The organism is Hyalangium ruber, from assembly GCF_034259325.1.
In the GTDB taxonomy this organism is placed as follows: Bacteria; Myxococcota; Myxococcia; order Myxococcales; family Myxococcaceae; genus Hyalangium_A; species Hyalangium_A rubrum.
The window spans coordinates 1-113429 of sequence record NZ_JAXIVS010000014.1; the positions used below are offsets into that span (position 1 = coordinate 1).

General features: G+C 69.2%; 95 protein-coding genes (1 of these 95 running past the window's edge). 55 read left to right on the forward strand and 40 right to left on the reverse strand.

Features of this window, described 5'->3' with window-relative positions; genetic code table 11:
- From SYV04_RS32680 to SYV04_RS32690, 3 genes are all read left to right on the forward strand, one after another.
- Window positions 1-890 (forward strand): MBL fold metallo-hydrolase (locus SYV04_RS32680; RefSeq protein WP_321549906.1); only part of this gene is annotated, 890 nt, incomplete at its 5' end.
- 234 nt (window positions 891-1124) lie between these two features.
- A complete protein-coding gene (locus SYV04_RS32685; RefSeq protein WP_321549907.1) occupies window positions 1125-1328 on the forward strand; it encodes a YtxH domain-containing protein in 204 nt (67 codons plus the stop codon).
- Between the two features lie 125 nt (window positions 1329-1453).
- Window positions 1454-3559, forward strand: a complete 2106-nt coding sequence (locus SYV04_RS32690; protein WP_321549908.1) for a prolyl oligopeptidase family serine peptidase — start codon at window positions 1454-1456, stop codon at window positions 3557-3559.
- Between the two features lie 108 nt (window positions 3560-3667).
- Here the strand turns inward: SYV04_RS32690 and SYV04_RS32695 are convergent, their stop codons facing one another.
- Together SYV04_RS32695 and SYV04_RS32700 are read right to left on the reverse strand one after the other, a co-directional pair.
- Window positions 3668-4600, reverse strand: coding sequence for an isocyanide synthase family protein (locus SYV04_RS32695; protein ID WP_321549909.1), 933 nt, complete (start codon window positions 4598-4600; stop codon window positions 3668-3670).
- A gap of 79 nt (window positions 4601-4679) precedes the next feature.
- Complete coding sequence (locus tag SYV04_RS32700) at window positions 4680-5942, reverse strand: cytochrome P450 family protein (protein ID WP_321549910.1); 1263 nt, start codon at window positions 5940-5942, stop codon at window positions 4680-4682.
- A 433-nt stretch (window positions 5943-6375) separates the two neighbouring features.
- Here SYV04_RS32700 and SYV04_RS32705 point away from each other — a divergent pair, with 433 nt between their 5' ends.
- From SYV04_RS32705 to SYV04_RS32720, 4 genes are all read left to right on the forward strand, one after another.
- Window positions 6376-7461, forward strand: a complete 1086-nt coding sequence (locus tag SYV04_RS32705) for a cytochrome P450 (RefSeq protein WP_321550159.1) — start codon at window positions 6376-6378, stop codon at window positions 7459-7461.
- Complete coding sequence (locus SYV04_RS32710; RefSeq protein ID WP_321549911.1) at window positions 7458-7700, forward strand: ferredoxin; 243 nt, start codon at window positions 7458-7460, stop codon at window positions 7698-7700. The genes SYV04_RS32705 and SYV04_RS32710 overlap by 4 nt, the downstream gene beginning before the upstream one ends.
- A gap of 76 nt (window positions 7701-7776) precedes the next feature.
- A complete protein-coding gene (locus SYV04_RS32715) occupies window positions 7777-8106 on the forward strand; it encodes an ArsR/SmtB family transcription factor (RefSeq protein WP_321549912.1) in 330 nt (109 codons plus the stop codon).
- Window positions 8107-8185: 79 nt separating this feature from the next.
- Window positions 8186-10642 carry an excinuclease ABC subunit UvrA gene (locus tag SYV04_RS32720; protein ID WP_321550160.1) on the forward strand — a complete coding sequence of 819 codons (2457 nt, stop codon included), beginning with the start codon at window positions 8186-8188 and terminating at the stop codon, window positions 10640-10642.
- Between the two features lie 153 nt (window positions 10643-10795).
- Here the strand turns inward: SYV04_RS32720 and SYV04_RS32725 are convergent, their stop codons facing one another.
- On the reverse strand, window positions 10796-11431 hold the full coding sequence (locus SYV04_RS32725; protein ID WP_321549913.1) for a LysM peptidoglycan-binding domain-containing protein: 636 nt from the start codon (window positions 11429-11431) through the stop codon (window positions 10796-10798).
- Between the two features lie 127 nt (window positions 11432-11558).
- Here SYV04_RS32725 and SYV04_RS32730 point away from each other — a divergent pair, with 127 nt between their 5' ends.
- Window positions 11559-13298, forward strand: coding sequence for a transglutaminase domain-containing protein (locus tag SYV04_RS32730; RefSeq protein ID WP_321549914.1), 1740 nt, complete (start codon window positions 11559-11561; stop codon window positions 13296-13298).
- A gap of 19 nt (window positions 13299-13317) precedes the next feature.
- Here SYV04_RS32730 and SYV04_RS32735 read toward each other — a convergent pair whose 3' ends face one another.
- The 3 genes from SYV04_RS32735 to SYV04_RS32745 are packed head-to-tail and all read right to left on the reverse strand — an operon-like array spanning window position 13318 to window position 15518.
- Window positions 13318-14532: a cytochrome P450 gene (locus SYV04_RS32735; RefSeq protein ID WP_321549915.1), complete on the reverse strand. Its 1215-nt coding sequence runs from the start codon at window positions 14530-14532 to the stop codon at window positions 13318-13320.
- Between the two features lie 33 nt (window positions 14533-14565).
- Window positions 14566-14892 (reverse strand): ArsR/SmtB family transcription factor, encoded by a 327-nt coding sequence (locus SYV04_RS32740; protein ID WP_321549916.1) that lies wholly within the window; start codon window positions 14890-14892, stop codon window positions 14566-14568.
- Complete coding sequence (locus SYV04_RS32745; protein WP_321549917.1) at window positions 14892-15518, reverse strand: SRPBCC family protein; 627 nt, start codon at window positions 15516-15518, stop codon at window positions 14892-14894. The genes SYV04_RS32740 and SYV04_RS32745 overlap by 1 nt, the downstream gene beginning before the upstream one ends.
- Before the next feature lie 97 nt (window positions 15519-15615).
- On the opposite strand from SYV04_RS32745, the gene SYV04_RS32750 reads away from it, so the two are divergent.
- On the forward strand, window positions 15616-16446 hold the full coding sequence (locus SYV04_RS32750; protein WP_321549918.1) for a nucleotidyltransferase domain-containing protein: 831 nt from the start codon (window positions 15616-15618) through the stop codon (window positions 16444-16446).
- Between the two features lie 12 nt (window positions 16447-16458).
- On the opposite strand, the gene SYV04_RS32755 is transcribed toward SYV04_RS32750, so the two are convergent.
- From SYV04_RS32755 to SYV04_RS32765, 3 genes are read right to left on the reverse strand one after another with little or no spacing between them, the layout of a single operon-like run.
- Window positions 16459-18039, reverse strand: coding sequence for a DUF1501 domain-containing protein (locus SYV04_RS32755; protein ID WP_321549919.1), 1581 nt, complete (start codon window positions 18037-18039; stop codon window positions 16459-16461).
- A 12-nt stretch (window positions 18040-18051) separates the two neighbouring features.
- The gene (locus tag SYV04_RS32760; RefSeq protein WP_321549920.1) at window positions 18052-19113 is read right to left on the reverse strand and encodes a hypothetical protein; all 1062 of its coding nucleotides are present in this window, start codon (window positions 19111-19113) and stop codon (window positions 18052-18054) included.
- Window positions 19113-20942: a hypothetical protein gene (locus tag SYV04_RS32765; protein WP_321549921.1), complete on the reverse strand. Its 1830-nt coding sequence runs from the start codon at window positions 20940-20942 to the stop codon at window positions 19113-19115. The genes SYV04_RS32760 and SYV04_RS32765 overlap by 1 nt, the downstream gene beginning before the upstream one ends.
- Before the next feature lie 92 nt (window positions 20943-21034).
- On the opposite strand from SYV04_RS32765, the gene SYV04_RS32770 reads away from it, so the two are divergent.
- Complete coding sequence (locus SYV04_RS32770; RefSeq protein WP_321549922.1) at window positions 21035-25777, forward strand: hypothetical protein; 4743 nt, start codon at window positions 21035-21037, stop codon at window positions 25775-25777.
- A gap of 82 nt (window positions 25778-25859) precedes the next feature.
- On the forward strand, window positions 25860-26441 hold the full coding sequence (locus SYV04_RS32775) for an NADPH-dependent F420 reductase (protein WP_321549923.1): 582 nt from the start codon (window positions 25860-25862) through the stop codon (window positions 26439-26441).
- Between the two features lie 130 nt (window positions 26442-26571).
- On the opposite strand, the gene SYV04_RS32780 is transcribed toward SYV04_RS32775, so the two are convergent.
- Window positions 26572-29787, reverse strand: a complete 3216-nt coding sequence (locus tag SYV04_RS32780) for a TonB-dependent receptor (protein WP_321549924.1) — start codon at window positions 29785-29787, stop codon at window positions 26572-26574.
- 225 nt (window positions 29788-30012) lie between these two features.
- Window positions 30013-32412 (reverse strand): MSCRAMM family protein, encoded by a 2400-nt coding sequence (locus tag SYV04_RS32785; protein WP_321549925.1) that lies wholly within the window; start codon window positions 32410-32412, stop codon window positions 30013-30015.
- A 229-nt stretch (window positions 32413-32641) separates the two neighbouring features.
- Between SYV04_RS32785 and SYV04_RS32790 the strand changes: the two genes are divergently transcribed.
- The gene (locus tag SYV04_RS32790; RefSeq protein WP_321549926.1) at window positions 32642-33421 is read left to right on the forward strand and encodes a hypothetical protein; all 780 of its coding nucleotides are present in this window, start codon (window positions 32642-32644) and stop codon (window positions 33419-33421) included.
- A gap of 30 nt (window positions 33422-33451) precedes the next feature.
- On the opposite strand, the gene SYV04_RS32795 is transcribed toward SYV04_RS32790, so the two are convergent.
- Window positions 33452-35101, reverse strand: coding sequence for a methyl-accepting chemotaxis protein (locus tag SYV04_RS32795; RefSeq protein WP_321549927.1), 1650 nt, complete (start codon window positions 35099-35101; stop codon window positions 33452-33454).
- A gap of 196 nt (window positions 35102-35297) precedes the next feature.
- Here SYV04_RS32795 and SYV04_RS32800 point away from each other — a divergent pair, with 196 nt between their 5' ends.
- Together SYV04_RS32800 and SYV04_RS32805 are read left to right on the forward strand one after the other, a co-directional pair.
- Window positions 35298-36893: a PAS domain S-box protein gene (locus SYV04_RS32800; protein ID WP_321549928.1), complete on the forward strand. Its 1596-nt coding sequence runs from the start codon at window positions 35298-35300 to the stop codon at window positions 36891-36893.
- A 39-nt stretch (window positions 36894-36932) separates the two neighbouring features.
- Window positions 36933-38612, forward strand: coding sequence for a long-chain fatty acid--CoA ligase (locus SYV04_RS32805; protein WP_321549929.1), 1680 nt, complete (start codon window positions 36933-36935; stop codon window positions 38610-38612).
- A 108-nt stretch (window positions 38613-38720) separates the two neighbouring features.
- On the opposite strand, the gene SYV04_RS32810 is transcribed toward SYV04_RS32805, so the two are convergent.
- Together SYV04_RS32810 and SYV04_RS32815 are read right to left on the reverse strand one after the other, a co-directional pair.
- Complete coding sequence (locus SYV04_RS32810; RefSeq protein WP_321549930.1) at window positions 38721-38966, reverse strand: hypothetical protein; 246 nt, start codon at window positions 38964-38966, stop codon at window positions 38721-38723.
- Window positions 38963-39586 carry a hypothetical protein gene (locus SYV04_RS32815; RefSeq protein ID WP_321549931.1) on the reverse strand — a complete coding sequence of 208 codons (624 nt, stop codon included), beginning with the start codon at window positions 39584-39586 and terminating at the stop codon, window positions 38963-38965. The genes SYV04_RS32810 and SYV04_RS32815 overlap by 4 nt, the downstream gene beginning before the upstream one ends.
- Before the next feature lie 169 nt (window positions 39587-39755).
- Between SYV04_RS32815 and SYV04_RS32820 the strand changes: the two genes are divergently transcribed.
- On the forward strand, window positions 39756-40271 hold the full coding sequence (locus SYV04_RS32820; protein WP_321549932.1) for a peptidylprolyl isomerase: 516 nt from the start codon (window positions 39756-39758) through the stop codon (window positions 40269-40271).
- A 287-nt stretch (window positions 40272-40558) separates the two neighbouring features.
- Here the strand turns inward: SYV04_RS32820 and SYV04_RS32825 are convergent, their stop codons facing one another.
- The 7 genes from SYV04_RS32825 to SYV04_RS32855 all read right to left on the reverse strand — a co-directional run bounded on the left by SYV04_RS32825 (window position 40559) and on the right by SYV04_RS32855 (window position 50818).
- Complete coding sequence (locus tag SYV04_RS32825) at window positions 40559-41044, reverse strand: nuclease A inhibitor family protein (protein WP_321549933.1); 486 nt, start codon at window positions 41042-41044, stop codon at window positions 40559-40561.
- Window positions 41045-41106: 62 nt separating this feature from the next.
- Window positions 41107-42267 (reverse strand): winged helix DNA-binding domain-containing protein, encoded by a 1161-nt coding sequence (locus SYV04_RS32830; protein WP_321549934.1) that lies wholly within the window; start codon window positions 42265-42267, stop codon window positions 41107-41109.
- Window positions 42268-42278: 11 nt separating this feature from the next.
- A complete protein-coding gene (locus SYV04_RS32835; protein ID WP_321549935.1) occupies window positions 42279-42791 on the reverse strand; it encodes a hypothetical protein in 513 nt (170 codons plus the stop codon).
- Window positions 42792-42843: 52 nt separating this feature from the next.
- Window positions 42844-44361, reverse strand: a complete 1518-nt coding sequence (locus tag SYV04_RS32840; protein WP_321549936.1) for a complex I subunit 4 family protein — start codon at window positions 44359-44361, stop codon at window positions 42844-42846.
- Between the two features lie 5 nt (window positions 44362-44366).
- Complete coding sequence (locus tag SYV04_RS32845; RefSeq protein ID WP_321549937.1) at window positions 44367-45785, reverse strand: NADH-quinone oxidoreductase subunit 5 family protein; 1419 nt, start codon at window positions 45783-45785, stop codon at window positions 44367-44369.
- Window positions 45772-49152, reverse strand: coding sequence for a YbcC family protein (locus SYV04_RS32850; protein WP_321549938.1), 3381 nt, complete (start codon window positions 49150-49152; stop codon window positions 45772-45774). Before SYV04_RS32850 ends, SYV04_RS32845 begins: the two co-directional genes overlap by 14 nt.
- Before the next feature lie 10 nt (window positions 49153-49162).
- Window positions 49163-50818, reverse strand: a complete 1656-nt coding sequence (locus SYV04_RS32855) for a SulP family inorganic anion transporter (RefSeq protein ID WP_321549939.1) — start codon at window positions 50816-50818, stop codon at window positions 49163-49165.
- A 389-nt stretch (window positions 50819-51207) separates the two neighbouring features.
- Between SYV04_RS32855 and SYV04_RS32860 the strand changes: the two genes are divergently transcribed.
- Complete coding sequence (locus SYV04_RS32860; protein ID WP_321549940.1) at window positions 51208-51486, forward strand: hypothetical protein; 279 nt, start codon at window positions 51208-51210, stop codon at window positions 51484-51486.
- 77 nt (window positions 51487-51563) lie between these two features.
- Here SYV04_RS32860 and SYV04_RS32865 read toward each other — a convergent pair whose 3' ends face one another.
- Both SYV04_RS32865 and SYV04_RS32870 read right to left on the reverse strand, forming a co-directional pair.
- Window positions 51564-53087 (reverse strand): insulinase family protein, encoded by a 1524-nt coding sequence (locus SYV04_RS32865; protein ID WP_321549941.1) that lies wholly within the window; start codon window positions 53085-53087, stop codon window positions 51564-51566.
- A complete protein-coding gene (locus tag SYV04_RS32870; RefSeq protein ID WP_321549942.1) occupies window positions 53087-54478 on the reverse strand; it encodes a M16 family metallopeptidase in 1392 nt (463 codons plus the stop codon). The genes SYV04_RS32865 and SYV04_RS32870 overlap by 1 nt, the downstream gene beginning before the upstream one ends.
- A 136-nt stretch (window positions 54479-54614) precedes the next feature.
- On the opposite strand from SYV04_RS32870, the gene SYV04_RS32875 reads away from it, so the two are divergent.
- The 4 genes from SYV04_RS32875 (at window position 54615) to SYV04_RS32890 (ending at window position 58956) form a co-directional block, all read left to right on the forward strand.
- Window positions 54615-55394: a DUF4190 domain-containing protein gene (locus SYV04_RS32875; protein WP_321549943.1), complete on the forward strand. Its 780-nt coding sequence runs from the start codon at window positions 54615-54617 to the stop codon at window positions 55392-55394.
- A 201-nt stretch (window positions 55395-55595) separates the two neighbouring features.
- Window positions 55596-57083, forward strand: coding sequence for a right-handed parallel beta-helix repeat-containing protein (locus tag SYV04_RS32880; protein ID WP_321549944.1), 1488 nt, complete (start codon window positions 55596-55598; stop codon window positions 57081-57083).
- Between the two features lie 263 nt (window positions 57084-57346).
- Window positions 57347-57865 (forward strand): secretin and TonB N-terminal domain-containing protein, encoded by a 519-nt coding sequence (locus SYV04_RS32885; protein ID WP_321549945.1) that lies wholly within the window; start codon window positions 57347-57349, stop codon window positions 57863-57865.
- Window positions 57866-57981: 116 nt separating this feature from the next.
- Window positions 57982-58956, forward strand: coding sequence for a DUF2267 domain-containing protein (locus tag SYV04_RS32890; RefSeq protein ID WP_321549946.1), 975 nt, complete (start codon window positions 57982-57984; stop codon window positions 58954-58956).
- Window positions 58957-58969: 13 nt separating this feature from the next.
- On the opposite strand, the gene SYV04_RS32895 is transcribed toward SYV04_RS32890, so the two are convergent.
- Both SYV04_RS32895 and dnaA read right to left on the reverse strand, forming a co-directional pair.
- Window positions 58970-59833: a hypothetical protein gene (locus SYV04_RS32895; protein ID WP_321549947.1), complete on the reverse strand. Its 864-nt coding sequence runs from the start codon at window positions 59831-59833 to the stop codon at window positions 58970-58972.
- Window positions 59834-59900: 67 nt separating this feature from the next.
- On the reverse strand, window positions 59901-61250 hold the full coding sequence (gene dnaA, locus SYV04_RS32900) for a chromosomal replication initiator protein DnaA (protein WP_321549948.1): 1350 nt from the start codon (window positions 61248-61250) through the stop codon (window positions 59901-59903).
- Window positions 61251-61630: 380 nt separating this feature from the next.
- Between dnaA and rpmH the strand changes: the two genes are divergently transcribed.
- From rpmH to SYV04_RS32940, 8 genes are all read left to right on the forward strand, one after another.
- Window positions 61631-61783 carry a 50S ribosomal protein L34 gene (gene rpmH / locus SYV04_RS32905; protein ID WP_321549949.1) on the forward strand — a complete coding sequence of 51 codons (153 nt, stop codon included), beginning with the start codon at window positions 61631-61633 and terminating at the stop codon, window positions 61781-61783.
- Window positions 61784-61797: 14 nt separating this feature from the next.
- On the forward strand, window positions 61798-62202 hold the full coding sequence (rnpA, locus tag SYV04_RS32910; protein ID WP_321549950.1) for a ribonuclease P protein component: 405 nt from the start codon (window positions 61798-61800) through the stop codon (window positions 62200-62202).
- Entirely contained in the window at window positions 62199-62417 is a 219-nt protein-coding gene (gene yidD, locus SYV04_RS32915) for a membrane protein insertion efficiency factor YidD (protein WP_321549951.1), read from the forward strand. Before rnpA ends, yidD begins: the two co-directional genes overlap by 4 nt.
- A 51-nt stretch (window positions 62418-62468) precedes the next feature.
- Window positions 62469-64295, forward strand: a complete 1827-nt coding sequence (yidC, locus tag SYV04_RS32920; RefSeq protein WP_321549952.1) for a membrane protein insertase YidC — start codon at window positions 62469-62471, stop codon at window positions 64293-64295.
- Window positions 64292-65065 (forward strand): KH domain-containing protein, encoded by a 774-nt coding sequence (locus tag SYV04_RS32925; RefSeq protein WP_321549953.1) that lies wholly within the window; start codon window positions 64292-64294, stop codon window positions 65063-65065. The genes yidC and SYV04_RS32925 overlap by 4 nt, the downstream gene beginning before the upstream one ends.
- A gap of 25 nt (window positions 65066-65090) precedes the next feature.
- Window positions 65091-65318 (forward strand): hypothetical protein, encoded by a 228-nt coding sequence (locus tag SYV04_RS32930; RefSeq protein WP_321549954.1) that lies wholly within the window; start codon window positions 65091-65093, stop codon window positions 65316-65318.
- Window positions 65315-66652: a tRNA uridine-5-carboxymethylaminomethyl(34) synthesis GTPase MnmE gene (gene mnmE, locus SYV04_RS32935; RefSeq protein WP_321549955.1), complete on the forward strand. Its 1338-nt coding sequence runs from the start codon at window positions 65315-65317 to the stop codon at window positions 66650-66652. Before SYV04_RS32930 ends, mnmE begins: the two co-directional genes overlap by 4 nt.
- A gap of 82 nt (window positions 66653-66734) precedes the next feature.
- Window positions 66735-67340, forward strand: coding sequence for a Uma2 family endonuclease (locus SYV04_RS32940; RefSeq protein ID WP_321549956.1), 606 nt, complete (start codon window positions 66735-66737; stop codon window positions 67338-67340).
- A 7-nt stretch (window positions 67341-67347) separates the two neighbouring features.
- On the opposite strand, the gene SYV04_RS32945 is transcribed toward SYV04_RS32940, so the two are convergent.
- Both SYV04_RS32945 and SYV04_RS32950 read right to left on the reverse strand, forming a co-directional pair.
- Window positions 67348-69330 (reverse strand): ATP-binding protein, encoded by a 1983-nt coding sequence (locus SYV04_RS32945; protein ID WP_321549957.1) that lies wholly within the window; start codon window positions 69328-69330, stop codon window positions 67348-67350.
- Between the two features lie 137 nt (window positions 69331-69467).
- Window positions 69468-70505 carry a GspE/PulE/PilB domain-containing protein gene (locus SYV04_RS32950; protein ID WP_321549958.1) on the reverse strand — a complete coding sequence of 346 codons (1038 nt, stop codon included), beginning with the start codon at window positions 70503-70505 and terminating at the stop codon, window positions 69468-69470.
- Window positions 70506-70792: 287 nt separating this feature from the next.
- Between SYV04_RS32950 and SYV04_RS32955 the strand changes: the two genes are divergently transcribed.
- From SYV04_RS32955 to SYV04_RS32995, 9 genes are all read left to right on the forward strand, one after another.
- Window positions 70793-71398 carry a cysteine dioxygenase gene (locus tag SYV04_RS32955; RefSeq protein ID WP_321549959.1) on the forward strand — a complete coding sequence of 202 codons (606 nt, stop codon included), beginning with the start codon at window positions 70793-70795 and terminating at the stop codon, window positions 71396-71398.
- A gap of 175 nt (window positions 71399-71573) precedes the next feature.
- Window positions 71574-72404 carry a TadE/TadG family type IV pilus assembly protein gene (locus SYV04_RS32960; protein WP_321549960.1) on the forward strand — a complete coding sequence of 277 codons (831 nt, stop codon included), beginning with the start codon at window positions 71574-71576 and terminating at the stop codon, window positions 72402-72404.
- Between the two features lie 24 nt (window positions 72405-72428).
- Window positions 72429-74045 carry a hypothetical protein gene (locus SYV04_RS32965; RefSeq protein ID WP_321549961.1) on the forward strand — a complete coding sequence of 539 codons (1617 nt, stop codon included), beginning with the start codon at window positions 72429-72431 and terminating at the stop codon, window positions 74043-74045.
- Window positions 74046-74053: 8 nt separating this feature from the next.
- The gene (locus SYV04_RS32970; protein WP_321549962.1) at window positions 74054-75457 is read left to right on the forward strand and encodes a hypothetical protein; all 1404 of its coding nucleotides are present in this window, start codon (window positions 74054-74056) and stop codon (window positions 75455-75457) included.
- Complete coding sequence (locus SYV04_RS32975; RefSeq protein ID WP_321549963.1) at window positions 75451-76347, forward strand: hypothetical protein; 897 nt, start codon at window positions 75451-75453, stop codon at window positions 76345-76347. Before SYV04_RS32970 ends, SYV04_RS32975 begins: the two co-directional genes overlap by 7 nt.
- 24 nt (window positions 76348-76371) lie before the next feature.
- On the forward strand, window positions 76372-76743 hold the full coding sequence (locus tag SYV04_RS32980; protein ID WP_321549964.1) for a hypothetical protein: 372 nt from the start codon (window positions 76372-76374) through the stop codon (window positions 76741-76743).
- Window positions 76733-76942, forward strand: a complete 210-nt coding sequence (locus SYV04_RS32985; protein WP_321549965.1) for a hypothetical protein — start codon at window positions 76733-76735, stop codon at window positions 76940-76942. The genes SYV04_RS32980 and SYV04_RS32985 overlap by 11 nt, the downstream gene beginning before the upstream one ends.
- Before the next feature lie 97 nt (window positions 76943-77039).
- Window positions 77040-78050, forward strand: a complete 1011-nt coding sequence (locus tag SYV04_RS32990) for a hypothetical protein (RefSeq protein ID WP_321549966.1) — start codon at window positions 77040-77042, stop codon at window positions 78048-78050.
- Between the two features lie 130 nt (window positions 78051-78180).
- Window positions 78181-78423 carry a hypothetical protein gene (locus SYV04_RS32995; protein ID WP_321549967.1) on the forward strand — a complete coding sequence of 81 codons (243 nt, stop codon included), beginning with the start codon at window positions 78181-78183 and terminating at the stop codon, window positions 78421-78423.
- A 42-nt stretch (window positions 78424-78465) separates the two neighbouring features.
- Here the strand turns inward: SYV04_RS32995 and sppA are convergent, their stop codons facing one another.
- The gene (sppA, locus tag SYV04_RS33000; RefSeq protein ID WP_321549968.1) at window positions 78466-80259 is read right to left on the reverse strand and encodes a signal peptide peptidase SppA; all 1794 of its coding nucleotides are present in this window, start codon (window positions 80257-80259) and stop codon (window positions 78466-78468) included.
- 87 nt (window positions 80260-80346) lie between these two features.
- Entirely contained in the window at window positions 80347-80856 is a 510-nt protein-coding gene (locus SYV04_RS33005; protein ID WP_321549969.1) for a superoxide dismutase family protein, read from the reverse strand.
- A gap of 193 nt (window positions 80857-81049) precedes the next feature.
- Between SYV04_RS33005 and SYV04_RS33010 the strand changes: the two genes are divergently transcribed.
- Window positions 81050-83854 (forward strand): M16 family metallopeptidase, encoded by a 2805-nt coding sequence (locus SYV04_RS33010; RefSeq protein ID WP_321549970.1) that lies wholly within the window; start codon window positions 81050-81052, stop codon window positions 83852-83854.
- Here the strand turns inward: SYV04_RS33010 and SYV04_RS33015 are convergent.
- Both SYV04_RS33015 and SYV04_RS33020 read right to left on the reverse strand, forming a co-directional pair.
- The gene (locus SYV04_RS33015; protein WP_321549971.1) at window positions 83851-84750 is read right to left on the reverse strand and encodes an ankyrin repeat domain-containing protein; all 900 of its coding nucleotides are present in this window, start codon (window positions 84748-84750) and stop codon (window positions 83851-83853) included. The genes SYV04_RS33010 and SYV04_RS33015 overlap by 4 nt on opposite strands.
- Window positions 84751-84805: 55 nt before the next feature.
- On the reverse strand, window positions 84806-84955 hold the full coding sequence (locus SYV04_RS33020) for a hypothetical protein (RefSeq protein ID WP_321549972.1): 150 nt from the start codon (window positions 84953-84955) through the stop codon (window positions 84806-84808).
- A gap of 61 nt (window positions 84956-85016) precedes the next feature.
- Here SYV04_RS33020 and SYV04_RS33025 point away from each other — a divergent pair, with 61 nt between their 5' ends.
- Complete coding sequence (locus SYV04_RS33025; RefSeq protein ID WP_321549973.1) at window positions 85017-85349, forward strand: hypothetical protein; 333 nt, start codon at window positions 85017-85019, stop codon at window positions 85347-85349.
- A 297-nt stretch (window positions 85350-85646) separates the two neighbouring features.
- On the opposite strand, the gene SYV04_RS33030 is transcribed toward SYV04_RS33025, so the two are convergent.
- Window positions 85647-86732: a sulfite oxidase gene (locus tag SYV04_RS33030; RefSeq protein ID WP_321549974.1), complete on the reverse strand. Its 1086-nt coding sequence runs from the start codon at window positions 86730-86732 to the stop codon at window positions 85647-85649.
- 188 nt (window positions 86733-86920) lie between these two features.
- Between SYV04_RS33030 and mnmG the strand changes: the two genes are divergently transcribed.
- Both mnmG and rsmG read left to right on the forward strand, forming a co-directional pair.
- Window positions 86921-88780, forward strand: a complete 1860-nt coding sequence (gene mnmG / locus SYV04_RS33035) for a tRNA uridine-5-carboxymethylaminomethyl(34) synthesis enzyme MnmG (protein ID WP_321549975.1) — start codon at window positions 86921-86923, stop codon at window positions 88778-88780.
- Window positions 88781-88948: 168 nt separating this feature from the next.
- Window positions 88949-89602: a 16S rRNA (guanine(527)-N(7))-methyltransferase RsmG gene (rsmG, locus tag SYV04_RS33040; protein ID WP_321549976.1), complete on the forward strand. Its 654-nt coding sequence runs from the start codon at window positions 88949-88951 to the stop codon at window positions 89600-89602.
- 303 nt (window positions 89603-89905) lie between these two features.
- Here the strand turns inward: rsmG and SYV04_RS33045 are convergent, their stop codons facing one another.
- Both SYV04_RS33045 and SYV04_RS33050 read right to left on the reverse strand, forming a co-directional pair.
- Window positions 89906-90406 carry a hypothetical protein gene (locus SYV04_RS33045; protein WP_321549977.1) on the reverse strand — a complete coding sequence of 167 codons (501 nt, stop codon included), beginning with the start codon at window positions 90404-90406 and terminating at the stop codon, window positions 89906-89908.
- A 99-nt stretch (window positions 90407-90505) separates the two neighbouring features.
- Complete coding sequence (locus SYV04_RS33050; RefSeq protein WP_321549978.1) at window positions 90506-92167, reverse strand: protein kinase domain-containing protein; 1662 nt, start codon at window positions 92165-92167, stop codon at window positions 90506-90508.
- 1154 nt (window positions 92168-93321) lie between these two features.
- On the opposite strand from SYV04_RS33050, the gene SYV04_RS33055 reads away from it, so the two are divergent.
- From SYV04_RS33055 to SYV04_RS33070, 4 genes are all read left to right on the forward strand, one after another.
- On the forward strand, window positions 93322-94113 hold the full coding sequence (locus SYV04_RS33055; protein WP_321549979.1) for a ParA family protein: 792 nt from the start codon (window positions 93322-93324) through the stop codon (window positions 94111-94113).
- Between the two features lie 85 nt (window positions 94114-94198).
- The gene (locus SYV04_RS33060) at window positions 94199-95095 is read left to right on the forward strand and encodes a ParB/RepB/Spo0J family partition protein (RefSeq protein WP_321550161.1); all 897 of its coding nucleotides are present in this window, start codon (window positions 94199-94201) and stop codon (window positions 95093-95095) included.
- Between the two features lie 3 nt (window positions 95096-95098).
- Complete coding sequence (locus SYV04_RS33065) at window positions 95099-95569, forward strand: bactofilin family protein (RefSeq protein ID WP_422723997.1); 471 nt, start codon at window positions 95099-95101, stop codon at window positions 95567-95569.
- Window positions 95570-95713: 144 nt separating this feature from the next.
- Window positions 95714-96142 carry a hypothetical protein gene (locus tag SYV04_RS33070; protein ID WP_321549981.1) on the forward strand — a complete coding sequence of 143 codons (429 nt, stop codon included), beginning with the start codon at window positions 95714-95716 and terminating at the stop codon, window positions 96140-96142.
- Window positions 96143-96488: 346 nt separating this feature from the next.
- On the opposite strand, the gene egtD is transcribed toward SYV04_RS33070, so the two are convergent.
- Entirely contained in the window at window positions 96489-97505 is a 1017-nt protein-coding gene (gene egtD / locus SYV04_RS33075; RefSeq protein ID WP_321549982.1) for an L-histidine N(alpha)-methyltransferase, read from the reverse strand.
- Window positions 97502-98830, reverse strand: coding sequence for an ergothioneine biosynthesis protein EgtB (egtB, locus tag SYV04_RS33080; protein ID WP_321549983.1), 1329 nt, complete (start codon window positions 98828-98830; stop codon window positions 97502-97504). Before egtB ends, egtD begins: the two co-directional genes overlap by 4 nt.
- A gap of 276 nt (window positions 98831-99106) precedes the next feature.
- On the opposite strand from egtB, the gene SYV04_RS33085 reads away from it, so the two are divergent.
- The 3 genes from SYV04_RS33085 to SYV04_RS33095 are packed head-to-tail and all read left to right on the forward strand — an operon-like array spanning window position 99107 to window position 103955.
- The gene (locus SYV04_RS33085; protein ID WP_321549984.1) at window positions 99107-101464 is read left to right on the forward strand and encodes an ATP-binding protein; all 2358 of its coding nucleotides are present in this window, start codon (window positions 99107-99109) and stop codon (window positions 101462-101464) included.
- A gap of 25 nt (window positions 101465-101489) precedes the next feature.
- Window positions 101490-103154 (forward strand): pre-toxin TG domain-containing protein, encoded by a 1665-nt coding sequence (locus tag SYV04_RS33090; protein ID WP_321549985.1) that lies wholly within the window; start codon window positions 101490-101492, stop codon window positions 103152-103154.
- 15 nt (window positions 103155-103169) lie between these two features.
- Window positions 103170-103955 (forward strand): hypothetical protein, encoded by a 786-nt coding sequence (locus tag SYV04_RS33095; RefSeq protein WP_321549986.1) that lies wholly within the window; start codon window positions 103170-103172, stop codon window positions 103953-103955.
- A 33-nt stretch (window positions 103956-103988) separates the two neighbouring features.
- Here SYV04_RS33095 and SYV04_RS33100 read toward each other — a convergent pair whose 3' ends face one another.
- A complete protein-coding gene (locus SYV04_RS33100) occupies window positions 103989-104639 on the reverse strand; it encodes an NADPH-dependent F420 reductase (RefSeq protein WP_321549987.1) in 651 nt (216 codons plus the stop codon).
- 109 nt (window positions 104640-104748) lie between these two features.
- On the opposite strand from SYV04_RS33100, the gene SYV04_RS33105 reads away from it, so the two are divergent.
- Window positions 104749-105645, forward strand: a complete 897-nt coding sequence (locus SYV04_RS33105; RefSeq protein ID WP_321549988.1) for a LysR family transcriptional regulator — start codon at window positions 104749-104751, stop codon at window positions 105643-105645.
- A gap of 6 nt (window positions 105646-105651) precedes the next feature.
- Here SYV04_RS33105 and SYV04_RS33110 read toward each other — a convergent pair whose 3' ends face one another.
- Complete coding sequence (locus SYV04_RS33110) at window positions 105652-106050, reverse strand: c-type cytochrome (protein WP_321549989.1); 399 nt, start codon at window positions 106048-106050, stop codon at window positions 105652-105654.
- Window positions 106051-106344: 294 nt separating this feature from the next.
- Here SYV04_RS33110 and SYV04_RS33115 point away from each other — a divergent pair, with 294 nt between their 5' ends.
- The 4 genes from SYV04_RS33115 (at window position 106345) to SYV04_RS33130 (ending at window position 108737) form a co-directional block, all read left to right on the forward strand.
- Window positions 106345-106875: a hypothetical protein gene (locus tag SYV04_RS33115; protein WP_321549990.1), complete on the forward strand. Its 531-nt coding sequence runs from the start codon at window positions 106345-106347 to the stop codon at window positions 106873-106875.
- A gap of 37 nt (window positions 106876-106912) precedes the next feature.
- Window positions 106913-107500 (forward strand): hypothetical protein, encoded by a 588-nt coding sequence (locus SYV04_RS33120; protein WP_321549991.1) that lies wholly within the window; start codon window positions 106913-106915, stop codon window positions 107498-107500.
- A 50-nt stretch (window positions 107501-107550) separates the two neighbouring features.
- Complete coding sequence (locus tag SYV04_RS33125) at window positions 107551-108201, forward strand: suppressor of fused domain protein (RefSeq protein WP_321549992.1); 651 nt, start codon at window positions 107551-107553, stop codon at window positions 108199-108201.
- Window positions 108202-108329: 128 nt separating this feature from the next.
- Window positions 108330-108737 carry a helix-turn-helix domain-containing protein gene (locus SYV04_RS33130; RefSeq protein ID WP_321549993.1) on the forward strand — a complete coding sequence of 136 codons (408 nt, stop codon included), beginning with the start codon at window positions 108330-108332 and terminating at the stop codon, window positions 108735-108737.
- Window positions 108738-108743: 6 nt separating this feature from the next.
- Here SYV04_RS33130 and SYV04_RS33135 read toward each other — a convergent pair whose 3' ends face one another.
- Together SYV04_RS33135 and SYV04_RS33140 are read right to left on the reverse strand one after the other, a co-directional pair.
- Entirely contained in the window at window positions 108744-109658 is a 915-nt protein-coding gene (locus SYV04_RS33135; RefSeq protein ID WP_321549994.1) for a DUF2381 family protein, read from the reverse strand.
- Between the two features lie 104 nt (window positions 109659-109762).
- Window positions 109763-111691 carry a serine/threonine protein kinase gene (locus tag SYV04_RS33140; protein ID WP_321549995.1) on the reverse strand — a complete coding sequence of 643 codons (1929 nt, stop codon included), beginning with the start codon at window positions 111689-111691 and terminating at the stop codon, window positions 109763-109765.
- Between the two features lie 214 nt (window positions 111692-111905).
- Between SYV04_RS33140 and SYV04_RS33145 the strand changes: the two genes are divergently transcribed.
- Together SYV04_RS33145 and SYV04_RS33150 are read left to right on the forward strand one after the other, a co-directional pair.
- The gene (locus tag SYV04_RS33145) at window positions 111906-112379 is read left to right on the forward strand and encodes a cupin domain-containing protein (RefSeq protein WP_321549996.1); all 474 of its coding nucleotides are present in this window, start codon (window positions 111906-111908) and stop codon (window positions 112377-112379) included.
- 361 nt (window positions 112380-112740) lie between these two features.
- Window positions 112741-113429, forward strand: partial view of an AAA family ATPase gene (locus tag SYV04_RS33150; RefSeq protein WP_321549997.1) — the 5' portion only. The gene runs 175 nt beyond the window's last position; only the first 689 of its 864 coding nucleotides appear in the window; it begins with the start codon at window positions 112741-112743; its stop codon lies off the right edge, out of view.

Sequence of the window (113429 nt, forward strand, 5' to 3'; positions counted from 1 at the left end):
TGCGCTCGCTGCCATCGAGAACCCGGGCACCGTCACGCTGCCGAAGGCCCAGGGCTGACCACCTCTCCCTCCGTGCGGCCAAGGACGGGGCAGCTCCGTGTCGGGACGGGGCTCGGCGAGGACTTACGATCCGCAACGCCACCATCAAAGTGGAATACGCTGGCACGACCTTCCTGATCGACCCCATGCTGGCAAAGAAGGGCGCCTACCCTGGCTTCGAGGGCACCTACAACAGCCACCTGAGAAACCCGCTGGTGGAGCTGCCCATGCCGGTGAACGAAGTGATGAAGGCGGATGTGGTGATCGTCACCCACACGCACTTAGATCATTGGGATGACGCGGCCAGGCAAAATCTGCCCAAGAACATGCCGATCTTCGCGCAGAACGAAGAAGATGCCGAAAGCATCCGCAAGGACGGTTTTACGGACGTGCGTGTTCTGACCGAGAACACCGTCTTCAACGGCACGCGCCTGAGCAAGACCGGTGGCCAGCATGGCGATGACAAGATGATGACGGATCTCGGCAAGATCCTTGGCAAGGTCTCGGGCGTGGTATTCGAGCGCCCCGGCCATAAGACCGTGTATGTGGCCGGCGACACCGTATGGAACCGCCATGTGGAGGAGTCGATCCAGAAGTACCAGCCGGATGTGATCGTCCTCAACACCGGGTATGCGCGCGTGCTGGGCTATGACGGTTCGATCATTATGGGCAAGGAAGACCTTTACCGCGCCTACCAGTCCGCGCCGAAGGCCATGGTGATTGGTACCCACATGGAATCGGTCAACCACGCCACTCAGTCACGTGCGGAGCTGCGGGACTACATTGCGGAAAAGGGCCTGAACCCGCAGCGCGTGCGGGTGCCGGCGGATGGCCAGGCGTACAGCTTCTGAGCTTCCGCGGGTGGCCTTGCACCCTAAGGCCCGTCTCGCCTGCCTGCCTGCTCGTCACGAGCCCCAGCACGGAACCCCGTGGCGCCAGCAAGGTGCCACGGGGCTTTGTTTTGGCCTAAGTCCACAGCGATTTCGGGCTCACCCCCCTTTGCAAAGCGCCCGTCGTCCCTACCTTCCTGCCCGCATGAAAGGGCTCCCCGCATGAGCGCGGCAGCCCCCTTCGAGGAGGAACACGTGACGAAGAAGCTTCTGCTGGGTGCGGTGCTGGGTGCGCTGGTGGCCGGGACGGGCTGCCACCGCAGCACGCGAGAGAATGCCGAGGACAAGGCGGAGAAGGCCGGCGATAAGGTCGAGGACGCCGCCGACGACGCCAAGGATAAGGCCGAGGACACCGTGGAGAAGGCTGGCGACAAGATCGAGGATGCCACCGACAAGTGACGCCTCGCCGGAGGCCACGCTCGTCCTGGAGGTTCGCCAGGACGAGCAGCTCGGCTAAAGGTGCCGAAGCCCCAGTCGGGAGCGCGGAACATCTTCCGCCGACCTCCTTCCGGATGCGCATACGCTTGGCCCGCTCGATGATGAAGAACCTGAGCCAGGCCCTGGCATTTCCCACGGCACGACGCGATCCGGAGAGCGGCTACACGCTGCACGGCAGGTGGTTCGACGATCCTTACGCTTGGCTGGAACGGCTCGACACCGTGGAGTCCCAGGCGTGGATCGCGGCGCAGGAAGCAGTCACGCATGCGGTGCTGCGCGCGGTACACGGACGCGAGACGCTGAGGGCAGCGGTCGATCGCTCCGCGCGTTATGCACGGCTCTCGCCGCCGATTCCCGCCGGACCGCACGGCCGCGAGTTTCTCTGGCAGGCGGACGCCAGCGACGACAAGCTCAAGCTCATGCTCCGGCGCGGCAAGGACGCGCCGCTCGAGACGGTGCTCGACCCCAACACGTGGGCGAGCAACGAGGCGTTGGTCTTCGCCGTCCCGTCACCCGATGGGAGGCGGGTCGCGTTCGGGAAGGCCATTGGCGGGACTCAGTCCGCGGTGATCCACGTGCTCGACGTCGACACGGGACGGGTGCTCCCCGACAGGCCTCGCGGTACGAGCCACACGTCGCTGGCCTGGCGACCCGACGCCTCAGGGTTCTTCTACGCGGCGTGTCCCGAGCCGGGCGAGGTGCCCGAGGAAGACGCGGAGCACTGGAACGCCATCTACGAGCACCGGCTTGGCTCGGGAGTGCCGGCCCGCCGGCTCTTCGGCGACGACCATGAGAAAGAGCTCTGGTGCTCCGTCAAGATCAGCGAGTGCCGCCGCTTCGCCGTGCTCTACAAGTGGGACTACGTGCATGCCAACGTGGTCTACCTCCTGCGCCTGGCGGATGACGCGCTCGTGCCAGTGGCTCCCGTCATGCGGTCGCTCAACCAGGTGCAGGTGGTCGGTGACACGCTGCTCGTTCAAACCGACCTCGACGCACCGCGCGGTCGGCTCTGTGTCGCGTCGCTGGTGGCGCCGACAGAGTGGCGGACGCTCATCCCCGAAAGCGCGGACACGCTGCAGACGGTCACCGGTGTGGGCGGCCGGCTCTACGCGGTCTACTCGCATGCGGCAGCGCATCGCGTGCGCATCCACGCCGAAGATGGCACCTACCTCCGAGACCTTGCGTTGCCAGCCCTCGGCTCGGTGAATCGCAATGAGGGCGAGGGCATCGTCAGCGGCATCAGCGGCGCCTGGAGCGGCGGCGAGGTGTGGGTGAGCTTCATGTCGTACGTGCAGCCGCCATCGGTCTACCGGTATGACTACGCGACGGATCGCCTGTCGCCGTACCACGTGCCCGACGTCGGGCTCGACGCGTCTGAGTATGTGACGGACCAGGTCTGGTACGAGTCGCGCGACGGTACGCGGGTCTCGATGTTCCTCATCCACCGGAAGGGGCTGCCTCGCGACGGGCGCCAGGCGGTGCGGCTGAGCGGCTACGGTGGCTTCAACATCTCGGTGGAGCCGCGTTTCTCGGCGCTCAACGCCGCCTGGCTGAAGCTGGGCGGCGTGCTCGCCTTTGCCAACGTGCGAGGTGGCGGCGAGTACGGCCGTGCCTGGCACGAGTCGGCGTGCAAGACGCGGCGGCAGAACGCCTTCGATGACTACCTCGCGGCGGCGCGGTGGCTCGTCTCGGCGGGCTACACGAGTCCCTCCAGGCTTGCCTCGCGCGGCAACAGCAATGGCGGCTTGCTCGTTGCCGTCACCGCCATGCAAGCGCCCGAGGCCTTCGGAGCCGTCTTCTGCCGTGCGCCCACGCTCGACATGCTGCGCTTTCCGACCTTCGGCGCCTTGAACTCGGCAACGGTTGAATACGGCTCGCCCGAAGACCCGGTCGAGGGCGCATATCTCTCCGGCTATTCGCCCTACCACAACGTCCGAGCCGATCGCCGGTATCCGGTGATCGCCTTCGTGTCAGCGTTGAACGATCGGATCGCGCCGCCACACGACCCGCTCAAGATGGTCGCCAGGCTCCAGGCCGAAGGCACGCAGGGCGGACCCTATTTCCTGCTGCCGCTCCGGGACTCGGGGCACGGAGGAGGCACCACGCTGACGGCGCTCATCGAACAAGACGTCGACGAACTCAGCTTCTATTGCTGGGCGCTCGATGTCGCACCGTCAACGCGCAGGCTCTAGCGTCCTGTGTGCGGGTGGCGGTGGGTGCCCGTCCCCTTGGCAGGACCTTATGTACTGCGCGGAGATGTGGAGCGCCGCTGCGCCCACGGTCAATCGAGGCTGCTCAGCTCAGTCCTGCTGGAAGTGGCTGGGCTTGCCGTCGAAGTGTACCAGGCGCCCGAGTCCCTCGGCCTTCGCGCGCGGCATGAGGGTCCAGGTGCCGTCCGCGCGGCACAGGGCCGACGAGTGCCAGGGGGTGGTCCAGGCGTCGGGGGCGTCGAGGAGGCGGATGCCGAATTTGGCCGCGCCGATGGGCTGGGGGTGGATGGACAGTCTGACGGCGTTCGGGTGGTGCTCGGCGATGAGGTTGCCCCAGGCGCGACTGCGCTGGATGACGCCGTAGGCGCGCTGCCGGCAGGAGCGTTGGAGCGCGGAGCGGCTGCCAGACCAGTCGTGGGTGTCCTCGACGAGGAAGCGGGTGATGCCCCGATAGAGGGCGAGGGTGTCGTCGTTGGAGTGGACCTCGGCGCGCACGTCGTCCAGGGCGGGGGCATAGCGGTTGTGGGCATGGGCGCGTTTCGCGGGGTGCGGGAGGTCGCCGAAGACGTCGCGCAGGTCGAAGACGCGCAGCCTCTCCAGGCCCAATCGATCGATCTGTGTGCGGAGTTCGTCGGTATAGGCGTCGATGTGGTCGTCGGGAACGCCGACGAGGTCACCGAAGATATGTCCGTCGGAGCAGATGATCATTCGGGCGCCGGGCCGGTGGATCCGCTGGATCTCGAGGCACAGGGTGTCCAGGAAGGTAAGGGAGAGGCGCTCTCCGTGGTCGGGCAGGTGGCCGAGGACCTTGTCCGGGTTGGGGGACTTGCAGGGGAAGCCGGGCAAGGTGAAGACGACGGGGGCGTCGTCGCTCACGAATGCGGCGATGCCGCGCAGCTGGTGGGGGAACGCCTGCGCGGGGGCGGGGGTCAGGTCGGTCGTGCGGTGGTGACGCAGGAGGAGGTTCAGGATCGACGCGCTGATGCTCGTGGGGAGGGTGTCGAGGGTGTTCGTCTGCAACATGGAGGTCTCCTGGCGCGTCGGCGGGATGCGGCCGAGCGCAGTGGGGTAGTGGGTGGGGTGGGTCGGCGGGGTGTCGGTGTCAGAGGCGTCGGCCGTAGCCGACGGGCAGGTGGTGGGTTCCTCGGCCGAGGACGGCCGGAATCCACTCGAGGTCCTCGTCCCTGATGGACAGGTGCAAGCCGGGCAGCCGAGCCAGCAGGGTGCCGAGGGCGATCTGGAGTTCGGTGCGGGCCAGGGCGGCGCCGGGGCAGAAGTGGATGCCGTAGCCGAAGGCGAGGTGGGGGTTGGGGCTGCGGTCGAAGTCGAGGGTGTCGGGCTCGGGGAAGCGGTGCGGGTCGCGGTTGGCGGCGCACAGGGAGACGATCACCGAGTCGCCGGCGGGGACGCGCGTGCCGTGCAGGTCGCTGTCCCGGTCGAAGAAGCGCCAGGTGGTCAGCTCGAAGGCGCTGTCGTAGCGCAGGAGTTCCTCGACGGCGCGGGGTAGCAGGTCCGGGTTGTCGCGGAGGCGGGCGAGCTGGTCGGGGTGGCGGAACAGGGCAATCAGGGCGGTGGTGATCTGATTGGTGACTGGCTCCTGCCCAGCGACGAGGAGCTGGAAGATCATCGAGCTCAGCTCCTCCTGGGTCAGCTCATGGCGCTCGCAGGCCACGACGAGGCGGCTGAGCAGGTCGTCGGCTCCATGCTTGCGTTTGTGGGCCACGACGTCGGCGATGTAGCTCTGCAGGCCGTGCAGGCGTGCCTCGTACAGCGGTCGCCCGGGGTCGGTGGGGCCGACCGGCTGGACGACCTTCCCCCAGTCGCGGTCGAAGCGGCCTGCCAGCTCGGGTGGGAGACCGATGAACTCGGCGAGGACCTGGAAGGGGAAGCGGGCGGCGAAGCCGGTGACCAGGTCGGCAGGGCCGTACTCGGGTAGCCCATCGACCAGCGCGTCGGCCAGTTCCTGGAAACGAGGGCGGAGCTGTTCGACGCGTCGGGGGGTGAAGGCGTCCGTCACGAACCGGCGCAGGCGGGTGTGCCGGGGCGGGTCCTGGTGGAGCAGATGCACCTGGAGCTGGGAGTGCTGCGGCTCCGGCATGATCGAGGCGCGAGCCCGCCAGCGCTCGTTGCCTCGGTCGTGGTTCTTTCCGAGGCGCTCGTCGTTCAGCGCGGAGCGCGCGGCCTCGTAGCCGGTGACGAGCCAGGCGTGAACGCCGCTGGGGAAGAGCACGCGATGGACCGGGCCGGCCTCACGCATCCGCTCATAAAGGAGGTAGGGGTTGGCCTTGTAGGGACAGCCTGTGAGAGGGACCGGGTCGGGCAAGGTGTCCGGCTCGGCGGGGGGCATGGGTTCATGGCGGGGCATGGGTTCTCCTCAGAGGGCGAGCTCGGGCTGGGAGGGGTCCAGCCAAAGAGCGTCGACGAAACGTTCGAGGCGCAGGCGCTAGCCCCACTCCACGAGGGTTCGGCTCAGCTGCGGCTCACGTGGATAGAGAGGTGAAATAAATTTGTGCGGGCACTGCGTGACGGGCCCAGCCGGCCCGGGTACTCGGCATTCGTGCAAGGCACGCCCGGTGTACGCGCGGCATCACAAGCGCGAGGGAGGCCTTTCCTCGCGCGTGTCACACGGGGCGCGGTCGTCGCTCTCTCCATGTATGAGCACGAGAGATTCCAGTCGTGGGGATGCTCAGGCGATCCCCGATTCACCGCCGCGCTATCCGTTCGGGCCCGTCCGGGCCTTGGACCTCCATCCGCGGTACGCGGAGCTGTGCCGGGAGGAGCCGATCAGTCGCGTGAAGATGCCGTTCGGTGGTGAAGCGTGGCTGCTGACGGGCTACGCCGAGATCAAACAATTCCTGGCCGACCCGAGGTTCAGCTCCCTGGAAGCCACGGAGCCGGATACCGCCCGAGTCACCCCATTGCCGTTGCGGCCCGGAAACCTGCTCACGATGGATCCACCGGACCACACGAGGATCCGCCGCGTCGTGGCGAAGGGCTTCACGATGCGGCGGGTGGACCTGCTGCGCGACCGGATCCGTGACGTGGTGGACGCGCAACTCGACCTGCTCGTCGCGCAGGGACCCCCGGCGGACCTGGTCGCCAGTCTGGCGGTCCCGCTGCCGGTCGTGATGATCTCCGAGCTGTTCGGCATCCCCTACTCGGATCGAGAGCGGTTCCGCCGGTACTCCGACGTCTTCGTCGCCACCACGGCCTACGACGCCGCCGAGATCGACCGGTCCCGGACGGCGCTGGAGGAGTACTTCCAGGAGTTGATGGAACAGCGCCGCTCATCCCCCACGGAGGACCTCGTCAGCGCCTTGCTGGAGGCGATGGACACCGAGCGGCTGACACCGCTCGAGGCCGCTCGAACTGGTATCGGGATTCTCATGGCCGGCCACGAGACGTCGCTCAGCATGATCTCGAACAGCTGCTTCCTGTTGCTCTCCCAGCGCGAGCACTACGCCCGGCTGGTGGCCGAGCCCTCGCTGCTGCCGACGGCGGTCGAGGAGCTGCTGCGGTACATCCCGCTGCGCTCGACCGGGAGCTTCCCGCGGCGAGCGAAGGAGGACGTCGAGCTGGCCGGCGTACGGATCCGCAAGGGGGATACGGTCATCTTCCAGCGCGCGTCCGGGGATCGTGACGAGCGGGTCTTCACGTGCCCCGAGAAGATCGACCTCGCCCGTAGACCCAACCCGCACCTCGGTTTCGGCCACGGGGCGCATCACTGCCTCGGAGCATCTCTGGCCAGGGTCGAGTTGAGCCTCGCGATTGAAGGCCTGATCAATAGGTTCCCGGACCTGCGGCTCGCGGTCCCTAGCGACGAGGTGCCGTGGAAGCCCGGGCTGATCGCCCGCTGCCCCGCACGCATCGAGGTGACGTGGTGAGCGCCGGAACTTCCCTGCCCCGCCGCTGGCGGGTGCGAGTCACGGAGAGCTGTGCCGGTTGCGGGCTGTGCGTCATCGCGGCAGACCGCTACTTCCACCTCGTGGACGACTACTCACAAGCCCAGCACACCGAGGTCGATCCGGACGAGGCCGTGATCGCGGCGGCCGAGCTGTGCCCGATGAACGCCATCGAAGTGGTCGACGCCGAAACCGGCGCCGAGGTGGTGCCCACGCACTGAACTGGCCTCAGGCCCCGTTGGGCGGTTTGTCATCCGCGTGCTTGACAAGAAATAAGCATCTACTTATGTGTCATGCATGCAGAGCGCGGTCGTGGCCGAGGACAAGATCTTCCAGGCGCTGGCGGACCCCAGCCGCCGGGCGATCTTCGAGTCGCTCACGCGTGGCGAAGCGGCGGTGAAGGACCTCACGGCGCGCTTCGACATCTCGCAGCCGGCGGTCTCTCAGCACCTCGCCACCTTGAAAGAAGCCGGCCTGGTGAATGGCCGGCGCGAGGGGCGCTGCGTCTACTACCGGGTGGAGCCGCGCGGCCTGAAGCCGCTCATCGACTGGATTGCGCACTACCGCGCCTTCTGGACGGAGCACGTCGATCGCCTCGAAGAACTGCTGAAGAAAATGGACGAATGAGTTCCATCGACAAGCGCTGGTCGTGGCGATCGACCGCTGTCCACACAAACCGTTGATACTCGATAACAGGATCGCGAACATGGCCTCCTCCAGCAAGCACCCCGCAGACAGCCACGACCTGATCCGCGTCCAGGGCGCCCGGGAAAACAACCTGAAGGACGTCAGCGTCGACATCCCCAAGCGGCGGCTGACGGTGTTCACCGGCGTCTCGGGCTCGGGCAAGTCATCGCTGGTGTTTGGCACCCTCGCGGCGCAGTCGCAGCGGCTGATCAACGAGACCTACAGCGCGTTCGTGCAGGGCTTCATGCCGACGCTGGCCCGGCCCGAAGTCGACGTACTGGAAGGGCTGACGACCGCGATCATCGTCGACCAGGAGCGAATGGGCGCCAACTCCCGCTCGACGGTTGGCACGGCGACCGACGCCAACGCGATGCTGCGGGTGCTGTTCAGCCGCCTCGGCAAGCCGCACATCGGCTCGTCCAACGCCTTCTCCTTCAACGTCCCGTCGGTCAGCGCGTCCGGGCAGATCACGATCGAGAAGGGAGCCGGCAAGAAGACCGAGACGCGAACCTTCTCCGTCGCCGGCGGCATGTGCCCGCGCTGCGAGGGCATGGGACAGGTCAACGACATCGACCTGTCCCAGCTCTTCGACGACAGCAAGTCGCTCAACGAGGGGGCGCTCACCATCCCCGGCTACTCCGCCGATGGGTGGTACGTGCGCCTGTTCGCGGAGTCGGGCTTCCTCGACCCGGACAAGCCGATCCGGAAGTACACCAAGCAGGAGCGCCACGACTTCCTCTACAAGGAGCCGGTCAAGGTGAAGGTCGCCGGCGCGAACATGACCTACGAGGGGTTGGTCCCGCGGATCCAGAAGTCGTTCCTGTCCAAGGACGTCGACGCGATGCAGCCGCACATCCGGGCCTTCGTGGATCGCGCCGTCACCTTCACCTCCTGTCCCGACTGCGGCGGCACCCGGCTCAGCGAGGCGGCTCGGTCCTCGAAGATCAAGGGGAAGAACATCGCCGACATCTGCGCGATGCAGATCAGCGACCTGGCCGAGTGGGTGCGCGGGCTGGACGAGCCATCCGTCGCGCCGCTGCTGACGACGCTGCGGGAGACGCTCGACTCGTTCGTGGAGATCGGGCTTGGCTACCTCAGCCTCGACCGGCCGACCGGCACGCTGTCGGGCGGTGAGGCACAGCGCACCAAGATGATCCGCCACCTTGGGTCGTCGCTCACCGATGTGACCTACGTCTTCGACGAGCCGACCATCGGACTGCACCCCCACGACATCCAGCGGATGAACGAGCTGCTGCTGCGGCTGCGCGACAAGGGCAACACCGTCCTCGTGGTCGAGCACAAGCCGGAGACGATCGCGATCGCCGACCACGTCGTCGACCTCGGTCCCGGTGCCGGCACCGCCGGCGGCCAGGTGGTCTTCGAGGGTACCGTCGATGGGCTGCGAGCCAGCGGCACGCTCACCGGGCGTCACCTGAGCGACCGGGCCGCGCTGAAGCCGTCGGTGCGGAAGCCGTCGGGTGTGATGAAGGTGCGCGGCGCCCGTGCTCACAACCTGAAGAACGTCGACGTCGACATCCCGCTCGGCGTGCTGGTGGTGGTGACCGGCGTGGCTGGGTCGGGCAAGAGCTCTCTGATTCGCGGCTCGGTGTGTGGCCAGGACGGGGTGGTGTCGGTCGACCAGACGCCCATCCATGGCTCGCGGCGGAGCAACCCGGCGACGTACACCGACATGCTGGAGCCGATCCGCAAGGCGTTCGCGAAGGCCAACGGCGTGAAACCCGCCCTGTTCAGCGCCAACTCCGAGGGCGCCTGTCCGACCTGCAACGGCGCCGGGGTGATCTACACCGACCTGGGGATGATGGCCGGCGTCACCACGATTTGCGAGGAGTGCGAGGGCCGGCGGTTCCAGGCTTCGGTACTGAACTACCGGCTCGGTGGGCTCAACATCGCCGAGGTGCTCGACCTGTCGGTCCAAGACGCGGTCGGCTTCTTCGGCGCCGGCAAGGCGCATACACCGGCCGCGCACGCGATCCTGCAGCGCATGGCCGACGTGGGGCTCAGCTACCTGCGGCTCGGCCAACCGCTCACCACGCTGTCGGGTGGCGAGCGGCAGCGGCTCAAGCTCGCGACGCACATGGGTGCCGAAGGCGGTGTCTACGTGCTCGACGAGCCGACCACCGGGCTGCACCTGGCCGACCTCGAGCAGTTGCTCGGGATGCTGGATCGGCTGGTCGACTCCGGCAAGTCGGTCATCGTGATCGAGCACCACCAGGCGGTGATGGCGCACGCCGACTGGATCATCGACCTCGGGCCGGGCGCGGGCCACGACGGCGGGCGGATCGTGTTCGAAGGCACCCCGGCCGACCTGGTGGCGGCGAAGTCGACGCTGACCGGCGAGCACCTGGCGGCATTCGTCGGCAACCACCCGAAGGCTGCTCCATCAGATGGCGCTGGCCGGGCTGCTCGCCGTCCCAGTGCCGAGCGTGGCAGCCAGCGAGGCGCCCGCCCTCGCTGAGCGAGTCCGCCGCGTAGGACAGGGAGGCTGCGGCCCCGGGTGCGCATGGTTCGGAGATGGGTTGATCCGAAGATCGACTCGCGCGGACACGACAACGCCCCCGGCCGACAGCTCCGGGGGCGTGGGTCGCGACGGCAAGGCGCCGTGCGGCGACTAGATGATCGGCATGAAGATCTTCAGCCCGCTGCGGCCACTCGCGCCCAGCGTGTTTTGCTCGATGAAGTCGCTCACGGACGAGCGCCCATCGCCGGTGGTGATGGCGGTGTGGCCGTAGATGCTGCCAAGGCGCGAGGGGGTCCTCTCCCAGGTGAGCACCAGGCCGGGGATCTTCAGCGCCTCTTCGAGCGACATGTTGACCTGCTTGAACTTGTCGCGCGGCAGGTTGTCGTCGATCTGGTTGCCGTTGCCCCAGACCTTGAAGCCGAAGGCGTTCTGGATGGCCCGGCTCACGCCGGTCGCGCACAGGCCCTGGCTGTTGTAGCCGCCCATGCCCATCGCCGCCGCGCGGCCCGCTTCCGCCAGCCGGCGCATCGAGGGCGTCGCACTGCCCGGGGCACTGGCGCCCTGGGTCCCACCGACATTCCCGCCGCTCTGAGAGCCACCGGTGCTGCCCGAGTTAGCGCTGGGCTCGAAGCTGTCGCCCTGGCCGGGGATGCGCAGGGTGTTGCCCGTGTAGATGAGGTCCGGGTTCGCGATGTTGTTGACGCGCGCCAGCTCCGAGACGCTGGTCTTGAAGCGAGCGGCCAGGGCCGAGAGGGTGTCGCCTTGACGGATGCGGTAGGTGGACAAAGTCGTTCTCCTTGACCGATTATCGAGGTGTCCCTCGCGGAGTTGCGCTGGGGTTCTCGAATTCTTGGAAAACCCCCTCCTTCGCTGGCGGCGCCGCCGGGTCTCTTCGGGGGCAAGGAGTGTTTCCATGCGTCCTCCCCCTCGCCGCTCCTCTGGGCCGGGCCTGCTCTCGTGGCTGCTCATCCTGGGGGTGCTCGGGGTGGCGGTGGCGCTGCCCCTGCTCGGAGCCTGGGTGGCCTCCACGCTGGCCATCCATCACGGCGCCCCCGTGGCCTGGAGCGTGGCCGCGGGCCTGGGGCTCGGCCTGGGGCTGCCCCTGCTCTGGGAGGTGTGGAGTCTGCCCCGGCGCCAGCAGGGCCGGCCCGCCCGCCCGCGCTGGTTGCGGCTGCGCACCCGGTTGCTGCTGCGCACCTGGGCGGTGAACCTCGTGTTCCTCGCGGGCGCGCTGCTGCTCTCGCCCCGAGGCGTCTTCACCGCGCTCTCCACCCGAGGCGACTGGATGCTGCCGCCCTCCGGAGGCCCCGTGGTGGAGACGGCCCGGAGGCTCCTCTTCGTCGCGGCGGATGGCGTCGAGTGGGCCTACGTCCTGGCCACGGACAACCCCTATCGCGACCAGCTCATCGCCACCGCGCCCCGGCCCCCGCCTCCTCCCGCCCGGCCGGCACCGTTCGTGCCGCCCGTGCTCGTGCCGCCCGTACCCGTGCCGCCTCCCTCCGAGACGCCTGCCCCCCAGCCGATCCCTCCCACGGACGAGGTGCTCGGGGAGGAGGATCCCCTGGAGGACAGTGACGCGCAGGTGATCATCTCCTGGAAGACGGAGCCGCGTCCCCCTGAGCCCGAGCCCGAGGTTCCGGCAAAGCCCACCGAACCGAAGGTCGACGTGAGGGGGCTCAAGTCCTCCTGGCAGAATCCGGGGCTCCGGGCGCCCTCGGGGCCGGCAGAGAAGGGAGGCGCTGTCGCCTATCCGCTCCCCGACGTGCTCCACCCCCGCGTCGCCTCCCTTCCCCGCTCCGTGGAGACGGATCTGGTGTCCGTCGCGAAGTACCTCGTGGAGGGGGAGAGCGACCCCTTCCAGCGCGTCAAGGCGCTCCATGACTACGTGGCGGATCGCGTGGAGTACGACGTGCCGGCATACCGCGCGATGAAGATTCCGCCGCAGCCTCCCGAGGCCGTGTTCGAGAGGCGCCGGGCCGTGTGCGCGGGCTATGCGAACCTCTTCGCCGCCATGGGGCGCGCCGTCGGGGAGGAGGTCTTCACCCTCTCGGGCGAGGCCATCAAGCCCGGAGGGGAGAAGGAGCTGGAGTCCCATGCCTGGAACGCGGTGCGCATCAACGGCGACTGGTACCTCGTGGACGTCACCTGGAACGCGGGCTCGGTGGGTGGGGACCTGTTCACCCGCCGCTACCGGACGAAATACCTCTTCATGCCTCCCCAGGAGTTCTTGCAGAGCCATCTGCCGGAAGATGCTGGCTGGCAGTTGTTGGATGTGCCGCTCGAGCGGGGTGAAATCCTACGGCAGGCCCGCGAGAGCCATGTGAGCCGCGGCGGTTCGCTGCCGGCCAGGACCGAGACGGCGGCGGAGGAGAAGCGGGAATGGGAGGGCATCCGCATCCTCCAGCCCCCCCGACCGCTCGAGGAGGTCCGTGGGCGCTTCATCGTGGAGATCGACAACCCCAAGCGCCTGCCGACCGAGATCTCCCTCCTCAACCTCCAGGATGGCAGCAAGGAGGACTGCTTCTCCCAGTCCTGGGGCACGCGGTACAGCTGCTCGGTGCCGCGAAAAGGCCTCTACCGGATCCAGGTCTTCGCTGGCCCCCAGACGCCTCCGAAGCTCATGGCGCAGCTCGAAGTCCAGGGGACGAATTGACCGTCCGAGCGTGCGCCGCTCAGTTCTTCGGAAAGCGCACGTGGAGCGAGCTGGGCCCGCGATCCTGCAAGTTGGAGCCCTGGTAGTTGTAGGGCGTGCCGACGAGCTCCCAGCGCGGAAGCGTGAGCAGGGCGCGCAGGGCCTCCTCGGCCTCCAGCCGAAGGAGAGAGGCCCCGGGGCAGTAGTGCGCACCGACGCCGAAGGTGACATGCCGGTTGGGCGTCCGGTGGATGTCGAAGCGATCGGGATTCGGAAACACCTCGGGGTCTCGATTGGCCGACGCGGTCATCGCGTGGACGAACCGCCCCTTGGGGATGTGCGTGCCGCCGAGCTCCGTGTCCTCCACGCACAGCCGGTTGATGGACAGGACGGAGGGCTCAAGGCGCATGCTCTCCTCGATGGCGCCTCGCATGAGCCCCGGGTCCGCCCTCAACGCGCTCAGCTGCTCGGGGTGCTTCAGGAGCGCGAGAACGGTGTTGGTGAGCTGGTTCGTCGACGTGACGAAGCCCGCGCCGATCATCTGGAAGGACTGGAAGACGGCCTCGCCCGTGAGGTGGGCGTTGCCCTCCTCCCCCGCGATGAACTGGCTGATGAGGTCGTCTCCGGGCGTCGCGCGGCGCTTCTCCAGGAGGTCTCGCAGGTAGGCCATCATGTCATTGGAGGTTCGCCGCACGGAGCTCCGCACGTCGTCCGTGTTGACCGCTGCCCCCGAGGGCTTGAGCAGGTCCTTCGCCCAGCGCATGAACCGCGGCCGGTCCGCCTCGGGGAGCGCGAACAGCTCGGCGATGGTGTTGAGGGCGATGGGCTCCGCGAAGTCGGCGACGACGTCCATCTCTCCTTGGCGACGTCCCTTCTCCAGGGTCCGCTCCACGAGCGCGGCGAGCCGAGGTCGGAAGCGCTCGAGCGCCGCGGTCGTGAAGCTCTTCATGATGAACTGGCGCAGCACCGTGTGCCGAGGCGGATCCTGGAAGAAGACGAGCCGGGACCAGTCCGCGAGCATCTCCTTCGAGGCCGTATCCTCTCCCAGCAGCCCGAGCCCTCCCAGCAGCTCGTTCGCGCGCCGCGAGGAGAAGTGCGGGCTCTTGGTGAGCGCCTCGATCTCGGCGCCGCGCGTGAGGATGAAGCACTGGTAGGGCTCGAAGAAGTAGACGGGAGCCTGGGTTCGCAGCCGCTCGAACGTGGGGAACGGGTTGGCGAAGAAGCTCTCACTCATCAGATCGATACTGGCGCTCACGCTCATCGTTCCTCCGGGCAGACTCACCCTGCACTATCCCCGCTTCTTCTTGCCCCGCGCCACTTCGGTGGCCAGGGCATCCAGCCGCGGCGTCCAGAACGCACGGAACCTGCCCAGCCAGGCATCCACCTCGGCCAGGGGCGCGGCGTCCATGGCGTACAGCCGCCGCGGTCCGTCTACCCGCACCGTGGCGAAGCCGCTCTCTCGCAGGACCTTCAGGTGCTGCGAGACCGCCGACTGGGTGATGCCGAACTCGCGCTGGACCACGGCGACGATCTCACCCGAGGCGTGCTCGCCTTCCGCCAGCAGCTCGAGGATGCGGCGGCGAACCGGATCGCCAAGGACGTCGAAGGCATGCATCAGCCGCCTGTATAAAACGCCGCCGTGCGCTCGGCCATCCCTCGGGCCACTTCGGGGGCCTCGCCCGCCGCCGCGTGGGCCGCGCCCCAGGCTTCGGCGCTCGCACGGATGAAGGCCTTGGCCTCGTCCGAGGCCATCCAGGCGGGGTTGGCTTCCGGGGGGACGGTGTCTCCGTTCTCGACGTGCCGGCCCAGGCCCAGGAAGCCCAGGTCCCAGCCTACGCCCGCGCCGCCGGGCCCGAACTGGGTCCAGAACTGCTCGACGTCGGCGGAATGCACGATGTGCTCGAGCGTCAGCCGCGTGTCCTTGCCCTCCGGTGCGAGGCGAACGGTCACCCAGCTCATGCCGCCGCCCATCTCCCAGGTGACGTCGAAGGCCGTGGGCGGGTCGCAGCGGGTGATGGTCCCGCCAGCGTTGCCCTTGAGCTGATATCGACCGCCCAGACGCAGCTCCCCCTCGATGGGCATGAACCAGCGCGGGATGCGCTCGGTGTGGGTGAGGGCGTCCCACAGGTCCTGGGGGTCGGTGTGGTAGACGCGGGTGGCGATCACCACTCGGGCCGGTTTGCCTTCGTGCTCGCGCTCGACGAACTCGCGTACCTGGGCGCCAATGGCGTTGTGCAGCATGTGCGAACCTCCCCTTCCAGGGTCGTTACAGGCTGTCCTTATATTAGTGCCGTCTTAAATGCCTGCAAGCCACGAAGTGCGCGGGGATAATCGCGGGATGGAAGATCCAATCCTGGTCCGGGTGGTCGAGGCGCTTCGGCACGTTCAAGGCCTGTCCGCGCTCGTCCTTGGCGGTTCGCGAGGGCGGGGAACGGCGGGCCCCAAGTCCGACTACGACATCGGCCTGTACTACGAGCCGGATGCTCCCTTGGACATCGAGGAGCTGCGCTCGGCCATCGCCCCGCTGGTCGATGACCCTTCGTCGACGGTGACCCAGAGGGGCGAATGGGGCCCGTGGATCAACGGCGGGGGCTGGCTCACCATCGGCGGCGTCGAGGTCGATCTGCTCTACCGCGACCTCGGCCGCGTGAGCGCCATCATCGCCGACGGGCGGGAGGGTCGCTTCTCGATGAACTACCAGGTGGGGCACCCCCACGGCTTCTGCTCCACCATCTGGATGGGCGAGGTCGCGACGTGCCAGCCGCTCTTCGATCCGTCCGCCCGCATCGCCGAGCTGAAGCGCCAGACGTGGCCGTATCCAAAGGCACTGAAGGACGCGCTGATCTTCCGCTTCGGCTGGGAGGTGGACTTCGCCATCGACAACGCCGAGATCGCGGCCCGGCGCGCCGAGCGCACGCACATCGTGGGGTGTGCCTACCGGTCGCTGAGTTGCATGGCCCAGGTGCTGTTCGCCCTCAACGGCCGCTACCTGATCAACGAGAAGGGCGCCGTCGCCGAGGCCGCGACCTATCCGCTGACGATCAAAGGTCTGGCCGAAGCGCAGAACGAGCTCTGGAAAGACATCGGTGATGGGAACCACGAGGGCGCGCTGCGCCGCCTGCGAGACATGTCAGGCAGCCTGCGGGCCCTCGTCTCGGGTGCCTCTTGAGGAGGACACCCTTTACGCCTGCCGGAGCCCGACGACTTCTCCGTAGCCGCCGGGGATGAAGAAGTCGTGCGTTTCCATGCCCATGATCCGCAGCGCGGTGGTCACGACGTCCGCGGACCTGGGCACGCGGCTCGAGGGCTGACCGGTCTCCTCGATGATGTCCACCGGGACGCCGAGCCCGCGATTCGTGTACGAGCCCACCTGCCGATTGCCCGCCACGTTTCCGCCCGCGAAGCAGACCGAGGTGAAGGGGTGGTGGTCATCCGGCAGGGAGTAGGTGCCGTCGCTTCCGCGAGAGGCCCAGCTGCGGCCGAACTCACTCATCACCAGCACGAGCGTGTCATCGAGCAGCGTCTTGCCCGGCTTGCCGGGGGCAGGAGCGGCCTTGAGCTCGCCCAGGAAGCGCGCGACGCAGTCCATCAGTCCGCGGCCGTGCGCGCAGCTGTAGCCATGGCCCAGGGCGTTGTGGGTGTCGAAGTCGAGCTGCAGCGAGACATGCACCGAGGTGCAGAGGTCCGACTTGAGCAAGCGCAGCGCGAGATCCATCCGCGGGTCGAGCCCGGTGAGGTGGAAGTTCGCGGTGCCGAAGGTGTACGTGAAGGACTGGTTCGACAGGTAGCTCGACAGGTACGCGGGGCGGTTCGTCCGCAGCGTGGCGATGCCCTGGGTTCCTTCCAACAAGGACACGACATCCGTCGCGAGCACGCGAGAGACCGACGACAGCGAGCCATGCAGGCCTTCGAGGTAGTTGTCCACCTTCGCCGTCGAGCGGTCCATCAACTGCTGGGCGCGCGTGAGCGAGAAGCGCTCCACCGTGGTCGTCTTCAGGGTGCCGCCGGTGGGCTGACCGCGCGCGTCCAGCTCGGGACCTTCGGTGCGAGCATCGAGCCCCGTCCACCAGGGGTTGTCCGCGGGCTTCGCGGAGAGCTGCGGTTTGAGCGCTTCGATGGACGGCACGCGCACCGGCGAGGCGTGTGAGGGCAGCCCCATTCCGAGCGGCGTGCCGCGCTCACCCGAGACGACCACGAACGGCAGCGGCCTGCTCTCGCGGTGCTGCTCGAACAGGTGATTGGCGATGATCGAATGAACGGCCGGTGCCCGGTAGTCCGCGCCGGCCACACCGCACATCGAGGAGATGAACGCGCTCGAGTGGTCGTTGGTGCCCTGGTCGATGCCGTGCAGCACGCTCAGTTGCTCATGCAGCGCGAAGTGCGAGTAGCCGTACATGAGCGGGCTGAAGCCGCCGCGCGCGGCGGGGTTGCCAGGGTCCCACGACCGCCAGGTTCGCAGCGGCTTGTAGGGACCGTTCGCGGCCGCGAGGTCCACCACCTTGCTCGCGTCGAAGAAGACGGGCTCGCCGCTGTAGCTGGAGGGCGCCGGGATGCAGCGCGGAATGTCCGCGTCCTCCAGCGGGGTGAAGTAGTACGCTGGCCGGTAGCCACCCGGGATGTAGAGCACCGCGAGCCGTGAGGGGACGTCGATTCCCGCGGCGTGCGCGGTGCTCGAGCCGAGCAGCCCCGCGCGGTCGAGGAGCGCGAGCTGTCCCGCGCCGAGGGCCCACTTGAGCAGTGTGCGACGAGAGGTGTTTCTCATGGTGTCCTCGGCTCAGTAGGTGATCCACAGCGGGTGACGGATGAGCGCCGCGCAGACGCCAATCCAGCCCAGGCGCGTGCTCCGCGCCTCGAGCGGGAGATAGACCTGCTCGTACAACGCCTGCGCTTCCGCGTCCGAAGGCGGCTGTCCGAGCATGCGCAGGTAGAGCGTGCGCAGGTTCTTCCGCACCGCTTCCGGGTTGGTGGCGGAGGTGTCGGCGAGCGTCACGTGGCGCAACACCGCCGGGTTGTTCCTCTTGTCCACCGCGCGCGCACACCAGGCCTGCGACATCTGGACCAACGTCTGCGCGGCGGAGGGACCGAAGCCCACGTCCTTCTTGCGGTACAAGAGCGAGTTGCCGCCTCCCAGCGCCTCGAACCGCTCGACGCTGCGGGAGTCGGAGACGTACTCGTTCGAGATGCCGGGCGACCAATCTCCGGGCCACACGAAGAGCTTGCCGCCATTCACCACATACGCCTTGTTGCGCCAGTTGGGGTCGCTGGTGCTGACGAAGTCCTCGAGCGTGAGCCCGAGCTGCTCCATCAAGCTCACCACCATCTCCTCGGCGGCCAGCCGGCGGACGTGGAACTCCTCCGGCACCGGAGTCTCCAGCTGCACGGGCCGAGCTGGCAGGTCGCGAATCCAGGCCTCCACCTGCTCGATGGTCAGGGTGACTTGACCGTTGGTGACGAGCGCGCTGTAGGGCTGACCGAGCGGCATCTGGGGATAGCTTCCAGGTGCAACTCCCTTGAGCAGCTGGATCAGCATGCTGTTCTCGGGCTCCCCGCGCTTCACGTACCGCTCGTTGTACACGAGCCCGCTCTCGAACGCGGCGAGCGAGACGAAGAACGGCTTGTTGCCGGTGAGGTGGCAGCCCTCGCACGCGGGCGCGAGCGCGCGTCGGATCTCGTCGTTCTTGCTCGCGGCCTCGCAGCTCTCGCCCTCGTCTGGATCCGGGGCAGCGGGGGGAGGCGTGTGGTGGATGTTGGTGGTGCTCTCCCCGAAGCAGGCACCCGTGGTGAGCGCCAGTGCGGCCAGCGCGGCGGCTCCCAGTATCGAACGCAAGGTGCGCATCACAGGCCCCTCCGCAGCTCGGGCTGTTCGAAGAGGTAGCGCAGGAAGGGCCGGAGCTTGCGGTCCCGTGCGACGAACTCCCTGGCGAGCTTGTCGATGAAGCCCTTCTCCGTGGCCGGGTTCAGCTCCCGGCCGATGAACATCGCGTAGAGCCTGCGCGAGGCGCAGCGATCGAACTCGCCGGAGCGGACGAGGAGCTTTCCGAACCCGAGCGGGCCCATCGTGCCATCGCCGTGCTCACCGAGCAGCGTGTACGTCTCGGGCATCGTGTCGAGCATCACCGCTTCCGGGTTGGCCTGGAGCTGCTCGGGGGTGACCGGGGTCAGCAGGGTGTTGGGAAGGAACGCGTTCTTCCAGCGATAGCCCGGCGAGTTGCCGGTGTGCGGGTACTGCCCGGACAGCCACTCTCGCGTGATGCGGTGACGGCCCATGCCCGGGATGAAGGGCCACGGGACGTAGTAGCTCTGGAACGGACTGAAGTCCCACCGCTTGAAGGAGATCGCCGCGGGATCGAGCGTCTTGTGGCAGTGCTGGCACGTTCCGCCGGTGGCGGGATCGGTCTCGAACGGAGGGAAATGCACGTCCGCGGGAGGCGGCGAGAAGCTCTGACAGGCGAATATCTCCAGGAAGCGCGCGGCTCGGACGCGCTCGCGCGGGAAGGAGGACATCGCGCCGATCATGGTGAGCACCCCGGCGGCGGGAAGTCCCTGCGGCGCTTGGGTCGTGGTGCGGGGATCGAAGCGGTAGGTGCGATCGAGACTGCCGGAGCGCGCCCGGTCGCTGGTGAGCGCGAGGTGGAAGGGCTCCAGGTCTTCGACCACGAACTCGCGCCACGCCTGAGGATCGTTCGGCGTGGGGTGCATCGGGTCTCGAGGTGCGTTGTCCGCGTCGGGGCGCCACCACGTCGTGTTCGCGTCCAGCGCGGTGCTGCCCATCTGCCGGCCGAAGCGCACGTACAGCGAGCGCAGCCAGTTGGTTCCCACCGAGTAGTTGCCGATGACGAGGTCCGACAGCGGCCGGTCGTGCCACGCCAGGTGCGCGAAGAGGCGCGCGGGTTCCTCGTACGGGTGGCGCCGTTGAACGTTGAGCGAGTGGTTGCTCGCACTGCCCAGGCCGGCGAGCGGTGCGCACCACACCAGGTTCGGTCCGCAGCCGCACCCGGCGGGCAGCATGGGGTCGTAGTAGCCACCGCTGGCGATGCCGCAGTCGAGCGTCCTCCCCTGGGCGTCGGTGACCTGGGTGACGGAGGAGCCGGCCTTGCCGAGCACCGCGACCGTCGTCCCCGGCGCCCACCAAGGCTCCAGCGTGTGGACTTCGGGCACCGCGGGATTGCCGCTTCCGTCCAGGTCGTTGCACTGCCTACCGGGGTCCGGGAACTCGTTCACATGGTAGTACGCGCCCTGGTGCAGGCTGTTGGCTGGGCAGGTGAAGAGGTGGCCGGCCATGTCGCCCTGGTACGCATCGCCAGAGGCGCCGGTGGTGTACGCACCCACCGCGAGCCACTCGTGCCCGAAGCGCAGCATGCGCTCGTAGAACTTCGGCGAGGCGAGCGCGTCATCGAGCGTCGAGCGCAGGAGTGTTTCCCGGGCTTCGGGCGTGGTCGCGGCCTCCATCGCTTCGTACTGCTCGAGGGTTGGCGTCGTCCCGGTGAGCCCGAGCACGATGCGCCGCAACTGCCGCGTGCCGCTCATCTGGTCGTTGAGAGGCACGGCGGGTGGAGGTGCCTCGGGACCGCATTGCTGGGCGTGCGCGTCGGCCCCGATGAATCCGGACAGAGCGAGCAGCACGGCCACCATGGCCGCGCGCTTCAGGTGCAAGTGCCAGTGCATTCATCGACACTACCGAGCAGCCGGTTTGATGGCAAAGCTTAGCCGCCACACAGGGCCTGACGCGGTGCTTCGTCGTAACGGGCTGCTACCGCGTGTTCCCGCCAGACGCGCTGCGCCGCTATGCGCAGGGCCCCGAGGTAGTATCCCCGGAACTCTGGGGTGATCCGATGGCGGAATGGAAGATGCTGGTGACCATCGTCCACGAGGGCATCTACGTGGACACGATGGGCGTGAAGTCGCCCAAGCAGACGTTCTCGCCAACGGAGATCCAGGACATCAAGGAGGCCTTCGCGGATTTCGCCAAGCACCTTCGAGTTCCTCTGGACTCCATCGGGGTGAGCGAGGGGATGTTCAAGCCGGTCTTCGAGTTCGTCGAGGTGAAGGACGTGCTCACCTGGCAAGCGCGCAAGGAGGACAGCTACGGCCGGGTGCCCGAGCACTCCCAACTCGTGGCGGAGTTTCCCGGCTGGGCCGTCAAGCAGAGCCCGAGCGATGCGGAGAAGTGGTTCGAGCACCTCGTCTGGGCCGACACGCTCTGCTTCGTCTACCCTCGCCCACCCCTGCCTCCAGGCGTGGGGATGATCCTGGCGGATGCCACCTGCATCTGGCTCGAGGGCAAGCCGCTGGTGGGCACCATCAGCGTTCCGCGCGAGCCCGGCAAGGTCAACCGCAAGCACCTGGGCGACATCCTCGTCCACGAGTGGCTCCACGTCGTGGACTCCTTCCTGCGCGCGGCCCACGGCGCCCGCTCGATCAATGGGGTCGACGGCGTGGCGGGTGAGTTCCTCGTCGACTCCTGGCAGGACTTCGATCCAACCTCGACGGACCCTGACAAGCAGTGCAAGACGACCTCACGCACCATCGAGATGCTTCGGCCGCACCCGACCCATTCGGGCACCGATGACATCCGCCCTCGGCACCTCTGCAACCGTGGGGACACCACGACGTGGGATCCGCACCTCCTTGGCACGTACCTGCATGACACCGTCTTTGACGGGGCTCGCAACAACGTCATCCCGAAGGTCACCCGCACGGTTCCCCCACCCACTCCCGGTGATCCCGCGCCCCCTGACAAGGTCTATGCGGGCTATGACTGGGACAAAGAGGACTTCCTGCTGCTCATGTACCAGGATCAGATCCGGCGCACGAAGCCGGCTGACTGGAAGAGCAACCTGGGGCGGTCGAGCGCCAAGCTCACCTTGGACGGGCCGATCTTCGGAGGTGAGCCTGGTGACTTCACGGAGGTCGAGCGGGTGGCGATCACGGCCCTGCTCACTCACCTGCCCCCCGAGGTCCTCAAGGTGCTCTCCAGCGATGGCAGCATCCGCATCATCAAGGGTGAACGCTCCGAGGCCACCGTTCGCCAGTCCTCGTTCCTCGATGCGAGCACGGTGATCATCGACAAGAGCAATGTGCCCTCCACTCCGCTCGATTTGCAGAAGGCGGTGCTGTTCGAGCTGGCCCGCGTCTACCTGCGCAAGCGGGTCGGTGGCAGCAAGGTCCGCGATCAGCTCAAGCGCTTCCCCTGGAGCATCGCCAAGGGGCTGCCCTTCTGGGGCCGTGTGGAGGAGGACTTCGCCCGAGAGTGGGCCCGGCTGACGCCATGGAAGGTGCGTGATCGCGAATGCACCCCTGGGCTGTTCGTCCTATCGCTGCTCTTCGAGCTGATCGGATGGTCGGAGCCCGATGGCTTCTGGGGCCATGCCGACTTTGGCGGGTGGGTGGGGCTGAAGTACGACGACACGAGCACCTTCGCCACCCAGACTCCGCCCCGCGACGTCTATGACGACTTCGCCGACGCCGTGGTTGTCTACGTCTTCGGCGCCGATGCCTATGCGCAAGAGGGCTACTTCAAGAAGACCTCGAATGCGCTCGCCCCGGGTAAGTACGACTTCATCCGCGACAAGGTGATGGCGGGCCGGCAGTACAAGGAGCGGCAGGTTCCTGCCCCGGTCGTCGCGCCTGTTACCCCCACCGCCTCGGGAGGCTTCACGACGAAGGCGGAGCCTTGGCATCCCCTGTCAGAGATCGATGGGGGCATGGCGCCTCCAATCGAGGCGTCTCCCCATGAGTTCTTCGCCACACCCTACCGCCTGCGCCACTCCCCCGGGGGCATGCCCGCGCCTGATCCCGCGATGGTGAAGGCGCTCGCCCACTGGGACCGGGCGCGCGAGGGAAGCCCGCTGCATACCTTGGAGGAAGTGCAGCGGATCCTCCGCGCCATTCCCAAAGAGGAGCCTGTCGAGGACATGGCGGGCATGCTCCGGCTGTTCGCGGCGCATGGCAGCGGGCTGCTGGCTCCAGGGGAGCTGAAGGCCTTGGCTCGGCTCGATGTGCTGATCCTCGCGGATCAGCGCCTGGCGATCGTCGTCTCCGTGGACGCGGCCGGTGCGGTCACCGAGTGCATCATCAGCGATCCTGCCGCGTCCCTGCTGCTGACGCGAGAGACCACGCTGGATCCGCGTCTGGTGCGCTACGTCTGGCGCCCATCCTCCGAGCCTCGGCGCTGGAAGGCGGGAGAGGGCGCGGGCACGGTCGATCTGGATGCGGCGATGCGCTACCTGCTGCGCACCTGCTTCACCGAGAAGGATGCGAAGTACGGCTATGAGCCGCGGACGATGCCGGGCGCGGCGCTGCTGCTGATCCGCGAGTTGCTGCACCCCGCGGGCATCGAGCTGCCTCGGGGGAGCGAGGCAGACCCCCTCGCGGCGCTGCACGCCTTCTGCGAGACGCACGGGCGCGGCTTGGAGAAGCTTGGAAAGGACGTGCGCCCCGGAGATCTCGTCTGGTTCACGGGAGGCGGAGGGGTGGGGATCATCGATCGCGTGGGTGAGGACGGCACGATTCGCTCGGTCATCGCGGGGGGCGCGAAGCTGCCCGATGGCCGCAGCGGGCTCGTGCCGCTCATGCCCGTGGATGCGGGGGTGATCCGGTACGTGTGGCGTCCGAGCCTCACGCCTCGGCGCTGGACAGCCTCGGGCGAGGTCGCCGCACCGCTGTTCGCGGGCGTAGACGCCGCCCTCAATCATTTGGTGGCCAAGGTCGGGCACGAGGAGATCATTCGGGAGCGCTCCGAGGTCTCGGGCAAGGAGATCGGTACGGTGGCCATGCTGGCGCTGCTCGTGGACGGCGGAGGGTCGGAGCTGGCGCGCGCCGCTTTCGCGGAGCTGCCGCTGGGCGGCACCGACGAGGACTTCCGTCGAGTGGTCGCTGATCGGGGCCGTGGCGTTGTGCCTGCTCCCTTGATGTCCGCATTGCCGAGAGGCGCCTTCGTCTGGTTCCACAACGCCCACGTGAAAGGCGAGGCGCCCGTGGGCGCCGTGGCCATCGACATGCGTGACGGGCTCCCCACGAAGCTGGTCGTGCCGGGGGCTCGGCTGGGGCGGACGCCCGCGCTCGCTCTCTACGATGGGCCTGTTGCTCGGGCGGAGCTGCGCTCCGTGTGGCTGCCCTCCGCCGAGCCGCGCACGTTTGCTGCCGACGGCAACGCGGCCTTCGCCTCGTTCTACGGCCGCATCGACGAGGCGCTGCGGCGTGTGCTGCGCTACATCGGCTGGTCCAGCGTGAGTGATGAGAGCGGCACCGAGCGCTACTTCGCCAACCCCATCAGCCTGGCGCAGTTGCTGAGCCGTGACGCGCCCGAGGGGTTACGCGGCGCGCTGTTCGAGCTGGGAAGCGATACCAGCGCGCCGCAGTGGCGGATGGAGCAGTTCGCGCGGTTGCTCGATACCTGGGGTGAAGGGCTGCTCGCTCCCGAGCCCGCGGCGCTCGTGCCGGGCATGTTCGTGTTGCTGCGTGACCGGCGCGGAGCCGTGTTGCTCTCGGTGGATGCCGGGGCGGGCACGCTGGAGGCGCTGGTCTCGGGTCCGGCGCTGGCACATGTGCCCGCTTTGCCCATCTCCTCCATCGAGCACGCCTGGCGCCCTTCGGGTGTCCCCCGTGCCTGGGCGCGGCGCGAGGAGGTGTCGCCCGAGTACCTGAACATCGACGCGCTGCTCAACCGGCTGCGGCGCAACGAGGGGGCCAAGGAGCTCAATACCCAGTACGTGAACACTCCCAGCGGCCTGATCGACTCGGTCCTGTTCCTCGAGTCCGAGTTCGTGACGCCCGCGCTGAAGTCCGCCCTCAAAGAGGTGGCGTGGAACGACAGCGGAACTCTCGGCCTCCTCCGCCTCGCCGAGATGCACGGCCAGGGGGTACGCGCGCTGGGTGAAGGGCCAGTACGTGTCGGAGACTTCTTGTTCCAGGAGCAGAACCTGGGGCTCACCCTGCGAGTCGAGCAGGGCCGGCCCGTGCAGGCCATGTGGACGGGTCGCGTGCTCCAGCGGGGCCCCGTGGAGGCCGCCCGGGTGACGGGGGTGTGGACTCCCTCGGGCACCCGACGCGTGTGGGCGCGCGCCGGAGAGCCTGTCTCCCTGGCGTATTCCAACGTCAACCGCTTCCTCGATTACCTGGTGGGCCATCTGGGGCTGCAGCAGCTTGGCGGCGGCCTCACGGTGAACACTCCCTGCGGCTTCGTGAGTGGACTGGTGCTCAAGAGTGATGCGCTGAGCGCCGCCGTCAGGCAGCGGTTGGAGCAGGGCATTCCGTACTTCTCGGATCCCGCACGCGTGTGCTGGCAGTGCCTCTCCAAGCTTGGCAAGGGGCTGGAGGACTATTCCGGCCAGCCACTCGCCCCAGGCGACCTGGTGCGCACGAAGGGAGACGAGCTGGCCGTGGTGGCGAGTACGCGCGAAGACGGCGGTCCGGTGCGGGCGATCCGGACACAGCACCGCATCACCCTGGGCCACCTGGAGGCGGAAGAGATCGCTTCCTTCTGGCGGCCCGCTCCCTGAGCGCGCTCAACCCGCAGACGCAGAGGAGCCGGAGATGGAAGAGGAGACTTCTTTCTCCGGCGTTCATACAGGAGGGCAGATGATGGCAGCGAAGATCGGAATCATTGGCAAAGGGAACGTGGGAGGCGCCCTGCAGCGCGGACTGGCACGCGCCGGCCACGACGTGAGGGCGGTGGGCAAGGACCCCGAGGCCGTGCGTCAGACGGCGGAGTGGGCGGAGGTGGTGTTCCTGGCAGTGCCTTTCGGCGCGGTGGACGAGACGCTCCGCGAGCTGGGCGAGGCGGTGAACGGCAAGGTCCTGGTGGACACGACGAACGCGCTCACTCCCGACATGCAGCTCGCGCTCGGGTACACCACGAGCGGAGCGGAGGAGCTGCAGAAGAAGGCCGCGCGGGCGACCGTGGTGAAGGCCTTCAACACGGTCTTCTCGAAGCACATGGACACGGGACAGGTGAAGGGCGAGAAGCTCAGCCTGTTCGTCGCCTCCGATGATGCCTCCGCCAAGGAGCGTGTCCTCGGCTTGGGGCGGGACATCGGCTTCGATGCCATCGACGCGGGGCCGCTGCGCAACGCTCGGTGGCTGGAGTCCCTCGCCTATCTCAACATCCAGCTCGGCTACGTGCAGAAGCTGGGGCGCGACATCGGGTTCCGTCTCGTGCGCTGATGCCCCACCCTCTTTAGCTCGACATGGGTGAGCACGTTGCCGGAGGCTGCCACGAGCCTGCCATCGGCGGCGCAATAGGTGAGGCGGCGGGTGGGATTCCCGCCGCCTCTCGTGAAGCGGTGAGACGCGCTTAGAAGACGTACCGCGCGCCGAGCTGGATGCGCCACCGCGACCGGGTGGGGCTCAGGACGACCGACCGCACCGCCGTGGGCTCGGTGAAGCTGTAGATCGGCCGGTTGTTCGCCGTGTCGTAGCCCACCGCGCGGAGGAACTGCGCGCCGTGGGTCTCGAAGTTGGCCTCCTGCTCGAACAGACCCCAGTCGGAGTTGACCAGGTTCAGGACGTTGAAGATGTCCATCTGCAGCTCGAGGTGCTGGCCCTTGACGAACTCCGGGGCGTTCCAGCCCAGCCGCATGTCGAGGATGTTCTGCCACGGGTTGCGGCACGCGCCGCGCCGGACGAAGCCGCCCTTCGCGTCACGGAGGCAGTCCTGGCCATTGATGAAGTTGTTCAGCGCCTCGTACTGCGAAGCATCCTGCAGCGAGATCTGCTCCGCGTTGGCCGGGATGAACGCCACGTCGTTGCCGCTGATGCCGTCCGCGTTGACGTCGCCGTTGACCGTCCAGGTGTACGGCAGGCCCGACTGGCCCACGTAGATGAGGCCGGCGTTGAAGCCCAGGGGCAGCGTGGCGGTCGCGGAGAGGGTGACCCGGTGCGTGCGGTCGAACGCCGACGGCCGGACGTTGCGGTTCTGGATGTCACCGTCGATCGGCGAGAACTGGAAGTTCGAGAGCGCCTGCGAGCTCGTGAGGGACATCCGGTCCACCGCGTTGGTGTAGGTGTAGGCCGCGGTGGCGTCGACGAGGCTCGCGATGTCCTTGCGCAGCTGGAAGGTGCCGCTGAAGACACGCCCGCCGTTCTTGTTGAACACCTTGATCGCCTGGCGGAGGTTGGTGTTGTCGATGCGCTCGGGGGTGGAGCGGAAGCCCGTCGAGGCGAACGTGCCGTAGAGCGCCCGGCCCTCGCCGCTGTCCGACTCCTGGCGCACGAGGTTCTCGTCGGTCGTGTACCAGCCGTTGATGTCCTGCGTGTAGAGCACGTCCACGGTGCTCGTGAGGCCGAAGGGCAGCCGCCGGTCCGCGCCGACCGCCACGCGCAGGTTCTGGAGGTACTTCGTGTCCGGATCGAAGTAGTCGATCTCACCCTGGTTGACGGGCGACTCCGGCGCGTTGGTGCCGCCCGCGCAGTCGAACGGCTGGGCGTTCGGATCCGCGGTGAAGCCCGGGACCTGCCGACTGCCGGTGTCCCGCTGGCACGTCAGCTCCACCTGCGACAGGCCGTTGATGCTGTAGGCGTTGGCGACCCACACGTACGGCGGGCGGCCCGAGAAGACGCCCACGCCGCCGCGCACGATGGTGTTTCCGCCGTCCACGTCCCAGTTCACTCCGAGGCGCGGCGACCACAGGGGGTTGCCGCTCGGCACCTCGCCGGTGTTGATGCGGAACGCTTCGTTCTCCAGCAGGCGCTGGTTGACGTTGCCCGCCGACAGGAACGGCACGTCCACGCGAATGCCGGGGGTGACGCTCAGGCCCTTGAGCGGCGTCCAGGTGTCCTGGAGGTAGAGGCCCAGCTGGAACACGTCGAAGGCGGCGGTGCCGGGCTCCTGGAGCTCGCTGACCCCGAAGCGACGCTGGAACGCGCTCGCGTTGCCGGCCTCGAAGTCATCCAGGCTGTCGAAGGTCCACACGCCGGTGGCCGCCTGCAAGAAGGCGTTGCGCAGCTGCAGAATCTCGTTGGTGGTGCCCAGGGTGATGGCGTGGTCCCCCATCTTGTAGGTGAGGCTGTCCTGCAACTGGTAGATGTTCTGGTCGAGCTCATTGAGCTGCGAGAACCGCTCGGCGCCCGCCGCGAGCCAGGAGTCGGCCGCGCCAAGCGTGCCGGCCTTCACGAGGATCAGCGGGAGGTTCAGGCCGGGGTCGCGCTCGTCGCGGATGATGGAGAAGCCCGCGAGGAACTCGTTGGAGAGCCGGCCGTCCAGCCAGCTGGAGACGAGCTTCGCCCGGCCGATGTGGCTGGCGGTGGCCTGCGCGTAGCCGCTGTTGGACAGCTGGTAGCCATCGCGCATGCGGCCCGGGACGGACGGAGAGGTGGGCGCGCGCGTCAGCTCGTCCTGGAAGGCGTTGACGAAGTTGTAGGACAGCTCCAGGTAGCTGCCCGGGATGACGCTGGTGCTGACCTTGGCGAAGACGTTGCGGTCCGGATTGCCCAGCTTCGGGGCCAGGCCATTGCCCGCGTTCGGGACGCCGTAGGTTTCGGCCAGGATCGACGAGAAGCGATCGGCCTCGGCGCTGGTGAAGCCGGCGCGGGCCGCGTCCGCTTCCGCGTCCGCGCCGCCAATCTGGAACACGTTTCCGAAGGAGGAGGCGCGCTCCTGGAGGTCGGCGGTGATGAAGAAGTGGACCTTGTCCTTGACGATCGGACCGCCCAGGGTGAGGCCGTACTGCCAGGTGTTGTAGCTGAGGAACGTCGGATCCGACTGGTTGCCAGCCAGCTCCTTGTTCTGGAAGTACCCGAAGACCGAGCCGCGGAAGTCGTTGGTGCCGCTCTTGGTGATGGCGTTCACCATGCCGCCGGCGAAGTTGCCGTAGCGCACATCGAACGGGGAGACCTGCACGACGAAGGACTCGATGGCCTCGATCGAGAGGGCCTTGGCGCCGGACTGACCGCCCGGCGTGCCGCTGGCCGAGAGGCCGAAGAGGTCGTTGTAGGAGGCGCCGTCGATCTGGATGTTGTTGAAGCGGTTGTTCTGCCCCGCCATGGAGGTGCCACTTACCTGCGGCGCGGTCGAGATGAGGTCCGTGAAGTTACGTCCCTGGATCGGCAGATCGATCATCTCGTCGCTGCTCAGCGTCTTGGACGGGCCGGTGCGGCCGCGATCCATGAGCTCGTCGGCCTGGGTGCCCACGACGGAGATGGATTCCTCCATGGTCTCCAGCTTGAACAGCTCGACATTGACCTGGAGGCGGTTGGCGAGCACCAGCCGCATGTCGGTGCGCTTGCGGCCGTAGAAGCCCTCGGAGCTGACCGTCAGGGTGTAGGGGCCGCCCGGGGGCACGTTGTCGAACAGGTACTCGCCGGACGAGTCACTGACCGCGGTGAAGTTCGCACCCGTTGATTCGTTGCGGAGCTCGACCACCGCATCCGGGAGCGGCTTGCCCTCCGTGGTGGTGATCGTTCCGGTGAGTGCTGCTCCGGTGACGCCCTGGGCCAGTGCCGTGGATGCGATGGCCAGGGTTCCGATGACGAGGGCGAGCCTCAGGCGTGATGGACGAAGCGGGTTGTCCAAGTGACCCCTCCTGATACGTGAAGCGGTGGACTGCGGATGTGCTGGGTTCCGCCTGCCGTCTAGTACCTTGGTTGGCGTTGTAAAAGGCCAAAGAGGTGACGGGCGGGTGACAATGCAATCCTACCTGGGGAGCGGGTTGACCCAGGGTGTTCCAATATGGCGCACACGGCCCCGTAGGTCGGGTGAGTTTTGTCTGTTAATCCCGTGAGACCGGGAACTCTGGCATCACGGAGACATGACGATGGTGCCCAGATCCTGGATTTGGACCCCCTCGGGGAAGTCGGGGGCCGTGCGCAGCACCGGTTGGAGCCCCGGCGCGGACAGCTCGATCCGCTCCTGTCCCGGCTGCTGGATGAGGAGGGAGATTTCCCCATCCTCGCGCCGCACCTCGCGCCCGTTCATCCGGAAGTGCGTCACGGGTGAGCCATCCAGGTGTACCAGTCGGCCGGTGACGAACACGCCTCGTCCGATCACGAGCCGGACCTCCTGGCCATCGTTCTTCACCCGGGCGCAGCGCGCCTCTCCATGCACCTCCGTGAGCAGGGAGAAGACGTCGCTGTGGATGCACGCATCGAACTGCTCGCCCGAGATCTGCTCCAACGAGAACCGGCCGTCTTCATCGGTCTTCATGCTCAGCTGGACCAGGTACCCCGATCTCCGGATGACAGGCATTGGCGCGGGCTGCACCTGCACGGGCACTTGCGGCACGGGGCGGCCCCTCCAGTCCACCACCCTGCCCGTGAGGGGACGGCCCTTCTCGAAGCGCAGCCGCACCTGGGGCTCGCTCGTCTCATTCACCTCGACCGTTTGGGAGGCGGTGCGCACGAAGCTCCGCGAGAACAGGTCGGCCGTGACCGTGTAGCGGCCCGCGGTGTCGACATGGATCAGGAACCTTCCCTCCCCGTTCGTCTCGTCATGGGCCAGCGGCTTCTCTTCCGAGGCGTCCTGCTCGGCCCAGATGCCCACATGGACTCCCGGCAGCGGCATGCCCGTCTCATCCACCACCTCGCCCGCGATGCGCATCAGCCGCTGCGCTACGATCCGCAGCGGATCCGTCGGGACGGTGAGGGGTCTCTCCAGGCGGTGGACCTGCTTTCCATCGACCCGCAGCTGGTACTCACCTGCCTGGCTGGCCGGGAGCGAGAAGCGCCCATCCTCGCCGGTGGAGGTCATCTCCCAGCCATGTTCCTCGTCGAGCCGGCGAAGCGTCATGGTTTCGCCCTGCACCGGCTGGCCCTGGGAGTCTTCCAGGACGCCCTCCACGAGCAGGGCGCGCTTCAGGATGAAGTCCAGCGTCTCCTTGCCCGGCGAGAAAGGCCGCGCCTCTTCCTCGCTCGTCAGGTGCTGCGTGTCAGTGGCCTGAAGGCGGTACAAGCCTGGGGGCAGCGGCCCCAAGCGGTAGCGCCCCGCGTCATCCGTGGATTCGGTGGTCTTCCACTCGAAGTCCTTCACGAGCTCGAAGTCTCCCCAGTCCTCCAAGAAGGCCGAGACCTCAGCGCCCGCGAGCGGCTTCTGGTCCTCGCCTCGGACCACCCCCTCGATGAAGACGGCGGGCTTCAGCTCCAGCAGGACGTCCAGGCGCTGAGGGTTCTCATCCAGGGAGAGGTACGTCGTCGCCCCCTTTCCCTGATGCTGGGCGGTGAGCGAATACGCCTGGCGCCCCAGTCCGTCGAAGGAGAAGCGGCCCTCCCCGTCCGTGAGGGTCGAGGCCTTCTGGCCGTACGGATCGGTGAGGTGGACTGTCGCCGCGGCCACGGGGGCGTTCGCGAGCAGGACACGACCGCTCATCCTCCCAGGTCGCTGGAGTTCGAAGTTCCGCTCGGACGCGGGCAGGTAGAGCCAGAGCGGGCTCGCCTTCGTGAGCAGGCCCTCCTTGGCGACGACGGCCATGAACTGTCCGGGGGGGAGTGCGTCGAGATGGTAGTTCCCCTCGGCGTCGGTCAAGGTCTCGTAGAAGCGGCTGTGCGCCGCGAAGACGAGCGTGACGAGCGCTCCCGGGACAGGGGCCTTGGCATCATCCGTGACGGTGCCCCAGACCTTGCGCCCCGAGCCGATCCGCAGCTCCACGGACGAGGTCCCCGCGGCCACGGTGGGCCTGAACGCCAGACCCTCCGGACTCTCCGCCCACACGGCGTACAGCCCGTCCTCCAGGCCCGGGAGCAGGAAGGAGCCATCCTCGGCGGTGAGCGTCCGGGCATGCACGATCGCCTCCCCTCGCCGCTCCTTCACCAGCTCGGCGAGCCGGTCCGCTTCCTCTCCCCGGAGACATTCGAAGAGCCGCAGGGAGGAGATGCTCCCGCACCGAAGCGTCGAGAGCGACTCTCCCTCCACGGTGGCGGAGGCGAAGACCCGCGCGCCGTGGAGCGGTCCGTTCGGGCCCAGCACCGTGCCCTGAATGGTGAGTCGAGCGTCCTCGGAGGAGCCGCCCGGGGGAGCACCCTGGAGCACGCTCGGGCGCACGCGCGTGACGGGCGCGTCCGTGGTGTGCGCGGACCCGGAAGCGGGCTTCTCGGAGCCGGGCCGCGACGGAAGGAGGAACCAGACCCCGGCTCCCAGCAGCACCAGGCCCGCCGCGAGTTTCCACCCGATTCGCCTCGAAGCGCCGCCGAACGGGGATGGAGTCATGGCTGAGGCACCTGGAGCGCTCCCGGGACCGACATCCTATCGGAGCACCCGAAAGAAGCCCAAGGACCCGCTGACACGTTGGCCAACGTGCCGGCTGACATGTCAGCGCGGATGTCCGGGAGGCGCGCTCCTCCCCGGTGCCGAGCCAAAGCCGCGTATCCACTCGACCTCAGGGCATGGCCCGCCGCTTGCCAAGGCTGTCATCACCGCACCCTCACAGGAGATGACCGTGGCCCTTGTTTCGATCGTCACCACCCTTCTTGCCGTTACGACTCCGCAGGCGTTCCCCTTCTGCGGGGCAGAGATCCAGCTCAAGTCGTGGAAGGGGGACTACCTGAACCGTCCCGCCAGTGCTCAGGGCGTCAGCTCTTTGGCCTCCGGCGCTGGCAATACGTGGACCGTCGAGTGCAAGGACGACAAGGTCCAGCTCAAGTCCTCGAAGGGTGACTACCTGCACCGCCCGGACACGGCGCAGGGCGTCACCTCGTGGGGCACCGGCATTGGCAACGCGTGGACCGTCGAGTCCGCGGGAGAGAAGATCAAGCTCAAGTCGTGGAAGGGCGACTACCTGCACCGTCCGGACAGCGCCCAGGGTGTCACCTCGTGGGGCACCGGCATTGGCAACGAGTGGACCGTCGAGCTGGCCGCATGCGGCAAGAAGGTCCAGCTCAAGTCGTGGAAGGGGGACTTCCTGCACCGTCCCGACAGCGCCCAGGGTGTCACCTCGTGGGACACGGGCATTGGCAACACGTGGACCCTGGAATGCACGGGCAGCAAGGTCCAGCTCAAGTCGTGGAAGGGCGACTACCTGCACCGCCCCGACAGCGCCCAGGGCGTCACCTCGTGGGGCACCGGCATTGGCAACGGGTGGGCGCCCGAGTTCGCCAGCGGCAAGCTCAAGCTGAAGTCGTGGAAGGGCGACTACCTGCACCGCCCCGACACCGCCCAGGGGGTCACCTCGTGGGGCACTGGCGTTGGCAACGAGTGGGCCCTGGCCGTCGTTCCCTGACCGTCAGGGAAACGCGCCCCTCCAGGTGCCTCAGGGAGGATGGGGCACGAGGCTGTGGCGCAAGGGCGGAGCCGCGACAGCGTGTTTCTGCCCACCGTGCGGCGCTCGAGTCATCGGGGAGGGCGGCATTCGGGGGCTTTGAGCGGTGTCCGCGTCGGGCAGCCGGAAGGTGGCGATGAGCTGCTGGAGCGACTCCGCCTGCGAGGCGAGCTCCTCGGCGGTCGCGGCGAGCTCCTCCGAGGCCGCCGCGCTCCCCTGCGTGATGTTGTTCATCTGCGTCATCGCCTCGGACACCTGGCTGACGGTGCGCGACTGCTCGAAGGAGGCCGCGGAGACCCGCCGGACCAGCTCCTCGGTCCCTCGGATCGCCGGCACGAGCCCCTCGAGCAGCTCGCCGGACAGCGCCGCCGTCTTCACGCTCACGGAGGACTGCACGCTGATCTCCTTCGCCGCCTCCCGGCTCCGCTCGGACAGCTTGCGGACCTCCGAGGCGACGACCGCGAACCCCTTCCCGTGCTCCCCCGCCCGCGCGGCCTCGATGGCCGCGTTCAGCGCCAACAGGTTCGTCTGGTAGGCGATCTCCTCGATGATGCCGACCTTGGCCGCGATGTCCGTCATCGCCCGCACCGTCTGCGAGACCGCCTGCCCACCCTCCTCGGCCTCGCGCGCCGCCTGGATGGCCATCTGCTCCATCGCCCGCGAGCTCTCGGCGTTCTCCTGGATGCTGCGGCTCATCTGCCCGAGGTTGGTGCTCGTCTCCTCCGCGGCGACGGCCTGCGCCGACGTGCCCTGGGAGAGGCTCGCCGAGGAAGAGGCCAGCTGCCCCGCCGCCGCGTTGAGCGTGGTGGCGCCCATCCGCACCTCCGCCATCATCTCGGAGAGCCTGCGCACCATCTCCTTCAGGGCGAAGAGGAGGCTGGCGCGGTCATTGACCCGCGTCTCCACATGCACGGACAGGTCGCCGTCCGCCACCCGGCGCACCATCTCCGCCGCGTATCCCGGCTCTCCGCCAAGCTGCTCGGAGATCACCAGCGTCGTGAGCGAGCCGACCACCAGCGCGAGGACCACGGCCGAGGTGATGACGACCCACACGAAGCTCCTGAAGTCCTCGTACGAGGCCGTCGCCTGATCCGAGAAGTGCTGCATCGCCGCCAGCTTGTGCGTCTCGAGATCGCGGATCACCTCCTCGAGCTGGTTCTCGATCTGCCGGACCTGCACCACGCCCGCGTCGGTGTAGAGGTCCTTGCTCGTCTGCAGGAGCCCCGGCAGTTGCCCGGTCGACGCCCGCCGCAGGACCTGATCCTGCTCCTGCTGGAGCTTCGCCATGAGCTTGTCCACCTCTTCGACCTTGCTCTGCTGGACCGGGTCCGAGTTGGAGATCCGCTGCCGGTAGACCGAGAAGGCCTCCTCGAACGCCTTCCGGCTCGCCGCCATCTCCGCGAGCCGGCTGTCGAGCCGCTGCGTGCCCACGTCCAGCACCACGTTTCGCAGGGTGCGGGACATGTGGAGCATGTGTACGTCCGCGGTGATCAGCTTCGAGAGGCCGACCGCGTGGCGCTCGTGCATCGTATCCAGGCGCTCGTCCATCTGAGCCATGCCGCGCAGTCCCTGCACGCCGACGAACACCGCGAGCAGCATGAGCAGCCCGAAGCCCAGCGCGAGCTTCGTGACGACCTTCAAGTTGCGGAACCAATTCAAGGCGCTTCCCCCACCTTCCAGGGGGAGCATCATCCCCTGGAATCTGGCGGCGCCCCAAAATCCGGAGCACGCACGCTCGCCTTGCTGCCGCGAGTGGCGGTAGCGGTGACATGTGCCCCCTATGACGTACCCCGGGGCTGCTGTGTATCGTGGGCGGGGACCCTGGACGGCACTGACCATGAATGACACACCGCTTCCTGCCCCGCGCCTGTCGCGCCTGGGCGAAGAGCTGTTCGATGTTCGCCACCACGCGCTGATCCGAGCCATCCTCGACAACATCTCCGAGGGGGTATCCATCGCGGATGCCAGCGGAGAGTTCGTCTACGTCAGCCCCTTCGCGATCAAGCTGTTCGGCGTCGGGCTGGATCATGGCGCCAAGCCCGAGGAGTGGAGTTCGCGGTTCGGCATCTTCCGCGCCGATGAGGTGACGCTCTTCCCCGTCGAGGAGATGCCCATCTGGCGGGCCCTGAAGGGGGTGGAGGTCCGGGACGTGGAGATGTTCATCCGCAATCCGGAGGTGCCCCAGGGGCTCCACATCCGCACCAGCTGCTTCCCCATCCGCGACGCCCAGGGCCAGCTGTTGGGCGCCATGGCCGTCAGCCGGGACGTCGACAAGCAGTGGCGCATGGAGGACGAGCGGCGCCGCAGCAAGCAGAACTTCCGGCTGCTGGTGGAGACGGCCCAGGAGGGCGTCTGGACCATCGACGAGGAGGCGCGCACCACCTACGTCAACCGCTACATGGCCGATTTGTTCGGCTACAGCTCCGAGGAGATGTACGGCAAGACGTGCCTCCACTTCATGACCGAGGAGTCGAGGCGAGTGGCCACCGAGAGCCTCCAGCGGCGCGTGCGCGGACAACCCGAGGTGTTGGATCTCGAGTTCATCCGCAAGGACGGGAGCCACATCTGGACGAGCATGTCCACCTCGTCCTTCTTCGACGAGCAGGGGCGCTACGTCGGCGCGCTGGCCATGGTGACGGACATCACCCGGCGCCGCGCGGCCGAGGAGCAGGTGCGCCAGCTCAACTCGGAGCTGGAGCGCCGCATCGCCGAGCGCACCGAGCAGCTGGAGTACTCCAACCGCGAGCTGGAGGCCTTCGCTTACACCGTGGCGCATGACCTGCGCGCCCCGCTGCGCAGCATCACCGGCTTCAGCGACGCGCTGGTCGAGGAGTTCGGGGAGCGGCTCGAGGAGGTGGGCCGTGGCCATCTGAAGCGGGTCGTCTCGGCCGCCAAGCACATGTCCGAGCTCATCGATGGCATCCTCGCGCTCTCGCGCGTCAACAGCACCGAGCTGGTGGCGCGCTCCTGCGAGCTGTCGACGATGGCGCGCGCCATCATCGAGCAGCTGCAGGCCGAGCAGCCCGAGCGCAAGGTGCGGGTGAGCATCCAGGAGGGGCTGGCGGATCGCGGCGACCCTCGGCTGCTGCGGGCGGTGCTGGAGAACCTGCTGGCCAACGCCTGGAAGTTCACCCGCGGCCGCGAGGTGGCGGAGATCGAGTTTCGCGCCACACAGGACGCGCGGGGTGTGCGCACCTACGTGGTGAGCGACAACGGGGCGGGCTTCGACATGGCCTACCGGGACAAGCTCTTCGGGGTCTTCAAGCGGCTGCACTCCCAGAAGGAGTTCGAGGGCACCGGGGTGGGGCTGGCCACGGTGCAGCGCATCATCCGCCGGCATGGGGGCCGCGTGTGGGGCGAGGGAGAGCGGGGCCAGGGCGCCCGCTTCTTCTTCACACTCGGAGAGCACCCCTTGTCCTCTCAGAAGGTATAGGAGACAGGGGAGAACGAAGTTCGTCCAGGAGGCGCGCAGATGGAGAAGGTGTGGCTGAAGCACTACCCCGAGGGGATGCCGAGCGAGATCGACCCGCGTGAGTACCCGTCCCTGGTGCATCTGCTGGAGGAGTCGTTCCAGAAGCATGCCTCGCGCCGCGCCTTCGTCTGCATGGACAAGGCGTTGACCTATGGCGAGCTCGACCGACTGTCGCGCCAGCTCGGCGCCTGGCTTCAGTCGCGTGGGCTGCAGCCCAAGGCGCGCGTGGCCCTCATGATGCCCAACGTCCTGCAGTACCCGGTCGCCCTGGCCGCGGTGCTGCGCGCGGGCTACACCGTGGTCAACGTCAACCCGCTGTACACCCCGCGCGAGCTCGAGCACCAACTGAAGGACAGCGGCGCCGAGGCCATCATCCTCCTGGAGAACTTCGCGGGTACCCTCCAGAAGGTGGTGGACACGACGGCGGTCCGCCACGTGGTGGTGGCCAGCATGGGCGACCTGCTGGGAGGCGTGAAGGGCACGATCGTCAACTTCGTCGTGCGCAACGTGAAGAAGCTGGTACCCGCCTGGTCCCTGACCGGCCACATCCGCTTCAACACGGCCTTGTCGGAGGGCCAGGCGCTGTCCCTCCAGAAGGTGGAGCTGAAGCCCGAGGACGTGGCCTTCCTCCAGTACACCGGCGGAACCACGGGCGTGTCCAAGGGGGCGACGCTGCTGCACCGCAACGTGGTCGCCAACGTGCTCCAGTCCGAGGCGTGGATGCAGCCCTCGCTGCGCAAGGGCGCTCCCATCGAGCAAATCATCACCATCACCGCGCTGCCGCTGTACCACATCTTCGCGCTCACGGTGTGCTGCATGCTGGTCATGCGCAGCGGCGGAATGGCCGTGTTGATTCCCAACGCGCGCGACATCCGCTCGCTCATCCGCGACATCCGCAAGTGGAAGTTCCACATGCTGCCGGCGGTCAACACGCTCTACAACGCGCTGCTCCACCACCCGGAGTTCGACACGGTGGACTTCTCCCAGCTGCGGGTGGCCAACGGCGGTGGCATGGCGGTGCAGGAGGCGGTGGCCCGCAAGTGGTTGGAGCGCACGAAGTGTCCCATCGTCGAGGGGTATGGCCTCTCGGAGACCTCTCCGACGGTCTCCTGCAACCCGACCGACACCGACAGGTTCACGGGCACCATCGGCTTGCCCGTGCCGTCCACCGAGCTCGAGCTGCGTGACGATGACGGCAAGCCCGTGCCGCTCGGCGAGCCTGGGGAGATCTGCGTTCGTGGCCCGCAGGTGATGGCCGGCTACTGGAACCAGCCGGGCGAGACCGCTCGGGTCATGTACGCGGATGGCTTCCTGAAGACGGGAGACATCGGCGTCATGGATGAGCGCGGCTATACGAAGATCGTCGACCGAAAGAAGGACATGATCCTCGTGTCCGGCTTCAACGTCTTCCCGAATGAAATCGAGGGCGTGGTGGTCGAGTGTCCGGGAGTGCTGGAGGCGGCGGCCGTCGGCGTGCCGGACGAGCACTCCGGCGAGGTGGTCAAGCTGTTCGTCGTCAAGCGCGACCCGGCGCTGACCGAGCAGACCGTTCGGGAGTTCTGCAAGGAGCGACTGACTGGCTACAAGCGCCCGAAGCACATCGAGTTCCGCTCCGAGCTGCCGAAGACGAACGTGGGGAAGATCCTCCGCCGCGAGCTGAAGGAGAAGAAGTCGGCGTGAGCGGGGCAGCCAGGGAGGACTCGCTCCAGAGGGTAGGAGCCGAGTCCTCCCCGTGCCGCCGTTACGCCGGACTCAGCGGATCCGCTGGTTGACGAGGATCCGCGTGGGTCACTCCGTCGGTGTGTCGAACGCTCGGCCTCCGAAGGAGGGCCGCGCCATGATTTCCCGCGCCAGACGGTCGCTGAAGGCGCTCCCCTCGCGGGCGTACGCCTCGGCCTCTTGCGAGGTGAGGCGTACCCGCACCGAGGTCATGGCGATGCCGCCGACCACCACCTCGATGAGCAGCGCCCCCTCCTCCTCGCGCAGCACGCGATAGAGGAGCGGGCTCTGGTAGAGGACCTGCTCCCGGCTCACTTGATCTCCGTCACCTGGGCCTGGTTGACGGGCGCGTTGATGACCATCACCTCCGGCACGCCGCCCGAGGTGTAGCCGCCGAACTTGAAGCAGTCGGTGTCCTCGGCGGTCTGGCACTTCCAGACGCCCGGATCGCTGTCCACCGGCAGCCGCGCGCAGCTGCCCGAGGCGTTCAGGTCCAGCGTCATCATTCGCAGCGGGCCCTCGAAGTTCTTCGCGGGCAGCCCGAGCGCCTGGCCCAGCACCTCGGGCGCGTGCGTGTCGCCCGTCTTCGACTTGTTCACGGCGTCCGTGATGACGGCCGTCGGAGCGGCGAACAGGTAGCAGCCGGTGTCGTCACAGCGCCCGAAGTTCGTCGCGCCCGTCGCCACGACGTACTTCTGATAGAGGTCCTCCTTCATCAGCCACGACACCTTCATGTCGGGGAAGTTCTTCGCCAGGTGCTGCTCGATGCCGTACGGCTGGGCGCGCTGATCGGCCTCCTTGGAGATCTCGGCCTGGCGCGTGTCACACGCCGCCAGGGCGGGAGGCGGCGTCGGCTGCGTGGGGGCGGGCTCGACGTGCTTGCAGCCGACGACGAGCAGACAGCTGAGGAGAAGGTTTCGGACCATCCAGTTCATGGGAAAAACCTCGATTGAAGCGGGTGATGTGGCGGCGGCCCCTTTAATCGATATTCCCAGGCGCCTCGCGGATTTGTTACGCAGCGCACGCGGGGATGGTAGTTGCTCCCCTGCGACGGTCGTCTCTGGTACTTCCGTCCTGCGCACCCCTCACATGGAGCATGTGAACATGGCAAACGCCAAGGTCTTCTTCGATATCTCGATTGGTTCCAAGCCCGCTGGCCGCATCGTCATCGAGCTCTTCTCGGACGATGTCCCCAAGACGGCCGAGAACTTCCGCGCCCTCTGCACGGGCGAGAAGGGCATCGGCCAGCAGGGCGTTCCGCTGCACTACAAGGGCTCGAGCTTCCACCGCGTCATCCCCCAGTTCATGTGCCAGGGCGGTGACTTCACCGCTGGCAATGGCACCGGCGGCGAGTCCATCTACGGCGAGAAGTTCGCGGACGAGAACTTCAAGCACAAGCACACCGCCCCGGGCTTCCTGTCGATGGCCAACGCGGGTCGCAACACGAACGGCTCGCAGTTCTTCCTCACCACCGTCGCCACGCCCTGGCTCGACGGCAAGCACGTCGTGTTCGGCAAGGTCATCGAGGGCATGGACGTCGTGAAGCAGATCGAGTCGGTGGGCTCGCCGTCGGGCACCACTCGGCAGCAGGTCAAGATCGAGGACAGCGGGCAGCTCTGAGTCGGTTCCTCGGTTCGTCGTGTCAGGGCCCACCTGTGCCTGGTGCGCGGGTGGGCCTTTGCACGGGCGCACGGGCTGGGGCGCAGGTCGCGGGTCCCTCGTCTCGGCGCGGGGCCCCCCGTCAGCGGACGGGTCCTCCCGCGCCGGCCGTCCCGCTCTCCCTCGGCTCACGGACCCTCGTCACTCAGTGGGTTCGCGCTTCCCTCGGGCTCGCTCCCGCCAAAGCTGTCTGGTTGTCTGACAGGTTCGGATGGACCCGCACTGGCTGCGTGCTTCCAGGGGGCTGATCAGGTTTCGACGGAGCCGGTGAGGATGCCCGCCAGCGCTCCCTCTTGGGTTCGGCCAACGACGAAGACGGAGATTTGTCCATCCACGGAGCCGCGGTGGGCTTCTCCGAAGCGGATGACCCGCAGCTCCTGGAGGTGCTCTTCCAGTGCCTGACGAATTTGGCTCCACTGGCTCGCGTACTTCCCCGACTCTGGATCGCTTGGGTCCGCGACCTCGGTGCGGCGGGCCAGGAAGTCTCCGGCGCTCTTGACCTCCACTGCCTTCTCGGCGAGCCGCGGCAGGGGCGTGGGGCTGAGGAACACGTCGGTCCTCCCGTCGTGCTTTGCCGAGAGCCACGTCACCACCGCCTCGGGGGTCACCTCCGTGACTCGGGCCTCCGGCGCGGACACGAAGACGACCCTCGCGTCGCTCTCGCTGATGAACACCAGGCCTTCGGCCGCCTTCTCCACTTCCTTCCGCAGCTTCTCCAGCGCCTCTGCTGACATGGTGCCCTCATGGCCGGGTGACGGCGGGGATGCTAACGCGACCACGCCAGCCGCGACGTCCGTCACCCGAGCGTGGTGAAGCGGACGTCTTGGGCCCGGGCGTCGGCGGCGGCGAAGGAGAGGAGCCGTGCGCCCTCCTCGGTCAGGGCCGTGCGCTCCGGCTTGGACAGGCGCCGGAAGGGCTCGATGCGCAGGGTGGCTGTGTCGCGGTGGCGCTGGAGCTTCCAGATTCCGTGGACGAAGCCATCCACGAGCACGGTGCCGGGGACCAGGCCGTTCGCCGTTCCGATGCGCTTGCGGTTGTCCTCGGAGATGACGCGGGTCCGGTCGGCGTGGGAGAGGAGCAGGTTGTCGTACTCGGGCAGGAAGCGGATCGGAGCCGGGGTGTCCGGGTCGGGCCGGGGCGCGCCGGGCAGATCCCACAGCTCGTGGCCGTGCTCGTCCCGGAAGGCGCGCAGGCGCGGCCGGAGTCGCTCGGTCACCTCGCGCAGGCCGGTGAGGCCCGACCATGTCTGGAGGTCTTTCACGGTGGCCGGGCCGAACGCGGCCAGGTACCGGCGGACCAGCGTGTCCGGCGAGGTGTCGGAGCCGAGGGGACGGCCGAGCCAGGCTTCGGCGGTGGTGGAGGTGGCCTGCCCGCTCTCGCCCCAGAGGCCGCGAGGAGGCACCTGGACCAGCGGCAGCAGGTTGCGGAGCGCGTAGGCGAGGGAGGCACCGTCGCGGTCGGGCCACCGCTCCTGCAGCAGCGCACCGAGCTCCGCGTGGGTGCGGGGTTGTTCCTCGAGCAGCGCTCGGCCGGCCGACAGGAGCGCTTCGAGGTCCATGCCCGCGATGCGGCGTCCGTAGGGACTGCCGACGTACAGGCCGCGCTCCAGGACGGGCTGCAGTACGGGGCGCAGCGCCAGACAGTCGCGCGCGGTGACCAGGTGGAGGGTCGCGCGCATCATCGCGAGGCGGACCGCTCGCCGGTCGCTGATCAACCGGGACAGCGCGTCGGGGGTGAATCCCTCCAGGCGTGTCCACAGGCCTATATAAGGTGTGTTGGGTGCCTGGGCCTGCATGCCGACCAGGTGCTCCAGGGTCTTGGCCACGCTCCACTTCTCCCGGCGCAGGAGCAGCTGGCGCTCCAGCGTGGCGCGGTTGAGCGCTCTCTGCGTGAGCACCTCTCCCGCCCCGCCCTTCCCACGAGAGGAGGTGGCCTTCTTCGACGGTCGTGCGGGCATGCGCGGTGTGCTCAGTCTCCCGCGGACTGCACTTTCGCGCCGTCGATGAGCTGGGTGCTCGGTGGGATGGCGGTCTTGGGCAGGTAGTAGGCTTTGCCCTGGTAGCTCAGCTCGTAGGACTTGGGGTGGACGCGCGCCACCTCGATGTAGAGCACCGCTGTCCCGGTGCCGCCGTCTCCCCAGGTGGAGAGGAACGGCAGCCCCTCGCCGCAGCCCACGTAGCGGCCGCGCTCCGCATCCTCATAGCCGAGCACCATGTTGTAGGACTTGCTCGCATCGAAGCTTCCCCCCGGCCAGCCGCAGAGCTTGCGGCCCTGGAAGGACAACCCCTGGCCATCGAGCACGAAGGCGGGGGTGCCCTTCAGGTCCTTGCTGCTGTAGGCGCTCAGCTTGGGGGGCTGGCTCCCATCGGTGATGAAGAGGTATTTGCGCCCCTTCACCAGCACCGTGCGAGGGCCCTCCGCGGCCCACGTGGCTGGTGCGAGCAGGAGGGCGAGGAGTCCCAGCAGAGGTCCGTAGCGCATGACCCAGGAGGATAGCCTTCCCGGGCTTCTCTGACACAGCAGCGGCAGTGCCTCAGTGGCTCCCGGCGTGCGCGGGGGCGGGCGTGCCTCGGACGGAGGCCACCTGCCCCACCATCTTGCCCACCTCGTGCTCGCGCACGCGGAGCAGCGGACCGGGCAGCAGCCCTCCCACGAAGACCAGCGCGAACAGCCCGAGGGCCGCGACGCGCTCACGCGGGAGTAGGTCCTCCACCGTGTCCAGCAAGCTCTTCTGCTCCTGCGACACTCCGCCCAGGAACGTCTTCTGGAAGGCTCGGAAGAGCGTGATGGCGCAGATGGCCGTCGTCAGCAGCAGCGGCAGTGCCACCAACGGGTGCGCCTCCAGCACGCCGTGGAGCAGCAGATCCTCCCCCACGAAGCTCAGCGTCCCCGGGAAGCCCACCGTCGCGAAGCTCAGCAGGAAGAAGAACGTCGCCATCCGGGGCGCCTTGCGCACCAGCCCTCCCAGCCGCGTCATGTCCGTGGTCCCTGTTCTCGCGCCCAGCGCCTCCACCACCAGCTTCAGCCCCGTCAGCGCCACCCCCGCCGCCACGCTCTGCAGCAGCACTCCCGCCACGCTCTGCGTGTTCATCGTCGCCAGCCCCGCCAGCATCAGCCCCGACTGGCTCACCAGCAGGAAGCCCACCGTGCGGCGCAGATCCACCTGCGCCAGCGCCAGCACCGCGCCGTACAGCCCGCAGAACAGCCCCACCGCTCCCAGCATCGTCTCACCCGCAGCCCAGGCCTCCGGCAGCAGCGGAATCACCACCCGCACCAGCAGGAACAACCCCGCATGCACGTTCACCAGCAGCAGGCTCAGTCCGAACGGCCCCCGCCCCATCAACACCGGCAGCCATGAGTGGAAGGGCACCACCGCCATCCGCACGCACGCCGCCAACAGCAGCAGCCCGAACACCACCGTCTGCCACGAGCCCGGCACCCCGCGCGCCATCAGCCCCGCCAGCTCGAACGGTGCCTCCACTCCCGAGCGCCAGCCCAGCACGCCCAGCAGCACCGTCACTCCCAGCAACGGCAGCGTGCCCGCGAGCATGTACGTCCGGAAGGTCAGCAGCGTCCGGGACTCCGGTCGCGCCCGCGCGCTCCGGGAGACGAGGACTCCGGCCGGAATCAGCGTGGCCACCCAGAAGGCGGACAGCAGCGCCAGGTCCTGTGCGCAGAAGAAGCCCAGCGTCGCGCTCTCGGTGAGCAGCAGCACCGCCAGCGTGTGTCGGTCCAACGCCTGCCGAGGCCCCGCCGCCACCAGGCACAGGGTGAGCAACGCCGTGAGCGACAGTGCCACCACGCTGGCGCCATCCACGCCCAGCTGGAGCAGGATGCCCAGCCCTGGCACCTGGCCCCACGTGTCCACGAGCTGCGGCCCGGGCGCTCCGCTCCGGAACAGCACGATCGCCAGGCCCGCCAACGCCAGGGTCAGCGCCACCACGCCGACGGACACCTGACGGGCCCGCGCCGGCTGGCGGACCCACGACAGCGCCACCGCGCCCAGCGCCGGCAGCACCACGAGCATCGAGAGAAGAGGAAGAGAAGTCATCGGTCTCACACCGTTCCTGTCGACTCGTCACTCGACGAGCCATTGGACGCCAGCACCTTGGGCTCCGGAGTAGCGCGAGCCCCGGTCTTCGGCGACCAGCCGCTCAGCGCGCCCACCCAGTACCGCTCCGCCTTGTCGATCCACTGCCCCACCTGGAGCAGCGGCCGCATCGCCCAGCTCTCGTGCAGCACCTCCAGGGCGAAGCGCTCCAGCGCCAGCCGGTAGAGCCGCCGCACCAGGCCCTCGGGCAGCGCGCGGTGGACCATCGCCACCGACGGAGCCTGGGCCGTCTGGAGCGCCGACCGCCGCGCCATGACCTCGCGCAGCGCCGACGGAGCCCGCAGCAACTGCAGGCAGCGCAGGCAGGCGTGGGCCACCAGATGGACCAGCGCCAGCCGGTAGAAGCCCAGCCCCACCTCGGCGAAGATCAACCCCACCTGCGTGAGCACCCCGTACGCCAACGCGCTCTTCACGTCCGTCTGCACGCGCCAGGCGAGCGTGGCGTGGACCGCCGTCACCAGCCCCACGCCCACCAGCGCGATGGACACCACCGGAGAGGCCGCGAGGAGCGGCGCGGTCCGCAGCAGCAGGTACACACCCGCGTGGACCGAGAGCGCTCCATAGAAGAGGGCGCTCGAGGGCGTCGGGCCCTCCATCGCTCGCGGCAGCCAGCTGCTGAAGGGGAACTGCGCCGACTTGCCCATGGCCGCCAGCACCAGGCACAGCCCCAGCACCGTCATGGGTACAGCCCCCGCCGTCACCATCGGGCCCGGCCATGGCTTGTCCCCGAGCGCTCCCGCCCACTCGGCCGTCCCCAGCCAGTGGTGCAGCAGCACCGCGCCCACCAGCAGCCCCATGTCGCACAGCCGGTAGATGGTGAACGCCCTCAACCCCGAGCGCACCGGCGTCGTCCGCTCCTGGAAGAAGGCGATCAGCAGGGCCGAGGTGAGCCCCACCAGCTCCCAGCCGACGAAGAGCAGGTCCACGCTCCCGGCCGACACCAGCAGCAGCATCCCCGTGGCGAACAGCGCCAGCAGCAGGAAGAAGCGCGCGAAGCCCGCCTCCCGGTGCAGGTAGTTCACCGAGAACCGGCCGATGAGCAGGGTGATGACGCTGCCCAGCACCATCATCGTCACCGACAGCCGATCCAGCAGGAAGGACACCTCGAAGGTGTAGCCCCCGGTGGAGAACCAGGGGCCCACGTCCACCACCAGCACGTCCTTGTGGAGGACCCACAGGCCTACCGCCGTCCCCACCGAGCCCAGCAGCGAGAGCCACAGCGAGCCGATGACCCAGCGCGACACCGTGCGCTCGCTCGGGGCGCGGTACATCAACATGGCGCAGCCCAACAGCAGGAAGGCCAGCGCCGGCCACAGCGGCACGGAGGTGGCCAGCAGCCCCACCTCGAAATCACGGAGCTGCATGGACGGAACCCTCGGAGCGAAGTGAGGGAGCCCGGGTCCGCTTCGCGGCCGGCTCCAGAGTGGTGTCGATCAACGCCGGAGGCAGGAAGTCCCGATGCCCGCGGTACCACTCGGGCGAGGAGGCCACCACCGGCAGCGGCGCCTCGGGCGGAGTCTCGGGCTGGAAGCCCTTGGGCGTGAAGCGCTGCATGGCCCCTGTCTGGGGGTCCATGCTCACCAGCTGCACCCACCCGTTGCCGATCAGCTCGCGCAGCTCGCGCTGGCGCTCGTAGATGCCGCCCAGCACCGCCACGCTCGCCTCCACGACGATGAGCAGGCGCACCGGCTCGTGGATCTCGATCATCTGCCGGGGCAGCCCGGTGCGCAGATCGCTCTCCACCCCGTCCATCACCCCGAGCATGCCGGTGAGGTTGTGCGGCAGCTTGGTGCCACACCCGTAGCGGTCATTGTCGACGCAGGAGAAGTAGTACTCCAGGTTGATGCCCGCGCCCACCGGCCCCACCGCCGCCAGGATGCGCTCCAGGATGGAGCCCGTGGCGTCCACCGTCGCGTCGTACGACACGAGGAACGAGCGCCGGTCCAGGAAGAGCCCCCGCGACAGCGCGCGGCGGCCGACGATGCAGGCCGCGTTGGTGACGTGGCCGAGCTCCGGCCGCGCCTGGCTCAGGTCCACCGCGCGCTCCTCCACGTGCCGCAGCGCCGCGGCGGGCGAAAGAGTCAGCGGCGCGGACTCGAAGCGGCGGCAGCGCTCGTGCGCCGAGAGCATCCGCGACCGGTCCATCATCTGACGGAACTCCGCCAGCTCTCCCCGCAGCGCCTCGGGGACGTGCTCGGTGTCGAAGAGCGGCACCTCGTCGGTGGTGGTGTTGTGCAGCCCGCCGATGAAGAAGGTGGTGTCGGGGATATGGATGCCGCGCGCGCGCAGCTTCGCCCGCACCTCGGGCCGGTTGGCCATCTCCGCGAAGAGGCGCGCGTTGGGGCCACCGTGCCGGCCTCCGCAGGCGCCGCAGTCATAGGCCGACTGGTGCGGGTTGTTGACGCTGATCGCCCCGTGGCCCAGCAGCACCACCAGCGGGGCGAAGTTCTTCACCAGCCCCACGTTCTCCAGCGTGGCCGCCACCCGGTCCGCCTGCTCGGCCACCGTGAAGCCCGTGGGCTTCTGGTCCGCCGGCGTGAGGTGTTCGTCCGGGCGCAGGCTCGTCAGCACCGTGCGCGGGCTGGGCAGCATCTTCCGCGAGAGCGCGCGACGCGCCCGGTCCACCGTGTGCGGGAAGAGCAGGTGCAGCGGCAGCAGCAGCGCCGAGAGCAGCCCCAGCAGCGGCGTCAGCAGCCAGCCGAACTCCAGCGAGTGCGAGCCGCTGTGCAGCCAGTGGTCCACCCTGCCCCACAGCGCGCGCAGCCTCGCGCGGGCCTGGCCCTGGTGTCCGTGCTCCGGGTGCGGGTGCTCCACCACCTGGTGCTTGGGCGTGACGACCACCGGGCACAGGGCGGCGAGGTTCGCGTCGTCCAGGCCCCGGTAGTCCACCGCCACGCCGAAGAAGCCCGCCACGCCGAACGTCTCGTGCCGGGGGCTGAGCTCTTCGAAGTGCCGGCGGAAGCCCTCCTCCCGGTCGTCGATGCAGAAGAGCACCTGGAAGCGCGGGTCGCTCACCGTGCGCAGCGACTCCGGGCGGCTCCGGTTCCGCGCGAGGCCCTGGAGCACGTCCATCCGGTAGTGGTGCTCATAGGCCTCCTGCCACACCCGGCGGCGCGACGTGGCGTCGAAGGCCTCGAGCCACGCCAGCAGGGCCAGGCGCCGCGAGAGCGGAGAGTCCGCCACGTCCATGGCCGTCATCCCCGCCAACTGCACGAACTGGAAGAAGCGCCAGCTCCCCTCCTCCGCCGGGCGCTCCAGCGCGGAGGCGTGCTGCGGAGCCGAGCGCCGGGCGTGCTCCAGCAGCCCCGCCAGCGGGCCGGTGTAGCCCAGGCGCCGCCGCGCCACGTCGCGCAGGGCGAAGCGCTCCAGCGTCAGGCGCACCGCCAGGAAATCCATCAGCGAGGCTGGCGGAGAACCCACGGGGCGGTCCGCCGGGTTGTTCTCCAGCCGGCTCATCATCCCCGCCCAGCCGGGCAGCGCGAGCAGCACGCGCTCGAGGGCCGCGTCCCACCGCGCCTCGGGGATGCCCAGCTCGTCAAGCGCCGCCAACACCACGTCCCGGGCCGACAGGTGCTGGGCCTCGGCCTGGGCGAGCTCCTTCTCCAGCCCGCCCAGCCACGAAGGCAGCACGCCGCTGCCCCGCAGCTTCATGGCGCGCCAGGCGAGATAGAGCCCCTGCTCACGGTCGGGCATGCCCCAGTGCGCCACCCCCTGGTCGAGGAAGGCCGAGCACGCGCGAATGAGGTGCGGGTGGACCAGGTCCGCCACGTCCTCGCCCGTCACGTCCCGCAGCACCTCGCGGTGGCTGCGCGCCCGCTCCGGCTTGTCCGCGTGGGACGGCGCCTGGAGCAAGGGCGCGCGGCAGGCGGCCCACAGGGCGCTCACCGTGAAGGCCTCGGGGTCGCGGCTCAGCCGCTCCTGGAGCGAGGGCAGGCTGCCATCACCGCCAAAAGCCGCCGCCAGCGCCTGCAAGCCCACCGTCGCCTCCGCCGCCAGCCACGCCTCCTCCGTGACGGTGGGGCTGGCGGCGCGGCTGATCCGCTCCTTCACCCGCGCCAGGTAGGCCTGGGTGTCCGCCTCCGGAATGCCCATCCGGTCCAGCGCATCCGAGCGCGACAGCGCGGGCTGGGAGGCCGCGGCCACGTGGAGGCTCGCCTCCAGCGCGGGGCCCAGCAGGGCCATCGCCAGGTCCGTCATCGTCCAGTCGCGGCCCACGCGGTGCATCCACGCGCGCAGGCCCTCGGTGGAGCGCTGGAGCAGCCGCGTCCGCGTGGCCTCGGGCATGTCCGGGCGCAGCCGCTGCGAGGCGGCCAGCTCCGACATCCGCCAGCGCAGCGAGGCCGCCGTATCCACCGGCAGCGGGTAGAGCAGCGCCAGCTTCTCCAGCTCCCGGCGCGCCAGCGGCCCCGGAGAGCTCTCCACTCCCGGCTCGCTCGCGGCCCGCTCGGTCAGCGCCGCCTCCAGGTCCGCATCGGTGATGCGCCCCTGCTGGTACAGCTCGCGGTAGCGCGACTCGGGCAGGTAGGACTCCGTGCCGAAGTGCTCGCTCGCCGCCGCCAGCGCCTCGTGGAACGGCAGGTGCTGGAAGGCGTGCAGCGTGTTGTGATGGACGAAGACCCCGATGGGGCCCTGCACCGGGAGCAGGTGGGCCGCGTGCGCCAGCGCCTGGCTCAGCCGCTGGCCTCGGTCCGTCGTGGGGGTGTGCTCACCTGGGGGGTGTGGTTGATTCATGACGTCCTACTCAGGAGGTAAGGCCGAGGTTGGCGCCCGCCGGCTTCTTGCGCGCGGCGAGCGGGTGCTCGGAGAGGCTCCGGTGCTGCTCGAGCCCCAGGATTCGGAAGTGGCGGCCCTGCTGGGCGAACTCGTGCTCCAGCTCGTGCAGCCGCTCCATGGTCGTGTGGTCCACCAGCCGCGCGTGCGACAGGTCCAGCTCCACGTGCGTGGCGCCCGACTGCTGCAGCAGGTGCTTCTTGATGGTGAGGTAGTTGGTGAAGACGGCCGCGTGCCGCACCCGCAGCACCACCCGTCCCTCGCCATGGTGCGTTTCAATCTCCGGCCGGAACAGGCTGCCCATCGGCGCCCCGTTGAACAGGTGCACCACCGTCTTCAGCGCGATGCCCGCCGCCACGCCCACCAGCAGGTCCGTGGCCAGCGTCACCACCAGCGTGAAGGTGAAGATGACGAGCTGCTCGGCGCCGATGCGGAACGTCTTCACGAACTCGCTCGGCGAGGCCAGGCGAACGCCGGTGAAGATGAGCATGGCGGCCAGCGCGGCCAGGGGAATGCGGTGGATGAGCATCGGCGCGAACGCCACGAAGAGCAGCAGGAACAGGCCGTGGAAGAAGTTCGACAGCCGGCTCTTGGCCCCATAGGTGATGTTGGCCGAGCTGCGGACGATCTCGGAGATCATCGGCAGGCCGCCCAGCAGGCCGCAGATGAGGTTGCCCACGCCCGTGGCGAGCAGGTCCTTGTCCAGGTCCGAGCGGCGCTTCTGCGGGTCCAGCATGTCCACGGCCTTGGCGCTCAGCAGCGACTCGATGCTACCCACCAGGGCGAACATCGCCACGTACTTGAGGGAAACCCCCGACAGCACGTCGGAGAAGTCCGGGAAGGTGATGGCGGAGAGCAGGTTGCCCGGCAGGTTCACCAGGAAGCTGGGGCCCACCGTGTAGACGTGCTGCGACCAGGTGAAGGTGTGCTCATGGTCCAGGTCGAAGAAGAGCCCCATGGGCACGGCCGCCATCAACACCAGCAGCGGCGCCGGCACCCGCTTGAGCACCGCCACCCGCTTGCTCAGGAACAGGTGGCCGAAGATGAGCACCAGGCTGACGAGCCCGATGAGGGCGATCTCCGGGTTCATCCGCGACAGGCTCTGGGGAATCTCCGCCAACAGCGCGAACGGCGCCTTGGCCTGGGGCGTGACGCCCAGCAGCGTGTGGGCCTGCTTGGAGAAGATGATGACGCCGATGGCCGCCAACATCCCGTGAACCACCGACGAGGGGAAGAAGTCCCCCAGCTTCCCCGAGCGCAGCACCGCGAAGAGGATCTGCACCACCGCCGCGATGGCGATGGTGGCCAGCGCGCGGCGGTAGCCCAGGCGCATGTCTCCGCCGCCCAGCTCCTGCACCGCGCCGATGGCGATGGCGATGAGGCCCGCGGCGGGCCCCTTGATGGTCAGCCGGGCACTGCCCATCCACGTGGTGAGCACGCCGCCCACCACGGCCGTGAGGATGCCGGCCACGGGCGGAAAGCCGCTCGCCATCGCGATGCCCAGGCACAGGGGCATGGCGATGAGGAACACCAGGAACCCGGAGACGATGTCGCTCTTCCAGGAGGCCGCCCCGGACTCGGACAGGGACGCGGGAGCAGGTGGGAGCTGCGTGAGGTTCGAACCCATGGGTTTTCCTTTGAGGCAAAAGCCGGCCTCGGCGGCGCTGCCTCCCGCGAACGGGCGGCAACCCAGGCCGGTACAGAGAAGGGAGAGAGAGGCGATGGGCTAGCGGTGAGCGATCCGCCGAGCGAGGGCACGGCTCCTGGAGACGTCACCTAACTCCTTGAGCAATCCATGTGCCAGGAGAGACAGGGCGCCGGTTCCAGGGGGAGCCGAGTGTTGGGTGGGGCCGCCGCTCGGGGCACGGTGCCCCAGGCCCCAGAGGGCGGGGGCATTCTGCCCCAACGCACCCTCCCGCCGAGGGAGCCAGCGGGCGACCCGGGCCCCGCTTCCATTGGAGGAGGTTGGTGCGAGTCCCGCGCGTCACGAGATTGAAACGCGAGAGGAGACGCACCATGAGCAGCCGCAAGTACGACCCCTACAAGGGCGGCAAGGAGGCTTCCCAGAAGCCCCCGTTCGCCAGCGACCGTGTCGAGCGAGGGCTCGAGGCCGACGACACCAAGCCCCTCTACGCCGACGCCTCCAAGCACCCCTCGAGCGAGGAGAAGTTCGCCCTCGACAGCGACGCGGAGGTGGGCGGCCGCGTGCCGGACATCCGCAGCCCCATCGACGAGGCGGACGAGCTGGAGCGCGAGCAGCGCGGCCGCGACCGGGCCGAAGAGGAGCAGAGCTAGCCCGCACAGAAAAGCGCCGGCACTCCCTGAGGAGCACCGGCGCTCGAAGAGCCCGCATCCTTATATAGGGAGGGCGGCTACTTCTTCCCAGCGGCGGCCGGGGCACCGGCCCCCGCCACCTCCACCGGGGTGAGCCGGCCGAGGTTCAGCGGGCCCACCTGCGTCCGCACCAGCTCGGGGTCTCCCACGAGGATGATCTGCATCACCGCGGGGTTGAGGTACGCCTCGGCCACGCGCTGCACCTCGGCGGGGGTGGCCTTCTCCAGGCCGGCCACGGTGCGGGCGAACTCATCCATGGGCCGGCGCTTGAAGAAGAGCGCGGCGGCGCTGGCGCCCAGGCCGGACACCGTCTCGAAGCTGCCCGGGTAGGCGCGGATGAGGCCCTCGCGCGCGGCCTCCAGCTCCTGCGAGGTGATGGGGCGGGCCTTGATGTCGGTCAGCTCGCGCATGAACTCGGTGACGGCGGGGCCCGTCACGTTGGCGCGCACCGCGGAGTAGACGGTGAGGGGACCCACGCCCAGGCGCGCGTCGGAGCCCGCGCCCGCGCCGTAGGTGTAGCCCTTGGCCTCGCGCAGGTTCATGTTGAGCCGGCTGCCGAAGAAGCCGCCGAACACGGTGGTGGCCAGCTCCAGCGCGTACTCATCCGAGTGGCCGATGGCGATGCCCGGGCGGCCCACCATGACGAAGGTCTGCTCCAGGCCGGGCTTGGCCACCAGGCGCACCAGCTCGCGCGGAGGCACGGGCGGCGCCGGAGGCACTGGAGGCAGCGCGGCCGCGCCCTTCCAGTCCCCGAAGTGCTTCTGGGCCCACGCCAGCGCCTGCTCCTTGGTGACATCACCCGTCACCACCAGCGCGGCGGCCTTGGGGCCCACCTGCTGCTGGTAGAAGCGCTTCACGTCCTGCAGGGACACCTTCTCCACCGTGGAGGGCACGCCGCCCACCGGGTGCGCGTACGGGTGCTTCTCGCCGAACACCGCCGTGAGGTAGGCCTGCTGCGCCAGGAAGGACGGGCTGCCCATGCGGCGCACGAGGTCCGCCAGCTGCTGCTTCTTGCGCCGCTCGAAGTCCTTCGGGGCGAAGGTGGGCTTGCGCACCACGTCCGAGAGCAGCGCCAGCGCCGGCTCCACGTTGCGCGTGAGCACCCGCACGCCCACGAAGGCGCCGTCCGGGTTGACGCTCACCGAGGGCGACACGCCCAGGTCCGCGAAGGCGTTGTCCAGGGCGATGGTGTCCTTCCCGCCCGCGCCCTCCAGCAACATCTTGTAGGCGATGTCCGAGGCGCCCGCGAGGCCCGCCGGGTCCTGCGCGCTGCCGGCGGCGAAGGCCATGCCCACGTAGACGAGCGGCAGCTGGCGCCGGGTGCTCACCAGCACGGTGAGGCCGTTGTCCAGCCTGGCCTCCTCGAAGGTGGGCAGCACCAGGTCCGGCGGCTTGGCCGGCTGGGGCATCTTCGCGCGGAAGGCCTCGGGGTCCTCCGGCTTGGCGGCCTCGGGCTGGGGCGCGGTGACGGGGGTGGCCTGCTCGGGCTGCGGAGCGGGCTCGGGGGTGGTGGCGCACGCGGTGAGCGCCAGGGTGCAGAGGGCCATCAGAAGGCGGCGCATCACTTGTTCTCCTTCGGCGCGGCGGGGGCCTGCTGTGGGGGCACGGCGTGGAGCACCACGCGGGCGTTGGGCCGCAGCATGTCGTTGGCGAAGCGCTTCACCTGCTCGGGCGTCACCGCCTGGTAGCGCGCCAGGTCCTGCGCCACGTAGCTCGGCTCGCCGATGAAGTGGTTGTAGTTCTGCAGCACGTCCGCCTTGCCGCCGAAGCCGCCGATGGACTGCAGCCCCGCGAGGAACGTCGTGTCATAGCGGGTGCGCGCGCGGTTCACTTCCTCGGCGGTGACGCCGTTCTTGCGAATCTCCTCCAGCACCGCGTCCACCTCCTTCTTCAGCGTGTCGGTAGAGACGCCGGGCCGGGCCACCACCTCGATGGAGAAGACGGACTGGGAGCCCAGGCTCTGCTGCGTGGCGTCCACGCTCTGGGCGATCTGCTTGTCCATCACCAGCCGCTTGTAGAGGCGGCTGGCCTTGCCGGTGGCCAGCACCGTGGCGAGCACGTCCGCGGTGGCATCCCCCTCGCTCAAGTAGGCCGGGCTGTGCCAGGCCAGGGTGAGCAGGGGCAGCGTGGCCACTGTCTCCTCGTGGCGGATGACGGTCTCCTGCGAGAGCTTCGTCGGCGCCACCTGGGGCTTCTCGGGCTTGGGCGCGCTGGGCAGGCTGCCGAAGTACTTCTCCACCAGCGCCTTGGTCTTCGCCACGTCGAAGTCTCCGACGATGGCCAGCGTGGCGTTGGAGGGCGCGTACCACTTGCGGAAGAAGGACTTCACGTCCTCGGGCGTGGCGGCCTCCAGGTCCGCCATCGAGCCGATGACGTCCCCGTGGTACGGGTGCGGCAGCGGGAAGAGCGCGTGCCACATCTTCTCGTGGGCGATGCCGTACGGGGCCGCCTCGGTGCCCTGGCGGCGCTCGTTCTTCACCACCTCCTGCTGCGTGGTGAGCTTCTCCTGGGTGAGCGCGTCGAGCAGGAAGCCCATGCGGTCGCTCTCCAGCCAGAGCGCCGTCTCCAGGTGGTTGCTGGGCACCGTCTCGAAGTAGTTGGTGCGGTCGAAGTTGGTGGTGCCGTTGAGGTCCGTGGCGCCCAGCTGCTCGAGCATGGAGATGTGGACGTCATCGGCCACGTTCTTCGAGCCCTGGAACATCATGTGCTCGAAGAGGTGGGCAAAGCCCGTGCGGCCCTGGGTCTCGTGGTAGGCGCCCACGTGGTACCAGAGGTTCACCGCCACGACGGGCAGCTTGCGGTCCACGGAGAGGATGACCTCCAGGCCGTTCTTGAGCTTGTACTTCTCATGGGGGATGGCGAGCGCCTCGCGACCGGGCTCCAGCGGCTTCGCTTCCTGGGCGAGCGCGGGTAGGCCGAGCGCGAGGACGGCAGCGGCGACAAAGGCTTTCATGCGGGGTACAGGCCTCCTTCGACAAGGCCTCTGCGCTTAGCACGCGCCACCGCCCGCATGGACAAGGAATGCGGTGGGGAAGAACGTCGCGCGTCGGGTGTTGAGCCTTTCCGCCGGCAGGGGGGAGACTGCGGGCATGTCCGTCGCAGACGTGCCCCTCGGGCCGCTCACGCCGCGTTGCGCCACCCACCCCCGAGAGCCCGCGGCCGGCACCTGCTCTCGCTGCGGCGCGTTCTTCTGCGGCGGCTGCGAGCGCTTCATCTTCGGCAAGGTCTACTGCACCGCGTGCTCCCAGCGGCCGGAGATCAACTACCTCAACGAGTTCCGCCTCAAGCACTGGGGACGGCGCGACGGCGGAGTGTGGATGGCGGGCCTCGCCAGCCTGGGACTCGCGGTGGTCGCGGTGCAGGGGCTGACCCACCAGCGGCCATGGCCCGCCCTGCCCTTCCTGGCCTGCGCGGTGGCGGGCGGCGTCTTCTTCCTCGGGCTGCGGTGGGGGCGTGAGGCGCTCATCGCCGTTCCGTTGCTGGGCGCCGTCCTGTCCGCCGTGCGAGGCGATTTCCCGAACGCGGGCTTACTGCTGATCCTCGCCCTGGGCGCCGTCGCCCTCTACTTCAGCCCGCGCATCCGGCTCTTCTTCCGGGTGCCGATTCCCCCGGAGCAGCTTCAGCGGTTGTGGGACCTCTATGAGAACAACCCACGCGCGCGGGACGCGATGAACCTGGGCCTCGCCAGCTTCTTCCTGCCGCTGTTCGCGCCGTTCGCCATCGCCCTGGGCGTGGTGGGACTGCGGCGGGTGAACCCCGACGCGGTGCCGCCCGTGGGCCGCAAGGGACACGCCATCGCCGGCATCGTGATGGGAGTGCTCGCCCTCTCAGGCTGGGTTGCCCTGCTGTTTCCCAGGCTCTATCGGTAGCCTGGCCCCCGCGCGGATCAGCGTGGGCCCGCATGCCTGGCTGGGGAGTTGTCAGCCGATTGAGCGAAAATCGTTGGAGCTAGAAGCACATCGGCAACCTGTGGTTCCTTGCCGGTGATGACTTATTCCGAACTTCTCCTCACGAGCCCTGTTAGCCGTTCGCGACTCAACACTGCTTGCCTGGCGCTGGTCGGCCTGGTGATGACCCTGGCAAGCCCGGTCGCGCTTGCCGCGGATGGAGGCATCGGCGCGCAGAACCGACCGGACCTCTCCTTCGCGGACATCGCGCCCACGCGCATCTTCCACGTGGCGGTGACCGGGCAGGATGGGAACTCCGGTACGGCGGCGAGCCCCTGGCGGACGATCAACTACGCGGTCAAGCGTCTGCGCCCCGGCGAGGCGGCCTACGTCCACGCGGGCACCTACTACGAGCGCGTCGACATCGGCTCGAGCGCGGCGGACGGCACGGCGAGCGCTCCCATCCACTTGATGGGTGCTCCGGGGGAGGCCAAGCCCGTGATTCGCGGCGGCGACTCCAAGAGCGGCTCCATGCTGCGCATCCAGCAGCGCCGCTACTGGGTCGTCACCGGCTTCAACATCCAGGCGGCGGGCTCGCAGGTGCATGGGGTGCGCTTCGAGGGCGCGCGCTACAGCGTGGTGCGCGACTCCGAGGTGTCGGGCGGCACGGGCCCCGTGGGCGTGGTGTTCTACGCGGGCGCCGCGGACCTCGGCTTCCTGCGCAACAAGGTGCATCACTACACCTGGGGCAGCAATGACAGCCACGGCATGCTGGTGCTGCCGGACACCGCGCGCATCCTCATCCAGGGCAACGAGTCCTGGGCCAACGGCGGCGACTCCTTCCAGTGCCAGGGCCCGGACACCACCTCGGGCACCAACCTTCCGACCGACATCACCGTGGAGAACAACCGCTTCCACGAGGACCGGGAGAACGCGGTGGACCTCAAGACGTGTGACCGCGTCACCCTGCGCGGCAACAAGTTCTACGGCTACCGCCCCGCCTCCTCCGCGCCCCAGGGGGCCGCGGTTGTCATCCACTGCTCGGCGCGCCGCATCCTCGTGGAGGGCAACCGCATGTGGAACAACGGCCGAGGGCTGACGCTGGGCGGGGTGATGATCCTTCCCGAGCCGGTGACGGACGTCATCATCCGCCGCAACCTGGTGTTCGACAGCACCACCGCCAGCGGCGGCAGCGGCGACGGCCTGCGCGTGGGTACCAGCCGGCGCGTGCGCATCCACCACAACACGCTGGCCTTCCTGCCCGTGGGCGGAATCACCGTGGGCGATGGCGACAAGGGCCCGGCCGAGGCCGCCGAGGTCTACAACAACATCGTCTACGCCACGCCCCGCGCGATGGACATCCGCCTGACGGGCACCACGAGCTTCAAGTCGGACCGCAACCTGGCGTACCAGCCGGGCGCGACAGTGGCGTTCCGGGTGGACGGGCGCCTCACCACGCTGGACGGGTGGCGCTCGGCGAGCGGGCAGGACCGCTCCAGCAGCGTGGCGGATCCGCTCTTCGTGAGCGAGCCGCGCCTCAATGACTTCTACACCCAGGCGACCTCGCCCGCCCGGGACAAGGCCCTGCCGCTGACCATCCCCTCGCTGCCGCTGAGCGGCACGGTGTGTGGGACGAGCGCGGACCTGGGCATCCTGGAGTCCTGCCTCTAGAAAGACGGCAGCCGTGGTGCCCCAAGGGAAGTGGCACCACGGCTGCCGAGCACCGTTCAGGGCCCGAACACCGGTATCGGGGACCGGGGTCCGAGAGGGGTCCGCGCGGTGATTCCTGAAAAGGACCCGGCACCCCCGCAAGCGGCCACGGCGATTCGAAGTGGGAGCGCCACGCAGGCCTGGCGTCAGAGTGGGTCCAGCCCCGAAGGCGGTGCGCGGGGGGGTCGGTTATCCTGAGGCCCTTCCCACCCTTGGAGGAACCCATGAGCCTGGTTCGAGCTGCCCTCGCCGCGCTGGTGTTGGTGTCCCTGCCGGCGCTGGCCCAAGCGCCGCGTCCCGCGAGCAAGCGCGTCAACATCGACGTGGTGCGCGCGGACATCCACGACGTGCTGCGGATGCTGGCGGAGGTGGGCCGGCTCAACGTGGTGGTGGCCGACGAGGTGCAGGGCAAGGTGACGCTGAAGCTCAAGGACGTGCCGTGGCGGCAGGCGCTCGACACGGTGCTCTCCTCTCACGGGCTGGGCCAGGAGCTGCGCGGCAACGTGCTGCGGGTGGCGCCGCTCAAGCAGCTGGCCGAGGAGGCCGCGTCCCGCGCCAAGCTGAAGCAAGCGCACGAAGAGCTGGCGCCGCTGAACACCTACCTCATCCCGCTGAGCTACGCGAAGGCCTCGGACATGCTGCCGCACGTGCAGGCGCAGCTGTCGCCGCGCGGCAAGGTGAGCGTGGACGCGCGCACCAACACGCTCATTGTCACGGACGTGGGGCCGGTGACGTTGCCATAGCGAGCGGCTCCTCCGTTCGCATGTCCTCCTGAGGCGGCGGCGAGCTTCCGTCCCGTGCCTCCGGGCGTGGCGGTGGCCACGCTCAAGGGGAGAGACCGAACACGAGGAGGACGATCATGGCAACGCAATGGGACGAGAACGTTCAAGGTGCGGAGCCCCAGGGCCAGGGCGAGCGTCGCATCATGACGCCGGAGATTCGCGCGCAGCGCAGCGAGTCCCGGGCGGCGCAGACCTATACCTTCTTCCTGAGGGACCTGGAGGCCAAAGGGCTGGACCGGAAGCAGGCGGAGCAGGCGATTCAATCTGTGCTCTGCATCATGGAGCAGCGGTTGATGAGCGACGAGGCGCGGCACATGGAGGCGCAGCTGCCGCGAAAGGTGGTGGCCCTGCTGGAGCGCTGCGAGAAACACAAGGACCGGCCCTACCAGAAGTTCGGCCGCATGGAGCTGCTGGCCATGGTGTGCGAGGACCTCGGGGTGGACCTGGAGGAGGCCGAGCGCATCACCTGCGCGGTGCTCTCCACGGTGCGCGAGCACATCAGCGAGGGAGAGGCCGAGGACGTGCTGGGCCAGCTGCCGCGTGAGCTGCGCACGCTCTGGGAGCCGATGGGCGCGAGCGCTGGGACGCACCGGAGGCAGGGCGAGAGGCGCTGGGCCGGCCGGCGTGTCTCCGAGGTGATGACGGCGGACGTGGAGGGGGTGAGCCCCCATGACACGCTGAGGGATGCGGCGGAGAAGATGCGCACGCTCAACGTGGGGCCGATGCCGGTGTGCGAGGGCGACATCCTCAAGGGCATCATCACCGACCGGGACATCGTGGTGCGGGCGGTGGCGCAGGGCCTGGACCCCAACACCACGCGGGTGTCACAGGCGATGACCGACCAGGTGGAGTGCGTCTCCGCCGACGAGGACATCTCGGTGGCGGCCCAGAAGATGCGGGAGGAGCAGATCCGCCGCATCCTCGTGGTGGACGCGAACCACAAGCTGTTGGGCATCCTCTCGCTGGGCGACATCGCCGAGGCGATGAGCGAGCACGAGGCGGGCCAGACGCTGGAGGCCATCTCCGAGCCCGCTCAGCCGATGGCCCACTGAGCCCGGCGGCGACTCAGGGCGCGCGGCGGGGCTCCACCCCCGCCGGCAGCGGCTGGGGAAGGTTGAGCTCCTGCCCGCACTGGAAGACGAGGTCGCTGGTGTTGGTGTGGAGCTTCTCCAGCCGCTCGCGCACGCCCTTGGCGATGGGCGACTTGGGGAACGCCTTGAGGAAGGCCTCGAATCCGGCGTCCACGCTCTGGCGGGTGCCGCACGCGCAGGTGGCCAGGAGCATCGTCTGCTCCAGCACGAACAGCTCCTCCTTCACGGTGTCGCGGTAGGCGTTGGGGTAGCTCGCCTGGAACTGCGTCCACCCCCGGTAGAGCGAGATGAACTCCCGGCTGCCGAGCTGGTAGCAGCCCGCCACGTCGGTGATGTGGTCCACGTAGATGCGCGTGGGCGTACCCTGGAAGGTCTGGTGCAGCAGGTCGAAGAAGCGCCGGTCCACGTCCGTGCCGCGCAGCTGGGCCGCCTCGAGGAAGAAGCGCGTGTCGGGCAGGACGTAGAGGGCCTCGGAGGTGCCGACGAGGAAGCCGGGCAGCTCGCGCTCGAAGCGCTTCTTCGGCACCCGCCCGTGGGCGAGCGCATCGTCCCATTCGAGGATGCCCGCGAGGTGCTCCAAGGAGGCGGCCTTGCCCAGGATGAAGACATTCTCCACCGTGCCGCCCTGTCCCCGCGCGAGCTTCTCCAGGGCCCGGAGGTAGTCCTCACGGGCCTTCTTCTCAGGAGGCTTCTGCTCGGCGGGCTTCTGCTCAGCCGGTTTCTGCTCAGCCGGTTTCTGCTCAGCCGGTTTCTGTTCCGGGGGCTTCTGCTCGGCGGGCTTCGGAGGCTGCTGAGCCCAGGCGCTCGAGGAAGTCAGGGCCACGAGCAGCAAGCCCATCCACCACGGTCTTCTCGGAGAGCGGCGCATCGACACTCCCTACCGCCCTCGGGCGGCGGTGCGCAACTCAACCGCCGAGCTTCTCTTCCAGCTCCTCCAGCTCGCGCTTGACGGTCGCGTCGGTCTCTCGCAGCCCCTCCACCTTGCGCACCGAGGAGATGACGGTGGAGTGATCCTTGTTGAAGCGCGAGGCGATCTCCGGAAACGAGCTCTTGGTGAGCTTGCGGCACAGGTACATGGCCACCTGGCGAGCGTGCGCCAGCGCCTTGTGCCGCCGGTCCTCGCGCAGCGCCTCCAGCGTCACCTTGTAGTAGCGCGCCACTTCCTTCTGGATGAGCTCCACATCCACCACGCGGTTGGTGGGCAGGATGTCCTTGAGCACCTGCGAGGCGAACTCCACCGTGAGCGGCTGCCGCGACAGGCTGTGGATGGCCGACAGCTTCACCAGCGCGCCCTCCAGCTCGCGGACGTTCTTCTGGATGTGCTTGGCGATGAAGTGCGCCACGTCATCCGGCAGCATCAGCCGCTCGGCCTCCGCCTTCTTCTGGAGGATGGCCACCCGCGTCTCGTAGTTCGGCTCGCGGATGTCCGTAATCAGCCCCATGGTGAAGCGGCTGCGCAGCCGCTCCTCCAGGCCGGGAATCTCCGAGGGCAGCGTGTCGCTGGTGAGGACGATGGCCTTGTTCAGCTCGTAGAGCGTGTTGAAGGTGTAGAAGAACTCCTTCTGTGTCTCCTCGCGCTTGCCCAGGAACTGGATGTCGTCGATGAGCAGCACGTCGCACTCCTCCCGGAACTTCCGCCGGAAGTCGGACATGCGGTGCTCGCGCACGCTCTCCACGTACTCGTTGGTGAACTGCTCGCTCGACAGGTACACCACCCGCTGCGACGGATCCTTCTCCCAGATGTGGTTGCCCACCGCGTGGAGCAGGTGCGTCTTCCCCAGACCCGTACCTCCATAGACGTACAGGGGGTTGTAGTGGTAGCCGGGCTTGTCGGCCACGGCGGCGGCGGCGGCGGCGGGGAGCTGGTTGCTGTCCGACACCACGAAGGTGGCGAAGGTGAAGCGCACGTTCAGCCGCGAGGGCCGAGCCGTGTTCACCTTGACTGTCGGTGTGGGCGGCAGGTGTACCGAGGAGGCCGGCGTCTCCACCACTTCATAGGCCACTTTGACCAGTCCGTCCCCTACCCGAGCGAGCGTCGCCTCCAGCAGGCCGCGGTAGTGGTCGTCCACCCAGTCGCGAAAGAAGCGATCGGGAACACCCAACACGAGCGCACCTTCCCGTACCTCCAGGGCGCGCATTCGCTCCAGCCAGGTGAGCGCGTACGTCTTGCCGTCCTGGCGGATGGTATCCAGCGTTCGGGCCCAGATAATCCCGGCACTTGGCGGTGTACTGAGGGCTTCGGCGAGGGCGCTCACACGTGTCTCGGTAACGCAAAATCGGCCAGAGGCCGAGGAGCCGCCCGTGGTAACAAACGCACACTGTACGATCAAGCACCCGGTTCAACCGGCCGGAAAGCCGAGGGTTTCTTCCACCGTTTTTGATCGGCAACGGATGTGCCGCCCGACCCCGATTGTGGTGGCGGCCCCCTAACCCCCCAGGTCTTGGGGGGGCCCCTCCGGACTTCACGCGGAGTGCGGGGTCGCAAAAGGGTGGGGAGGAGCGCGGACAGGCGGGCGGCGGTGAGGGGAAGGATGAGGTCCAACGTTGACTTGGGTGGGAGAACGGGTTACGAGCGCCGCCTTTTCCCAGAGCCGCGCCGGATCAGAGGTGCCGCCGTCGTTTCAGGAGTTCAGCCGTGTCCAAGCGCACGTATCAGCCGTCGAAAGTGAAGCGCAACCGCACCCACGGGTTCCGCAAGCGCAACAGCACCAAGGCCGGTCAGGAGGTGCTCAAGCGCCGCCGGGCCAAGGGCCGGAAGCGCCTCGTGGTGTCCGCCGCGAAGAAGTAGGCCGAGGGCCGCCCGTGACGGCCAGGGGCGAAGCGCCAGCACGCCAGGGAGAAGCGTTTCCCAAGGCCCTGCGCCTGTTGCGCCGTCACGAGTTCCTCCAGGTCCAGGAGGGTGGGCAGAAGGTCTCGGCCGACTGCCTGCTGGCGCTGTCCAAGCGCAATGGCCGGGCCTACACCCGACTGGGGCTGACCGTCTCCAGCAAGGTGGGCAACGCCGTGGTGCGCGTGCGCCTGCGGCGCTTGCTGCGCGAGCTGTTCCGCAAGCGGCGCGCGCAATGGCCCACCGGCCTGGACGTGGTGCTGGTGGTGCGCTCCTCGGGCAAGGACGTCTCCTTCGCTGAAATGGCGCGCGCCTTCGATGGTGTTACCCGCAAGCTGCAGCGGCTCTCCCCGGCCGCGCCCGGAGGGGCCTCCTCATGAGTCCGCTTGCCTTCCTGCTGTCCCTTCCCATCCGCTTCTACCGGCGGGTGATTGGACCGCTGCTGCCGAAGGTGTGCCGCTTCCACCCCTCGTGCTCCACGTACGCGCTCCAGGCCCTGGAGAAGCATGGCGGCCTGAAGGGCAGTGGCCTCACGGTGTGGCGACTGTTGCGCTGCAACCCCTTCCACCCCGGCGGCGTTGATCCGGTGCCCTGAGCGCGGTAGCCGCCCCGCTGGCCCTCTCCGCCGGGAGAGGGGACCTTTCATATGAACCTTCCTGACGATCCTTTCTCGCCGAACCAGAACGACTCGCAGAAGCGGCTGCTGGTAGCCCTCGGCCTGTCCTTCGCGGCCATCACCGTCTACATGCTCTTCCTGGCGCCTCCGCCTCCGCCTCCGCCCGAGGCCACGGGCCTGGACGCGGGCGTGGCGGTGGGCGGGCCGACGGACGCGGGCACCGCGGGGGTGGGCGCGCCGACGCCTCCCGTGGGGGGCACGCTGGACGGTATCGCCGTGGGCATGCCGACGGAGGCCGAGGTGCCGGTGCGCACGGTGGAGCGCGCGCGCCAGGAGGCCCGCTACGCCTTCTCGAGCGAGGGCGCGGGCTTCACCTCCGCGGAGCTGCAGGGCCCGAAGATGCGCGAGCAGCAGGAGCTGACGGTCGCCGAGGGCTTCAAGAAGCTCTTTGGCGCGGAGCTGCCGCCGCCGCCGCAGATGAACCTGGTGAAGCCGGTGCCGGGCCAGCCGCTGCCGCTGTCGCTCTCCATCGACGGGCCGGCGCCGCTGCCGGCCAACGCGCGCTGGACGGTGGCCGAGGGCGACGAGGGCCAGGTGCGCTTCTCCACGCGCCGCGGGCCGTGGGAGGTGACCAAGACATTGCAGTGGCCGAAGGCGGGCTTCGAGCTGGTCTACACGGTGCAGGTGAAGAACACCTCGGCCCAGCCGCTCACCGGCGAGCTGCAGCTCCACCACAACCGCGCCATCGACCCGAACTTCGAGCACGCGCCCTCCTTCTTCGGAGGCGTGGGCAACCAGAGCCGCGCCGCGTGCCACGTGGGCGAGGACCTGCACAAGCTGGTGCCCGATGACGAGCCGCCCCAGGACTTCCGGGGCCCGGTGCATTACTTCGGCATCGACCAGCAGTACTTCCTGTCGCTGCTCTACCCGATTGAGGGCCCCCGGGCGGGCCACTGCGTGCTCACGGCCACGCCCACCGCGCGCCAGGTGACGGCGGGCTTCCCGCTCACGGTGAACGCGGGCGAGACGGTGACGATGCGCTTCGGCGGCTGGTTCGGGCCGAAGGACCCCGACTTGCTGCAGCTGGTGCCGGGCCAGGACGTGCTAGGCGCCGCGGGCCTCACGGCCGCGCCCTGGAGCCCCGCCATCGGCAAGACGGTGGACTTCGGCATCTGGGAGCTGATCTGCCGGCCGCTGCTCTTCTTCATGAAGAAGTTCCACGGCATGACGGGCAACTGGGGTGTGGCCATCATGCTGCTCACCCTGCTGGTGAAGCTCGTGCTGCTGCCGCTCACCTACAAGTCCATGGTGGGCATGGAGGCGGTGAAGGAGCTGCAGCCCAAGATGGAGGAGCTGCGCAAGAAGTACGCGGATGACCGCGAGCGCATGAACCTCGAGGTGATGAAGCTCTACCAGCAGGCGAAGGTGAACCCGCTGGGCGGCTGTCTGCCGCTGCTCATTCAGATGCCGGTGTGGATCGCCCTGTTCACCGCGCTGCGCAACAGCTTCGACATCTACTGGGAGCCCTTCGTCGGCCCCATCTGGCGGGACCTCACGTACAAGGACCCCACGTACCTGCTGCCGCTGGCGCTGGGCGTGTCGATGATCATCACCCAGAAGATGCAGCCGCAGATGATGGATGCGGCCCAGGCGCGCATCATGATCTGGGTGATGCCGATCATCTTCACCCTGACGCTGTTGCAGTACCCGGCGGGTCTGTCGCTCTACATCTTCACCAACAACATCCTCTCCATCGGCCAGCAGTACGGGCTGAGGAAGTGGCTGGACCGCAAGAAGGACAAAGGTGGCGGGAGTTCACCGCCCGCCGTGGCCTCCGCGGGAGGCAAGCGCAAGTGACCGAGCAAGCTCCCCCGCAGCAGTCCGCCGCGCCCGCCACGGGTGACACGCGCGTGCGCGCCGAGAAGCTCCTGACCGACATCCTCGGGCTGATGGGCTACCCCGCGCGGCTGGAGTTCCAGGACGCCTCGGATGGCAGCCTCGCCGTGGCGCTCCACTTCGAACCGGGCCCGCCGCCCGGCGTGGAGAACGGCAAGCGCAGCCAGGTGGTGGACTCGCTCCAGTTCCTGCTCAACAAGATGCTCCACCGCCCCGGCGTCGAGCGCCGCTGGGTGCTGCTGGGCGCGGGTGTCATCCCCGAGCCCCGGCCCCGCAAGGAGCCCCAGGCGCCCGCGCCCGCTCCGGCTCCGGCTCCGACCGGTGCGGCCGCTGCCCGCCCACCCGCTCCTGCCCGGGCCCAGCCGCAGGCCGCTGCTCCCGCGCCCGCCAAGGCGCCGGCTCGAGCGCCCGCGCCGCCGGCCGCGCCTCCGGCGAAGCGAGGCGAGGTGGATGAGCGCACGCTGGAGGTGGGCGAGGATGCGCTGCTGCACGCGGCTGCTCGCAAGCTGGCCGAGAAGTCGGCCTCGCTCGGCCGCTTCTATGCCATCGCGGCGATGAAACAGGATGACCGGGCACGCGTCCTAAAGGCAGTGTCGGGGGTTGCCGGGGTCGCTGTGACGGGAGAGGGCGAGGGGCGGTGCCGCCGTATGGTGTTCTCTCCGGAGAAGCCGGCGCCGCTGCCCCGCAAGCTCCTGCTTCCGGAGGACGACGAGGACGACTTCGAGGGCTGAGCTGCCGGAGCCCTGAGGAGAGGACATGGGCAAGGCCAAGTCACTCAAGGACAAGCTGTTCGGGGCCGCGGTGCTCAAGATGAGCTTCCGGCTGCGTGGGGACGAGGAGTCGCCCGCCTTCCGCTTCGTGTACCCCGGGGTGCTGAGGGACCTCGAGCTGGAGGACACGGCGGTCGAGAAGTACATCGAGGAGAACCGCGAGGCCGTGGAGAAGGCCGCCCGGGGTTCCACTCCGCCCACCGGCACCCGGTGAGCCACGCACCCGTTTCCACCATCGCCGCGCTGGCGACCGCGCCGGCGGCGGGCGCCGTGGGAATCCTCCGGCTCTCCGGTCCCGCCGCGCTGGAGGTGGGCCGCCGGCTGGCCCCGAGCGTGCCGGCCGAGCCCACGCCCCGCCACGCCTACCTCGCCTCTTTCGTGGATGCCGAGGGCCGCACGCTCGATGAGGGCCTGTTCCTCTACTTCCGCGCGCCCGCCTCGTTCACGGGCGAAGAGGTGGTGGAGCTGCAGGCCCATGGAGGCCCACGCCTGCTGCGCCTGCTGCTCGCGCGCGTGCTGGAGGATGAGCGCGTGCGTCCGGCCCGCCCGGGAGAGTTCACCCGGCGCGCCTTCCTCAACGGCCGCATGGACCTGACGCGCGCGGAGGCGGTGGCGGACCTGGTGGCGGCCGACTCGGAGGCGGCGGTGCGCGCGGCGGCGGCGGGGCTTTCTGGCGTGCTGGCCGAGCGGGTGCGCGCGCTGGAGGCGCCGCTGCGAGACCTCCACGCGGATGTAGAGGGCGTGCTCAACTTCCCGGACGAGGCCGAGGGCGCGGACGCGGACGCGGGCGCGCGTGTGGCGGCGCTGCTCACCCAGGCCCAGGGGATGCTGGCCGAGGCCGCACGTGGCAGGCTGGTGCGCCAGGGCGCGCGCGTGGCGCTCTACGGCCCGGTGAACGCCGGCAAGTCCACCCTCTTCAACCGGCTGGTGGGCGAGGCGCGGGCCCTGGTGGACGAGGAGCCCGGCACCACGCGCGATGTGCTGGAGGCCCGCGTCGAGTGGGAGGGGCTGGGCCTCACGCTGCTGGACACCGCGGGGCTGCGCGAGGCGCCGGGCCGCGTGGAGGCGCTCGGAATCGCGCGCACGCGCGAGGCCCTGTCCGCCGTGGACCTGGCCGTGCTCGTGCTGCCTCCCGAGGCCTCCGAGGCCGAGGCCGAGACGTGGCTGCGCGAGGCGGGCGCGACGGCCGTGCTCCGCGTGGCGGGCAAGTGCGACGTGGCCTCCGAGGCGGCTGCCCGGGAGTCGGAGCTTCGTGTGAGCGGACGGACAGGTGCGGGCGTCGAGGCGCTGCGCACCGCGGTCCTCTCGCGCCTGTGGGGCAGTGGAGCCCCCACGGCGGTGGCCCTCGTCTCCGAGCGCCATGCCGACGCCCTGCGCCGGGCCTGTGAGGCCCTGGCGCGTGCGGAAGCGGCCCGCCATGTCTCCACCCTGGAGGTTGTCTCCGGCGAGGTAGGCCTGGCCCTCGAGGCCCTGGGCGAAGTGTCCGGAACCAGCGTCTCCGAAGCCCTGCTGGACGCCATCTTCCAGCGCTTCTGCATTGGCAAGTAGCGCACTTGCCTGGGGCTCCCCGGCCGGTGTCAGACCCCTCCCTAGAATGCGTCTCTGTTCAGCCGCCGCACGGGAGAGAACGGTGACGGAAAACCGCATTGATCAGGCGACGTACTCGGTCCTCAGCGCCCTGCCCACGGGATGGGTGGGAGAGATCGTCGAAGACGAGCTCGTCGCTTCGCCCCGCCCCTTGGCCGCCCAGACGCGCGCGGCCTTCATGCTGGGGGTGGAGCTGGGCGAGCATCTCGACCCGAGGCGCGGCGGCAGTGGCCGCTGGTGCTTCCTGCGCGCCCCCGAGCTGCACCTGGGCCGCGATGTGATGGTGCCGGACCTGGCCGGTTGGCGGCGCGACCGCGTGTCCCAGCCGCCCCAGCCCGACGAGCCCTTCCTCACGGTCGCGCCCGACTGGGTGTGCGAGGTCGTCTCGCCGGTGACCGTGGCGCTGGACCGCGTGCGCAAGCTGCCGCTGTACGCCCAGCACGGCGTGTCGCACGCCTGGTTCATTGATCCGGAGGCGCGCACCCTCGAGGTGTTCCAGCGCCTCAAGCGCGGCTGGCTCTTCGCTGGCTGCTACGAGGGCGATGCCCTGGTGCGCTCCGAGCCCTTCCCCAACTTCACGCTGGAGCTGGGCTCACTCTGGCTGGCCGACGACACGCTCGTGCCGCTGGCCCTGGCGGCGGGGCGGTAGGCAGCGCTCAGGTTCGGCTCCCGGGCTGCCGGCGCCAACGGCGCAGCAGCTCGAGGAGCTGGGGGGTGTCCACCGGCTTGGGCAGGTAGTCGCTGGCTCCGGCGGCGAGGCACAGCTCGCGGTCCTCCTTCAGCGCCTTGGCGGTGATGGCGATGATGGGCAGGGTGGCGAAGCGCGAATCCTTCCGGATGGCGCGCATGGTCTCGTAGCCGTCCATCTCCGGCATCATCATGTCCATGAGGACGACGTCGACCTCCGGATGGGCGCGCAGCACTTCCAGGCCCACCCGGCCATTCTCCGCGTGCAGCACCGCCATGCCCTGGCTTTCCAGGGCGCTGGCGAGCGCGAAGATGTTGCGGATGTCGTCATCCACGATGAGCACCGTGCCCCCGGCGAGGCGGGCATCCAGCTCCACGGGCGTGGAGTTCAGCTGGGGGTTCGGCGCGGGGGGCGCGGGGACCTGGAGCATGTTGCTGGAGGCGCTGCCCTCCGCGAGGGGATGGGCGCCAGGCAGGTAGAGGGTGAAGGTGCTCCCCTTGCCCGGCTGGCTCTCCAGGTGGAGCTCTCCGCCCAGCAGGTGGGCCATGGCGCGGCTGATGGAGAGCCCCAACCCGGTGCCGCCGTACTTGCGGCTCGTGGTGCCATCCGCCTGCTGGAAGGCCTCGAAGATGAGCTTCTGCTTGTCCCTGGGGATGCCGATGCCGCTGTCCACCACGCTGAAGGCGAGCACGCGCTCGGCGCGCTGGAGCGCCTCGGTGTCGAAGCGCGCGCCCTGCCCGTCCGCCGGGGTGATGTGCAGGTCCACCCGACCGCTGCCGGTGAACTTGAAGGCGTTGGAGAGCAGGTTCTTGAGCACCTGCTGGAGCCGCTGCACGTCGGTGTGCAGCGTGGCGGGCAGCCCCTCGCCCAGGTGTACCGAGAAGCCCAGGCCCTTCTGCTCGGCCACGTGCCGGAAGCTGCGCTCGATGAACTCCTTCACCTCGGAGAGGCGCACCTCGTACGGCTCCACCCGCATCTTCCCGGCCTCTATCTTCGACAGGTCCAGGATTTCGTTGATCAGGCTGAGCAGCTCCGTGCCCGAGGCGTGGATGGTCTTCGCGTACTCCACCTCCTTGGAGCTGAGGCGCCGCTCTTTGTTCTCCGCCAGCACCCGCGCGAGGATGAGCAGGCTGTTGAGCGGCGTGCGCAGCTCGTGGCTCATGTTGGCCAGGAACTCGCTCTTGTACTTGGAGGCCAGCGCGAGCTGCTCGGTCACGTTCACGTTGTCCGAGAGGTCCTTCCACACGCCCGTTACGCCCTGCACCTCGAGGTGGCCGCTCAGCTTCTCCTCCGTGCCCACCTCCTTGGCGACGCGGTTCACCTCCGCCGCGAACGCGGAGAGCTGATCCACCATCGTGTTCACCGTGTTCTTCAGCGCCAGCATCTCGCCGCGCATCTCCACGGAAATCTTTCGGTCGAGCTCCCCTCGCGCCACGGCCGCCGCCACCTGGGAGATGTCGCGCACCTGCTCGCTCACACTGCCGACCAGGAAGTTCACGGTGTCGGTGAGCTCCTTCCAGACGCCGGACACGCCCGGCACGTGGGCCTGGCCTCCCAGCTTCCCCTCCGCGCCCACCTCCCGGGCGACGCGGATCACCTCCGCGGTGAACACGGAGAGCTGATCCACCAGCGCGTTCACCGTGGTGCCGATGCGCAGCAGCGCGCCCTTCAGCGGCTGGCCCTCCAGCGCCAGGGCCATCTTCTGGCGGAGCTCCCCGCGCGCCACGGCGCCCAGCACGCGCTCCACCTCGCGCAGCCCCCGGGTGAGGGCGGCGTCGTTGTCGAGCTGGGTGTTGAAGGCTTGCGCCAGCTGATCCACCAAGCGGTGGGTGCCATACAGCGGAAGGCGGTGGGTGAAGTCTCCCTGGTGGGCGGCCTCCATCGCGGCGAGCAGGGCGCGCAGCTGCGCTTCCTCGCTCGGGGGCGGCAGTTCGGTGACTCTCTTGTCCAAGGTAAGGCTCCTGGGCGCGCCCAGGGCCGTGTCGGGCCAGAGGACGCGGGCAGCGCACTCTGGCCCACCGTGACGGGGGCAGACGAGCACGCTCCTCCGCGCCGAGCCGGAGCCGCGTTGGGTGGTGGACGCTTGCGTCAGGCCGGGAGCGGCACTTCGCTCGGGCGCAGCAACCGGCGCACCGCGCGCAGCAACAGCTCCGGATCCACCGGCGCCGCGAGGAAGCCCCGCGCGCCCACCCTCTGGGCCCGCGTCAGCTCCTGCTCCGGCGCCTTGCCCGCCACCAACAGCCGCGCGCGCACCCGCTCACCCAGGACCTCCATGGAAGGCAGCGGGGAGATGACCACCGCGTCCTCGTCCGCCGCGCGCACCTCGGCGGCGCTCGCCACCCGGGCCGCGATGCCCGCCGCGCCCAGCACATGCACCAGGCCCGTGGTCGCCTCGGTGCCCCAGCCATACACCAGCACCCGCGCGAGCGGAGCCGAGGGGGCCAGCACCGCCGTGGCCACCGGCACGAGCCGAGAGGGCTCTGCCTCCAGCTCCACGTCCAGCTCCAGCGGCGAGAACAGCGGCAGCCCGTCCTGCTCCAGCGTGGCCGCCTGTGCCTTGACGTCCGGCGCGCTTGGCCCCGGGCCCGCGTGGATGTCCTCGGCCAGGAAGCTGTCGATGAAGGGCAGCAATTCCTCGGCTTCGGGCAGCGCCAGGGCCTCGGGCGCCTCGGGCTGCTCCACTGTATGCACCTCGCCGCGATACAGCCGGCCGATGGCGCGGCGGATGGCCGGGTCCGGAGCGAGCCGCGCCACCACCCGCTTGCCCGACACGTTCTTCACCACATCCAACGAGGCCAGGCTCGCCGGCGCCGCGATGGCCACCACCAGCACCGCCTCGCGAGGGCCCTCCAGCCGCAGCGGCACCACCCGGTGCGCCTCCGCCACCTTCACCGGCACCAGCCGCGCCAGCCGCGCGTCCAACAACTGCGAGTCCAGGTCCACCGCCGCCACGCCCGTCTGCTCCGCCAGCGCGGCGAACACCTGGGTGGCCTCGCAGAAGCCCTGGTCCACCACCACCTGCCCCAGCGGCATGCCCCATTGCCGCTGGAACCCCAGCGCCGCTTGAAGCTGCAGCGCGTCCACCACCCCCCGGGAAAGAAGGATGTCGCCCAGGCGCTTCTTCATGGTGTGTTCCCTCCGGCCGCCCCCCAGCGGACCCTTGGCGAGGACCTGGTCCACAACGGAGACACAGGTAGGTGAATGTCTGCCTTCCTACCCCGTTCCGGTCCCGGGCGCCATACCACTTTAGCGCCAGACGCTTCCGTCTCTCCGCCACAAGACCGCGATTTTCCAGGATTTTTGCCCCTATTCTCCGAGAAGGCGGGCTGTCCGGGCTTCCACCCCCGCGCCGGTTGCCCTCACGGCGGCCGGGTGTGCCCCTGCTTGCCTGCCCGTCCATGTAGGTGGATTCCATGCACACCTTCCGGGGCATGCGAGAGGCGTCCTTGGATGAAGTGCTCCGCCACCTTCGCGAGGAGGTGTCTTCGGCGGGAGCGGTGAGGGTGGGAGAGCGCCTGGAGGGCGTGCGGGTGCGCCCCGAGCACCTGGGTCCCTTTCTGCACTTCCGGCGGGGGCGCTACACCCGCAACCTCGTCTACCGGGACCCGGGCTTCGAGGTGGTGCTCAACTGCTGGGACACTGGCGCCGTCTCGCCCATCCATGACCATGACGGCCAGGAGTGCTGGTTCAGCATCCAGGCGGGCACCTTCATGCTCGAGGACTTTCCCCTGCTCTCCGGCGGCCGGGAGCCAGGGCCCGCCGTGCTGGGCCCCCCCCGCATCGCCGACATGGTGGGCCCCGGGCACGTGGATCACCGCTCGCCCCAGGACTCCATCCACCGCGTCTCGGCGCTGATCGGCCCCGCCGTCACCCTGCACGTGTACGCCGCCCCCGTGGAGCGCTGTCTCGTCTTCGATGCGCGCCGACAGCGGTGTACATGGCGTATGCTCTCCTACCATTCCATCTTCGGCCGCCCCGTCCAGGAGTCTTCTTGGGGGGAAACCACCGATCGGCGGTAGCAGCGCCGGCTCTTTCCCTCCGTCTCATTTTCCGAGGGGGACTCACACCCCCAGGGCGGGTGTGAATGACGGCAAGTTGACCGATGGGCGCACAGGTAGTCGCCGGTAAACTCACACCATGGCGGAACTGTTTGCTGGCAAGCCCTCTCGTCGCTCGTCGCGAGAAGCCGGACAGGTGGCAGTCGAAGCGGCACTCACCATGCCGCTGTTCGTCTTCCTGATCCTCGGCATCCTTCAGCTGGGGCTGACCTCCCAGGCGCGAGTCATGGCCAAGTATGCCGCCTATCGCGCCGCGCGCGTAGGGGCCCTCAACCACGCGGACCCCGAGGCCATCGAGGCGGCGGCCATCCTGCACCTCATGCCGGTGCTCGTGGGCAACGACGAAGTCATCATGCCCACCAGCTCCTCGACCGACGTCATCGCCAAGTTCAACGTCTTCGCCCAGGCGGGCGGCATTGGCAACCGGCTCGGCGCCACCGGGCTCAAGCAGGTCAAGACGGTCATCTGCGGCCCGACGCAGGCGGAGTTCGGCGTCGGCGGCCAGCGTCAGCTGGCCCGGGTGGATCAAAGCACGCTCAACGGCCGGGGCAGCTCCAACGAGGTGGACTTCGATGACCCCTTCGTCCAGAGCGGCCCGGACAACTTCTACGCGGGCGCGTCGGGCGCCGATGCGCTGCGCCGCTTCAACCGCATGCGCCTGCGCGTGCAGGTGCAGCTGCTGTACCGGATGCCCATCCCCTTCGCCAACATGATCATCACCAAGGCCTACCTGGGCCTGCAGATGCCGTCGGTGATGATGATGCCCCAGGAGAACAAGGACCCCATCTCCCGGTATGTTCCGCAGACGTACGCCAACGTGAAGCGCGCCCATGACCTGGGCATCTACGTGGTCCCCATCAACGCCGGCTACGCCATGCGCATGCAGAGCAACATGTTCCTGTCGCGCTTCCGTCCCCCCGCCCGCAACGAGTGCTCGCACTACGGGCAGGGCAAGCAGAGCCTCTAGTCCTCCGCGCGAGGTCCAATCCTTATGAAGAACCTCCCCCACTCCCGTCGTTCCCCTGCCCGGTCGCGAGGCCTGCGTGCCCGCGGCCAGACGATGATCCTCGGCGCCGTGTCGCTGCTGATCCTCGCGCTCATCGTCTTCGTGACCTTCAACGTCACGGTGGCGGTGCAGCAGAAGATCAAGGTGCAGAACTACTCGGACGCCAAGGCCTTCTCCATGGCCGTGGCCGAGGCCCGTACGCTCAACTACATGGCGTACACCAACCGCGCCATCGCCTCGGCCTACGTGGGCATGGCCAACGCCAGCGCCTATATGTCCGAGGCCGCCATCCTGGCGGACCTGAAGTTCGGCGCCTCGCAGGTCATGGGCACCATCGCCGGCATCGAGTCGGGCCTGTGCTACTGCTGCTGGGCCGGCCCCTGCTGCATCCAGCACTGCTGGCACGCCACCGAGGCGGGCATCAACTCCGCCGGCCTGCTGATCGACTACTTCACGGGCAAGATGGGCGGCAAGCTGCGCAAGCTGGATGCGCCCTTCCGGCAGACCATGCAGGCGCTCAACGCCCACGTGGACGTGATTCACCTGTCGCAGACCGCGGCCCAGGGCCAGGTGGCCATCATGCTGATGGGCGGCACCTTCGCCAACCTCAAGCGCAACAACATGCAGAAGGCCGACCAGAAGACCGAGGACGACATGATGGTGGCCGCCCTCAACATCAACCAGTGGCAGAAGGTCTTCTACAGCAACAAGCAGGTCAAGCAGCGCATCATGGCCGAGACGGTGAACGCCACCCGCCATGACTTCACGTGGAACCGCACCGGCGGCAACCCCATCACCCTGTTCCCGCCCAACTGGGTGGCCGACAACGTGAAGGCCTCGCTGTGGATGGGGCCCAAGGGCACCTGGGGCGTGGCGCAGACGCCGTTCCCCGGCGCGGCCAGCGGGCGCACCGGCTTCGTGGACAGCAACATCGGCGGCTTCGGCGGCTTCACCCAGGACGCGCCCGCGGGCACCACGCGCGGCCAGACGGTGGCCTCCACCGACTGGGGCACCCTGGCGGGCACCTGGCGCCATGGCGCCGGCGCCTCGACGCTGCCCTTCATGGCCCCCATCGCCAACGCCTCGTCGATTCGCACCGGCAACAGCACGGGCCACAGCGGCGGCTTCATGGCCGACTTCACCAACAGCATCCACAACGGCTCGCACGGCCCCAACCAGCTGGACCTGGGCCGCTTCGTCGAGTTCGACATCGGCACCAGCGCCCCCTTCAACCAGCCGGCCGTGTACGCGGCGGTGACCACCGACTCGCGCTACAACGAGTACGGCAAGCGCGGCCCCTGGGAAATCAAGAAGGACGAGTCCGGCGTGCTCACCGTCAAGGGCGTGGGCAGCCAGGATGGCCGCCTGGCCATCGCCAACAACAACCCCACCAAGGCCTTCTCCAAGGCGATGGTCTACTACCACCGCATCGGTGACTGGTCCGACTACCCCAACATCTTCAACCCGTACTGGCGCGCCAAGCTCGACACGGTGTCGCAGACGGAGCTGGCCATGGCGCTGGGCATCTTCGACACCGACGCGCTCACCGTGGCCACCGGCGCGCGCAGCGTGAACTCCAGCGCGGTCAACATCTCCAAGTGAGGAACGCCATGAGCCCTCTCTCTCCGAACGTGAAGACCCGGATGCGCAACCCGCGCGGCGGCGCCATGGTGGAGTTCGTCGTCCTCAACATCACCCTGGTGCCCCTGCTGCTCTACGCCATCTTCCTCATGGACGCGGCGTACATGAAGCTGGACCTCCAGGAGACGGTCGTCTCGGGCGTGTGGGACTTCTCCCAGCGCAACACCGAGCCGCCCGGTGGCAAGAGCGGCCTGTCCTCGCCCAACTCCTACGACAGCAACAACGGCCTGGAGCTGCAGGCCACCGCCAAGGCCCTGCGTATCGCCTACGCGGACCACACCTCCGCCGTGGATGACGGCGCCGAGGCCGACCAGAGCAATGGCTACGGCGTGGCCGAGCGCCTGCGCGGCAACGGCAAGGGCGGCAAGGAGGGCCACAAGGTCCACCACACCGGCTTTGGCGCCCAGTACACCTTCCGCTTCAAGGAGCCGCCCTCCAACGCCGAGGAGGATGACCCGGAGGAGGGCGAGGACACGGGCGGTGACCTGGACACGCAGATGCGCTGCTTCACCGGCACCTACAAGGAGCGCTACAAGACCGGCGGGCAGTCGACGACGATGAACGACCTGGCGTGGACCATGGACCCGATGATGCGGAGCTTCGGCAAGTCCGGCTACAACGCGGGCAACGAGGTGACGTGCGAGTCGGTCGGCTTCATCTACAACTACATCATCCCTCAGGAGTTCCTGAACGACAGCTTCTCCGAGGTGAAGATGTCCAAGATGGACCGTCGCCGCGACCAGGGTGGCAAGGGCGTTCACGACTGGCAGGGTGAGGGCGGCGCCGTGGACAACGTCGTGGCGTACGAGACGGCGGCCATCAGCTTCAACACCTGGGCGCTGCGCAACGGCGCCGACCAGGGGGCCAAGGCGGCGAGCGGCTACGGCGCCAAGGAGTGGAATCAGTACAACGGCAAGGTGGACAAGGCCGACATCGGCGCGCGCAGCGGCGGCCTGTTCGCCGGCTCGCCGGACCCCAAGGACAACCCCTTCTACCGGCGCGTCCAGTACATGTACGCCTCGGGGGCCTCCGCCATCACCTACGCCGCGGTGACCGCCGCGTCGATGAACCTCATGGGCAAGGCGGGCATGACGGGCGAGAAGCTGGTGGGCATGTATGCGGCCCCCGCGGGCGCGCCCAACTCGCTGCTGGGCATGCCGAACATCGCCGGCGTGTTCATGACGGCGCGCTACAAGCCGGGCTCTCCGGGCCAGAAGCAGGACACCCCCATGGGGCTCATCCCCATTGGCGGTTTCGGTAACTCGTTCCTGTCCACGCCCTACACCGGCCCGAACAACAAGTACCAGCAGGCCTACAACGCGCGTGGGCCCTACTACATGGGCTGCAAGAACCAGGAGAATCCGGATTGCTGAGGCTTCGACTCATCGCCGCCTTGCTGTTGGCGGCGCCCGCCCTGGCCGCGCCCCCGAAGTCTGGGGGCACGGCTCCGGCCTCGAAGCCGGCGGCGGCCGCCGCTGGCGAGACGTGCTCCACCTGTGGCACCTCGGGTGAGGGTGGGACTTGCTCGGCGGATCAGGCCGGCAAGGGCCCCTCCGAGCTCACGGACGAGGAGTGGAGCGAGTACGTCCGCAAGAAGATCGCCGAGAGCGAGGCCCCCAAGCCCGAGCCGGTGGATCCGGATCCGTTCGCCTTCAGCCTCTACCAGGGCCGGCGCCCCGAGTTCATGGGCGAGCAGACGATCATCAACGGGGCGAAGATGAAGATCGCCTCGCTCATCGTCCCGGACCCGCCGCACGTGGTGGCCCAGGAGTACTACGAAGTCTTCGAGAAGATGGGCTTCCGGCCCCTGGTGGGAGAAATCCCCAACACCCGGGGCGTGCGCTACCTGAGCTTCCGGCCCACCGGCAGCAACAACCTCAAGACGGTGACGCTGGTGCCCAACGGCTCGGGCACCGTCATCCTCGCCTCGGTGGGCAACCCCGAGGACATGCTGCTCAAGAAGCCGGACCTGCCCGACGGAGTGCCGGTGCCGCCCCAGGCGGAGGCCGCCTCGGTGATTCAGCAGACGGAGCCGGGCGCCAGCAGCCGCAGCGCGTTCTTCCTGGTGCGGGGCACCAGCCCGGCGAGCGTGCGTGAGTTCTATCGCCAGGAGATGAAGCAGCGCGGCTTCAACCTCGTGGCCCAGCCCCAGGAGGGCCAGGACACGGAGAGCTTCGAGAAGGGCGAGCTGATGATGTCGGTGACGGCCCGGCCGCACTCCGAGCCTGGGAGCGTCGCCGTGAACCTGGTCTGGTTGCAGTAAGCTCGCTTTCGTGGAGACCCCCTCGTGAACTTTCTTCGAATCACCCTGCTGAGTGTGGTGCTGGCCGCGGGTGTCGCGTCCGCCCAGGGCAAGAATGCGCAGACGCCCAAGAAGCCCCCCGAGCCCGTCCTCACCGAGGCGGACATGCCCAAGACGTGCGACGACCAATGCACGCTCATGGACAAGTTCTGCGCGGACCCGTGCCTGAAGGGCGCGGGCGCCAACAAGGCCGCCCAGAAGGCCTGCCACGACAACTGCACGAAGATGATCGACGCGTGCCGGGGCAGCTGCCGCGAGAAGGGCCGCCTCGACAAGCAGTACATGATGGAGAAGCTGAAGCCGGCTCCGGGCATGCGGCCGCCGCCGGGAGCGGAGGAAGAGGGCGATGAGCACTAAGGCGACACAGCTCCAGCAGGGCGCGCCGCGGCGCGAGCGCCGGCAGCGTGGCCAGGCCATGGTCGAGTACTCGGCCATCACCTTCTTCCTGGCGACCTCGGGCGGCGTGGCCATCGTCACCGTGCTGCCGATGTTGATGAACGCGCTGGACCAGTACCTCCAGGGCATCTATTTCATGCTGAACATGGCCATCCCGTGAAAGGATGCGCCGTTCGCGCCCGGGCCTAGAGTCCGGGCGCACCACAGAGGGCTCCAGGCCGGCAGGGGCCCTTGCCGCCTCGAGGAGTCTTCCCCCCATGAAGCGTTCCCGTTTCGTTGCCACCTCCCTGGCCCTGGTCGGGTTGCTGGGTGCCGCCGAGGTGCGCTCGGCCGCCGTCGAGCAGCAGCGCCGCCTGGAGGAGTTCCGCAAGCAGTCCCTGGCGCAGCGCAAGTCGCAGGGCCTGGACAAGGACCGCAAGGCCCTCTACGCCAAGTACCCCACCCCCGAGGTGAAGCTGGCAGCTCCCCCCGGTGGCGGCGGAGACGTGCTCGAGGTACCCGTGGGCACCGAGGCCACCCTGGTGGCCACCGGCCGCATTCCGGGTGACGCCTACCCGCACCTGGACTGCGTCGGCGTGGAGGTGCTCTCGCACAAGGTGACGGAGGGCCGCCTGGAGGTGCGGGTGAAGGTCTCCCCCAACGCGATGCCCGGCACGTGCGAGATGCGCGTGTTCTCCCCGGTGAGCCTGGCGTACGACGACGTCGTCGCCTTCCGCAAGGTGGGCGCGTTCAAGTGGGACCTGGCGCTCGCCAACGGCATGAAGGCGCGCCTGAGCACCAGCTCGCAGAAGGGCTCGGACCTGTTCACCGGCACCTCCGAGTGGTTCTCCAAGGACGGCAAGTCCCTGGGCACCCGCCAGGTGAACATCAACACCGCCAGCGACAAGAACGTCGTCATCACCGTGCAGCGCACCCAGGAGGAGATGGCGGTGGCCTCCCAGGCGGCCACCGAGGCCGTCTCGGGCGCCGACAGCGCTCAGGCGCAGAAGGAGATGATGGCCGTCCAGCAGCAGATGCAGAAGGAGTGCATGAGCCTGCCCTCCGACAAGATGGCCCCCTGCCTGAAGAAGTACTCGGAGCAGATGAAGGCCGCCTCTCAGAAGATGAGAGAGGCCCAGGGCGCCAGCCAGAAGAAGGCGGATGCGGCGATGGTGGGCTGCCAGTCGCTGCGGCTGGACGTGGCCGAGGGCAAGGCGAGCGGCAAGGCCACCGGCTGCGGCGGGCCCGGCGAGGTGGCCGTGACGGGGACTGTCACCGCCGGCAAGTAGCTTCAGGCGGTCACCCGCTCCCAGGCGTCGTGTACGCCTGGGCGGTGGGCACTGCCGCGAAGTCAGGGCCGCGGGGGGGCGTCAGCGTGAGTTGCGCGGGCGCGTCCGGCGGGTGACTTCGGAGGATGTCATGAAGATGCAGGCATGGATGTGGGCGCTGGCGGTGGGAGTGGGGCTGGCCGCGGGGTGGGCGGAAGCCGAGGACCGGCGCAGCGAGGCTCAGCGGTGCGAGGCACGCTGCGATGACGAGTCCCGCCGCTGCCGAGAGATCTGCGAGAAGTACGCGGGCGGCGACAACGACGAATGCACCAAGGCGTGCAGCGACGAGCAGAAGCGCTGCAACCGCCAGTGCAAGGAGCAGGCGCGACGCTAGGGCCGCACCGCTCCGTTTCCCCAACGACTCATTGATTAGAGATTAGAACCGGGTGTCGGGCACCTGCGCGCTCAGCGTGCCCGTCTGCGAGCGGATGACGCCCAGCTTCACCCCGAGCCGGTAGAGCGCCTGCGTCTGCGCGAGCACCGGCTGGAGCGGCGAGGTGGCCGTGGAGGCGTTGGCCTCGTCCTCGCTGTTGTCCCCGCCGCCGCCGCCGAGCAGCTCGGCGAACACCTCGGCGGGCTGCTTCTTGCGCGGGAACACCTGCACGCGCACCTCCGCGTCCTTGGGCAGCTTGGCCGCTTCCTTGGCCAGCTCCAGCGCCTTGGGGAAGCCGCCCAGCGCGTCCACCAACTTGTTCGCCAGCGCGTCCTCGCCCGTCCACACCCGGCCCTTGGCCACCGCCTGCAGCTGCTCCAGCGGCAGGTTGCGCCCCTTGGCCGCCTTGGCGGTGAAGTCGGCGTAGATGCGGTCCAGGCTCGCCTCGTTCTTGGCGAGCTGCTCGGGGGTGAAGTCCGAGTCGCTGCTGTAGATGTCCGCGTCCTTGCCCTGGACCACCGACTCCCAGTTCACGCCCAGCTTGGACCAGAAGTCCGCGGTCACCATCTTCCCGCCGAACACGCCGATGCTGCCGGTGAGGGTGCCCGGCTGGGCGACGATTTTGTCCGCATCCATGGAGACGAAGTAGCCGCCGCTGGCCGCGTAGGTGGCCATGGAGACGATGACGGGCTTGCCCTTCTCGCGGGCGCGCTGCACCTCGCGGCGCACGGTGTCGCTGGCCACGTAGCTGCCGCCCGGGCTGTCCACGCGGAAGATGATGGCCTTCACCTTGGCGTCATCCGTCGCCTTGCGCAGCGCCAGCGCCACGCTGTCCCCGCCGAACACCTGCTCGCCGCTCAGCGGGTTGGAGTCGCTCTTGCCGCGGTTGATGCCGCCCACGCCGTACACCAGGGCCACCGTCTCGCCTTCCGTGTTCGGCCGGCCCACGCGCTCCAGGTACTTGTCCAGGAAGAGCAGCCGGGAGTCCTCGCCGGCCTCCTTCTTCACCTTCTCGTGTACCTCGTCACGGTAGAGCAGGCCGTCCACCAGCTTCGCCTCCAGCGCGGCCTGGCCCAGCAGCGGTGCCTGGTCGATGAGCCCCTTCACCTCGTCGGGGCCGAGCTTGCGCCCCTCGGCGATGCCGTTGACGACCTGCCCGTAGAGGCTGCCCAGCAGCTTCTCCATGGCCTCCTTGTGGGGCGCGGTGTAGCCCTGCTCGGTATAGGTGTTGACGGCGTTCTTGTACTCGTGGCGCTGGCCGATGCGCGGCTGCACGCCGAGCTTGGCGAACGCGTCGCGGGCGAACGGCGTCTCCATCATCAGCCCGGTGAGCGTCACGTCGCCCGAGGGCTGGATGTAGATTTCATCGAAGGCGGAGGCCAGGTAGTAGGCGCCCGTGCCGCTGCCGCCCTCTCCGAAGGTGTCGGCATAGGCGATGGCCTTCTTGCCGCTGGCGCGGAAGGCCTTCACCGCGTCGCGCAGCTCCTGGATGACGGCGGCACTGCCGGGTTGATCCACGCGGACCAGCAGGGCCTTCACGCGCTCGTCCTTGGCGGCCTTCTCCAGCGCGTCCACCACGTCGCGCACGGTCGTCTCTTCCGAGCCGAAGGCGCCCGCCAGCGAGTCCTGCGCCACCTGCTCGGGCAGAGGCTTGTCCAGGTCCAGCTCGAGCACGAGCGCGCCCGGCACACTCGGCTTGCTCGCCGCGGCGGCCACGACGAGGAAGAAGAAGCCGAGAACGGCCAACACGGACAGCGCGCCGATGATGGCCAGCGATCCGACGAGGAAGCGTTTCATGGGGGGCAGACTCCTGAAGGGCCGGCGATGCGGAGGCGGCCCGGGCTCGGTGCTTACTATTAATGGTGGCGCGGGACGAAGTGCCAGCTACTCGGACTTGCGGAGGACACCGCAGGCGATGCGGTCCCCCGAGTTGCCCGAAGGGTCCGTCACCTGGTCATCCGCGCGAGCGTGGATGACGAGCGCGGTGCCGTCCGCGTCGAAGACGGAGAGCTGGCCCTCGCTGAGTCGCACCCGGTTCGTACTCATCGTGGTGGTGGCCTTGCCGCTCGCGTCCACCTCCAGGTTGGGCAGGTCGCCGGCGTGCGCGCCGGTGGGCGACTCCAGGCCATGCTGCTTCTCCAGCGGGTTGAAGTGAGCCCCCGCGCTGGTGAAGGCCGGCCCCTCGCACAGGCCCACCGCGTGGAAGTGGATGCCGTGGGTGCCGGGGTCGAGTCCGGTGGCCTCGAGCTGGAGTTCCACCGCGCCGTCCTTCTCCACCAGCATCACCGTGGCGACTTTCGTCCCGGCGGCGTTCATCAGCTCGGCCGTCGCGCGCGGCTCGTCGCCACACCCCGCCAGCGCCAGCACGCCTGCCACCCAGAGCATCTCTCGCATGTGTGTTCCCCCTTGTCCCCGCGAGTGTACGGAGGAGCTCGGGAGGGATTTCCTGGCGCGGCACCTCGGTGAAGTCCGGTGAACATTCCGCATGTTGACCCTCGGGCATCCGAGCAACCGCTGGTTTCTCGGGATGACTGCTAGGGTCCGCCGGGTTGGTAGCGCCGTACCCTCCAGCCGATTCGAGGCTCGTATGCGCCGTGCCCCCCTGGCGTTGGTTTCCGCCCTCCTCCTCGCCGCCGCCCCGGCGCTCGCCCAGGGCCCTGCCCCGGCCGCGAAGCCCGCTCCGGCCGCCAAGGCCCCTGCCGGGACGCTCGCCCCCGTCACGAGCGTGGAGGGGATTACCGAGTACCGCCTGCCCAACGGGCTGCGCGTCGTGCTCTTCCCGGATCCGACCAAGCCCACCGTCACCGTCAACGTCACCTACTTCGTCGGCAGCAAGCACGAGGGCTACGGCGAGGCCGGCATGGCCCACCTGCTGGAGCACCTGCTCTTCAAGGGCACGCCCAAGCACAAGAACATCCCCCAGCTGCTCACCGAGCGCGGCGCCCGCCCCAACGGCACCACGTGGATGGACCGCACCAACTACTTCGAGACGCTGCCCGCCTCGGACGCCAACCTCTCCTGGGCCCTGGCCTTCGAGGCGGACCGCATGGTCAACAGCTTCATCGCCAAGAAGGACCTCGACAGCGAGATGACGGTGGTGCGCAACGAGCTGGAGCGCGGGGAGAATGATCCGCACTCGGTGCTCTTCCGCCGGGTGATGAGCGCCGCCTACCTCTTCCACAACTACGGCAAGCCCACCATCGGCACCCGCGCGGACCTGGAGAACGTCCCCATCGAGCGCCTGCAGGCCTTCTACCGCAAGCACTACCGGCCGGATAACGCCATGCTCGTGGTGGCCGGCCGCTTCGAGGAGGCCCGCGCGCTCAAGCTCATCCAGGACACCTTCGGCCGCGTGCGCCCGCCCCGCGAGCCCCTGGCCCGCCCCTACACCGAGGAGCCCACCCAGGACGGCGAGCGCGAAGTCACCCTGCGCCGCGTGGGCGAGACGGCCGCCATCACCGCGCTCTACCACGTGCCCGAGGGCGCCCACCCCGACTTCGCCACCATCGACGTGCTCACCGAGGTGCTCGGCGACGTGCCCTCGGGGCGCCTCTACAAGGCGCTGGTGGAGTCGAAGAAGGCCGCGCGCGCGGGGGCCTCCAACCTGCAGTTGCAGGACCCGGGCGTGCTGGTGTTCAGCGCGCAGCTGCGCGAGGGCCAGTCCGTGGAGGCCGCGCGCGCCACGCTGCTCCAGACGGTGGAGGAGGCGGCCCGCACGCCCTTCACCGCCGAGGAGGTGGCCCGCGCGAAGACGAGCCTGGCCAAGCAGGTGGAGCTGATCCTCAACGACTCGGAGCGCGCCGCCATCATCCTGTCCGAGTGGGGAGCCATCGGCGACTGGCGCCTGCTCTTCCTGCACCGGGACCGGATTGAAGCCGTGAAGCCCGAGGACGTCACCCGCGTGGCGGCCACGTACCTGAAGACGTCCAACCGCACGCTGGGCCAGTTCATCCCCACGCCGAAGCCGGACCGCGCGGAGCTGCCGCCGCGGGTGCAGGTGGCCTCCATGCTCCAGGGCTATACGGGCCGCGCCGCCATCGCCCAGGGCGAGGCGTTCGACCCTTCGCCGGCCAACATCGAGTCGCGGGTGGAGCGCTCGCAGCTGGGCGGGCTGAAGCTGGCGCTGCTGCCGAAGAAGACGCGCGGGGAGATGGTGAGCGTGGTGCTCAACCTGCGCTGGGGCACCGAGCAGACGGTGCTGGGCAAGGAGGACGCGGCGGAGATGGCCGGCGCCCTGCTCATGCGCGGCACGAAGACGAAGAGCCGCCAGCAGATTCAGGATGCGTTGGACAGGCTCAAGGCGCGGGTGGGCATGGATGGAGGGCCGCTGGGCGCCTCCGTCTCCGTGGAGGTGAAGCGCGAGAACCTGGCCGAGGTGCTGAAGCTGGTGGCCGAGGTGCTGCGCGAGCCGGCCTTCGACGCCAAGGAGTTCGCGCTGCTGCAGCAGGAGCGGCTGGCGGCGATGGAGAAGTCGCGCAGCGAGCCGGACATGCTGGGCAACTACGCCTTCCGCCGGGTGCTCAGCGGACATTACCCCAAGGGCCACCCGTACTACGCGCCCACGGTGGAGGAGGCCATCGACGGGGTGAAGACCGTCACCGTGGAGCAGACGCGCGCCTTCTACCGGGACTTCTACGGCGCCTCGCAGGGGGAGCTGGCCGCGGTGGGGGACTTCGACGCGAAGGCGCTCTCGGGGCTGGTGGGCGAGCTGTTCGGTGGGTGGAAGAGCCCGGCGCCGTACGCGCGCGTGCCGCAGCGCTTCAATGACGTGGCGCCTCAGGCGCAGGCGGTGGAGACGCCTGACAAGGCCAACGCCCTGTTCCTGGCGGGGCAGAACCTGAAGCTGAAGGACAATGATCCGGACTGGCCCGCGCTGATGCTGGGCAACTTCATGTTCGGCGGCGGCTTCCTCAACTCGCGGCTGGCCACGCGGATCCGCCAGAAGGATGGCCTGTCCTACGGGGTGAACAGCGGGCTGAGCGCGGGGGCGCTGGATGAGGTGGGCACGTTTACCGCCTACGCCATCTACGCTCCGCAGAATGCCGAGCGGCTGGAGGCGGCCCTGCGCGAGGAGCTGAGCAAGGCGCTGGACAAGGGCTTCACGGTCGAGGAGCTGCAGAAGGCCCGCTCGGGCCTGCTGGAGTACCGGCAGACGGGGCGCGCGCAGGATGGCGGGCTGGCACGGACGCTGGCCAACTACCTGTATTACGGGCGCACGCTGGAGTTCGACGCGGCGCTGGAGCAGCGCATGGCGAAGCTGACGGTGGAGGACGTGCGCAAGGCGCTCGCGCGGCATGTGGACCCGAACAAGCTCACGGTGGTGAAGGCCGGAGACTTCGCCGGGGCGAAGAAGAAGGCGCAGGCCCCCGTGCCCGCCAACGCGGCGCCCTAACGCGTTCCCTGGGGGCGCAGGAGGGCGGCGAGCTCGGGCGTGCGGGCCAGGTCCATCGCCGTCTTCCCGTCCGCGTCCCGAGCTTGGACATCCGCGCCCTTGTCCAGCAGGGCGCGCACCAGCTCCGGAGCGCCCGCGGACACGGCCAGCATGAGGGGCGTGCGCCGCAGGTCCGGCTCGCGCGCGTTCACGTCCGCGCCGTGAGCGATGAGCAGGCGGGCCACCTCTCGGGGTGCGTGGCGGCACAGGGCCAGGGGCAGCGGCGTCCAGCCTCCGCTGCGCGCGTTCACGTCCGCGCCGTGTGAGAGCAGCAGCCGCACCAGCTCCAAGTGCCCTCGCTCGGCCGCCATCAGCAGCGCGGTGGTGCCGAGGATGGTGTTGGAGGCGTTGACCGGCGTTCCCGCGTCCAGCAGCCGTCGCACCTCTTCGAGGTCTCCCCGACTCGTGGCCTCCACCAGCGGAGGCTGGGCCTGGCGCAGCTCCAACTCCCAGTCGAGCCCGCGCTTGGACTCGAGCAGCTCCACCACACTCTCCAGGTGCTTGCGCAGCTCCGCGGGCAGCTCTCCACCCTGCTGCTTCATCTCCGAGAAGGCGGCCCGCAGCGCCGTGAGCTCCACCCACTGGCCTCGCGCCAGTCGCTGCAGCGCGTCCAGTTGCGCGAGGACCTCATCGAGGAGCTGGGCCTCCTCGGCCGAGTAGCGCCCGGAGAAAGGAATGAAGAGGGCGCCTTCGAGCGCCTCGAAGGCCTGTGCGTAGCGGTGCTCCGCGAGTGCCTGCCGGGCCTGGGCAATCTGTTCGGGCGCGCGTCGCCGCGTGCGCGCGCTCTGCGCATGCACGCCCGCCGTGAGTCCCCCCACGACGACGACCAGCATGAGCAGTCCCAGCAGCCAGCACATGGCGGCAGGCTACCCCGGATGCCTGTCAGACATCGGCTCGGGGTGCCGGGCCCTGTTACTCCTCGTGCAGGTTGACCTTGAGGGTGGTGGTCTCGCCCGCCTTCATCTGTACGGTCTTGGTGACCTTCTTGCCCTCCTGATCATTGACGAGCATCACGCGGTGTGGGGCGCCGAGCAGGATTCGGCCGTCGAGCTCGACCGCCATGGGAGTTGGTGGACCTCCCCGTCGCTGGATTGTCATCGCGAGTCCTCCGGCTAGGCTTCAGATGATGCGCTCGAACTTCCGGTGGTGCTTGCTGGCCGTGGTGCTCGGTGCCTGCTCGTCGGGGCGAAATGAGACGGTCAAAGCCGAGGCGCAGGCGTCCTCGCCTTCCGTGGCTCAGCTGGATGCAGGGACTCCGGTGTGCCAGCCTCGGACGTGCCAGGCGATGAAGCGGCGCTGTGGCCGGGTGAGTGATGGGTGCGGCGGCGTGCTCGACTGTGGCGCCTGCCCCGGTTGCGGCCCCGAGGAGATGGACTGCTGCGGCGCCTGCATCCCCAAGTCCGAGGGTCGTTGCCCCGAGAACATTCACTGCAAGCAGCCGCCTCCGGAGATGTGACGCGCGGCGGGCGTGTCAGACCGCTGGGTTACTCCTTCGTCCCGAGATGACGAAGGAGTCTCGCCCTGACCGATCCCCTCCCCTCTTCTTTCCCGGGCCAGCCGGAACGTGCTCCGGAGGAAGAGGTGTGCTCCCCAGGGGGCTCGGTCACAAGGCTGCCGTCCTCAACCGAAAGGTCGGATGGCCGGTGCACGCGAGGCGGGAAGGTCCAACCCCTCCTCATTCCCGCCTCGCGTTGCTCCCGAACTCCTCGTAGCTTCGTCGACGTCCTGGAGTGTCTGCTGTAGCGCTCGCGGATCAGCCCACGTACACCACGCGCACCTGCACCGCGTTGTTGCCGTAGCCCAAGCGGTTCCACTGCGCTGACTCCGGCTGCGTCTCGCCCGCCTCGTCCGTCGCTCGTGCTCTCAAGGTGTGACGACCGGGCTTCGGGTTCTCCCACGTGAAGGCCCAGCGCACCCATGCCGAGGGCCTTGGCACCTCCAGCAGCGTGGCGGACTTCCAGTTGTCTCCTCCGTCCACCGCTACCTCGACCTGCACCACCCGGCGCTCCCCGCTCCAGGCCATGCCCTGCACCACCACCGGGCCTTCCGTCAGGCGGGCTCCCTCCTCCGGGGAGGTGATCAGCGACTTCACCCGCATCCGCGTCACCGGCTCCGGCTTTCGCCCGTCCGCCGTGTCGTAGATGTAGCGATCGCGCTGGTAGTAGCCTTCGAACGGTCTCGTCAGCGCTTCGATGCGGCTCACCCACTTCACGCTCGCCATGCCGTACCAGCCCGGCACCACCAGTCGGACTGGAGCTCCGTGCGCGCGGGTCAGCGGCGCTCCGTTCATCTCCAGCGCCAGCAGCGTGTCCGGGTGCAGCGCCTTGCTCAGCGGCAGCGCTCTGGCGAAGCGCTTGCTCCCCTTCCCGTCCGCTCCCTCGATCAGCACCTCCACCGCTTCCTTTCGCAGCCGAGCGCGCGAGAGCACCTCCGCCAGCGGCACTCCCGTCCAGATGGCCGTGCCCAGGGCCCCCTGTCCCCAGGGCTCACCCTCCGGAAGCGGGGCCATGCTCGTTCGCCCGTTGCCCGCGCACTCCAGCGTCACCGTCAGCGAGCGTCTCTTCTGCTGAGACAGTTCCGCCACCTCCAACATGAAGGCATCCTCTACCGCTCCCTCCACGCTGATGCGGTGCGTGTCCGGTGAGAGTTCTGGCTCCGCGTGGTTGCTGCGCACGTAGAAGACCGGCGTCGGTGTCCGCCCCAGCGCCAACGCCTGCGTCGGCGTCTCCGCGTTGAAGGGCTCTGGTTTCACCACCACCAGTCCCTGACGCTCTGCTTCCTCCCGCTCTTCCAGGGAGGCGCTTGCTTCCTCGCTCCCTGTCCCAATGCTGTCCGCCACTCACGCCTCCCACTCGCCCACATGGGAGATGGATCCCCCCTGGCCCACAGGCAAGGGTCCGTGTTCTGTGCCGGTCGTCGTTTGGCGGGAGGTTTGCATTCTCAAGGGATGAGAGACACCGCCGCACCCCTTCTCGTGGATGCGGCAGCCCCGCGCTTCTCGTGGTACGGCTCGGATCCGTTCCGCCGATGAAGCTCTCGTATGACGTCATCGTGGTGGGCCTGGGCCATGCCGGCTCCGAGGCCGCGCTTGCCTGTGCCCGCATGGGCCTGGCCACCCTCGGCCTCACCCTCAAGCGCGACCGCGCCGCCGTCATGAGCTGCAACCCCGCCGTCGGTGGCACCGCCAAGGGCCACCTCGTGCGCGAGCTCGATGCCCTCGGCGGCGAGATGGGCCACGCCGCCGACCGCGCCGGCACCCACTTCAAGACCCTCAACGCCTCCAAGGGCCCCGCTGTCCAGGCCACCCGCGTCCTCTGTGACCGCGACGCCTACGCCCGCACCGTTCAGTCCGTTCTCTTCTCCCAGCCCGGCCTCACCGTCCACGAAGCTGAGGTCTCCTCCCTCGTCGTCGAGGGCGGCCAGGTGCGCGGCGTCGTGCTCGGCGATGGCTCCCAGGTGCAGGCCCGCGCCGTGCTCCTCACCACCGGCACCTTCCTCCAGGCCCTCATGCACGTGGGCGAGAAGAAGGAGGTCGGCGGTCGGCTCGGCGATGAGGCCGCTCGCGGGCTGTCCGACTCGCTGCGCTCCCTGGGTTTCTCCCTCGGTCGCTTCAAGACCGGCACTCCCGCCCGCCTCCAGCGCGACTCCATCGACTGGGACGCCGTCGAGCCTCAGCCCGGTGATTTGCCCCCCCGCTTCTTCTCGTGGCGCACCCGCCAGCAGCTCCCCTCGGGCCACGCCCTGCCGCTCCAGCCTCCCGTCACCTGCGGCATCACCTACACAACCCCCGACACCCACCAGCTCCTGCGCGACAACCTCCACCGCTCGCCCCTCTTCCAGGGCGACATCGTCGGCCGCGGGCCTCGCTACTGCCCCTCCCTCGAGGACAAGGTGGTCCGCTTCTCCGCCCGCGAGCGACACCAGGTGTTCCTCGAGCCCGAGGGGCCCTCCTCCCCCCTCGTCTACCCCGCGGGCCTCTCCACCAGCATGCCCGCCGATGTGCAGCTGCGCTTCCTGTGCTCCATCCCTGGCCTGGCCCACGTCGAGGTGGTCCGCTTCGGCTACGCCGTCGAGTACGACTACGCCCCGCCCACCCAGCTCACCTCCACCCTCGAGACCAAGGCCGTGCGCGGCCTGTTCTTCGCCGGCCAGCTCAATGGCACCTCCGGTTATGAGGAGGCCGCCTTCCAGGGCCTCTATGCCGGCATCAACGCCGCCCTTCAGGTGAAGGGCGAGCCGCCCCTGCTGCTCGGCCGCGACGAGGCCCACGGCGCCGTGCTCGTGGACGAGCTCGTCACCAAGGGCGTCGATGAGCCCTTCCGCATGTTCACCAGCCGCTCCGAGCACCGCCTCAAGCTGCGCGAGGGCAACGCCGAGCTCCGCCTCGCCCGCCACGGCCACCGCGTGGGGCTGGTGCCGCGCGAGGCCCTCGAGCGCGTCGAGGCCCGCGCCCTCGCCGTCGCCGCTGAGGTGGCTCGGCTCAAGCGCTCCGGTCTCGCCGCCCGCCTCAAGCGCCCCGAGGTGAGCTACGCCGCCCTCGCCGCCGAGTCCCGCCGCGAGTGGCCCACCCTGCCCCCCGACGTCGTCGAAGAGGTGGAGGTGGAGGTGAAGTACGAGGGCTACATCGCCCAGGCCGAGCGCGCCGCCGCCCGCGAGGCCGAGGCATGGGATGGGTGGATCATCCCCCCCGGCTTCCGCTTCGCCGAGGTGCGGGGACTTTCCGCCGAGGCCGCCGAAAAATTGGTAGCCCACAGCCCAGCCACTGTGGGACAAGCCCGCCGCATTCCGGGGATGACTCCAGCGGCTCTTTCACTGCTGCTGGTGGCCCTCAAAAAGGAGCGCTCCGGCGTCTCCACAGGGCTACCTGGCCCGTCGTCCCGTTCCTGACGACCCCCCAGGTTTCGGCTCCCTGCGTCGCGCTCCCCGCTTTCCCTGTGTTGTTTGGTTGTTGACATGATCACCCAAGCCCCTGTGGGAAACGTGTGGATAACCCGGGATGTTCTGAAGGCATGAGCAATATCAGGCGCTTGCGGACCGGGGGGCTGTGGAGGATCTGTGGATAAAGTACGCTTCTCCGATCAGCTCCAACAGGGGTGTCTCACGCTCGGTGTGAGTGTCGCCGAGGACGTCCCTCCTCGCCTCCACCAGCTCATGAATGAGCTGCTGAAGTGGAACGCGAAGGTAAATCTTACCGCCATCACCGCGCCCGAAGAGGTGCTCGAAAAGCACTTCCTCGACTCGCTCGCCGTGCTGCCCGAAGTGGAGGGCGCGGCCTCCCTCCTGGACCTCGGCGCCGGCGCCGGTTTCCCCGGTTTGCCGCTCAAGCTGGCGCGGCCTTCGCTCGCCATCACCCTGGTCGATGCGGTGAGCAAGAAGGTTGGTTTCATCAAGGCCGCCGTTGCCGCGCTCGGGTTGAAGGAGTCCCGCGGACTTCACGCTCGCGCCGAGGGTCAGCCCGAGGTGGAGGGCATTCCCCGCGCCGAGCTGCTCATCGCCCGCGCGTTCATGGATCTGCCCGACTGGCTCGACCTCGCGCCCGCGTACGTGCTGCCCGGTGGGCGCGTGGTCGCCATGCTCGGCAAGGCCCAGCCCGACTCGGAGCTCCACGCTCGCGCCGCCGAGCGGAACCTGCGCCTCGTGTCCGCGCGCCAGTACCGGCTGCCGTTCTCCGGCGCCGAGCGCCAGGTGGCCGTTTTCACGAAGGTTTGAGCCCGGAGGCCCGCCTCGGGGCGCGCTTGCCGCGAACCTGTCTGGTTGTCAGACAGGTTTGCCCGGAAGCCCGGCCTGGGGTGCGCTTTCGTGAACCTGTCTGGTTGTCAGACAGGTTTGCCTGGAGGCCTGGCCCTGGGGCGCGGTTCCCACGAACCTGTCTGGTTGTCAGACAGGTTTGCCTGGAGGCCCGGTCCGGGGCGCGCTTCCCATGAACCTGTCTGGTTGTCAGACAGGTTTGCCTGACTCGCCTGGCCTCGGGCGGTACTGCCTCTTGGGTGGCCTATGTCCGGTCGTGGCGGCTCAGCGGGCGTTCCACGCCACCGACTCGGAGTGCAGCGAGAGGATCCGCGCGCCTCCGCCTCCGGCCAGGCACGTCGTTCCTCCCGTCACCGTGAAGGTCGTCTCCGCCGACAGCCCGAGCGCGTTCGTCACCGTCGCGGTGATGGATGGCGTGGTGCCCGTCAGCACGCAGGGCGGTGGCGTCCACTCCACCTCGCTCTGTGTCGCCTCTCGCGCTGGCTCTCCCAATGTGCCTGTGCTCGCCGCCCAGCGGATGGAGAGCCCCCGCGCCTGCGGGTCGCTCGCCACCACTCGGAGCGTCACCGCCCGGCCCGCGACCAGGCTCAGCTCCGACTGGAACGTGCTCGTGATTCGGGGCGCGGCGTGTGCCTCCGATGCCGCTCGCCGGGGCTCCTCTCGGCGCGTCACCGGCTCCGCGCGCTGCTGCACGCAGGCACTCGCCACCAGCCCCAGCGCCGCTACCGCCAACCCTCGGCCCTTCCTGATCTGCTTCGCGTGCATGGGGCGCCCCTCCCGCCCTCCCAGGTCGGTACGGGCGAGGCGCACAGTGTAGGGGCCGTGGTCGCGAGGGCCAGTTTTTGGCGCCTCGGAAATCCCGAGTTACTCGATGTTCGTAGCGTTACCCGGGCTGTTCGTCATGTCGCTCTCATCCGCGCGGACCTTGCGCAGATTCGTCGTCTCGCTTGGACAAGCAGGGCCGTACACCTCGAGCGAGCGCACGTGTGCCCAGCCGCCGTTCCACTGGGTGCCCTGGAAGCGCACGTACCGCGCCGACCGCTGCGGGAACGACACCCGCCGCGCCACGTTGTTGTCCTGCGGCTCGTTGCGCACCCTGTGCAGGTAGGTCCAGTGCGTGCCGTCGAGGCTCGTCTGCAGCAGGCTCTCGGCGCTCGGGCCGTAGTTCGTGTCCCACGCCCAGTCCACCACCACGGTGTCGAGCAGTCGCGGGCTCCCCAGGTCCACCTCAAGCCACGCTCCCGTCGATGCGTTGCTGCGCCAGACCGTGCCCGCATCATGGTCGAACGCGCTCCCCGGTGTTCCGGTCCCCCAGTGCCCCGTGGCGCTCGCGGTGCCTTCCTTCGCGAACTCACAGAGCCGGGGCTGATGGTTGGGGACTCGCGCCTCGCTGATCTCCCGGCTGGCGCGGCCGGCCTCGTGGGCCAGCACGCTGGTCAGCCCGGGAGCGTGCATTACCTGGCGTTTCGAGCCTCTGGACTTCGGCGGCAGCGGGGACGGGTGTATCTGCGAGACCGTCGAGCAGTCCTGATTCACCACCCTCGGCGGAGGCTGCGTGGAGCGGCCCGTGAGGACTCCGGCGCCAAAGAGCACCAGGGCCGCGCTCGTCCCCGCCATCACGGGCCATATCCGGCTGCGGCGAGAGCGCGCCACCGGGGCCCGCTCGGGCTGCTCGAGCTCCCGGAGTGCCTCGGCGGCCGAGGTGAAGCGCTGGCGCTTGTCCGCCGCCGTCAGCCTGCCGAGGAACGCTCGGAACGCGGGGGAGACGTTCACGGTCGCCGCCAGCGGTTCGAGTCGGGCCGAGCGCTGCTTGCCCGAGGGCTCCCCGTTCAGCGCGTCCACCAGCGTGACGCCCAGCGAGTACAGGTCCGTGGTCGCATCCAGCGCGCCCACCGGTTGATCAGGCGGCATGTACCGGGAGGGCTGTTCGCCCGCGCCGTCCGGCACCCACGCCGCGCCGAAGTCCACCAGGAAGAGCGCCTCGTCCGGACGGCGGATGAGGTTGGCTGGCTTGAGGTCTCCATGGAACACCGGCGGGGTGCGCCCCTGCAGGTACTGGAGGATGTCGAGCACCTGGCGCGCTAGCTCCCGCGCTTCGCTTTCCGTGGGGCGGCGGCTGGACAGCACGGCCTCCAGGGAGGTGCCCTCCATGAACTCCTGCGACAGGTACAGCCGCATGTCGAGCCCCAGGCCGAACTGGAGCATGTCCAGGTAGCGGGGGATGCGCGGGTGGGTGAGGGCCTGGAGCTGGCGGGCCTCCTGGTGGAAGGCCGCGAGCGTGGCGGCGTCGGGCTCGGAAGAGAAGGACAGCTCCTTGAGCACCACCAGTCCGTCCGTGTCCTCCGCCAGATAGGTGCGGGCCGGGCCTCGCTGCCCGAGCAACTGACGCACCTGATACGGCCCCACGCGCACCGGCGTGCCGCAGTGGACGCAGCGCTCGCCGCTGGGCTGCTGGCCGCAGTAGGGGCAGAGGCCTGGAGGGGGAGGGGGACCCTCCCTCGAGGTGCTTCCCGGTCGTGCCGACATGAACGTCTTCCCTCCGTATGCGGGCGCGCATTGTCCGTCGGCGCGTGGGTTGGGAACAAGGGGCGCGGCGCCGATGGAGGAGGGCAGGGGGCGCTTTGTTCCACGTGGAACGTCACGGGGCGGCCTGGTGCGTGGGGCGCGGGGCGGCGGTCCTTATATAGGTGTGGACGGCGATGGACTCCGGCGGGTGTTGGCGCGCGCGGAGACTGCCCTGTTCCACGTGGAACGTCCGCGCGTGGGCGGGCGGGAGGATGGGGCTCGCGAGGTGCTCGCTGCCACGGGTCGGGCGTGCTCGGCGTGAGGCGCTGGCTTTGAGGGGCGGGCGTGTTCCACGTGGAACGTCCGCGCGCGTGAGAGGGCGGGAGGATGGGCAGCGCGAGGTGTCCTCTGCCACGGGTCGGGCGTGCTCGTCTTGAGGGCTCAGGGGGCGGGTATGTTCCACGTGGAACGTCCGCGCGTGGGAGGGCGGGAGGATGGTGCTTGCGAGGTGCTCGCTGCCACGGGTCGGGCGTGCTCGGCGTGAGGGCTCAGGGGGCGGGCATGTTCCACGTGGAACGTCCGCGCGCGCGAGGGTTGGAGCATGGGCCGCGAGGTGTGCTCTGCCACGTGTCGAGCGTGCTCATCAAGAGGGCTCCGGGGCGGCCCTGTTCCACGTGGAACGTCCGCGCGCGGGAGAGCTGGAGGATAGGCCGCGCGAGGTGCTCGCTGCCACGTGTCGGGCGTGCTCGTCGTGAGGCGCTGGCTTTGGGCGTGGGCGTGTTCCACGTGGAACGTCCCCGCTCAAGGGCCGCGCCCTGTTCCACGTGGAACGTCCGTCCGTGGAGGACTCGCGGATGGGCGCCAGGGGATGTTCGCTCTCCCTGGGCCGGACCTGTTCCACGTGGAACGACCGCCCGGATGGGGTGGCGCATGGGCGCGTGGAGGGCCTCTCCCCGGGACCGGTTTCGGCCCCTCCCGGCGCGGCCCGCTTCATGGGCCAGGGCTGTTCCACGTGGAACAGGGTGGGCCCATTTGGGGGGCCGGAACCCGCCTCCGGGCCCTCTCCCGGTGGGGGAGGGAGCGGCCAAAACATGGCACTGGATCCATCCGGAGTTTGGTGGCTTGATGCCCGCGCACCACACGCCCCGGACACCGGGGCTGAAGAGGATGGGTACGTGGGTCGAATCATCTGCATCTCCAACCAGAAGGGCGGCGTCGGCAAGACCACCACCGCCATCAACCTGGCGGCCAGCCTCGCCTCCGCCGAGCGCCGCACGCTCCTGGTCGACATGGACCCCCAGGGCAACGCCGGCAGCGGCCTGGGGCTCAAGCGCGACATGCTCCAGGGCACCGTCTATGAGGCGCTCCTCAATGGCCGCCCCATGAAGGAACTCGTTCACTCCACCGAGCTGCGCTACCTCCAAGTCGTCCCCGCCACCCCCGACCTCACCGGCGCCGAGGTGGAGCTCGTCAACCAGGAGCGCCGCGAGTTCCGCCTCCGCGACGCGCTGCGCCCCCTGGCCGCCGAGTACGACTACGTCCTCATCGACTGCCCCCCGTCGCTCGGCCTGCTCACGTTGAACTCGTTGGTGGCCGCCGACTCCGTCCTCATCCCCCTGCAGTGCGAGTACTACGCGCTCGAGGGTCTCTCGCAGCTCACGCACACCGTCGACCTCGTGCGCCAGGGGCTCAACAAGGACCTGAAGATGGAGGGCATCCTGCTCACCATGTTCGACTCGCGCGCCAACATCGCCAACCAGGTGGTGGACGAGGTCCGCGGCTACTTCAAGGACCAGGTCTTCGGCGTGGTTGTCCCCCGCAACGTGCGCCTCGCCGAGTGCCCCTCCTTCGGCAAGCCCATCCTCCTCTATGACATCAAGTCCAAGGGCTGCGAGAGCTACCTCGCCCTCGGCCGCGAAATCATGAACCGCGAGGGCAGGAAGCCGCCCGCGCGCCGGGTTGCTTGATTCTCCTGGCCCGAAACCGCGAGCCTCCAATCCCCACCCTCCGCCCTCTCCTTCATAAGGAGAGGGGACCGGGAGACCCGACGTGCTGAACAACGCAGCCGACAAACAGAAGCGAGCCCTGGGCCGAGGCCTCTCCGCCCTCATCCCCCAGGCGGGCCCCGCGCCCGTGGCCAACACCGTCGCCGCCGAGCCCCCGCCGCGCGCCGGCGTGCTCAAGCTCCCCATCGAGGCCATCCACCGAGACAACGCTCAGCCCCGCCGCTTCTTCGATGAGACGAAGCTCGCGGAGCTCGCCGAGTCCATCAAGGCCCAGGGCATCCTCCAGCCGGTGCTCGTCCGCAAGGATGGCGACGGCTACAAGCTGATTGCCGGTGAGCGCCGCTGGCGCGCCGCCCAGCTCGCCGGCCTCAAGGAAGTGCCCGCCCTGGTGAAGGAAGTCACCGAGGCGCAGTCCTTCGAGCTGGCCCTGGTGGAGAACCTCCAGCGCTCGGACCTCAACCCCATCGAAGAGGCCGAGGGCTACCACCGCCTCGCCAACGAGTTCGGCCTCACCCAGGAGCAGATCAGCCAGCGCGTGGGCAAGGAGCGCTCCACCGTCGCCAACGCCCTGCGCCTGCTGGCCCTGCCGGAGGACGTGAAGAACCTGGTGGCCGACGGCACCCTGAGCATGGGCCATGCGCGCGCCCTGCTCGGCGTGCCCCGTCTGCCCGAGTTGCAGCGACTGGCCGTTCAGGTCGCCGAACAGAAGCTCTCGGTGCGCGACACCGAGAAGCTGGTGCAGCAGAAGCGAACCCAGAAGAAGGAGGGCGGGCGTCCTGCCAAGCAGAGCGCCCAAGCCCGTGCCCTGGTCGAGGAGCTGCAGCGGCTCCTGGGCACCAAAGTGCGACTCACGGAGAAGGGCCAGGGAAAAGGTACCCTGGAGGTGGACTTCTTCTCGTACGATGACCTCGACCGTCTCTTGAAGCTTCTCAGGAAGGAGTAGCGCGTGGCGCTCCTCGGCGGGAAAAAGGAAGAAGCACCCAGCAGCAGCTCCATCATCAGCAAGCCACTGTTCAAGCGGGAGGAGGATTCTGTGTCGACGCGTTCAGGTGATATGCACACGCTGCTCGCCAAGGAGAGTGAGTTCGAGGGCAAGCTCACCTTCCAGGGCCAGGTGCGTATCGATGGCAAGTTCAGTGGCCAGATCTTCACCCGGAGCCCGGACGACTCCCTGGTGATTGGTGAGACGGCCCGCATCCAGGCCGAGCTCAACGTGGGCACCGTCATCATCTACGGCACCGTGGAAGGCAACGTGAAGGCCAACCGCGCCATCGAGCTGAAGAAGAACGGCCGCGTGAAGGGCAACATCGAAGCCCCCACCCTCTCCGTGGAGCCGGGCTCCTTCTTCGAGGGCTCCTGCAAGATGGACGGCTCGCCCGCCGCCAAGCCCCCTGCACCGGGCGGCGAGAGGAAGTAGCTTCACCCCGTGCCGCGTCTCCCGCACAGGGCTCTGCTGGCAGCCGTGCTGGCGCTCACCGCGCTGGCCACTGGCTGCCCGGAGAAGAAGAAGGCGCCCGCTCCCTCGCCTGGGGGCGGGGCCGCAGAGACTACCCCTGAACGCATGTCTCCTCAGCGGGCGGGCGTGAAGGTGCCGCTGCCCCAGGGCTGGTCGGCCTCCGTCGCCGCGGATGACAGCTTCCAGGCCGGGCCGCCGGGCAAGCCCGTGCTCCGGGTGGATGTGCAGCGAGGCGAGGGGGCGAAGATGCCCTCGGTCGAGGCCCTGGCCGACTCCACCCGCGAGCAGTTCTCCGGCTTCGAGGTGTCGCTCGACCAGGAGGAGGGAGACGAGAACCTCGCCCTGGTTCGGATCACCCTCGCGCCCCGGCTCGATGGGGGCGTCATCGGCCCGCATGCCCCGGCCCTGCTGGGCGCCAAGCGCATTGGCGAGGACTTGTTCCTGTGCGCCACGTTGCCCGGCGCCGACACCGAGGAAGTGCGGCTCGCCACCGAGGCCTGCCGCGACATCCAGGTTCAGGCCGCCCCACGCTGACGGCTCACGCCGTACATCGTCGGAGACTGTCCCACCGCCCCGGAGGGCCAAAACGCTCAGCAGAGGGCATCCGCACGCAGTGGGGCTTCACGTTTTCGAAACGAATTCATAACCTATACCTTACGTCCAATTGCTGGACCGCCCTGGGCACCCACCCCGTGCCCGAGCTCTATAAGGAGTGAAGGCAATGTCTCTCCCCGAGCTGCTCCCCTCCGTTGTGACAGTCGTCGGGGTCATCGTCCTCGGAGCCCTGACGGCCGCCGGACTCGCCGGAGCCCGTCCTCGGCCCCAGCCCGTGCCCGTGCGGCGCAGTCCGCCCCGCCGTCGCTAAGCGCGGCGCGCGCGCTCAGCGCTTGAAGGCCAGCGAGAGCGCGAAGTCTCCTCCCGCATCCGTCCACCACGCCGCCAGGCTCAGTCCCGCCGCGGCCAGCTCCGCCTCCACCTGGGCCGAGCGGAACTTGCAGCTCACCTCCGTGCGCAGCACCTCGCCCTCCTCGAACTGGGCGAAGCGCTTGAGCGCTCCCAGGCGCACCACCTGGGTACGCAGGGAGATGAGCCGCATTTCGATCCACCCGTGCTTCTCGTTGAAGGGCGCCTGGTGCTCGAAGGCCTTCAGGTCGAAGTCCGCGTCCAGCTCGCGGTTGAGCACGCTCAGCACGTTGCGGTTGAAGGCCGCCGTGACTCCCGCCCGGTCGTTGTAGGCCGCGAACAGGCGCGTGCGGCTCTTGATCAGATCCGTGCCTAGCAGCAGCCCGTCTCCCGGCTCCAGCCCCGCGGCGAGCTCCTGGAAGAAGCGCGCGCGCGGCGCCGGCTTGAAGTTGCCGATGGTGCCGCCGAGGAAGGCCACCAGCCTTCGCCCGCCTCGCGGCAGGTGGCGCAGGTGGCGCTCGAAGTCGCCCACCACCGCATGCACGTGCAGGCCCGGGTACTCGCGCGCCAGCTCTCGCGCCGAGCGCCGCAGGAAGGTCTCGCTCACGTCGAAGGGCACGAAGCGCTGGAGCTGCCCGCGCGTCCCGAAGGCCTCGAGCAGCAGGCGCGTCTTCTCGCTGGTGCCGCTGCCCAGCTCTATCAGCGTGTCGGCGCCGCTCAGCCGGGCGATGTCCGCCGCGTGGGCCTCGAGGATTTCTCGCTCGCAGCGCGTGGGGTAGTACTCGGGCAGCCGGGTGATGTCGTCGAAGAGCTGGCTGCCCCGCTCGTCGTAGAGCCACTTGGGTGACAGCTCCTTGGGTGAGCCGCACAGGCCCGCCAGCGCCTCCTCGCGCAGCGCGGCCCGTACCTCCTCGGGCCGGGTATGCACCTCCACCGTGACGGGCTGCCCTCGCGCCGCCAGCGCGGCCTCGGCCTTCCAGCGCATCTGCCTCATGTCGCGTCCCTCGCGCAGCGGAAGCCGGCGAAGATCTGCCGGCGGATGGGGTAGTCCCAATTGCGGAAGCTGTTGCGCGCGGCCACCGGGGCGCTCGCCCACGCGCCACCGCGCAGCACCTTGTGCTCGGCGCCGAAGAAGACCTCGGAGTATTCGCGGTAGGGGAAGGCGCGGAAGCCCGCGTAGCCACCGAAGTCGCTCGAAGTCCATTCCCACACGTCCCCCAGCAGGCTCCACACTCCGTCCACGCTCCGTCCACCGCGATAGGAACCCACTGGTGCCGGGCCCCACGTGGAACCTCCCAGGTTGGCCTGGTGGTGCGTGGGCGGCGTGTCGCCCCAGGGGTACTCGCGTGGAGTGCCGTCGCTGCCGGCCGCGGCCTTCTCCCACTCGGCCTCCGTGGGCAGGCGCTTGCCCGCCCAGCGTGCGTACGCGTCCGCCTCGTACCAGCTCACGTGCTGCACCGGCTCGTCCTTGGGCAGCGGCTCCACGGACCCGAAGCGCCGGCGCAGCCACACGTGCTGGCCCTGCGGCAGCCAGAAGAGCGGGTGGCGCACGCGCTCGGACTGGATGAACTCCCAGCCCTTCGGGTGCCACCAGCGCGGCTCCTCGTAGGCGCCCGCCTCCACGAAGACCAGGTAGTCCCCGTTCGTCACCGGGTGCGCGTCGAGCAGGAAGGGCCCCACGTCCACCGTGTGCTCCGGGCGCTCGTTGTCGTAGGCCCAGGGGTGGGCGCTGCCCACGCGCACCGGGCCTCCGGGCAGGAAGACTTCGTGCTGGGGCACGGCGCCGGGGCGCGGGCGCTCGGTGGCCACCGGGCGGTACTCCCACGTCGTCATCAGCTGCAGCGTGGCGGCCAGTGTCTCCGCGTGCTGCTGCTCGTGCTGGGCCACCATGCCGAAGACGTAGCCGTTGTTGAGCAGTGGCTCGGGCGAGTCCTCGGGCAGCGCGTGCAGGTGTTCTTGCACCGCCTGACGTACACGGGCCGCGTAGGCGAAGGCTTGATCAGGCGACAGGAGTGAGAGCTGGGCGCGGGTGCGGCGCGGGTGGCGGAAGGCGTCGTAGAGCGTGTCGAAGCGCGCGTCCGTGAGCGCCGGGCCTCCCAGGGCTCGCAGCAGCCACTGCTCCTCGTAGTTGGCCACGTGCGCCACGTCCCAGACGAGGGGCGACATGAGCGGTGAGTGCTGGCGCACCAGCTCTGTCTCCGGCAGCCCGGCCAGCATGCCCAGGGTGCGCGCGCGCGCCGCCTCCAGCTCCCGCCACGCTCGCGCCTTCCACAGCGCCTGGGAGACCTGTGCTGCCTGTGCCCCGCCGATGCCCGCCATGAACCCTCACAAGTCCGCGCACGCCAGGGTGGTGCCTCCCCCCGGGGGATGCCTCCCTCCCTCATGGGTGGGGCTCTCGTTCGGCGCCCACCGCCACCTCGCCCCAAAGGATGAGGACTCACCGCCAGGAATCCACCCGGTAGCCGCTCCCCGAGGCGGATCTTCCAGGTAGATTGTTGGGACCCCAACTGTGCAGGTGGGGTCCACGGGCGGACCGTGGATCGCCGGACGCGGCTTCTCCGCATACCGTCCGGCGCCATACTGAGGCTCACCCCCATGTCCACGCGCAAATCCCAGACTTCGCTGCCCCCGGTGCGCCCGGGCGAGCCGACGCGGCCCTCACAAACCTCCGTGCCCTCGGGCGAGCCGGCGCGGCCGTCTCAAACAGGACTTCCGTCGGTGCGTCCGCCGGGTGAGCCGATGCGGCCTTCTCAGGCAGGGCTGCCTTCGGTGCGTTTGGGCGAGCCGGCGCGGCCGTCTCAGACGGGGCTGCCTTCGGTGCGCTCGGGCGAGCCGGCGCGGCCGTCTCAGACGGGGCTGCCTTCGGTGCGCTCGGGTGAGCCGGCGCGGTCGTCTCAGACGGGGTTGCCTTCGGTGCGCTCGGGCGAGCCGGCGCGGCCGGCTCAGACGGGGATGCGGTCGGAGGAGGGGGCGCTGCTGTCGCGGCTGCTGGAGGCGCAGGCGGAGCTCGCCGCGCTCGCCGACAAGGGCGAGGTGGAGGAGGTGATGCGCCTCATCGCCACGCGTGGCCAGGAGTTGTCGGGCGCGGCGGGGGCGGCGTTGGGCGTCCTCGAGGACGGGGAGATTCTCTTCCGCGCGAGCACGGGCAGCCTTTTGCGCGCGGTGGGGGAGCGGCCGCGGATGGCCTCGGCTTCGAGCATGGGCGGCCAGATGGCCCAGGCGCGTCAAATCCTGCGCAGCGATGACACGGAGCTGGACGCTCGGGTGGACCGCGCCATGTGCCGGAAGCTGGGCGCACGCTCGCTGCTGGTGGCGCCGCTGCTGTGCGGGGAGCGGCTGTGCGCGGTGCTGTTCGTGCTGTCGCCTCGGCCCAGCGCGTTCGGCGAGGCGGAGGAGCGGCGGGTGGCCCTGCTGGCGCGCGTGGCGGGGCCGCCGCTGGCGCACGCGGAGTCGGCGCGCTCGGCGCTCGGGCGAGAGCAGGAGCTGCGCGTCATCAAGGAGATGCTGCGGCGGCGGGACGCGGAGCTGGAGGTGGCGCTCCAGGCCATGGACGCGGCGGCGTACGTGGTGGCCGAGGGCGGCACGGTGCGGGCCAACCGGAGCGCGCTGGAGCTGCTGGGGGAGAACAGCGCGCTGGCGCTCAAGGGGCACCCGGCGGCGCTGGCCGAGCGGCTGCTGCCGAGGCTTCCGGAGACGCAGGCGCGGGTGGGGCTGGAGGAGGATCCGCTGGCGCAGGCGCTCCGGGGACAGCCGAGCACACGCGAGCTGGTGGTGCGCCACGTGCGCCACGGGACGGATGTGCTGGTGCGCAGCGCGGCCCTGCCGGTGCGGGTGGATGGGGCGGTGGTAGGCGCGGTGGTGGTGCAGACGGACGTGGAGGCGCGGCGCCAGACGGGGGCTCAGGCCGAGCAGTTCCTGGCGCTGGTGGAGCGCTCCTCCGAGTGCATGGCGATGACGAGCTTCACGGGGCGGCCGGTGTACCTCAACCCTGCGGGGCGGGCGCTGCTGGGCTTCGAGAGCCAGGAGGCGTTCCGCGCCAGCCCCGTGCTGGACATGTACCTGCCGGAGGACCGGGAGGCGGCGCGCCTGGCCTTCACCGAGGTCCGCGAGCAGGGCCACTGGGAGGGCAAGCTGCGGCTGCGCGAGCCGCGCACGGGCGCGGCGATTCCGGTCTGGCACCAGCTCTTCACGCTGGTGGCCAAGGAGACGGGACGGCCGGTGGCGCTGGGCTCGGTGATTCGGGACCTGCGCGAGTCCCAGCGCGAGGAGGAGGTGCGCGAGCGGCTGATGGACATCATCGGCAATGACTTGCGCACGCCGCTGTCGGCGATCGCGGTGGGGGCCTCGACGTTGCTGCGGCGCGGGGCGCTGTCGGAGGTGGATACGAAGGCGGCGGTGCGCATCGCCCAGAGCGCGGAGCGGATGGGACGGCTGGTGGGGCAGGTGCTGGACTTCACGCGGGCGTACCTGGGCGCGGGGCTGGTGCTGCTGCGCACGCGGGTGGACCTGGACGTGGTGGCGCAGGACGTGGTGGCGGCGGCGGAGCTGGAGCACCCGGACCGGTTGGTGCGCTACGCGAAGCGGGGCGACTCGCGCGGGCTGTGGGACCGCGAGCGGCTGTCGGAGCTGTTGTCCACGCTGGTGCGGCACGCGCTGCTGGCCAGCCCCGTGGAGAAGGCGGTGGATGTGAGGCTGCGGGCGGAGGGCGAGGAGGTGCTGCTGGAGGTGCATCGCGCCGGGGCGCCGATTCCGCCCGAGGTGCTGCCTCGGTTGTTCGATGCGTTCCGTCCTCCTATCGCGGACGACGCGGGCCACGAGCACGAGGGGCTGGGACTGTTCAGCACGCGGGCCATCGCGCGGGCACACGGGGGCGAGGTGGAGGTGCGCTCGAGCGCGGCGGAGGGCACGACGTTCCGGGTGCGGCTGCCGCGAGGGCCCTCGGCGGAGCGGTGAGTCTGTGGCGCGAAGAGGGCGCGAGGTGACGTGGCGGCTGCCGTGGGCCGTGTTGGGCGTGGCATTGCTGCTGAGTGGTTGCGCGAGCGCGCCTCGGCCGGTGTCAGCGTGGGAAGGCAGCGGAGGGGGAGGCGGGCTGCCGGTGGTGTGGGGGAGCGCGGAGCCGAGCGCGCTGGGCCGGTACATGGCCTTCATCGTCCGCAAGGAGGGAGAGCTGCGGCGGCCCGGGCTGTCGGTGGAGGAGCGGAGGCGAGGCTTCCGGGTCGTGGCGGAGATGATGGTGTGGCAGCACGGGAAGGACGAGGCGGCGCTGTCGCGGACCGAGCCGGAGGTGCTCTACCGGCAACTGGAGGCGGCCCAGGCTGAACGCGACGCGGAGGAGGAGGCGCGCATTGCCGCCGTGGAAGCGAAGCTGGAGGAGTTCCTGGAGTGGGGGAACCGGCGCTGGGCGCGGAGCTCGGTGCGCTTTCGCAAGGTGGGGCGCGAGTACCTGCTGACGGAGCACCCGCTGAGGAGGCAGAGCGAGGATGCGCTGACGGCGGCGGTGCTGGACTGGGCCTTCACGCACACGCAGGACCCGGACTTTCCGCGCAAGAGCCCGAACGAGGTGGCCGTGTACCTGCTGGCCAGGCGCAGCGAGCTGGCCACGGCCATCGAGCTGGGACAGCAGGCTCGGCCGCACCTGGACTACACGCCACGGTCGGAGGAGCCGGAGGCCACGGCCGAGGAGCTGGTGGTGGAGGTGTTGGTGGGCTTCATCCCTGCCGTGGGAGAGGCGGCGGACATCCAGGGCGCGCTGGTGGGGTACAGCGTCACCGGGAGGAAGCTGAGCCCGGGAGAGCAATTGCTGGCGGCGGTGGCGGTGCTGGTGCCGTTCGTCTCGGGCGGAGTGCTGTCGGGAGCGGAGGAGGTGGGGCGCGCGGCGCTGCTGACGGGGCGAGGACTGGAGGAGGTGCGGGTGCTGCAGCGGGTGGCCTCGCACCTGAGTCCGCAAGAGGCGGCGGAGGTGGAGCGGATGCTGCGCGCGGCCTCGAAGGGAGAGCCGCTCGCGGAGGCGGAGGTGGAGTTCCTTCGGCGAATCGCTCGGAAACTGGAGCAGCCCTTGAGCGAGGCGGCCGAGACGCTACGGCAGGGGGGCCGAGTGCCCTTCCTGGGCGTGCGGACGGGGGAGGGCGGTGGGCGACTGGTGCCGGGCGAGCCAGCGCACATGGCGCAGTGCTGGGTGGACTACCAGTTCCGCCATCCGAGCCGGTATCCGCGCTTCGCGTACGCGCCGGCCGAGGAGTGGAAGCGGCTCTACCGAACGATTCTGCAGAACAAGGAGGCGGGCACGGCTTTCGAGCAGGGCGTGCTGAGCGCGCGAGGCTACGAGAAGAACCGGGCGCTGATGATGCCGCCGCTGGAGAGCACGGTGCGGGGCTTCATCCCGGACGCGGTGCAAGGTGCGCCGGGCGAGCTGGTGTGGGGCAGGGCGTACCGCTTCGTGGAGGTAAAGGCGCGTGGAAAGCTGGACCTGGGAGGCAACCTCAAGGCCATGCTGGAGTACGTGAAAGAGTACGGAGGCCAGGTCGAGCTATGGGTGCGCTCCGCCAGGCATCCCGAGGGCGCAACGCGACTCTCCAAGCCGCTGCAGATTTCCTTGGAAGAACTGAGGTCCGCTGGCAAAGCAGTCATCCTGTATCACCCTTAGGAAGCCCCACCTCTGATGCAGTACTTCGATACAAAGATCTGGCTTCCTCCCGAGATTCCGTCGACCGAGCGCGTCTGCAGGTTCCTTCGTCTCGTCTTCGAGGAATACCGATGGTTCCGGCCCACGCGGTACGGGTTCGCCTTCATGGATGGGAAGCTCGACCCGGAGCACGTGGACTACGACGCCCTGGGGGCTTTCTACGAGGAGCGCAAGGTGCTGCGCGTAGCGGCGCGCACGGATCGCGACTACATCTCGATCTTTCCCGCGAAGGGGGACGCCTCGCGGCCCGAGCCTGAGTTTCCGTATACAGGGAAGATCCTCTGGACCACCTCCGCGAAGGAGGCCGCAAAGCCCCGGTGGCGTGCCGCGCACCTGCGTCAGGTCCAGGAACTCATGTCGCTCGTGGGATCGCCTCTGGCACAGGCTGGCATCGACGAGGACTTCGACCGCAAGACGAACCGGCTCGTTCCCAACGCCGATGGGTTCGGTCAGCAACAGGTTTTCACCGTGCGCGACTACAGCGAGGGGCTCGCGGGCCTGTACTGGCGCAACTTCCTCGGTGCCCCCTTCGTCCGGCTCTTCTCCGAGCGTCTCGACGCGCTCCCCGCTGAATGTCGGCAGGAGCTCGGAGACGAGCTCGTTCTGGTGCAGCCCTACGAACTCCCCTCCCAGGCCGGTACTCCCGAGGGCGACGCTCGTGAGCGCCAGCTCATCTCGGTGCTCGGCCCGGAGTGCTTCTACGACCACGAGCGCCACGTGAAGCCCACGCGGCGCCCTCCGCTCGGGCCGCCCGTCCACTGACACGCCGAGCGGCTCGATGCACCCGTTGCCCAGCTATCGGACGACCTTGATGTTGAACAGCGGCGTCTTCTGCGCTCCGTAGAGCCGCACCCACAGCGCCAGGTACGTCTCCGTGCCCCGCGCCATGCTGATGTCTCCCAGGTCGTGGATCGTCTTCCAGCCGAACTGCGTCTTGAGGAACTCGCCTACCGTCGCCTTCGCCGCCGCGTCGTTGCCGCAGACGAACAGGTCGTGGTCCCCGCCGTTCACCTTCCCCGGGTTCACCATCACCTCCGCCGACACCGTGTTCAGCGCCTTCACGATTTTCGTCTCCGGGAACGCCGCTTGGAGCTGCTCACCCAGCGAGTCCGTGTTCCCCGCGAACAGCGTCGGCGGAAACCCCTTCGAGAAGTCCAACGGGTTCGTCGTGTCGATGACGACCTTCCCCTTGAGCGGCCCCGCTCCCGCCGCCTGCAGCGCCTCCACCGCGCCGAACCCCAGCGTGCAGTGGAAGATCAGCTCTCCGAACGAGGCCGCGTCCGCGAACGTGCCCTGCGACGCCTTCGCCCCCGCGCCCTTCGCCCACGCCACCGCCTTCTCGTTGTTCGCCGTGCGCGAGCCCATCTTCACCTCGTGCCCCAGGGACACGAGCTTGCTGCCCAGGGTCGCTCCCACCACGCCGGTTCCGAAAATGCCGATCTTCATGTCGCTCTGCTCCTTGCGCTGTGTGGCCGTCAAAGTACCCCGCTGCCGCGCCGGTTGAGAATCACCGGCTCTCTCAACCCTCCGTCAACTTTGGGTTAACAATGCACCCATGGACCTGTTCTCCGGCGTGCTCCCCTTTCTCCACACCGCGGAGGAGCGCAGCTTCCGCAAGGCCGCCGCCCACCTCGGCGTGACGACCGCCGCCGTCAGCAAGGCCGTGGCCCGGCTCGAAGCCGAGCTGGGCGTCACCCTGCTCAACCGCACCTCGCGCCACGTGTCCCTCACCCCCGAGGGCACCACCTTCCTCGAGCACTGCCGCGAGGCCGTCACCCGCATGCAGGCCGGGCGCGAGCTGCTGGCCCAGTCGCAGAAGGTCGCCGAGGGCGTGCTCAAGGTGTCCATGCCGCTCATCCTCGGGCGGCTCGTGGTGCCGGAGCTGGGGCGCCTGGGCGCGCGTCACCCGCGCCTGTCCTTCAACCTCTCGCTCACCGACCGCTTCACCCGCATGGCCGAGGAGGGCGTGGACGTGGCCGTGCGCATCGGCGAGCTGGAGGACTCCAGCCTCGTCTCCCGCACCCTTCGCGTCCCTCAGTGGGTGACGGTGGCCTCGCCCGCGTACCTCGGGCGCCATGGCACCCCGCGCCAGGCCAAGGAGCTGGAGCGCCACCAGTGCCTGAAGTTCGTCACCCCCTCGGGCGTCACCCGCGAGTGGAGCTTCCGAGACCGGCGCGAGGCCCGCCCCGTCACCGTGCGCACGCCGGACAGCTTCCGCATCGATAACGGCGAGCTGATGGTGGAGGCCTCCGTGGCGGGGCTCGGCATCTGCCAGGCGTTCGACTTCGTGGTCACCGAGCACCTGCGCGCCGGGCGCCTGGTGGAGGTGCTGGCCCCCTACGCCGCCGAGGGGCCTCCCATCCGCGCGCTGTGTCTGCCTCGCCGCCAGAACACGCCCCGGGTGCGCGTGTTCCTCGACTTCCTCCAGCAGCTCCTCAGCCGCGAGCGCTGAGCCCCGCTAGTTCGCCCCGCAGCCGATCCACTCGCTCAGCTGGCGCCGCTCCGCGTCCGTGGGCCGAGGGTCTCCCGGCGGCATCTCCGTGTTCACCGCGCTGCCGTCCGCGCCCGCCTCCGCGTCGATGTCCCGCAGGTGCGCGCGGATGCCCTCGATCGTGTCGTAGTTGAAGTCGGGCGGAGCTCCGTTGCGCGCGGCGCCGGTGCGCGTCGAGCTGTGGCAGCGCGTGCAGTAGCTCTGGAAGAACGCCAGCCCGAAGTTCTGCGCGGTGAGCGTGGTGCCTCCCGTGGGGCAGTCACTGACGGGCTCGGGAGTGGGCTCGGAGTCTCCGCCGCAGCTTCCCAGCACGAGCGCGGCGAGAGCTCCCACGGCGACAGCGATACGGCGCGGAAGAGACGGCATGGCGGAAGGCCTCCGAGGGGTGGTGGCAGCCCCTGCGCGCGGGCGAATCCCGCGAAGCCCGCCGAAGGTGAAGGCCGCATGCCCAGCCGACAAGCTCCCGGCCGTCCCACTCCGCGTTCGGCGCAGGACAGGGGTACACGGCGCGTGCCTGCCTTCCCGCCGAGCGGGCGAGAGCCCGGGCGATCCGCTCATCCTGTCTGCCTCGCGTCCACTGGATGACAACCCTCTGGAGAGGCGGGGCCGGATCAGGCCTCCCCCGCGCCCGTTGCGCGGCACCCCTCGAGGAGGCACGGCATGGCGTGGTCCACCACTCCCTGGTCGGCGAAGAACGGGCTGGGTTTCGGAATGCTGGCCGGTGTCGTCTTCGCCGTGGCCGAGTCCCTGGCCTCCTGGATGGGAGGCAGCGGGCTGCTCACACCCGCGCGCTATGCCGCCAGCGTGGTGCTGGGAGACCGCGCCCTGGGGGTGACGCCGCTGGCGCTCACCGTCGTGGTGGGCGTGGGCGTCCACTTCATGTTCTCGGCGTTCCTCGGCGTGGCCTACTCGCTCATCGACGCGCGCCTGTCGCCCGAGCTGCGCTCGCGAGTCACGCACCAGACGGCGGTGGGCATGCTCTTCGCCATCGGCGTCTGGGTGGTGACGTTCCAGTTCATGGGGCGCGGCTACTTCCCATGGTTCCTGGAGACGCCGCAGTTCTTCCAGATGTTGATGCACGCGTTCTGCTTCGGCCTGCCGCTGGGGCTGCTGTTCGCCGCGGCCGAGCGTCGCCGGGTGGCCATCGCCGCCTTCGAGGAGCGCACGCTGGAGGAGCAATCGCCTCCGTGAAGCGAGGCATGACACCCGAGCCATGAGGAGAGGGCCGATGAGACGGTGGATTCTGGCGGGAGCGCTGGCGCTAGGCATGAGCGCGGTGGCGGGCGAGGGCAAGCGCGGCGAGTGTCCAGTGCCAGCGGCGGATGACGCGACGGTGGGCGTGAGCGCCGGCGCGGGCGGCGCCGCGGATGTGGAGCCCGGCCCCTGGGCCCACGTGGACAAGTCGCCCCAGCCCGGAGACGTGCGCCAGCGACTCTATGGCCAGGTGTCCCACGAGCTGGGCCTGGACCGAGACCGCTCCGGCGCGCCCCTACGGCGGGGAGAGGCCCTGGGCGGCGGAGGCAAGGCGGGAGGCGAGGAATACGCATGCGCCGAGGCGCTCTCCTCCCAGGAGCACGTCACGCTGGTGTCCGGCACGCTGAGCTTCGCCTCGGGCAACGTGCTCTCCATCGACGTGCCGGGGCAGGGGCCGATGAAGCTGCTCGCCGACGAGGGTACGTGCGCGGTGCAGGCCCGTCGTGTGCGCTCCATCGAGTCGCTGCAGGAGGGCACCGAGGTACGCGCCTCCTACGTGCTGAAGGACGGAGCGTCCGTGGCGCGGGTGGTGCGCGCCGAGCCCGAGCGTCCCCAGCGCTGAGCGGCCGGGGGGGAGTCCTCCCCGGGCACGGCTCGTCGTAAGGTGGGGGGATGCACGAGGAGCTCCTGCAGAAGATGGCCCGTGCCCGGGATGCCGCCTACGGCACGCTGGGGAGGATGGAGGCCGACGTCCTCACCTTCATCCTCAACCCCACCTTCAACGGCGGTCCGCGCTGGCCCAGCCTGCGTCAGGCCTGGCGGGTCATCCACCGCCCGGGCGGCATGCTGCTCGCCAGCGACGGGCTGTCGGATCCGTTCGATGACCAGGACGGGCCCTCCATGGGCTTCGGCATCGAATGCATCCTCGAGACGGACGAGCCGCTGCCGCGCGTGCAGGACAGCTGGCCCTTCCAGGCGCTCGTGCAGGTGTGCCAGACGGCCGCGGGCCACGGCGGCCTGCGCCAGCTGCTCGATGAGATGAAGCTCGTGTCGGTGGAGCTGTCCGGCGAAGGCATGCCCGATTCGCTCGTCACCGCCGATGACTCGGTGGGCGTGTTGCTCGGCATGGGCTCCAGCACCCTGCCCACCCTCATCCAGACTCCCGCCGGAGACGTACACCTGGTCACCGTGAAGCTGCTGCTCGCCGAGGAGCTCGAGTACGTGCGACAGAACGGTGCCAAGGGCCGCGCCGAACTGGCCCGCCGCTTCGCGCGCAACGGTGAGGAGCACCTGTCGCGCGCCCGTCGCGCGCCCGTCATCTGAGGCACGAAGTCCACATCCAAAGACCTCTTCACTAAACGCTTAGGGTATGATGGATCGACATGACCCTCAGGGTTACTCCGATGCGCCGCCTGGGGCGCGTCGGACCCCCGAAACGGAATGGCGAACCCATGGAAAAACCCCTTGCGAGCATTCTCGGAGCCGTGGCGCGCACCGCACGCATGCGGGCGGGATTGACCCAGGAAGACGTGGCCGAGCGCATCGGCATGGCCTCGGAAGTGTACGGGCGCATGGAGCGCGGGCAGATGCTGCCGCGCGTGGAGAACCTGCGGCGGTTGTGCCTGGTGCTCAACGTGCCGCCGCACGAGCTGCTCGGCCTGGAGGCGATGACGGGCGATGCGGGCTTCCCGTGGGAGGAGGCCAAGGGCCGCGCCGATGAGACCGCGGACATGCGGCGACTGCTGCGCCGCATGCGCAAGCTCAGCGCCGCGCAGGTGAAGCTGTTGAGCCTCATCGCCGGAGCGATGGTTCACAAGGGCAAGCCCGCCAAGGGCAAGAAGGGAACCCCGCGTCCGTGAGCCGGGCTACGGCAGCCGAGCCCCCCGCACGGTGGCGGTGCGCTGCCGGCCCTCGTCCCACAGCTGCAAGGTGAAGGTGCGCGGAGAGATTCCCGGGCCCGGCATCTCCAGCTCCAGCCACACGAAGTCCGAGGCCCCCGGGGCGAGCGGCTCCCTTCGCTGAATCCACAGCGCCTGCTTTACCTGTCCGGACGCGTCCGTCAGCGAGGCGCCCGCGAGCACCCAGGGACGGGCGTCCCGGTTGCGCAGCAGCACCTTCACCGCCAGCCGCGAGCGCGTGCCATGCAGGGAGAGGCGCTCCACCTGCACCACCTCCCCCGGGGCGGCGGTGAGCTCCGACTTGTCGAGCCGCAGCGCGCGAATGTCCCTTTCGTCGAACATGCCGCCGATCAACATGGCCGCCAGGCTCGGTGGGTCGCCGAAGGGCTCGGAAGTGCGCGCGCGCTCGGCCTGGCACTGCTGGAGCGCCGCCTCCAGCTGCTCGGCCCGCGCGGGGCAGGAGTCCGTGGGCGACGGGGGGCGGGACACCTCCACCAGTCGCTCGGCCTGGGCGGAGCGGGCCACGAGGCTGAACGCCGCGCGCGTGGGGGCGGTGCCCGGGGCGAAGCGCACCTCCAACCGAAGCCGCGCGGTGGCGGGGAGCTTCTCCGTGGGAACCAGCACCAGCGTGCGGCCGGCCGCCTCCACCCGCTCGAAGTGCTCACGTCCCTCCAGCACCACCTCGCCCTCGAGGAGGGGCGCGTCGAAGAGCAGCGTGGTGGACAGGCCCGGGGCGATGCAGACCTCGGGGGGAGAGGCCGTGCCATCCGCCAGCTCGAGGCGTCGGCCCTCCGGTTGGCAAGGGGCAGGCTGCGCCCGCGCGAGGGGGGCACCCGCCAGCGGCAGGAGCACCAGGAGGCGGACGAGGCATGAGGAGCGCAAGCGGCGGAACCTCCAGGGGGGGATGGCGCGCAGGCACCGCCTCTATCATGCCTCTGGAGCCAGGGAGGCGCACGGCCGCTGGTACGCCCCCCTGGCGGAACGGCTCAATGCTTGTAGAAGTCAGGGGACACGTAGGACACGGGCAGCACCTTCATCGCCCCGTCCTTGGAGCCCTTCAGGAAGGGCTGTCCGGTCTCCCCGTCGTCTCGGCCGACCAGGTGCCCGCAGAAGGGGAAGCGCCGGCCGTCCGGGAAGCGCACCTCGGTGAAGCGCGCATACAGCCTGTCGCCGATGAAGAAGTCGCCGATGATGGCGGTGCCCACCGGCATCTTCTTCCAGCGCAGCTGCTCGAAGGTGGTGACTTCGTGGCGCCCCTCGCGCACCAGCCAGAATTCGCCCTCCTCCCAGAACTCGCCCTTGTGGTTGCCGGGCATGGCGACTTCGTGGAGCACCGGCTCGGAGATGCCCAGGTCCCTGCGCATGGCCTCCGCGGCGCCCGGGGGACAGAGCTGCGAGAGCGCGCCGTCGGGGCGCACGACGGGGTCGGTGGAAGCACAGCTCCCCGTGAGGATGCAGGCGGCGAGCGCGCCGGCGAACTTGCTGGGCGGGCTGGCGCCGGAGCCGCGGGGCTGCTCCGGCTCCGGCGCCTGCGGGGGCTCGGAGTGCTTCGCGGGTGCTTTGGGCCTCATGAGGGATGGACCTTTCTGTGGTGGGAGGGAAAGGGGCGCCTGGACAAGGGGCCAGGTCCCGGCATCGGTAGAGGGGAGGGCGAAGGGAAGGGTGTCCTCGGTGCCCGAGTCGCTCGCCGTGAGCGGGGGGAGCGCCTCCAGCGGTGAAGGGGCCTCCATGGCGGTGGGCGGGGGCGGGGGCAGGCCCGGCGAGCTGTCTCCTCCGCCGCGCAGCGCCGCCAGGGCCACCGCGAGCAGCACCCCGGCCGTGAGGGTCGCGAGCGCCCAGCGCCACCGCCTCGGCGCCTGCCGCGCCGGCGCCACGGTGGGCGCGCTCGCCTCGCTCACGGGGGGCGGGGGCAGCCGCTCCAGGCTCGGCACGGGCACGGCGATGGGCGCGGCGACGGGTGCGGCGCCCATGCCCTCGGTCGTCGCGGTGTCCGCGCCGGGCAGCAGGGGCGCGTCCCACGCGGGCGCCTCGTCGCGCAGCAGCGCCTGGAACTGCTCATGCAGCACCCGGCCGCTGGCGGGGCGCTCCTCGGGGCGCTTCGCGAGCAGCCGCAGCACCAGCTCCGCCAGCGCGGGCGGCACGCTGGGGTTGAGCGTGTCCGGCGAGGCGGGCATCTTCGTTTCAATGAGCCCGATGAGGACATCTCGGGGCAGGTGCGGCGGGAAGGGCGGCGCGCCGGTGAGCACCTCGTAGAGCGTGGCGCCCAGCGCGTAGAGCTCATCGGTGGGCTGGAAGGGGTAGCGCGCCTCGGGGTCGGTGTACTGCTCGCGGTGGAAGCGCAGCGCCTCGGGGGTGCGCAGGTGCGGGGTGCCCGGCGGCAGCGGCCCCTCGGTGAGCGGCGAGGAGACGGCGGAGTGCTCGGCGGCGCCGAAGTCCACCAGCACCGGCTGCCCGTCGGCGGCGCGCACCAGGATGTTGGTCCCCTTCAAGTCGCGGTGGTGGACGCCCTGGGCGTGCAGCGCGGCCAGCGTGAGCGCCAGCGTGTCGAACAGGCGCACCACCTGGCGCGGCGTGGGGCGCGCCTGCTTCACCCAGTCCACGAGGGTGAGGCCCTCCACGTAGTCCATGACGACGTAGTGGAAGCCGCTGCGTGGGTCGGGCCAGCGCCCGTGTCCCCAGACGCGCACCACGTTGGGGTGGGAGATGAGCAGCAGGCAGGCCAGCTCGCGCCGCGCGCGCGCGTCCGTGCGATTGAGGTCCTCGCTGTCGGGCCCGTGGACGGCGAACTTGAGGGCATACTCGGTGCCGGCGGACTCCACGCGGAACACCGCGCCGAAGCCTCCCGTGCCCAAGGGGCCCTTGATGCGCCAGGGGCCCACCATCATGTCCGGCAGCAGGTGGCGGGGGTGCTGCATCAAACGCGCTCCAGAGACGCTTCGAGCAGAGCCGACCGCCGGCTCACCCGTCGCGTCTCCACCGGCCCGCCTTCGTGAGGGGCCATGTGACCCAGCAGGAGGGTCTGAATCAGTATGACCCGTAGGGAGGGTTGGTTCAAGAAAGATGACCCATTGGGTTGAGCCAAGGGTGCGTGACGTGTCCACGAGGCGTGCGAGCCGCTAGAGTCGGCGCATGGTCGACGAGCTGGTGCGAACGCTGGGACTCCGGCCTCACCCGGAGGGCGGTTACTACCAGGAGACATACCGAGCGCCGCTGCGGGTGGAGACGCCGCGAGGGCCGCGCTCGGCGGGCACGGCCATCTACTACCTGCTGCCGCGCGGGGCCTTCGCCGCGTGGCACGAGGTGGCCTCGGACGAGGTGTGGCACTTCTACGACGGGGCGCCGCTGACGCTCTACCTGTTGAGTGAGCGAGGGCTGGAGACGGTGGTGCTCGGCCGGGACGTGGCGCGCGGCGAGCGGCCTCAAGTGGTCATCCCCGCCGGGGTGCTGCAGGCGGCGCTACCGAAGGGGGACTACACGCTGGTGGGCTGCACGGTGGCGCCGGGCTTCGACTTCGCGGACTGGCGGATGCCCCCGCGCGAGGAGCTGCTGGCCCGCCACCCGGAGCACGCCGAGCTGGTGCGCCAGCTCACCCACCCGGGCTGAGCCGGGCGGGGGAAATGCACCTCCCGCATATAATGATGCGGGAGGTCTCCGGAGGCAGGGAGGATGTGGGTGCATGGCGCGTAAAGCCGCCGGCATGCGCACGTTCCCACGCAACTTGTTCTCCGCCGGGCGGATACCTCTTTTGTACCGAGATTTTCGCCTCCGAACCTGGGGGGAGGGATCAGCGAACACGGCGACCACGTCCACGTGGCGTACAGAGACACGGGGGCTCCGGCGAGGGAGCCCCGCTACGCGGCCCGCGAGCGCTCCGGCGAGAACCGGAAGGCGCCGCGGGCCGACGCTTTTTTGCAGTCCCAACGGTGTGCCTGGGGCCACGTGGGGGGTTGGGTAGACTGGGGGGATGATTCGCTCGGTCCGCTTCGAGAACTTCCGGTGCCTGAGGGAGGTGGAGCTGCCCTTGGAGCCGTTGACGGTGCTGGTCGGGCCGCAGGCCTCGGGGAAGACGGCGGTGCTGGACGGGCTGGACTTCCAACCGGGCTGCGACGTGAAGGACTACTGGCGGCAGGAGGAGACGGGCCGGCCGGTGGTGGAGTGGCGCTACGAGAACGGGCGGCGCATGCGGGTGGAGTACCCGCTGCGGGCGCTGGACTCCACGCCGATGCAGGGGCACACGCTGCAAGCGTTGGCGTTGGACCTGGCGGCGATGCGGGAGGAGGGGCGCGGGGGGCGCTCGCCGGTGTTGAACCGGACGGGGGACAACCTGTCGGAGGTGTTCGCGGCATTGCCGCCGGAGGCGCGGCAGCGGGTGGTGGAGGAGCTGTGCCGGCTGGTGCCGACGGTGGGCGGGGTGGAGCTGCGGGAGGGGAAGGGGCGCACGCAGCGGCTGCGGTTTCGGGACGCGTGGCGGGAGGACCTGTGGATTTCGCCGGACCGGGTGGGGGACACGGTGCTGGTGCTGCTGGCGTACCTGGTGCTGCCGTACCAGCGGCCGCCGCCGGACGTGCTGACGGTGGACATGCCGGAGCGGGGGCTGCCGCCGTGGTTGTTGGGGGATGTGATGGCGTGGCTGCGGGGCATGACGACGGGGAA

Excerpts from the sequence above, each read along its gene's own strand:
- SYV04_RS32695 (WP_321549909.1), bottom strand. The coding sequence starts at position 4,600 with ATGTTGCAGACGAACACCCTCGACACCCTCCCCACGAGCATCAGCGCG.
- SYV04_RS32700 (WP_321549910.1), bottom strand. The coding sequence starts at position 5,942 with ATGCCCCGCCATGAACCCATGCCCCCCGCCGAGCCGGACACCTTGCCC.
- SYV04_RS32705 (WP_321550159.1), top strand. The coding sequence starts at position 6,376 with ATGCCGTTCGGTGGTGAAGCGTGGCTGCTGACGGGCTACGCCGAGATC.
- SYV04_RS32715 (WP_321549912.1), top strand. The coding sequence starts at position 7,777 with ATGCAGAGCGCGGTCGTGGCCGAGGACAAGATCTTCCAGGCGCTGGCG.
- SYV04_RS32720 (WP_321550160.1), top strand. The coding sequence starts at position 8,186 with ATGGCCTCCTCCAGCAAGCACCCCGCAGACAGCCACGACCTGATCCGC.
- SYV04_RS32730 (WP_321549914.1), top strand. The coding sequence starts at position 11,559 with ATGCGTCCTCCCCCTCGCCGCTCCTCTGGGCCGGGCCTGCTCTCGTGG.
- SYV04_RS32740 (WP_321549916.1), bottom strand. The coding sequence starts at position 14,892 with ATGCATGCCTTCGACGTCCTTGGCGATCCGGTTCGCCGCCGCATCCTC.
- SYV04_RS32745 (WP_321549917.1), bottom strand. The coding sequence starts at position 15,518 with ATGCTGCACAACGCCATTGGCGCCCAGGTACGCGAGTTCGTCGAGCGC.
- SYV04_RS32750 (WP_321549918.1), top strand. The coding sequence starts at position 15,616 with ATGGAAGATCCAATCCTGGTCCGGGTGGTCGAGGCGCTTCGGCACGTT.
- SYV04_RS32755 (WP_321549919.1), bottom strand. The coding sequence starts at position 18,039 with ATGAGAAACACCTCTCGTCGCACACTGCTCAAGTGGGCCCTCGGCGCG.
- SYV04_RS32760 (WP_321549920.1), bottom strand. The coding sequence starts at position 19,113 with ATGCGCACCTTGCGTTCGATACTGGGAGCCGCCGCGCTGGCCGCACTG.
- SYV04_RS32765 (WP_321549921.1), bottom strand. The coding sequence starts at position 20,942 with ATGCACTGGCACTTGCACCTGAAGCGCGCGGCCATGGTGGCCGTGCTG.
- SYV04_RS32775 (WP_321549923.1), top strand. The coding sequence starts at position 25,860 with ATGGCAGCGAAGATCGGAATCATTGGCAAAGGGAACGTGGGAGGCGCC.
- SYV04_RS32785 (WP_321549925.1), bottom strand. The coding sequence starts at position 32,412 with ATGACTCCATCCCCGTTCGGCGGCGCTTCGAGGCGAATCGGGTGGAAA.
- SYV04_RS32800 (WP_321549928.1), top strand. The coding sequence starts at position 35,298 with ATGAATGACACACCGCTTCCTGCCCCGCGCCTGTCGCGCCTGGGCGAA.
- SYV04_RS32805 (WP_321549929.1), top strand. The coding sequence starts at position 36,933 with ATGGAGAAGGTGTGGCTGAAGCACTACCCCGAGGGGATGCCGAGCGAG.
- SYV04_RS32815 (WP_321549931.1), bottom strand. The coding sequence starts at position 39,586 with ATGAACTGGATGGTCCGAAACCTTCTCCTCAGCTGTCTGCTCGTCGTC.
- SYV04_RS32820 (WP_321549932.1), top strand. The coding sequence starts at position 39,756 with ATGGCAAACGCCAAGGTCTTCTTCGATATCTCGATTGGTTCCAAGCCC.
- SYV04_RS32825 (WP_321549933.1), bottom strand. The coding sequence starts at position 41,044 with ATGTCAGCAGAGGCGCTGGAGAAGCTGCGGAAGGAAGTGGAGAAGGCG.
- SYV04_RS32830 (WP_321549934.1), bottom strand. The coding sequence starts at position 42,267 with ATGCCCGCACGACCGTCGAAGAAGGCCACCTCCTCTCGTGGGAAGGGC.
- SYV04_RS32835 (WP_321549935.1), bottom strand. The coding sequence starts at position 42,791 with ATGCGCTACGGACCTCTGCTGGGACTCCTCGCCCTCCTGCTCGCACCA.
- SYV04_RS32840 (WP_321549936.1), bottom strand. The coding sequence starts at position 44,361 with ATGACTTCTCTTCCTCTTCTCTCGATGCTCGTGGTGCTGCCGGCGCTG.
- SYV04_RS32845 (WP_321549937.1), bottom strand. The coding sequence starts at position 45,785 with ATGCAGCTCCGTGATTTCGAGGTGGGGCTGCTGGCCACCTCCGTGCCG.
- SYV04_RS32850 (WP_321549938.1), bottom strand. The coding sequence starts at position 49,152 with ATGAATCAACCACACCCCCCAGGTGAGCACACCCCCACGACGGACCGA.
- SYV04_RS32855 (WP_321549939.1), bottom strand. The coding sequence starts at position 50,818 with ATGGGTTCGAACCTCACGCAGCTCCCACCTGCTCCCGCGTCCCTGTCC.
- SYV04_RS32860 (WP_321549940.1), top strand. The coding sequence starts at position 51,208 with ATGAGCAGCCGCAAGTACGACCCCTACAAGGGCGGCAAGGAGGCTTCC.
- SYV04_RS32865 (WP_321549941.1), bottom strand. The coding sequence starts at position 53,087 with ATGCGCCGCCTTCTGATGGCCCTCTGCACCCTGGCGCTCACCGCGTGC.
- SYV04_RS32870 (WP_321549942.1), bottom strand. The coding sequence starts at position 54,478 with ATGAAAGCCTTTGTCGCCGCTGCCGTCCTCGCGCTCGGCCTACCCGCG.
- SYV04_RS32875 (WP_321549943.1), top strand. The coding sequence starts at position 54,615 with ATGTCCGTCGCAGACGTGCCCCTCGGGCCGCTCACGCCGCGTTGCGCC.
- SYV04_RS32880 (WP_321549944.1), top strand. The coding sequence starts at position 55,596 with ATGACCCTGGCAAGCCCGGTCGCGCTTGCCGCGGATGGAGGCATCGGC.
- SYV04_RS32885 (WP_321549945.1), top strand. The coding sequence starts at position 57,347 with ATGAGCCTGGTTCGAGCTGCCCTCGCCGCGCTGGTGTTGGTGTCCCTG.
- SYV04_RS32890 (WP_321549946.1), top strand. The coding sequence starts at position 57,982 with ATGGCAACGCAATGGGACGAGAACGTTCAAGGTGCGGAGCCCCAGGGC.
- SYV04_RS32895 (WP_321549947.1), bottom strand. The coding sequence starts at position 59,833 with ATGGGCTTGCTGCTCGTGGCCCTGACTTCCTCGAGCGCCTGGGCTCAG.
- yidD (WP_321549951.1), top strand. The coding sequence starts at position 62,199 with ATGAGTCCGCTTGCCTTCCTGCTGTCCCTTCCCATCCGCTTCTACCGG.
- yidC (WP_321549952.1), top strand. The coding sequence starts at position 62,469 with ATGAACCTTCCTGACGATCCTTTCTCGCCGAACCAGAACGACTCGCAG.
- SYV04_RS32930 (WP_321549954.1), top strand. The coding sequence starts at position 65,091 with ATGGGCAAGGCCAAGTCACTCAAGGACAAGCTGTTCGGGGCCGCGGTG.
- SYV04_RS32950 (WP_321549958.1), bottom strand. The coding sequence starts at position 70,505 with ATGAAGAAGCGCCTGGGCGACATCCTTCTTTCCCGGGGGGTGGTGGAC.
- SYV04_RS32955 (WP_321549959.1), top strand. The coding sequence starts at position 70,793 with ATGCACACCTTCCGGGGCATGCGAGAGGCGTCCTTGGATGAAGTGCTC.
- SYV04_RS32965 (WP_321549961.1), top strand. The coding sequence starts at position 72,429 with ATGAAGAACCTCCCCCACTCCCGTCGTTCCCCTGCCCGGTCGCGAGGC.
- SYV04_RS32970 (WP_321549962.1), top strand. The coding sequence starts at position 74,054 with ATGAGCCCTCTCTCTCCGAACGTGAAGACCCGGATGCGCAACCCGCGC.
- SYV04_RS32985 (WP_321549965.1), top strand. The coding sequence starts at position 76,733 with ATGAGCACTAAGGCGACACAGCTCCAGCAGGGCGCGCCGCGGCGCGAG.
- SYV04_RS32990 (WP_321549966.1), top strand. The coding sequence starts at position 77,040 with ATGAAGCGTTCCCGTTTCGTTGCCACCTCCCTGGCCCTGGTCGGGTTG.
- SYV04_RS32995 (WP_321549967.1), top strand. The coding sequence starts at position 78,181 with ATGAAGATGCAGGCATGGATGTGGGCGCTGGCGGTGGGAGTGGGGCTG.
- sppA (WP_321549968.1), bottom strand. The coding sequence starts at position 80,259 with ATGAAACGCTTCCTCGTCGGATCGCTGGCCATCATCGGCGCGCTGTCC.
- SYV04_RS33005 (WP_321549969.1), bottom strand. The coding sequence starts at position 80,856 with ATGCGAGAGATGCTCTGGGTGGCAGGCGTGCTGGCGCTGGCGGGGTGT.
- SYV04_RS33010 (WP_321549970.1), top strand. The coding sequence starts at position 81,050 with ATGCGCCGTGCCCCCCTGGCGTTGGTTTCCGCCCTCCTCCTCGCCGCC.
- SYV04_RS33015 (WP_321549971.1), bottom strand. The coding sequence starts at position 84,750 with ATGTGCTGGCTGCTGGGACTGCTCATGCTGGTCGTCGTCGTGGGGGGA.
- SYV04_RS33020 (WP_321549972.1), bottom strand. The coding sequence starts at position 84,955 with ATGGCGGTCGAGCTCGACGGCCGAATCCTGCTCGGCGCCCCACACCGC.
- SYV04_RS33025 (WP_321549973.1), top strand. The coding sequence starts at position 85,017 with ATGATGCGCTCGAACTTCCGGTGGTGCTTGCTGGCCGTGGTGCTCGGT.
- mnmG (WP_321549975.1), top strand. The coding sequence starts at position 86,921 with ATGAAGCTCTCGTATGACGTCATCGTGGTGGGCCTGGGCCATGCCGGC.
- SYV04_RS33045 (WP_321549977.1), bottom strand. The coding sequence starts at position 90,406 with ATGCACGCGAAGCAGATCAGGAAGGGCCGAGGGTTGGCGGTAGCGGCG.
- SYV04_RS33050 (WP_321549978.1), bottom strand. The coding sequence starts at position 92,167 with ATGTCGGCACGACCGGGAAGCACCTCGAGGGAGGGTCCCCCTCCCCCT.
- SYV04_RS33070 (WP_321549981.1), top strand. The coding sequence starts at position 95,714 with ATGTCTCCTCAGCGGGCGGGCGTGAAGGTGCCGCTGCCCCAGGGCTGG.
- egtD (WP_321549982.1), bottom strand. The coding sequence starts at position 97,505 with ATGAGGCAGATGCGCTGGAAGGCCGAGGCCGCGCTGGCGGCGCGAGGG.
- egtB (WP_321549983.1), bottom strand. The coding sequence starts at position 98,830 with ATGGCGGGCATCGGCGGGGCACAGGCAGCACAGGTCTCCCAGGCGCTG.
- SYV04_RS33085 (WP_321549984.1), top strand. The coding sequence starts at position 99,107 with ATGTCCACGCGCAAATCCCAGACTTCGCTGCCCCCGGTGCGCCCGGGC.
- SYV04_RS33095 (WP_321549986.1), top strand. The coding sequence starts at position 103,170 with ATGCAGTACTTCGATACAAAGATCTGGCTTCCTCCCGAGATTCCGTCG.
- SYV04_RS33100 (WP_321549987.1), bottom strand. The coding sequence starts at position 104,639 with ATGAAGATCGGCATTTTCGGAACCGGCGTGGTGGGAGCGACCCTGGGC.
- SYV04_RS33105 (WP_321549988.1), top strand. The coding sequence starts at position 104,749 with ATGGACCTGTTCTCCGGCGTGCTCCCCTTTCTCCACACCGCGGAGGAG.
- SYV04_RS33110 (WP_321549989.1), bottom strand. The coding sequence starts at position 106,050 with ATGCCGTCTCTTCCGCGCCGTATCGCTGTCGCCGTGGGAGCTCTCGCC.
- SYV04_RS33115 (WP_321549990.1), top strand. The coding sequence starts at position 106,345 with ATGGCGTGGTCCACCACTCCCTGGTCGGCGAAGAACGGGCTGGGTTTC.
- SYV04_RS33120 (WP_321549991.1), top strand. The coding sequence starts at position 106,913 with ATGAGACGGTGGATTCTGGCGGGAGCGCTGGCGCTAGGCATGAGCGCG.
- SYV04_RS33125 (WP_321549992.1), top strand. The coding sequence starts at position 107,551 with ATGCACGAGGAGCTCCTGCAGAAGATGGCCCGTGCCCGGGATGCCGCC.
- SYV04_RS33130 (WP_321549993.1), top strand. The coding sequence starts at position 108,330 with ATGGAAAAACCCCTTGCGAGCATTCTCGGAGCCGTGGCGCGCACCGCA.
- SYV04_RS33140 (WP_321549995.1), bottom strand. The coding sequence starts at position 111,691 with ATGCAGCACCCCCGCCACCTGCTGCCGGACATGATGGTGGGCCCCTGG.
- SYV04_RS33145 (WP_321549996.1), top strand. The coding sequence starts at position 111,906 with ATGGTCGACGAGCTGGTGCGAACGCTGGGACTCCGGCCTCACCCGGAG.